This window comes from Methylobacterium phyllostachyos (assembly GCF_900103445.1).
GTDB classification, from domain to species: domain Bacteria; phylum Pseudomonadota; class Alphaproteobacteria; order Rhizobiales; family Beijerinckiaceae; genus Methylobacterium; species Methylobacterium phyllostachyos.
Genome location: NZ_FNHS01000017.1, coordinates 1 through 112,698, shown reverse-complemented (window position 1 = coordinate 112,698; position 112,698 = coordinate 1). Strand labels below are relative to the sequence as shown.

The 112,698-nt window shown below is 67.0% G+C and carries 105 protein-coding genes and 3 tRNA genes (1 of these 108 only partly in view); 55 read left to right on the top strand and 53 right to left on the bottom strand.

Annotated elements, in window-relative coordinates; all coding sequences use genetic code 11:
* Both serA and BLQ49_RS23995 read left to right on the top strand, forming a co-directional pair.
* Positions 1-1,008, top strand: the 3' portion of a protein-coding gene (gene serA, locus BLQ49_RS24000) for a phosphoglycerate dehydrogenase (protein ID WP_091720724.1). 243 nt of this gene lie to the left of the window's left edge; 1,008 of the gene's 1,251 nt are visible here — the last part of the coding sequence; its start codon lies off the left edge, out of view; it ends in the stop codon at positions 1,006-1,008.
* 149 nt (positions 1,009-1,157) lie between these two features.
* Positions 1,158-1,631 (top strand): hypothetical protein, encoded by a 474-nt coding sequence (locus BLQ49_RS23995; RefSeq protein WP_091720721.1) that lies wholly within the window; start codon positions 1,158-1,160, stop codon positions 1,629-1,631.
* A 29-nt stretch (positions 1,632-1,660) separates the two neighbouring features.
* Here the strand turns inward: BLQ49_RS23995 and BLQ49_RS29860 are convergent, their stop codons facing one another.
* Positions 1,661-1,813, bottom strand: coding sequence for a hypothetical protein (locus BLQ49_RS29860; protein ID WP_167627775.1), 153 nt, complete (start codon positions 1,811-1,813; stop codon positions 1,661-1,663).
* Between the two features lie 315 nt (positions 1,814-2,128).
* On the opposite strand from BLQ49_RS29860, the gene BLQ49_RS23990 reads away from it, so the two are divergent.
* A complete protein-coding gene (locus BLQ49_RS23990; protein ID WP_091720756.1) occupies positions 2,129-2,344 on the top strand; it encodes a hypothetical protein in 216 nt (71 codons plus the stop codon).
* A 480-nt stretch (positions 2,345-2,824) separates the two neighbouring features.
* Positions 2,825-3,277, top strand: coding sequence for a hypothetical protein (locus tag BLQ49_RS23985; RefSeq protein ID WP_244507743.1), 453 nt, complete (start codon positions 2,825-2,827; stop codon positions 3,275-3,277).
* Positions 3,278-3,418: 141 nt separating this feature from the next.
* Here BLQ49_RS23985 and BLQ49_RS23980 read toward each other — a convergent pair whose 3' ends face one another.
* The 4 genes from BLQ49_RS23980 to BLQ49_RS29855 all read right to left on the bottom strand — a co-directional run bounded on the left by BLQ49_RS23980 (position 3,419) and on the right by BLQ49_RS29855 (position 6,152).
* Positions 3,419-3,751, bottom strand: coding sequence for a hypothetical protein (locus BLQ49_RS23980; protein WP_091720718.1), 333 nt, complete (start codon positions 3,749-3,751; stop codon positions 3,419-3,421).
* 152 nt (positions 3,752-3,903) lie between these two features.
* On the bottom strand, positions 3,904-4,482 hold the full coding sequence (locus tag BLQ49_RS23975) for an NADPH-dependent FMN reductase (RefSeq protein WP_091720715.1): 579 nt from the start codon (positions 4,480-4,482) through the stop codon (positions 3,904-3,906).
* 72 nt (positions 4,483-4,554) lie between these two features.
* Positions 4,555-5,490, bottom strand: a complete 936-nt coding sequence (locus BLQ49_RS30450; RefSeq protein WP_244507742.1) for a hypothetical protein — start codon at positions 5,488-5,490, stop codon at positions 4,555-4,557.
* Positions 5,491-5,999: 509 nt separating this feature from the next.
* Complete coding sequence (locus tag BLQ49_RS29855; RefSeq protein ID WP_167627774.1) at positions 6,000-6,152, bottom strand: hypothetical protein; 153 nt, start codon at positions 6,150-6,152, stop codon at positions 6,000-6,002.
* A gap of 536 nt (positions 6,153-6,688) precedes the next feature.
* Here BLQ49_RS29855 and BLQ49_RS23960 point away from each other — a divergent pair.
* Both BLQ49_RS23960 and BLQ49_RS23955 read left to right on the top strand, forming a co-directional pair.
* The gene (locus BLQ49_RS23960) at positions 6,689-6,871 is read left to right on the top strand and encodes a hypothetical protein (RefSeq protein WP_091720706.1); all 183 of its coding nucleotides are present in this window, start codon (positions 6,689-6,691) and stop codon (positions 6,869-6,871) included.
* 68 nt (positions 6,872-6,939) lie between these two features.
* Positions 6,940-7,257: a hypothetical protein gene (locus BLQ49_RS23955; RefSeq protein ID WP_091720704.1), complete on the top strand. Its 318-nt coding sequence runs from the start codon at positions 6,940-6,942 to the stop codon at positions 7,255-7,257.
* An 837-nt stretch (positions 7,258-8,094) separates the two neighbouring features.
* Here the strand turns inward: BLQ49_RS23955 and BLQ49_RS23950 are convergent.
* Positions 8,095-8,170, bottom strand: a tRNA-Asn gene (locus tag BLQ49_RS23950).
* 255 nt (positions 8,171-8,425) lie between these two features.
* On the opposite strand from BLQ49_RS23950, the gene BLQ49_RS30445 reads away from it, so the two are divergent.
* Entirely contained in the window at positions 8,426-8,821 is a 396-nt protein-coding gene (locus BLQ49_RS30445; RefSeq protein ID WP_244507741.1) for a hypothetical protein, read from the top strand.
* A 142-nt stretch (positions 8,822-8,963) separates the two neighbouring features.
* A complete protein-coding gene (locus BLQ49_RS23940; RefSeq protein WP_091720701.1) occupies positions 8,964-10,643 on the top strand; it encodes a methyl-accepting chemotaxis protein in 1,680 nt (559 codons plus the stop codon).
* 163 nt (positions 10,644-10,806) lie between these two features.
* Here BLQ49_RS23940 and BLQ49_RS23935 read toward each other — a convergent pair.
* The 3 genes from BLQ49_RS23935 to rocF all read right to left on the bottom strand — a co-directional run bounded on the left by BLQ49_RS23935 (position 10,807) and on the right by rocF (position 12,829).
* Positions 10,807-10,880: transfer RNA gene (locus tag BLQ49_RS23935), tRNA-Cys, on the bottom strand.
* Between the two features lie 117 nt (positions 10,881-10,997).
* Positions 10,998-11,861, bottom strand: a complete 864-nt coding sequence (locus tag BLQ49_RS23930) for an urease accessory protein UreD (RefSeq protein WP_091720698.1) — start codon at positions 11,859-11,861, stop codon at positions 10,998-11,000.
* A complete protein-coding gene (gene rocF / locus BLQ49_RS23925) occupies positions 11,861-12,829 on the bottom strand; it encodes an arginase (protein WP_091720695.1) in 969 nt (322 codons plus the stop codon). The genes BLQ49_RS23930 and rocF overlap by 1 nt, the downstream gene beginning before the upstream one ends.
* Before the next feature lie 372 nt (positions 12,830-13,201).
* Between rocF and BLQ49_RS23920 the strand changes: the two genes are divergently transcribed.
* Positions 13,202-15,358 carry a methyl-accepting chemotaxis protein gene (locus BLQ49_RS23920; protein WP_091720692.1) on the top strand — a complete coding sequence of 719 codons (2,157 nt, stop codon included), beginning with the start codon at positions 13,202-13,204 and terminating at the stop codon, positions 15,356-15,358.
* 25 nt (positions 15,359-15,383) lie between these two features.
* Here BLQ49_RS23920 and BLQ49_RS23915 read toward each other — a convergent pair whose 3' ends face one another.
* Positions 15,384-16,793 carry an ATP-binding protein gene (locus tag BLQ49_RS23915; RefSeq protein ID WP_091720689.1) on the bottom strand — a complete coding sequence of 470 codons (1,410 nt, stop codon included), beginning with the start codon at positions 16,791-16,793 and terminating at the stop codon, positions 15,384-15,386.
* A complete protein-coding gene (locus BLQ49_RS23910; protein ID WP_208859109.1) occupies positions 16,790-17,545 on the bottom strand; it encodes a response regulator in 756 nt (251 codons plus the stop codon). Before BLQ49_RS23910 ends, BLQ49_RS23915 begins: the two co-directional genes overlap by 4 nt.
* A 249-nt stretch (positions 17,546-17,794) precedes the next feature.
* Between BLQ49_RS23910 and BLQ49_RS23905 the strand changes: the two genes are divergently transcribed.
* Positions 17,795-19,660, top strand: a complete 1,866-nt coding sequence (locus tag BLQ49_RS23905; RefSeq protein ID WP_091720686.1) for a glycoside hydrolase family 15 protein — start codon at positions 17,795-17,797, stop codon at positions 19,658-19,660.
* Positions 19,661-19,684: 24 nt separating this feature from the next.
* Here the strand turns inward: BLQ49_RS23905 and BLQ49_RS23900 are convergent, their stop codons facing one another.
* From BLQ49_RS23900 to BLQ49_RS23885, 4 genes are all read right to left on the bottom strand, one after another.
* Positions 19,685-21,181, bottom strand: a complete 1,497-nt coding sequence (locus BLQ49_RS23900) for a DUF2336 domain-containing protein (RefSeq protein WP_091720684.1) — start codon at positions 21,179-21,181, stop codon at positions 19,685-19,687.
* On the bottom strand, positions 21,178-22,257 hold the full coding sequence (locus BLQ49_RS23895; protein ID WP_091720681.1) for a lytic transglycosylase: 1,080 nt from the start codon (positions 22,255-22,257) through the stop codon (positions 21,178-21,180). Before BLQ49_RS23895 ends, BLQ49_RS23900 begins: the two co-directional genes overlap by 4 nt.
* A gap of 90 nt (positions 22,258-22,347) precedes the next feature.
* Positions 22,348-22,977: a flavin reductase family protein gene (locus BLQ49_RS23890; protein WP_091720679.1), complete on the bottom strand. Its 630-nt coding sequence runs from the start codon at positions 22,975-22,977 to the stop codon at positions 22,348-22,350.
* A gap of 146 nt (positions 22,978-23,123) precedes the next feature.
* Positions 23,124-23,687, bottom strand: coding sequence for a nitroreductase family protein (locus tag BLQ49_RS23885; protein ID WP_091720676.1), 564 nt, complete (start codon positions 23,685-23,687; stop codon positions 23,124-23,126).
* A gap of 170 nt (positions 23,688-23,857) precedes the next feature.
* Here BLQ49_RS23885 and BLQ49_RS23880 point away from each other — a divergent pair, with 170 nt between their 5' ends.
* Complete coding sequence (locus BLQ49_RS23880; RefSeq protein WP_091720673.1) at positions 23,858-24,781, top strand: hypothetical protein; 924 nt, start codon at positions 23,858-23,860, stop codon at positions 24,779-24,781.
* A gap of 25 nt (positions 24,782-24,806) precedes the next feature.
* On the opposite strand, the gene BLQ49_RS23875 is transcribed toward BLQ49_RS23880, so the two are convergent.
* Complete coding sequence (locus BLQ49_RS23875) at positions 24,807-25,670, bottom strand: DMT family transporter (RefSeq protein WP_244507740.1); 864 nt, start codon at positions 25,668-25,670, stop codon at positions 24,807-24,809.
* Positions 25,671-25,929: 259 nt separating this feature from the next.
* Here BLQ49_RS23875 and BLQ49_RS23870 point away from each other — a divergent pair, with 259 nt between their 5' ends.
* Positions 25,930-26,328 (top strand): PRC-barrel domain-containing protein, encoded by a 399-nt coding sequence (locus BLQ49_RS23870; protein WP_091720671.1) that lies wholly within the window; start codon positions 25,930-25,932, stop codon positions 26,326-26,328.
* Positions 26,329-26,478: 150 nt separating this feature from the next.
* Here the strand turns inward: BLQ49_RS23870 and BLQ49_RS23865 are convergent, their stop codons facing one another.
* Positions 26,479-26,721, bottom strand: a complete 243-nt coding sequence (locus BLQ49_RS23865) for a hypothetical protein (protein WP_091720668.1) — start codon at positions 26,719-26,721, stop codon at positions 26,479-26,481.
* 274 nt (positions 26,722-26,995) lie between these two features.
* On the opposite strand from BLQ49_RS23865, the gene BLQ49_RS23860 reads away from it, so the two are divergent.
* The 5 genes from BLQ49_RS23860 (at position 26,996) to BLQ49_RS23840 (ending at position 30,065) form a co-directional block, all read left to right on the top strand.
* Positions 26,996-27,490, top strand: a complete 495-nt coding sequence (locus tag BLQ49_RS23860) for an HD domain-containing protein (protein ID WP_091720665.1) — start codon at positions 26,996-26,998, stop codon at positions 27,488-27,490.
* Between the two features lie 212 nt (positions 27,491-27,702).
* Positions 27,703-27,930 carry a hypothetical protein gene (locus tag BLQ49_RS23855; protein WP_091720663.1) on the top strand — a complete coding sequence of 76 codons (228 nt, stop codon included), beginning with the start codon at positions 27,703-27,705 and terminating at the stop codon, positions 27,928-27,930.
* A 175-nt stretch (positions 27,931-28,105) separates the two neighbouring features.
* Entirely contained in the window at positions 28,106-28,510 is a 405-nt protein-coding gene (locus BLQ49_RS23850) for a DUF2231 domain-containing protein (RefSeq protein WP_208859112.1), read from the top strand.
* A complete protein-coding gene (locus tag BLQ49_RS23845; protein ID WP_091720658.1) occupies positions 28,507-29,847 on the top strand; it encodes a PQQ-dependent sugar dehydrogenase in 1,341 nt (446 codons plus the stop codon). The genes BLQ49_RS23850 and BLQ49_RS23845 overlap by 4 nt, the downstream gene beginning before the upstream one ends.
* Positions 29,848-29,867: 20 nt before the next feature.
* On the top strand, positions 29,868-30,065 hold the full coding sequence (locus BLQ49_RS23840; protein WP_091720655.1) for a ribosome modulation factor: 198 nt from the start codon (positions 29,868-29,870) through the stop codon (positions 30,063-30,065).
* A 14-nt stretch (positions 30,066-30,079) separates the two neighbouring features.
* Here BLQ49_RS23840 and BLQ49_RS23835 read toward each other — a convergent pair whose 3' ends face one another.
* Complete coding sequence (locus BLQ49_RS23835; protein ID WP_091720652.1) at positions 30,080-30,523, bottom strand: DMT family transporter; 444 nt, start codon at positions 30,521-30,523, stop codon at positions 30,080-30,082.
* 133 nt (positions 30,524-30,656) lie between these two features.
* Between BLQ49_RS23835 and BLQ49_RS23830 the strand changes: the two genes are divergently transcribed.
* The 3 genes from BLQ49_RS23830 (at position 30,657) to BLQ49_RS23820 (ending at position 33,478) form a co-directional block, all read left to right on the top strand.
* A complete protein-coding gene (locus tag BLQ49_RS23830) occupies positions 30,657-30,911 on the top strand; it encodes a hypothetical protein (protein WP_091720649.1) in 255 nt (84 codons plus the stop codon).
* Between the two features lie 383 nt (positions 30,912-31,294).
* Positions 31,295-31,480: a hypothetical protein gene (locus BLQ49_RS29195; protein ID WP_143012308.1), complete on the top strand. Its 186-nt coding sequence runs from the start codon at positions 31,295-31,297 to the stop codon at positions 31,478-31,480.
* An 861-nt stretch (positions 31,481-32,341) separates the two neighbouring features.
* On the top strand, positions 32,342-33,478 hold the full coding sequence (locus tag BLQ49_RS23820; RefSeq protein WP_091720647.1) for a hypothetical protein: 1,137 nt from the start codon (positions 32,342-32,344) through the stop codon (positions 33,476-33,478).
* 612 nt (positions 33,479-34,090) lie between these two features.
* Here BLQ49_RS23820 and BLQ49_RS23810 read toward each other — a convergent pair.
* Together BLQ49_RS23810 and BLQ49_RS23805 are read right to left on the bottom strand one after the other, a co-directional pair.
* Positions 34,091-34,166: transfer RNA gene (locus BLQ49_RS23810), tRNA-Lys, on the bottom strand.
* 101 nt (positions 34,167-34,267) lie between these two features.
* A complete protein-coding gene (locus BLQ49_RS23805) occupies positions 34,268-35,842 on the bottom strand; it encodes a 2-isopropylmalate synthase (protein WP_091720641.1) in 1,575 nt (524 codons plus the stop codon).
* Positions 35,843-36,256: 414 nt separating this feature from the next.
* Between BLQ49_RS23805 and leuB the strand changes: the two genes are divergently transcribed.
* From leuB to ubiB, 3 genes are all read left to right on the top strand, one after another.
* On the top strand, positions 36,257-37,366 hold the full coding sequence (leuB, locus tag BLQ49_RS23800; RefSeq protein ID WP_091720638.1) for a 3-isopropylmalate dehydrogenase: 1,110 nt from the start codon (positions 36,257-36,259) through the stop codon (positions 37,364-37,366).
* A gap of 228 nt (positions 37,367-37,594) precedes the next feature.
* Positions 37,595-38,380 (top strand): bifunctional demethylmenaquinone methyltransferase/2-methoxy-6-polyprenyl-1,4-benzoquinol methylase UbiE, encoded by a 786-nt coding sequence (gene ubiE, locus BLQ49_RS23795; RefSeq protein ID WP_091720636.1) that lies wholly within the window; start codon positions 37,595-37,597, stop codon positions 38,378-38,380.
* A 55-nt stretch (positions 38,381-38,435) separates the two neighbouring features.
* Positions 38,436-39,998 carry a 2-polyprenylphenol 6-hydroxylase gene (ubiB, locus tag BLQ49_RS23790; protein WP_091720633.1) on the top strand — a complete coding sequence of 521 codons (1,563 nt, stop codon included), beginning with the start codon at positions 38,436-38,438 and terminating at the stop codon, positions 39,996-39,998.
* A gap of 8 nt (positions 39,999-40,006) precedes the next feature.
* Here the strand turns inward: ubiB and BLQ49_RS23785 are convergent, their stop codons facing one another.
* Positions 40,007-42,967: a response regulator gene (locus tag BLQ49_RS23785; RefSeq protein WP_091720629.1), complete on the bottom strand. Its 2,961-nt coding sequence runs from the start codon at positions 42,965-42,967 to the stop codon at positions 40,007-40,009.
* Positions 42,964-44,178, bottom strand: a complete 1,215-nt coding sequence (gene zapE / locus BLQ49_RS23780; RefSeq protein ID WP_091720625.1) for a cell division protein ZapE — start codon at positions 44,176-44,178, stop codon at positions 42,964-42,966. The genes BLQ49_RS23785 and zapE overlap by 4 nt, the downstream gene beginning before the upstream one ends.
* A 301-nt stretch (positions 44,179-44,479) precedes the next feature.
* On the opposite strand from zapE, the gene BLQ49_RS23775 reads away from it, so the two are divergent.
* A complete protein-coding gene (locus BLQ49_RS23775; RefSeq protein WP_091720622.1) occupies positions 44,480-45,073 on the top strand; it encodes a GNAT family N-acetyltransferase in 594 nt (197 codons plus the stop codon).
* A gap of 8 nt (positions 45,074-45,081) precedes the next feature.
* Here BLQ49_RS23775 and BLQ49_RS23770 read toward each other — a convergent pair whose 3' ends face one another.
* Positions 45,082-45,843, bottom strand: coding sequence for a ComF family protein (locus BLQ49_RS23770; protein WP_091720619.1), 762 nt, complete (start codon positions 45,841-45,843; stop codon positions 45,082-45,084).
* Between the two features lie 24 nt (positions 45,844-45,867).
* Entirely contained in the window at positions 45,868-46,113 is a 246-nt protein-coding gene (locus BLQ49_RS23765; RefSeq protein ID WP_091720616.1) for a hypothetical protein, read from the bottom strand.
* Positions 46,114-46,282: 169 nt separating this feature from the next.
* On the opposite strand from BLQ49_RS23765, the gene BLQ49_RS23760 reads away from it, so the two are divergent.
* Positions 46,283-47,173 carry a methyltransferase domain-containing protein gene (locus BLQ49_RS23760; RefSeq protein ID WP_091720613.1) on the top strand — a complete coding sequence of 297 codons (891 nt, stop codon included), beginning with the start codon at positions 46,283-46,285 and terminating at the stop codon, positions 47,171-47,173.
* Complete coding sequence (locus tag BLQ49_RS23755) at positions 47,170-47,532, top strand: DUF427 domain-containing protein (protein ID WP_091720611.1); 363 nt, start codon at positions 47,170-47,172, stop codon at positions 47,530-47,532. Before BLQ49_RS23760 ends, BLQ49_RS23755 begins: the two co-directional genes overlap by 4 nt.
* A gap of 7 nt (positions 47,533-47,539) precedes the next feature.
* Here BLQ49_RS23755 and BLQ49_RS23750 read toward each other — a convergent pair whose 3' ends face one another.
* Positions 47,540-49,030, bottom strand: a complete 1,491-nt coding sequence (locus BLQ49_RS23750; protein WP_091720608.1) for a DUF6880 family protein — start codon at positions 49,028-49,030, stop codon at positions 47,540-47,542.
* A gap of 51 nt (positions 49,031-49,081) precedes the next feature.
* Positions 49,082-49,321: a hypothetical protein gene (locus BLQ49_RS23745; protein ID WP_091720605.1), complete on the bottom strand. Its 240-nt coding sequence runs from the start codon at positions 49,319-49,321 to the stop codon at positions 49,082-49,084.
* Positions 49,322-49,461: 140 nt separating this feature from the next.
* Between BLQ49_RS23745 and BLQ49_RS23740 the strand changes: the two genes are divergently transcribed.
* Complete coding sequence (locus BLQ49_RS23740) at positions 49,462-49,716, top strand: hypothetical protein (protein ID WP_091720602.1); 255 nt, start codon at positions 49,462-49,464, stop codon at positions 49,714-49,716.
* Positions 49,717-49,722: 6 nt separating this feature from the next.
* Here BLQ49_RS23740 and fabI read toward each other — a convergent pair whose 3' ends face one another.
* From fabI to fabA, 3 genes are all read right to left on the bottom strand, one after another.
* A complete protein-coding gene (gene fabI, locus BLQ49_RS23735) occupies positions 49,723-50,553 on the bottom strand; it encodes an enoyl-ACP reductase FabI (RefSeq protein ID WP_091720598.1) in 831 nt (276 codons plus the stop codon).
* A gap of 362 nt (positions 50,554-50,915) precedes the next feature.
* Entirely contained in the window at positions 50,916-52,142 is a 1,227-nt protein-coding gene (gene fabB / locus BLQ49_RS23730; RefSeq protein ID WP_091720595.1) for a beta-ketoacyl-ACP synthase I, read from the bottom strand.
* Between the two features lie 140 nt (positions 52,143-52,282).
* Positions 52,283-52,819 (bottom strand): bifunctional 3-hydroxydecanoyl-ACP dehydratase/trans-2-decenoyl-ACP isomerase, encoded by a 537-nt coding sequence (gene fabA / locus BLQ49_RS23725; RefSeq protein WP_091720592.1) that lies wholly within the window; start codon positions 52,817-52,819, stop codon positions 52,283-52,285.
* Between the two features lie 217 nt (positions 52,820-53,036).
* On the opposite strand from fabA, the gene irr reads away from it, so the two are divergent.
* The gene (gene irr, locus BLQ49_RS23720) at positions 53,037-53,552 is read left to right on the top strand and encodes a Fur family transcriptional regulator Irr (protein WP_091720590.1); all 516 of its coding nucleotides are present in this window, start codon (positions 53,037-53,039) and stop codon (positions 53,550-53,552) included.
* Between the two features lie 71 nt (positions 53,553-53,623).
* Here the strand turns inward: irr and BLQ49_RS23715 are convergent, their stop codons facing one another.
* On the bottom strand, positions 53,624-54,187 hold the full coding sequence (locus BLQ49_RS23715) for an SH3 domain-containing protein (protein WP_091720587.1): 564 nt from the start codon (positions 54,185-54,187) through the stop codon (positions 53,624-53,626).
* A gap of 247 nt (positions 54,188-54,434) precedes the next feature.
* Between BLQ49_RS23715 and BLQ49_RS23710 the strand changes: the two genes are divergently transcribed.
* Entirely contained in the window at positions 54,435-55,433 is a 999-nt protein-coding gene (locus tag BLQ49_RS23710; protein WP_091720584.1) for a 2-hydroxyacid dehydrogenase, read from the top strand.
* A 32-nt stretch (positions 55,434-55,465) separates the two neighbouring features.
* Here BLQ49_RS23710 and BLQ49_RS23705 read toward each other — a convergent pair whose 3' ends face one another.
* From BLQ49_RS23705 to BLQ49_RS23695, 3 genes are all read right to left on the bottom strand, one after another.
* The gene (locus tag BLQ49_RS23705; protein WP_091720744.1) at positions 55,466-56,086 is read right to left on the bottom strand and encodes a Crp/Fnr family transcriptional regulator; all 621 of its coding nucleotides are present in this window, start codon (positions 56,084-56,086) and stop codon (positions 55,466-55,468) included.
* Between the two features lie 288 nt (positions 56,087-56,374).
* Positions 56,375-57,001, bottom strand: a complete 627-nt coding sequence (locus tag BLQ49_RS23700; RefSeq protein WP_091720581.1) for a Crp/Fnr family transcriptional regulator — start codon at positions 56,999-57,001, stop codon at positions 56,375-56,377.
* A gap of 84 nt (positions 57,002-57,085) precedes the next feature.
* Positions 57,086-58,399 carry a flavin monoamine oxidase family protein gene (locus BLQ49_RS23695; protein WP_091720578.1) on the bottom strand — a complete coding sequence of 438 codons (1,314 nt, stop codon included), beginning with the start codon at positions 58,397-58,399 and terminating at the stop codon, positions 57,086-57,088.
* A gap of 137 nt (positions 58,400-58,536) precedes the next feature.
* Here BLQ49_RS23695 and BLQ49_RS23690 point away from each other — a divergent pair, with 137 nt between their 5' ends.
* Together BLQ49_RS23690 and BLQ49_RS23685 are read left to right on the top strand one after the other, a co-directional pair.
* A complete protein-coding gene (locus BLQ49_RS23690) occupies positions 58,537-59,241 on the top strand; it encodes a sulfate transporter family protein (RefSeq protein ID WP_091720575.1) in 705 nt (234 codons plus the stop codon).
* Positions 59,242-59,334: 93 nt separating this feature from the next.
* A complete protein-coding gene (locus BLQ49_RS23685) occupies positions 59,335-60,609 on the top strand; it encodes an efflux RND transporter periplasmic adaptor subunit (protein ID WP_091720573.1) in 1,275 nt (424 codons plus the stop codon).
* A 15-nt stretch (positions 60,610-60,624) separates the two neighbouring features.
* On the opposite strand, the gene BLQ49_RS30440 is transcribed toward BLQ49_RS23685, so the two are convergent.
* Positions 60,625-61,002, bottom strand: a complete 378-nt coding sequence (locus tag BLQ49_RS30440; RefSeq protein WP_244507739.1) for a cupredoxin domain-containing protein — start codon at positions 61,000-61,002, stop codon at positions 60,625-60,627.
* A gap of 212 nt (positions 61,003-61,214) precedes the next feature.
* Here BLQ49_RS30440 and BLQ49_RS23675 point away from each other — a divergent pair, with 212 nt between their 5' ends.
* Positions 61,215-64,097, top strand: a complete 2,883-nt coding sequence (locus BLQ49_RS23675; protein ID WP_091720570.1) for an EAL domain-containing protein — start codon at positions 61,215-61,217, stop codon at positions 64,095-64,097.
* Positions 64,098-64,228: 131 nt separating this feature from the next.
* Here the strand turns inward: BLQ49_RS23675 and BLQ49_RS23670 are convergent, their stop codons facing one another.
* The 7 genes from BLQ49_RS23670 to BLQ49_RS23640 form a co-directional block, all read right to left on the bottom strand.
* The gene (locus BLQ49_RS23670; RefSeq protein ID WP_091720568.1) at positions 64,229-65,611 is read right to left on the bottom strand and encodes a class II 3-deoxy-7-phosphoheptulonate synthase; all 1,383 of its coding nucleotides are present in this window, start codon (positions 65,609-65,611) and stop codon (positions 64,229-64,231) included.
* Between the two features lie 116 nt (positions 65,612-65,727).
* A complete protein-coding gene (locus tag BLQ49_RS23665) occupies positions 65,728-66,045 on the bottom strand; it encodes an RNA polymerase sigma factor region1.1 domain-containing protein (protein WP_091720564.1) in 318 nt (105 codons plus the stop codon).
* Positions 66,046-66,101: 56 nt separating this feature from the next.
* The gene (gor, locus tag BLQ49_RS23660) at positions 66,102-67,484 is read right to left on the bottom strand and encodes a glutathione-disulfide reductase (protein WP_091720562.1); all 1,383 of its coding nucleotides are present in this window, start codon (positions 67,482-67,484) and stop codon (positions 66,102-66,104) included.
* Positions 67,481-68,674 (bottom strand): O-antigen ligase family protein, encoded by a 1,194-nt coding sequence (locus tag BLQ49_RS23655; RefSeq protein ID WP_091720560.1) that lies wholly within the window; start codon positions 68,672-68,674, stop codon positions 67,481-67,483. Before BLQ49_RS23655 ends, gor begins: the two co-directional genes overlap by 4 nt.
* Positions 68,675-68,725: 51 nt before the next feature.
* The gene (locus BLQ49_RS23650) at positions 68,726-69,289 is read right to left on the bottom strand and encodes a DUF2059 domain-containing protein (RefSeq protein WP_091720557.1); all 564 of its coding nucleotides are present in this window, start codon (positions 69,287-69,289) and stop codon (positions 68,726-68,728) included.
* Between the two features lie 44 nt (positions 69,290-69,333).
* Positions 69,334-70,047, bottom strand: coding sequence for a ribose-5-phosphate isomerase RpiA (rpiA, locus tag BLQ49_RS23645; RefSeq protein ID WP_091720555.1), 714 nt, complete (start codon positions 70,045-70,047; stop codon positions 69,334-69,336).
* A gap of 130 nt (positions 70,048-70,177) precedes the next feature.
* A complete protein-coding gene (locus tag BLQ49_RS23640; protein ID WP_091720552.1) occupies positions 70,178-70,642 on the bottom strand; it encodes a hypothetical protein in 465 nt (154 codons plus the stop codon).
* 162 nt (positions 70,643-70,804) lie between these two features.
* Here BLQ49_RS23640 and gph point away from each other — a divergent pair, with 162 nt between their 5' ends.
* Complete coding sequence (gene gph, locus BLQ49_RS23635) at positions 70,805-71,503, top strand: phosphoglycolate phosphatase (protein WP_091720549.1); 699 nt, start codon at positions 70,805-70,807, stop codon at positions 71,501-71,503.
* 139 nt (positions 71,504-71,642) lie between these two features.
* Here gph and BLQ49_RS23630 read toward each other — a convergent pair whose 3' ends face one another.
* Positions 71,643-72,797, bottom strand: coding sequence for a pyridoxal phosphate-dependent aminotransferase (locus BLQ49_RS23630; protein WP_091720548.1), 1,155 nt, complete (start codon positions 72,795-72,797; stop codon positions 71,643-71,645).
* A 210-nt stretch (positions 72,798-73,007) separates the two neighbouring features.
* Between BLQ49_RS23630 and BLQ49_RS23625 the strand changes: the two genes are divergently transcribed.
* The 4 genes from BLQ49_RS23625 (at position 73,008) to aat (ending at position 76,605) form a co-directional block, all read left to right on the top strand.
* On the top strand, positions 73,008-73,793 hold the full coding sequence (locus BLQ49_RS23625) for a DsbA family protein (RefSeq protein WP_091720546.1): 786 nt from the start codon (positions 73,008-73,010) through the stop codon (positions 73,791-73,793).
* A 148-nt stretch (positions 73,794-73,941) separates the two neighbouring features.
* Positions 73,942-74,409, top strand: coding sequence for an acetyl-CoA carboxylase biotin carboxyl carrier protein (gene accB / locus BLQ49_RS23620; protein WP_091720545.1), 468 nt, complete (start codon positions 73,942-73,944; stop codon positions 74,407-74,409).
* A 95-nt stretch (positions 74,410-74,504) separates the two neighbouring features.
* Complete coding sequence (accC, locus tag BLQ49_RS23615; RefSeq protein WP_091720543.1) at positions 74,505-75,857, top strand: acetyl-CoA carboxylase biotin carboxylase subunit; 1,353 nt, start codon at positions 74,505-74,507, stop codon at positions 75,855-75,857.
* Between the two features lie 70 nt (positions 75,858-75,927).
* Entirely contained in the window at positions 75,928-76,605 is a 678-nt protein-coding gene (gene aat, locus BLQ49_RS23610; protein WP_091720541.1) for a leucyl/phenylalanyl-tRNA--protein transferase, read from the top strand.
* Between the two features lie 7 nt (positions 76,606-76,612).
* Here aat and BLQ49_RS23605 read toward each other — a convergent pair whose 3' ends face one another.
* Positions 76,613-77,272, bottom strand: a complete 660-nt coding sequence (locus tag BLQ49_RS23605; protein WP_091720738.1) for a DUF2155 domain-containing protein — start codon at positions 77,270-77,272, stop codon at positions 76,613-76,615.
* A gap of 123 nt (positions 77,273-77,395) precedes the next feature.
* Positions 77,396-77,812 (bottom strand): NADH:ubiquinone oxidoreductase subunit NDUFA12, encoded by a 417-nt coding sequence (locus BLQ49_RS23600; protein ID WP_208859108.1) that lies wholly within the window; start codon positions 77,810-77,812, stop codon positions 77,396-77,398.
* A gap of 511 nt (positions 77,813-78,323) precedes the next feature.
* On the opposite strand from BLQ49_RS23600, the gene BLQ49_RS23595 reads away from it, so the two are divergent.
* From BLQ49_RS23595 to BLQ49_RS23560, 8 genes are all read left to right on the top strand, one after another.
* Positions 78,324-82,055: a vitamin B12-dependent ribonucleotide reductase gene (locus BLQ49_RS23595; RefSeq protein ID WP_091720539.1), complete on the top strand. Its 3,732-nt coding sequence runs from the start codon at positions 78,324-78,326 to the stop codon at positions 82,053-82,055.
* A gap of 485 nt (positions 82,056-82,540) precedes the next feature.
* The gene (locus BLQ49_RS23590; protein ID WP_091720538.1) at positions 82,541-83,197 is read left to right on the top strand and encodes an RNA polymerase sigma factor; all 657 of its coding nucleotides are present in this window, start codon (positions 82,541-82,543) and stop codon (positions 83,195-83,197) included.
* Positions 83,194-83,793 (top strand): helix-turn-helix domain-containing protein, encoded by a 600-nt coding sequence (locus tag BLQ49_RS23585; RefSeq protein WP_091720536.1) that lies wholly within the window; start codon positions 83,194-83,196, stop codon positions 83,791-83,793. The genes BLQ49_RS23590 and BLQ49_RS23585 overlap by 4 nt, the downstream gene beginning before the upstream one ends.
* A gap of 2 nt (positions 83,794-83,795) precedes the next feature.
* On the top strand, positions 83,796-87,158 hold the full coding sequence (locus BLQ49_RS23580) for an ATP-dependent helicase (RefSeq protein WP_091720535.1): 3,363 nt from the start codon (positions 83,796-83,798) through the stop codon (positions 87,156-87,158).
* Positions 87,159-87,242: 84 nt separating this feature from the next.
* On the top strand, positions 87,243-87,977 hold the full coding sequence (locus BLQ49_RS23575) for a multiubiquitin domain-containing protein (protein ID WP_091720533.1): 735 nt from the start codon (positions 87,243-87,245) through the stop codon (positions 87,975-87,977).
* A complete protein-coding gene (locus BLQ49_RS23570) occupies positions 87,970-88,590 on the top strand; it encodes a putative metal-binding protein (protein WP_091720530.1) in 621 nt (206 codons plus the stop codon). Before BLQ49_RS23575 ends, BLQ49_RS23570 begins: the two co-directional genes overlap by 8 nt.
* Before the next feature lie 65 nt (positions 88,591-88,655).
* The gene (locus BLQ49_RS23565) at positions 88,656-89,075 is read left to right on the top strand and encodes a Mov34/MPN/PAD-1 family protein (RefSeq protein ID WP_244507738.1); all 420 of its coding nucleotides are present in this window, start codon (positions 88,656-88,658) and stop codon (positions 89,073-89,075) included.
* A gap of 2 nt (positions 89,076-89,077) precedes the next feature.
* A complete protein-coding gene (locus tag BLQ49_RS23560; RefSeq protein ID WP_091720525.1) occupies positions 89,078-90,622 on the top strand; it encodes an E2 ligase fold family C protein in 1,545 nt (514 codons plus the stop codon).
* Between the two features lie 136 nt (positions 90,623-90,758).
* Here the strand turns inward: BLQ49_RS23560 and BLQ49_RS23555 are convergent, their stop codons facing one another.
* The gene (locus BLQ49_RS23555) at positions 90,759-92,606 is read right to left on the bottom strand and encodes a DUF262 domain-containing protein (protein WP_091720523.1); all 1,848 of its coding nucleotides are present in this window, start codon (positions 92,604-92,606) and stop codon (positions 90,759-90,761) included.
* Positions 92,607-92,851: 245 nt separating this feature from the next.
* On the opposite strand from BLQ49_RS23555, the gene BLQ49_RS23550 reads away from it, so the two are divergent.
* Entirely contained in the window at positions 92,852-93,124 is a 273-nt protein-coding gene (locus tag BLQ49_RS23550; RefSeq protein WP_091720520.1) for a GIY-YIG nuclease family protein, read from the top strand.
* Between the two features lie 245 nt (positions 93,125-93,369).
* Here the strand turns inward: BLQ49_RS23550 and BLQ49_RS29190 are convergent, their stop codons facing one another.
* The 3 genes from BLQ49_RS29190 to BLQ49_RS23535 form a co-directional block, all read right to left on the bottom strand.
* Positions 93,370-93,951 (bottom strand): hypothetical protein, encoded by a 582-nt coding sequence (locus BLQ49_RS29190; RefSeq protein ID WP_143012307.1) that lies wholly within the window; start codon positions 93,949-93,951, stop codon positions 93,370-93,372.
* Complete coding sequence (locus tag BLQ49_RS23540; protein ID WP_143012306.1) at positions 93,951-94,736, bottom strand: hypothetical protein; 786 nt, start codon at positions 94,734-94,736, stop codon at positions 93,951-93,953. Before BLQ49_RS23540 ends, BLQ49_RS29190 begins: the two co-directional genes overlap by 1 nt.
* A 236-nt stretch (positions 94,737-94,972) precedes the next feature.
* Positions 94,973-96,922: a hypothetical protein gene (locus BLQ49_RS23535; RefSeq protein WP_143012305.1), complete on the bottom strand. Its 1,950-nt coding sequence runs from the start codon at positions 96,920-96,922 to the stop codon at positions 94,973-94,975.
* Positions 96,923-97,448: 526 nt separating this feature from the next.
* On the opposite strand from BLQ49_RS23535, the gene BLQ49_RS23530 reads away from it, so the two are divergent.
* A complete protein-coding gene (locus tag BLQ49_RS23530) occupies positions 97,449-98,435 on the top strand; it encodes an AraC family transcriptional regulator (protein WP_091720509.1) in 987 nt (328 codons plus the stop codon).
* Positions 98,436-98,636: 201 nt separating this feature from the next.
* Here the strand turns inward: BLQ49_RS23530 and BLQ49_RS23525 are convergent, their stop codons facing one another.
* Complete coding sequence (locus tag BLQ49_RS23525) at positions 98,637-98,903, bottom strand: helix-turn-helix transcriptional regulator (protein WP_244507737.1); 267 nt, start codon at positions 98,901-98,903, stop codon at positions 98,637-98,639.
* A gap of 111 nt (positions 98,904-99,014) precedes the next feature.
* On the opposite strand from BLQ49_RS23525, the gene BLQ49_RS23520 reads away from it, so the two are divergent.
* From BLQ49_RS23520 to BLQ49_RS29185, 7 genes are all read left to right on the top strand, one after another.
* Entirely contained in the window at positions 99,015-99,902 is an 888-nt protein-coding gene (locus BLQ49_RS23520; protein WP_091720506.1) for a 3'-5' exonuclease, read from the top strand.
* A gap of 3 nt (positions 99,903-99,905) precedes the next feature.
* Entirely contained in the window at positions 99,906-100,163 is a 258-nt protein-coding gene (locus BLQ49_RS23515; RefSeq protein WP_091720504.1) for a hypothetical protein, read from the top strand.
* A gap of 761 nt (positions 100,164-100,924) precedes the next feature.
* Positions 100,925-101,692, top strand: coding sequence for a PDDEXK family nuclease (locus BLQ49_RS23510; protein WP_244507736.1), 768 nt, complete (start codon positions 100,925-100,927; stop codon positions 101,690-101,692).
* The gene (locus BLQ49_RS23505) at positions 101,692-103,974 is read left to right on the top strand and encodes a Mu transposase C-terminal domain-containing protein (RefSeq protein ID WP_091720501.1); all 2,283 of its coding nucleotides are present in this window, start codon (positions 101,692-101,694) and stop codon (positions 103,972-103,974) included. Before BLQ49_RS23510 ends, BLQ49_RS23505 begins: the two co-directional genes overlap by 1 nt.
* Before the next feature lie 4 nt (positions 103,975-103,978).
* Positions 103,979-105,064 (top strand): ATP-binding protein, encoded by a 1,086-nt coding sequence (locus tag BLQ49_RS23500; protein WP_143012304.1) that lies wholly within the window; start codon positions 103,979-103,981, stop codon positions 105,062-105,064.
* A gap of 3 nt (positions 105,065-105,067) precedes the next feature.
* Entirely contained in the window at positions 105,068-106,900 is a 1,833-nt protein-coding gene (locus tag BLQ49_RS23495) for a TniQ family protein (RefSeq protein WP_091720495.1), read from the top strand.
* Between the two features lie 647 nt (positions 106,901-107,547).
* Positions 107,548-107,742, top strand: coding sequence for a hypothetical protein (locus BLQ49_RS29185; RefSeq protein WP_143012303.1), 195 nt, complete (start codon positions 107,548-107,550; stop codon positions 107,740-107,742).
* Positions 107,743-107,788: 46 nt separating this feature from the next.
* On the opposite strand, the gene BLQ49_RS23490 is transcribed toward BLQ49_RS29185, so the two are convergent.
* The 3 genes from BLQ49_RS23490 to BLQ49_RS29850 form a co-directional block, all read right to left on the bottom strand.
* A complete protein-coding gene (locus BLQ49_RS23490; protein WP_167627773.1) occupies positions 107,789-108,238 on the bottom strand; it encodes a Mov34/MPN/PAD-1 family protein in 450 nt (149 codons plus the stop codon).
* Positions 108,235-109,851, bottom strand: a complete 1,617-nt coding sequence (locus BLQ49_RS23485) for a ThiF family adenylyltransferase (RefSeq protein ID WP_167627772.1) — start codon at positions 109,849-109,851, stop codon at positions 108,235-108,237. The genes BLQ49_RS23490 and BLQ49_RS23485 overlap by 4 nt, the downstream gene beginning before the upstream one ends.
* A gap of 61 nt (positions 109,852-109,912) precedes the next feature.
* Complete coding sequence (locus BLQ49_RS29850) at positions 109,913-111,034, bottom strand: CBASS cGAMP synthase (RefSeq protein ID WP_167627771.1); 1,122 nt, start codon at positions 111,032-111,034, stop codon at positions 109,913-109,915.
* 119 nt (positions 111,035-111,153) lie between these two features.
* On the opposite strand from BLQ49_RS29850, the gene BLQ49_RS23480 reads away from it, so the two are divergent.
* Positions 111,154-112,161, top strand: coding sequence for a CBASS cGAMP-activated phospholipase (locus tag BLQ49_RS23480; protein WP_091720486.1), 1,008 nt, complete (start codon positions 111,154-111,156; stop codon positions 112,159-112,161).
* A gap of 251 nt (positions 112,162-112,412) precedes the next feature.
* Here BLQ49_RS23480 and BLQ49_RS23475 read toward each other — a convergent pair.
* Positions 112,413-112,698, bottom strand: a 286-nt coding sequence (locus tag BLQ49_RS23475; protein ID WP_143012302.1) for an integrase core domain-containing protein, incomplete at its 5' end; no start/stop codon positions are given.

The window sequence follows — 112,698 nt, the reverse complement described above, 5'->3', positions numbered from 1 at the left end:
GGCTGCTTCTCGGTCGGCACGAACCAAGTGGATCTCGAGGCGGCGCGCCACCGGGGTATCCCGGTCTTCAACGCACCCTTCTCGAACACCCGCTCGGTCGCCGAGCTGACGATCGGCGAGATCGTGATGCTGCTGCGGCGGATCGTGCCGCGCTCGGTTGGCGCCCATGCCGGCCGCTGGGACAAGTCTGCGTTGGGCTCCCTGGAGGTCCGCGGCAAGACCCTCGGGATCGTGGGGTACGGCAATATCGGAACCCAGCTCTCGACGCTCGCCGAGGCCATGGGCATGCGGGTGCTGTTCTACGACCACACCGACAAGCTGCGCCACGGCAACACCGAACCCACCGAGACGCTTCACGATCTTCTGGCACAGAGCGACGTGGTTTCGCTGCACGTGCCGGAGACAGAGACCACCGCCAACATGATCGGCGAGGCGGAGATCCGGGCGATGAAGCCAGGGGCTTTCCTGATCAACAACGCCCGGGGGACGGTCGTCGACCTCGATGCCCTCGCGCGGGCCCTGCGCGACGGCCACCTCAAGGGCGCGGCCATCGATGTCTTCCCAGTGGAGCCGGGCTCCAATGCCGAGCCGTTCGTGAGCCCGCTGCAGGGTATCGAGAACGTGATCCTGACCCCCCATATCGGCGGCTCGACCGAGGAGGCTCAGGAGCGCATCGGCTCCGAGGTTGCCCGTAAGCTCGTGGATTATTCGGACATCGGTTCGACGGTCGGCGCGGTGAACTTTCCGCAGGTGCAGCTCCCCGCCCGGCCGACCGGCACGCGCTTCATCCATGTCCAGCGTAACCTGCCCGGTATGCTCGGCCGGCTGAACGACGTGTTCTCTCGCGGCCACGTCAATATCGCGGCACAGTTCTACCAGACGGATGGCGAGGTCGGTTACGTGGTCCTCGAAACGGACGCGACGGATGCCGATGCCGAGGTGCTGCTCGGCGAGATCCGTGCTATTCCGGGGACGATCCGCGCGCGGCTGCTCTACGAGCGGCGCTGACGCGGTTTTCCACCGCCCTCGAGAATATCGGCCGTGTGCCGGTGAACACTCCACGCGCTGCGGCGTTCGTCTTGCGCGGTCATGTGGACCGCTGTTCAAGTGTCAAGCGGCCGATACGAGTCTAACGGTCGAACGGCGGAGGATCTGCGGTGACGAAGCGTGTTTGGTGCGTCTGGGCCGGCCTCGTTCTCGGCGTTGCCGGGCCGATCTCGGTCCCCGCCCCCACCTCTGCGGATTGCCTGCGTCGGGTCTACAACCGTTCGAACCTCGTCCTCGTGGCACGCCAGGACGGCGGGCCGCCCACCATGCTGCTCCCGGGCCAATCCGTCAGGGTGCGGTTGTCGCGGCCGGGCCAGATCGACCTCTCGGCCTATTGTGGCATCCCGCGGGCCGGGGGAGTTCCCGTGGAGCAGAGGACCTTCGACTACGAGGCCGTCCTCGACCGCTGCTTCGTGCGGTTCGGCGGCGACCTGTTCGTTCCCCAACTCGGGCGCGGCTTCATCGGTCTGCAGGAGACGGCGCCGTTCACCGTCAACAATCCCCAGCAGGGCGACATCATCCTCGGGCCGGTGGCTCAGCCCGCCTGCGGCGCACCCCAGACCATCCTGAACCGTCGCGGCTGAGCGGTCCCGAACCGTTCCTGGAGCGACCGTTACAGGTAGTGACGGAACACGACGCGCCCATCCTCGACCGCGCTGGGTGACGGGGGTGTCGCTGGCCCGATGAGCGGGCTGACGAGGCGCAGGCCGATCAAGCCGAGGGCTGCGAGCGCCGGGGCGATGAAGCGGAACGGGCGAGCGAGCATGAGCGCCTCCGTGGCGTGCTCGTGGACTCGGGATATCCCCTGCTTGCAGCCCAGGCGCGCTTGGGGAACATCGCACGCCGTCCCGAAACCGTTGGTGCAGAAACGCACATCGTTCACCCGGCTGACCGGTCGGACGCGGCGGCGAGTAAATTCCATCGTGTTCGCGTTACGGTCAATCGTTTGCGTCCGTGCGATCGCTGGCAAGTCTGGCAATCCCCTCCTATGGTGCTAGGCCTGGGAGGCGCCGGCAGCGCATGACATGCGTCGCGGCAATGCTTCCGCGAGGGAACCGACTGCGTGAACGAGGACGCGCGTATGCTGAGTCAGACGGGTAGCTCGATCCTCCGGGGCGATCTTGGAGTCGAGGAGACGATCGAATCCGATAATATCGTCCGCTGGGACGGCGAACGGCTCTACGTCGAGCAGGACGTGTATCACAACGGTCAGCTCGTTCATCGCAAATACCGCCGCACCGTAACAGAGCCCGTGGCCCGAACCCTATGGGCGATCATCAACCGCGCGAAGCAGTGAATCCCGGATAAGCCGGTCTAATCCGGACGCGACAGCCGCACCCCGGAAGCGTTTGGGGGCGGCGACCGGCTGGCTAAGCCCGGCATGTCGATCACCGAATCTACGCCAAGCCCGACGCAGCTTGTGCCGATCAACGCCAGCGCGGCGCCACTTCCTGTACTTATTTCAACGCTTCTTGATAGATTAAAAATTTGTATCATTTCAAACAACTGAAGTGCATTATATCGATAAGCTAATAAACCATTTTTCTTGCTGCGATGGCAGATCGAGTTGAGCGATCTATATTGCCTTCATGATCCGTGCTGAACCAGCAACCAGAGATGTGTGCTTTGGTCCGCCTCGTGATAAGGCTTACAGGAATCTCTCACTCAAGCTCATGAGGCTTGAAGTACGACTATGGCGGCCTGTATGCTTGCGAAATTGTTGCTCAATCGCTGGTCTATAATAGTCTTCAACGTGATTATAGGATTGCCCCTCACGTTGGCTTTGATCGAGATTGTCTCACTTCTCTGGTTTTCTGGATATCAGGACCATAGTTCAATCCACGAAGCTGGGCATCTCACGGAGGGGATGGGGGTTGTTCTGATCGGCTGGGGCGTGGTGCTGGAAGAGCGTCACGGCGTGGCCGATCTCCTTGGGGGAGCGCCGCGCGCCAACCCCGCCTACGAAGCAGCGATCGACAGTCTCTGCCACCAAGCTGGCCTGTCATTGCTGGTTCTCGGCCTCATTGCCGAGATCTTCGTCCAATGCGTGGAGATTCCCGACCACATCATCAACACGGATGGGATCGAGCGCGTGGTCCTAACGGGAGGCGATGCATTCCTCGCGCTGGGGCTCGTAACGCTGGTGTTACTCTCCGGAAGGCTCGCACGGTTTCGTCGATCCGGGCTGGAAGATAGCCCTGTGGCGATACCCGAGGTTCGGCTGCATTGAGCGGATTACCGTCGGGCCGACGGCGCAGGTCCTGCCCGGGACCAGCAGGCAGCGACGCAACGTCCGGCGGCCTCGGCGATCACCGGCCCTGAAAGCTGCGGATGGCCGGGTGATCGGGCGGTTCGAAGGCTGCGGCGGCGGTTACGCGGCGACCGCGGTGGGTGTTTCGACGAGGCTGAGTTGGGGTGGCGCCAAGGCGTCGAGACGCTCATGCGCCGTGTCGAACGCGGTGCGGATCGTGGCGGTCGCATCCTCGACGGCGACCAGAACCGCAAGCTTCTGGGCGCTGGCGCGATCGGCGATGCTGCGCGCCGCCGAGACCAGGCATTGCTCCAGACGCGTCAATTCAGCTTCCGCATCCTGTCCAGCTTCCTGGGTAGCGTATGCAAGGCGGTCGAGGACGGCTTGGAGGGCATGGCGCAAGACAAGCGTCCGCACACGCTCCTGAAGGAGCGCCCGTTCATCGATCTTCATCGGAATCAATCCGCGTTCGGGGACACGGTTAAGCTCTCATACTTCCTCGGGTCACGCAGCCACCTTTTTGCAACAGCGAAATCCAGTTTCACGTCCGAGCGAATCTGAGTTGGCAATGTGATCGAATCGACATCCGGTGCAGCGTGCGGCGCTCAGTATGGCGTTCCACGCTGGCGCCGTTCGCGGAGCGCGTCCGCGTACCACGCCAGTTCGTCGAGAAACCGCTTCGTGGAGGTCTCGAGCCACGGCTCGATCGCGGCACCCTCGGCGGTGATGACCTTTTGCAGGCGGGGGATGGGGAGGAGCGACGGTATGCTCGGCATACCCAGCTCGGCGAGCATGGCCCGCAGCGGCATCGCGGCACGCACACCGCCGAACTGGCCGGCCGAATAGCAGCAGATTGCCGATGGCCGCCAGTAATACTCTTCCAGGAAGTGATCGAGGGTGTTCGACAGGGCCGGAGGGACGCCGTGATTGTACTCGGCCGAGACCACCAGGAACGCGTCGGAGCGCCGGTAGAGTTCGGCAAGCCGCTGCAGGGGCTCTGGAGCCGTGCCGGCGGGATATTCCTTGAACATCCGATCGAGCAGCGGAAGGCGCAGCTCGGCCGGGTCGACCAGGGGGGCCGTATGACCGCGCGCCTCCAGCTGCGCCGTTAGGAAGCGCGCGGCCCGGATACCGATGCGGTCGCTCCGGACGCTGCCGAGGATCACGGGTACGGTGAGGGACATGACGGCCTCCGATCCCGCCGATCATGCCAGAGCACACCGCTCCGCTCCAGATGGCGCCTGCCAGCGGCTGGCTCAGGCCTTGGTGGAGGTCGTCAGCGCTGCGGCCGCGATGCCGAGAGGACCGCCCGTCGCGTAGGCTGCGACCGCCTTCGTCACCTGCTGGAAGAGGGATTGCAGGCCGTCCCCACGATCGCTCCCGGCGGCGCTTCCGACCGTCGTGGTGCTAGAGGCCGACGTCGCGTCCGTCGTGGTGGCGGATTGCCCGACCTGCGCGTTGCTGCTGGCATCCGATTCCGGCGGGCGGGCGTGGTGTCCATGATGGTGATGGACGGGCGCCGCGCCGGTCGTGGCCTGGCTGGCACTTCCAGGTGCGTCCATCCCGTTGGACGCATCGTCCGAGTCGGTGCCGGACGTGACTCCGGTCTGCAGACCCATCTGGCTGAAATCGGACTGCAACTGAAGGAGCGACGCCATCAGGTCGCTGGACATGGCCGGCGTCGAGGCTGTGCCGGTCGTTTGCGTGGAACTGCTCGTCCCTTGCGTGGCGCCTGTGTCCTGGCTCGATGTGGCGAAGGCGCTCGCATCGATCGACTGCGCGCTGGCGGCGCGTGCCTGGCGCAGGGCGCTGACGAGGTCCTGCCTAAGAGATGTCCCCGATACTGCGTTCACCGACATGACAAGACCTCGCGTCGTTCCTGCATCTGGGGCAGGCATGACGCGTTCCAGAAATTCGCCTTTGTTTTCAAGCCCTCGTCCGCCTGCGCAGTCGGCAGGATCGGCCACGCGGCAAGTTCTGCCGCCCCGGACGACCAAGATGCCGGATCGATGGTCCTCGCGTGGGCGAAGAAGGCCGGCAGGTCGGTCGCATTCAGCAGCACGCAGAGAAGGAACAGGAAGCCAAGTCCCTCTGTCACCACCTGAGCGCGTGCCGGCCTTCCGGATGACGATGCAGCCGAGGGTGAACACAAAGGCCATCACCGCGGGCAGGCCCAGGTTCGACGCCATCATCGATCAGACCTCCCCGGGCGCGGCGTCCATCCACGACCAGTCACCGGAGGCACCACCATCGCGGCCGTCCGACGGGACGCGTGGAGGACGGCGATGCATCCCGGTGGCGCGCGGTGCTTGAGGGCATCGGTGTCAGCGTTCCCACGCCGTGACCGGGATCTCCCGGTCGCTCAGGGCGATCAAAGCGAGTTCGCCGAGCCCGAGGGCTGCGAGCAGCATTCGGTCCTCGGGGGGGCTCGTCCTGCAACAGTGCGGCCGCACCGACAAAGCTGAGGGCACCCACGGCGTCGCTGGCGAGATGCGAGCGCATCGATAGGGTGGGCACGAGGCCGCCCTCGTAGCGCGTCAGAACCGTGTGGGCGAAATGCCAGATCGGGCCGGCCAGCCTGATTCGGCGGGTGGCGGGGCCACGCCTCCGCGAGAGCGCTGCGATCAGGGCGGGGAACACGGCGTCGGTGACGGCGTGAACGCGGCTTGGGATCATCCGGGTGGCCTTCGCGTCGTGGGTTTCAGGGGGCCTGCGGCGGGGTGCCGGTATTGGCGATGGGATGCAGGTTCTCCGGCGGTGTCTCCGGCTCCGTTGCCTCCACGGAGGCATCGCTGCCGCCGCTCACGGAATCGAGGCGCTGATAGCCCGGGGCGTTGCGCGTCGGTCTCGACAACTAATTCGGGTTCGTTGCGCGCTGGTGCTGCCATTCGGCAGCGCAACCGACATTCTGGGTCTCATCCTGGCCGATGCGGTCGGCACAGGCGTCGACATCGCGGAGACTCGGGCGTTCGGCGCGCGGACAATCGTCTGGGTTCTGGGGCAAGGCTGCTCGCGCGTTCCGTTCGCGAGGCTCGATTGGAGGATCGGCGTTAGAGGATCGGCTTGCCTCCGGTCGCCGCCATGCTGGCGCCGGAAACGTAGCTCGTTTCCGCGCTCGCCCGCAGGACGTGGTTGCTGGCGTCGGTTCGACTTGCACAACCCAGCACTCACGACATTGTTTGGCTTGCCGCGCCGTCGTTCCAGACACAGCGGGCGGAACATGGACGTCCGCGAAGGACCTTCACGGTTAGCCACGGGGGTCGCGCAGTATTGCCGAGCTCGTCACGCACAAGCTTTGGCGGATGATTGAAGCAATGTGCTGGGTAGGTTTCACCCGGAACGATGCCGCCAGCGCGTGGTTTGTCTATCATCGGCAAAGACGGGGATCCCATGACCACCAAGCCACCACCCGTTCCTCCGGCCAACCGCTCCGACAAGGGGCCTGGGAGCGCGACCGAGGCGCCGCTCTCGCAAGGCCGCGCCGGCTCGCAGACCAAGGATCCCGACAAGGTCGGACAGGCTGGGAACTCCAAGGTGAACACCACCAATCAGGGCTATCAGCAGGATCGCTGACGGCCGTCCTCGCGGTGGCCGCAGGCCTCGGCGCGCGGGTATCCACAGTTCCGCATCGGAGGGTGAACATGGCGAATGCAAGTCGGCACAAGGTCGGTCCGGGCGCTCAGGGCAAGGGCTCGGGAACCGGTGCCATGTCGGAGCTGCCGGAGGGCGTGCTGCCGGAGAACATGGTTCTGAGCAATCGCGACAAGTCACGCCACAGCGACGAGCGCGGGCTCGACAGCAAGAACGTCCAGACCGAGCAATACCAAGACCACGCCGGCAATCGGCAAGTCATGGCCGAGACTGCCCCTGGGGCCGGCGGCAACACCAGTGGTCTCGCGAACCCCATGACGGACGAGTCCCGCGACCAGAGCAGCCTCGAGAAGCCGCAGCGCGCGTAAGCGGGCCGCGATCGTCCGCGAGCGCCGGGGTCGGACTCCCCGGGCTCGCGGCCATGCTTCGGCACCCGCGTGGACCTGCCGCGAACAAGAGGTCGATCACGGTCGAGTCCGGCCTGCTCGTCCCCCCGGCTGTAGCGCCTCGTCCGTCTGCCGACGCATCGAACCCCCCCGGTTGCGTCCCCGGCGCCGTACGGGTCGCCCACGTGGAGGCTTCCACGGAAAGGGCACACGATCACGAGGGCGCGTGATCACAATGGCTTACGAGCCTTTGCGCACCTTCGGGTGAGACCCGGCGTTGCGCGTTGCCGCCCGCGCTCGGCGTGCGACCAGACGGCACTTGGCGTGACAAGGCAGACGCGGCGCAGATGCTCCTGCGGATCGGCCGCGAGGCCGATGCGGGGCCATATCCTGCGGTGGTGCCGCGGTGAGCGACCTTAGGAGCGGTCGTACGGGTCCTGGCGCAGCATCGGCGCTTCCTACCGGACATCAAGGCTCGCCGACCATGACCGACGATACAGCCTGAGACCCGGCAGACCCGAGCAATCGGTGGCCGGTCGCACCATGCCGTGATCACGGAATCGTCGACGCTCTGCCGCCCGGTGTGAAAGCCGGTGCGTACCGCACCGATGCGGAGGGTGCGATGGGAGCCGAGTTCAACGCATGGGCTAATCAGACCGCGGTCAGCCGCGCGTGCGATTCCCGCGCGCGGTCCCAATGGGAAAAGGCTCGTCGAGCCTATTTCCGAATGCTGGAACGCCAATAACCATCCGGCACCGCAACACCCGGCGTAGGAAGAGGCGCCGAATGCTCAGCGCGATCAAGATGTTGGAAAGTGGATGGCTCCCCGAGCAGGACTCGAACCTGCGACAAGGCGATTAACAGTCGCCTGCTCTACCAACTGAGCTATCGGGGATCACGAGCGGGTCTCTACACACCCAAGGCGGCCGACGCAAGGGCTTTTGCGGCGGTCCGTGCGTGAAGGGCCGGATCCACCGTCACAAAACGGCCGCGGCCTGTGCCTGGCGGATCGAGCGCGACTCTTCGGCAACACAGGGTACGGAGAACGGCCATCGGCTGGGCGACGTCCCAAGTGCAAGTTCATCCGTACGTCACGGCGCAGCCCTATGCGGCCCGTTGTGCCGGATCGACCGGATGAACCCCAGCCGATATGCCGACCCATCGTTGCCTTGACCCTCAGGATCCCTATGCCGAACGGGAAGTCTGCGTGGTGTTCTCGTGGCTGGCCGACAGTCCGCACCTGATCGCGGCCCTCGACGAGCAGGCGGCCGACATCCTTCCCGATCTGATCGAGGCGCAATGCGACGACCTGCGGCGGGAGATCGGCGCTGCGCGGTCGCGTCCCGGTCTGAACCAGAGATCCCTGCCCGGAGGACCCCGCGACCGTGAGCCCGAACGCGCTGCCGAGGCGGCCCTCACCCGCGTTCGGGTCAATCCGCTTCCCGTACCAGTTGCGATCGACGCCAACGCTGAAGATTGTAGTGTCGATCCGACGGTAGCCCGAATTGCAAATCAGGATCGGAAGACTAGAAGACTTTTAGGATAAGACTAGAAATTATTTGAGCCGTTATCAGTGATTGAACGAGCTCATATTTTCGCGAATTTGCCGGCTATATTTAACTGCGTCAAATTTTCAGCTGATGTATGACCGCGTTGTCCTAACTTCCAGCGAAAGCAGCGTCGCCTCGATGCGCATCTCACTTGGTCTCAAGCTCGCGGCGGTGGTCAGCCTCCTCGCCCTCGTCGCCATCGGTATCGCGGTCTTCGCCCTGCGCCAGTCCAACTGGGAGCAGGAGCGCGCGGCGGCCACGGACAAGATCTGGAATGCCGGATTGCAGGCCGGTGCACTCGGACAGGCGATCGAGCATGCTGTGGTCCAGGCAACGACGCTATTCACGTCGGAGGATGTGACGGTGGCCCGGTCGCGCCTGGCCGCGCTGCATGAGGCCCTGGCCACCGTCGAGCAGGTGCGCGTGCCGTTCCTCGTGGCGATGGAGGAACAGCTGCCCGAGGACCGGCGGCGGCGGTTCGATCTCTTCGTGAAAGAGTTCATCGCCTACCAGAACGATACGGCCGAACTCGGCCTCACGGTTTCCCCCAAGGCGGCCCTGATTCAGGCCACCGACGAGGCGACGGTAAAGAACCGGGAGCAGATGGTCGCGGAGATTGCGGCGTTGGGGCGTGAGGTGCTGGATCGCCTGAACACCCGCCGCGCCGAGGATGCCGCCGGCCGCAGGCTCGTCCGCATAACGCTCATCACGGTGCCGGCCGCGGCCATCGCCCTGGGCTTGCTCGCCGCGATTTGGATCATCGTTACCCAGGTCCGCCAGCCGCTGCACCGGCTGAAGGCCAGCATGACGACGCTCGCCGCCAACGATCTCGGGCGCCCGATCCCGTTCACGCATCGCCGCGACGAGATCGGCGAGATGGCCGGGGCTATCGCGGCCTTCCAGAAGGCGCTGATCGAGAAGCGCGACCTCGACGCGGAGGCGCAGGCCCGGGGCGACCGCGACCGCACCCGCGCCGAGAAGCTGGCGGCGGCGACGCAGGATTTCGAGGTCGAAACGCGCCGCGCCGTCGCCGACCTCGCGGGATCGGCCGACGCCATGCAGGCGGCGGCCGATACACTCTCGGGCAATGCCGGCGCCATGTCGGCCGAGGCGACCGTCGTGGCCGAGACCTCCAGTCAGACCGCTGGGATCGTCGACAGCATCGCCGGCGCCGCCGAGGAACTATCGGCCTCGGCCCGCGAGATCGAGGCGCGGGTCCGTCACACCAGCGAGATCGCGTCCACGGCCCTTACCGACACGCGGGGCCTGGAACAGACCGTCCGCTCGCTCTCGCAAGCCGCCGAGGAGATCGGCGCGGTCGTGACATTGATCCGCGACGTCGCCGAGCAGACGAACCTGCTGGCGCTCAATGCAACCATCGAGGCGGCCCGCGCCGGCGCGGCGGGGCGCGGCTTCGCCGTGGTGGCCGCGGAGGTCAAGGCCCTCGCTGGCCAGACCGCCCTCGCGACCGACCGCATCACCGGACAGGTGGGGTCGATCCAGAGCGCTGCCGACCGGACAGTCGATGCCATCACGGCGATCGGCGAGACGATTCGGCGCATGAGCCTGATCGCCTCCGAGGTTGCAGAGGCGACCGATCAGCAGGGGAGTGCCAGCCAGGAGATCGCCCGCGCCATTTCCAGCGCCGCCGCGGATGCCCGCAAGGTTTCCGAGAGCGTCGCAGGTGTACGGGCGGCGGCCGCTTCCAACGAGGTCCAGTCCGGTCAAGTCAGAAGCTCGGCTGCCCGGGTGAATACCGGAACGCACAGCCTGCAATTGGCGATCGAGACCTACATGCATCAAGTCCGCGGCGCCTAGTGCATTCCGTCGAAGCAGAGCTGGTTCAGCGGAACGCGCGTCTTGAAGTGAGCGCGGCAAGACAAGGACCGAGGGCCATCGCCGGTCACCAGACGATCGGGCGCGCCTCTCGGTCAGCAGCGCAGCCCGCTTCGGTGCGAGCCGTAACAGCGAAGGTAAAGGATGGAGGCCTCGCCCGGAATCGAACCGGGGTGCAAGGATTTGCAGTCCTCTGCGTAACCACTCCGCCACGAGGCCATCCTGACGGCACGAAGGCGCCGTACGGAGCTTGGCGGACAGCTCCGGGTGCGCGTCTCTAGCAGAGGTCGGCGGTCGCAGGCAACGGCTGTGACGCGGCCGATCCGCAGGTTCGTCTCAACACTGCCAGACCCGCGGCATCGGCAGGCCGCGATACCCGGTTAAGAACCGGGCAGCGAGCGCGCGCAGCGGACCGATCTCCGGTGCGAGGGCCCGCACCACGAGATGTCCGTTCCAGGCGCTCGCCGCCGCCTCGACCCCCGGCCGGCCGGCCGCCGCCAGCAGGGCGCGTGCCTCCTCCAGGCGAGACTCGGCCCCGTCCGAGACATCGAGGAGCGTCGCGAAGGCGCGGGCGCCGCCGCCGATCGCCGGGCGGGTCAGGAGGTCGCTGATCGGCCCTTCGAGGGCGACACTGTCGGCGTAGACGAGTCGCCCGGCCCGGCGTACGCGCCACGCATCCCTGAAGAGACCAGCCGAGATCCGCTCGCCGCGGGCGGCCCGGCCGAAGGCGACAATCTCCACGGCGAGCAATGAGGCGCCGGTGGCGAGATCCGCGTCGAAGGCGCGCCGTACCCGGGCTTGGTCGAAAAGGATCGTCTCCTGGGGCAGCCACGCGAGGTGTGCGCCTGCAGCGAGGGTCAGGCGGTTCTCGATTCGGCTCTCCGGCCCGTCCGAGCGGTAGATCTTCTCGGCCGCCGTCGTTGTGAACGCGAGGTCGGCGGCCGGCTCGAGTTCCAGCGCGATGGAGAAGGTGTCGCCGCAGGCCACGCCACCGGCGGTGTTCACCAGCACAGCCTCCAGGGCGCCCTCCCCCCGTGGGAACCGCAGGCGCGAGGGCCCAGCCTCCGAGAGGTCGAGGATCCGCGTCCCACCCCCGGTGCAGGCCGGCCCGGCGCGCAGGCGGACCCGGCCGACCGAACGTTGCCGCGCCGGCGCCGCGTGGAGGGCTCGGTCCGGCTCAACCGGGATGCTGCCGTGCATCACGTGCGCTCGGCCGCATCGCTCGGCACGGCCGCGATCGGCGCGGTCGGGCGATCGAGGATGCGGCGGCCGAACAGGCTCGCCGCCAGCTCGACCAGCACTCGGGCGCTGCGCCCGCGCTCGTCGAGGAAGGGGTTCAGCTCCACGATGTCGAGTGAGCGCACCAGACCGGAATCATGCAGCATCTCCATGATCAGATGGGCTTCCCGGAAGGTGGCGCCGCCCGGCACCGTCGTGCCGACCCCGGGGGCGATCGACGGGTCGAGGAAGTCGATGTCGAAGCTCACATGGAGATGCGCGCCTCGGGCCGCGACGCGCTCGAGGATCTGCCGCAATGGCGCGATGACGCCGAATTCGTCGATGGTGCGCATGTCGGTGACGCCGACGCGCCGAGCGGCGACGAGCGCGCGCTCCCCCGCATCGATGGAGCGCAGGCCGAACAGGTGGACGTCCGTGGGGGCCAGCGCGGGCGGAGCGGGTTCGGCGAACAGCTGCGGGAATCCCGCCTCGCCGCACAAAGCCGCCAGGGGCATGCCGTGGACGTTGCCGGAGGGCGAGGTCTCCGGCGTGTTGAAGTCGGCGTGGGCATCGAGCCAGAGCACGAAGAGCGGACGGCCTTGGCGGGCACAATGGCGCATGACGCCGTCGATCGATCCGAGCGAGAGGCTGTGATCCCCGCCCGCGGTCAGCGGCAACGCCCCTCCGTCGAGCACGCCCTCAACCACCCGAGACAGGGCCCGCGTCCAGGCCGCTACGGCGTCGAGGCCCCGCGCGCCGGCCGGGCCGTCCGGGACGACATCCCCGTGATCGACGACCGCATGTCCGAGGTCAGCGAGGGCGCGGCCGAGGCCGGCGGTGCGCAGGGCGGCGGGCCCCATCACGGCGCCGGGTTCGCTGGTCCCGACTTCGATCGGCGCACCGATCAGGGCGAGGCGGTATCCATCGCCAAGATTGGTCTCGCTGGTCATCCCGTCTCCGTCGATCGTCCGAACCTCGGCGCGTCCCCACCGCTCTAGCAGGGGCTGGGCCGCTGTTCGATGACGCGCCGCGAAATCGGGCATCCCCTCCCTGCGCCGGATGGGGTTTCTTGGCGGCGCAACCCACGCTGCTGCCGGCCGAGCTTCTATAAAGCAGAACAAGACGGATTTGCATCGAACCGCTTGCTGTTCACGTTTTTCGATCCCAAGACGATATCTATGGATATAAGCAAATCGTGTACACAGATACGTATATTAGTACGATACGATGAATGCTGAATGACCGCCGATTTGGTCATAAAAATTTCAGATCTTTCGTGCGAAAACTCGGAAAATCATGCCCGTGAAGGATCTGAGGCACCCGTGGTAATATTGTCTCGCTTGAGCGTGCGGCTTCCCGCGATGACGATCGGCTTGGCCCTGCTGAGCGCGATCGTGATGGGCGGCTTCAGCTGGTACACGGCAAGGTCTGGCTTGATCAGCGCCGCTCAGGACCGCCTGCAACTTGCGGCGGCGGCCCATCGGGACGGGATTGAGCTGGTCGCAGATCGGCTGGAGGCCGATTTTCAGGCGATCGCCGCCCATCCCCAGATCGTCTCCAATTTTCCCGATCTGACCGAGACCCTCGATCTCGCCAAGCCCGAGTCCGTGGCGCTCGTCGAGGCGTTCCGTGCGCCCCAGACGGTCGAGGCGCGGGTCGCCCTCGATGGCGGCGGCATGAACACGATGTACGCACGCCGGCACGTGAAGGTGCAGGATGTGGCGCGCAAGCTCGTCGCCAAGCCGGGCTATGCGGATCTGATCTTCGTCGATGAAGCCGGCCGGCTCGTCTACACGGCGACGAAGGGCGCCGATTTCGCCAAGACCGTGTCGGATCCCGATCTCGCGCGAACCGGGCTTGCCCGCCTCATCGAGCGGTTGAAGGCCGCCGAGCCTGACACCGTTCTTTTCGAGGATTTCGACACCTATCCGGTCGATGGCGTGCCGGCCGCCTTCATCGGGCGTGCCATGACCAAGCGCGCCAACGTCGCCATGGGGACCGCGCAGGCGGCGGAGCGGATCGGGGCCATCGTCATGCGGGTCACCCCGACCCTGTTCGATCAGACCCTGGCCAAGCGGAATGGACTCGGCGAGACGGGCCAGATCTTCGCGGCCGGTGCCGACAGCCTGTTGCGCAGCAACCCGCCGCTGAACCCCGAGGTCAAGGCTGGCAGCAGCCTCGGACCGCTGGGGATCGCCGCCGAACGGATCAAGGCGGGCGGCAATCTCGCCTTCGCGGCCCCCGATGGGCCCCACCTCGCCGCGGCCTCGGCGCTCACCGTACTGGGGGCGCCCTGGAGTGTGGTGGCGGAGCAGTCGGAGGCGGAAGCGATCGCGGCTGTGCGGACGCTGTCGAACACCCTGATCCTGACCAGCCTCTGCGTCCTGGCGGCGACGGCCGCGCTGGGCCTGCTTCTGGCGCGCTCGATCGTGGTACCGCTCGGGGCGCTCACCCGGGCGCTGAACGCGCTCGCCGACCGTCAGGCCCTCGCCGATGTGCCCGGCAGCAAGCGCCGGGACGAGATTGGCGATATCGCCCGCGCCGTGGTGACGATCCGCGACATGTCCCTCGAGGAGGCCGCGCAGCAGCTGCAGACCACGGAGGCGACGCGCCTGCGCGAAGAGCAGAGCCGGCGCGCCCTGCTGCAGGACCTCGCCGACGGTTTCGAGCGGTCGGTGGGCGGTATCGCCGAGGGGCTGACGGGGGCCGTGTCGGCGCTTCAGGATGCGTCCGGAACGATGCGAGCCGCCGTCGCCGGCACGTCCGAACGCTCGATCAGCGTCGCGGGTGCGGCCCGGCAGACCTCCGAAAACGTCAACGCCGTCGCGGCCGCCGCCGAGCAACTCGGCGCGACCGTGCTGGAGATCGGCCGACAGGTCGAGCAGGCGACCGGCCTGTCGGCCACAGCGGTCGGGGAGGCCCGGCGAGCCGAGCAGACCATGACCGATCTGACCGCGGCGGCCACGCGGATCGGCGACGTGGTCGGGTTGGTCTCGACCATCGCCGGACAGACGAACCTGCTGGCGCTCAACGCAACCATCGAGGCGGCGCGAGCCGGTGAGGCCGGCCGGGGTTTCGCGGTGGTCGCCGCAGAGGTCAAGGAACTCGCCGCCCAGACCAGCCGTGCCACCGAGGAGATCGGTCGGCAGGTTGCTTCGATCCAGATGGTCACCGGCGATGCCGTGGGCGCGATCCAGGTGGTCACATCGCAGATCGAGGCCATGAACGAGGTCTCGACCGGTATCGCCGCCGCCATCGATCAGCAGGGCGCGACCACCCAGAACATCGTCCGCAGCATGGGACAGGCCTCAACCGGCACCGGCATGATGACGGCGGATATCACCGAGGTTGCCCGCGTGGCGGACGATGCCGGCCAGGCCGCCGCCTCGGTGTCGGAGGCGTCGGATGCCCTGGCCGCCCGCGCGGTGCAACTCCGGGCCGAGGTCGCGCAGTTCCTGCAGAATATCCGGGCGGCTTGAACCGGACCAGTCGCGGGGCGGCCCTTCAGGCCGCCTCAGCGGGAGCCGGCGCAGCTTTCTTGGACCCGCGCCCCGCGAAAACCTGGGCCGCGAGGGGCAACTCGATCACAGCGTTAAGGCCGCCCGTGCGGCCGTGCTCGAGCATCAGACGGCCGTTATGCGCCTCGACGATCGCCTGTACGATCGAGAGGCCGAGGCCGAAGCCCCGGGCTTCGTTCAGGTTCCGGGCCCGGTCGCCGCGGACGAAGGGCTGCAGCATCGCCTCGCGCTCGACCTCCGGGATGCCAGGGCCGAAATCGAGCACGCAGACCTGGACCCCGCGCTCCGAGGATTCCATGTGGACCTCCGCCCGACCGCCGTATTTCACGGCGTTGTCCACGAGGTTCGTGATGGCCCGCTGCAATTCCTCCGGGCGGCCCTGCACGAGGACATGGCGGCTGCGGCCAACGCTGACCGGCGCGCCGATATCCGAGAAGTCGTCGCAGACCGTCTGCACCACCGAGGCGAGGTCGACGAGGGTGAAGCTGCTCGCGTCCCGGGCCTGACCGTCGCGCACGAAGGACAGGGCCGCCTCGACGAGGCCGTTCATCTGATCGAGGTCGCGCAAGGTCGCAGCGCGGGCGTTGTCGTCTTCGATGAACTCGGCGCGGAGGCGCAGTCGGGTGATGGGCGTGCGCAGATCGTGGCTGATCGCCGCGAGCATCTGCGTGCGGTCGTCGATCAGCCGGCGCACCCGCGACCGCATCCGGTCGAGCGCCCGGGACACGGCCAGGACCTCGCGGGGACCGGCCTCGGGAAGCGCCACATGATCGTCGCGGGTGCCGAACGCCTCCGCCGCGCCGGCGAGCCGCTTGAGTGGCGCCGTCAGCGCGCGGGTCGCCCAGACGCTGAGCAGCGCCAATGTCAATGCCAGGAATACGACCGTGAAGATCAGGGCGCCCTGCTTGGGCGGGCGCAGGGGGTCGTTCGGCAGCGTCGCCTGGAGCATCGCGCCGGACGATGTGACGATGCCGACATGCAGCCGGCCGTCCGAACGGTCCTGTTCGGTGTCGCCGGCGGACAGATCGGTGATCGTCACCGGATGGCCGGCGCCGTTCCGAAGGCGACGGATGACCGGCAGGTCCGGCATGGGCTCGGCGCCGGGCGGCGCCGTCCCGTCCCAGGCCTCGACGCGGATCAGGGGCAGGCTGCGTCCGCTGGCGAGCAGCGACGCCCGCGCCGGGGGATCGATGGCATCGAGGAGCCGCGTCAGATTGCCAAGCCGGCTCGCCGCCACGCCGGGCAGCGCGTCCGGGTTCTGGGATTCGTGCAGGAGCAGAAAGGCGGCAGTCGCCACCACGTGCGCCACCGCGATCCCGGCCACGACCAGGAGCGCGATCTGGCCCGCGATGGTCGCAGGCCGCATCCGGGCGCGGAGCCGGCGCAGCAGTCTCATGAGCGCGTCACTTCCGGGGTGAACAGGTATCCGCCCGAGCGGATCGTGCGGATGTATTCCGGATTGCGGGTGTCGCGCTCGATCTTCTGGCGAATGCGCGAGATCAGCACATCGATGCTGCGCTCAAACGGTCCGGCGGCGCGACCCTGGGTGAGGTCGAGGAGCTGGTCGCGCGACAGCACCCGCCCGGGGCGGAGGCAGAGGGCGTGCAGGAGGTCGAACTCCGCCCCGGTGATGGCAATGCGCGCGCCTTCGGGTGAGAGGACCTGCCGCAGGGAGACGTCGAGCGTCCAGCCGGCGAAATGAAGGCGCCGACGCTCATCCGTATCCGGCGCCTCGGCGGCGACCCGGCGCAGGATCGCCCGGATGCGCGCCAAAAGTTCACGCGGATTGAACGGCTTGGCCAGGTAATCGTCGGCACCGAGTTCCAGGCCGAGGATCCGATCGACATCCTCGGACTTCGCCGTGAGGATGAGGATCGGGATCTGTGATGTGCCGCGCAGGCGCCGGCACAGGCTCAGGCCGTCCTCGCCGGGGAGCATCAGATCGAGCACGATGAGGTCGATGCGCGATTCGGCGAGCGCGCGGTCCATGTCGTGGCCGTCGCCCGCCAGGGTCACGCGGCAATCGTTGCCGCGCAGATAGCGTGCGATCAGGGTCGAGATCTCCCGATCATCCTCGACGACGAGGATGTGCGGTGTCGTCTGCGTACTCATCGCGACGGAGTCTGTGTGGGAGTCAGCCTGCATCATGAGCCTATCATGCCCCGAACCCGCGATTATTCGAAGATGGTCGGCGGAACCAATTTGTAAGCCGGTGTTTCCAGCAGGCGGCGGTCCGGAAGCCCGGATCGAGCTGCTCCGGCCTGCGATGCCTCATGTCGGCGGTGCCGGACCCTGCGGCGAATCGTCGAGCCGGACTCCCCGCATGCAACGGCTTGGCTAACTCACGGCTCAGCGTTTGCCCGACTTGACGGGTAAGGCCGTCATCCGGACATCCCCGTGTCGAAGCCCATCAGCGACTACGCCCTCATCGGCGACACCCATTCCTGCGCGCTGATCGACCGCGACGGCTCGATCGACTGGCTGTGCTGGCCGCGCCACGATTCGCCGGCCCTGTTCGTGAAGCTCCTCGACGACGAGAAGGGCGGCGCGTGCAGCGTGACGTTCGGGGATCTCACCGGGACGGTGCGGCGCTACCTGCCCGACACCAACATCCTCGAGACGACCTTCACCACGCGAACCGGACAGGCGCGCCTGGTGGACGTGATGCCGATCAATCCGCCGAGTCCCGAGCCCGAGGAGGGCCCGGATGGCGAGGGTGAAAGCCGGTTGATCCGCATGCTGACCTGCGAGGACGGAAGCGTGACGGGCGTGTTCCGGGTGCGGCCGACCTTTGATTACGCGCGCCGCCCCTGCAGGCCCAGCACCGAAGGTCCCTCCGTGCTGTTCGAGGCGACCGATTGGCGGCTGCGGGTCAATGCCCATCCGCAGCCGGTCCTGGCGGGGGACGTCGCCGAGATCAGGTTCAGCCTGTCGGAGGGCGAGACCGCCTACCTCGTCCTGACCCACGGGGAGGATCAGCAGGACGCCGCCATCGACGATTTCGCCGGCGCCCAGCGACGGCTCCAGACGACAGAGGATTATTGGCGGCGCTGGTGTGCGCGCAGCACCTATCGCGGTGCCTATCGCGACGCGGTCATGCGCTCGGCCCTATGCCTGAAGCTGCTGACCTATTCCCCGTCCGGCGGCATCGTGGCCGCGGCGACCGCGGGCCTGCCGGAGGCGGTCCCGGGCAACCGGAACTACGATTACCGCTTCGCCTGGATGCGCGACGCGTCCTTCACAGTGACCGCCTTCGTGATGCTCGGCTACGTGCGCGAGGCCGCCGAGTTCCTGCGCTTCCTGCGCGAGCGGGACGGTACCTATGGCCGCGAGACGCGGCTGATGTACGGGATCGCCGACCACATGCCGCCTGAGGAGGAACTCGACCACCTCGCCGGCTGGAACGGCGTCGGCCCCGTGGTGATCGGCAACCTCGCCGAGGCGCAGGACCAGCACGATATCTACGGCGAATTACTGCGCGCCCTGTGCATCTTCCTGGAAGCCGTCGACTACGACCCGCCCGAGAAGGTCAACGACCGCCTTCCGGAGGTGCTGAACAATCTCACCGCCCGCGCGATCCGACACCGGCACGACGCGGATAACGGAATCTGGGAACTTCGAACGGGGCCGCGCCAGCAGGTGCACACCAAGGCGATGATCTGGGTGGCGCTGACCGATGCGGCCCGGATCGCCCGCAACATCGAGGGCATCCCGGACGAGACGATTGCGGAATGGGAGCGGATCGCCGCGGAGGTCCGGGCCGAGTATCTCGACAGGGGATGGAGCGAGGAGAAGCAGGCCTATACCGGAGCCTACGGTTCGCACCATCTCGACGCCGCCGTATTGCGTGTGGCGCTGTTCGGGGCGCTGGATCCGAGGGACCCGCGTACGCGCTCGACCCTCGCTGCCGTGGAGCGGGAGCTCGGCGAGGGCGACCTGATCTATCGCTACCGCATGGATGACGGCCTTCAGGGCGACGAGGGCACGTTCACGGCCTGTGCCTTCTGGCGGGTCGGCTGCCTCGCCCTCGATGGGCGGACCGCGGAAGCGAAGGCTGCCTTCGAGCGGCTGCTCGCCCGCGGCAACGATCTCGGCCTGTTCGCCGAGGAGATCGACCCCGCCACCGGCGAGCAACGCGGGAACACGCCGCAGGGCTTTTCCCACATGGCGCTGATCAACGCCGCCCTGCGCCTGGAAGACACGATCGCGCGCTTCGGGCTCACCGAGGCGGCGGATGCGGTGGCGCGCAAGGCCGCCGAGTAGGCGGCCCCCGACGACGGGTCTCGCTCAGGCGGCGATCTTCGCCTTGTCGGATCCGCTGACGGCATCCGGCTTCGCGGCGAGGCCGTGACTGACGCGGAAATGGTCGAGCAGGCTGTCGCCGAGACCGTCCAGCACGGCCTCGGTCGCGGCCTTGGCCTGCATATCCACCGCCGGCTCTTCGGTCCTGTACCAAGCCAGGATCTGTTCCGGCAGCGCATCGAGGATGGCGCCGACCGGGTTATGCGGTTCGGCGGTCGCATCAAGCGCGACGGCGACCTCGGGAGCGTCGGCCGATGGCGCGAAGACCGTTCGGCGCTGGCTCTCCAGGGCGGCGCGCCAAGCCGCATCCGCCGCCTGCGCGTTGCGGCGTGCGGTCTCGCGGGCCATTGCCTCCGCCGCGATGGCGCGGGCGACCTCGCGGGCCTCGTCGCGGGCGGCTTCGGCTTCGTAGCGGTTCAGGAGCACGAGGACCGGCTGCATCCCGGCGCCCGGCTGGCTGTTGCAGGCGTCGATGGCGCGCTCGATGATGCCCCGGGACAAGCCTGCAGAGGGGACGGGGGTGGACCGGCGGGCCATGTCCTCCAGGGCCGCCAGGGCGGCCTGGAGGGCCGGAAGCAAGGCATCCGGAAGGCCCGCCCGCTGATGCAGGTCGACAAAGCTCCGTGGGTCGCGCAAGGCACGGGCCACTCCGGCATGATCCTGGCCGGACAGGTCGGACAGGGCAGCGACGGCGAAGTCGGTCCGCCCCGACAGGACGGCGCGCAGGATCAGGCCGGCGGTGAGCTGCTGGGTCGTGCGCAGATGCGCAACGAGGCGCGCGATTCCCGCCGCCCCGAACCCTTCGCAGGCTTCGAGCGCCACCCGCTCCCCGGCCTCCCGGCGCAGCCGGTCGCACCGCTCGGTGCCGAGCCAGCCGCGGTTGGTGACGAATCCCGACAGGGCCTGTGCCACCGCGAGGCCGATTGCGTGGCGGACTTCGGGGGGCAGGTCGGCCCGGGCGAGCAGGGCTTCCCGCAGCGGGGCTTCGGCGCCGCAGCGTTCGAGCATGCGCAGCATCCGGCCGGCCGTGATCTTCGCGGTCGGGTTGCGGGCAAGCACCACCAGCGTGTCGGCCTCGGCGATCTCGGCCAGCGCCCCCGAGACCGCATGCGACAGGTGGTGGCGGGCGGCGATCACCGCACGCGTCGTCTCGTCACCGAGGGCTGCCGCATCCACGAGGTCGGCGTCGGTCAGCACTGGCGAACGCGCCAGGACCAGCCGCGCCACCTCGGGGACGTCGCAGGCGAGCGCCACCACCAGAGGACGCGGAGTCCGTGCGGAGGCCGCACAGGTCTCGGCCAGCGCCCGGCGGACCAAGGGCGAGGGATCGTCCAGCAGAGTGAGGAGCGCGGTCTTGGCTTCCCAGGCCTGATCCGCCGACAAATTGCCGTACAGATACGCCCGCGTCAGCACCGCGGTGGCCTCGGCGCGGCGGCTCGCGGAGGCGTTCTGCGTCCAGGCCAAGAAATCGCGGATGATCATGGACCGCTCCGGGGTGCGAACAGGCTGTTCCTGACGCCGGCCGCGGAGGGCGCCGCGGCGAACTCCGCCGGGCGTCGCGGCGGCAGGGGTGGGTTGACGACGGCGTTGCCGGGCGGCGTCGTGGCGAGCGCGCCCGTCACGGCCGGGTCGGGCATCGCCGCAGCGGACGGCGGGGGCTCGGATGTCGTGCGCGGGAAGTAGGTCGGCGCATCATGCGCGGCCGGCTGCGTGGCGTTGCGCATCTGCCAGAGCTTGGCTGCCGCGTCCGAGACCGCCCCGCGCTGATCCGTCTGAAACAGGCTGCGCAGGTCGCTGGTGCCGCCGAAAGCCGCTGCCGCGCTCGCATAGGCCGTGACCGCCTGCGGCGGTGCCGTCGAATCTTGGCGCAGGCTGGTCAGGTCCGTGGCGGCAGCGCCCTGCGCGGCTGCCGACAGGCTGGCATAGAGTTCCGCTGCGCTGCGCGGGCGGCCGGCTCGGTCGTAGAACAGCGCGCGGTTGGCGGCGGCCGCCTCCGGCAGGTCGAGGGCAGCGGCCCGCGCCGGGAAGGCGCGGGCGGTCCCGATCAGCGCGGCCGCGCCTTTGGCCCCGAGCACGTGGGCGGCGTAGAGGTCGCCCGCGGTCGGCTCGCGGCCCAGCGATCCGGTCAGCGCCTCGGCGTTCTGCTGGGTCAGGGCGCCGGCCAGGACCGCCGAGACCTTCGGATCCCGGCGCAGATCGAGGATCGCCTGCCGCTGCCCCGCATCGGGGACGACGTAGCTGCCGTCCGGCTGTCGGGTGATGGCATCGGCCTGGGCCTGGAGGCCGAGCTTGGGCCCAGCGTTCTTCATCACGCTGAGCCAGGTCTGCTCGATGAATTGGAACAGCCCCGTCGCGGACGAGGTCCCGGCCTTGGCCGCGGGGTCGAGGGCTGATTCCCGCCGCGCCGTCGCGAGCAGGTAATCGAACCCGACCCCGCTCGCCATCGCCCCGTCGCGGATCGCCTGCACCACCGGTCCGGAGGCAGCCGTCCCCGGCGTCACCCGCACCTGGGGCGGCGGGCTCTCCGGTGGGCCGGACGGGGTGGTGAACAGGAACATCCGGGCATGCACGGAAACCGAAGACAGCCGGAATCTGCGCCCGCTATGGTAAACAACTCCTCAAGGAGGCCCGGGGCCGTGCGTCCGTTTTCAGGACCCCGAGAACTCGCCTGCCCCTTTCGGCCGGCGCATCTGGAAGCGCGTCTCCGGCGTGGCTTGGAAGTAGTCGAAATAACCGCCGCGCATGATCGGGTGCATCGCCCCGGTATCGACCATCCCATCTTTCACGTAGGCCTCATCGACGTAGATCGAAACGACCTGCCCGATGACCAGGAAGTTCTCGGCCTCGCCGCCTTCGAGCGGGACCAGCGGCACGGTCTGCAGCCACCGGCATTCCAGGGCGGCCGGCGAGGCTGCGACCCGGGGCGGACGCACCTTCCGGGAGGGGGCGGTCGCGAGGTTGGCGAAGGCGAACTCGCTCTCCCCACGCGGCAGCGGCGCCGAAGAATCGTTCATGCCGTCGCGCAAATCCCAGGTGGCGAGGCTGCACACGAACGCTGCCCCCTCCTCCGCGAAGGTCATCGCATCCTTGCGGCCGGAGGATGAGAAGGCGACCATGTTGTCCGCCACCGCGTTGAAGAACGAGTAGGGCGCCAGATTCAGCTTGCCGTCGCGGCTCATGGCGCTGATCCAGCCGATCGGCCGGGGCGCCACGATCGCCTTGAGCGGGTTGTGCGGGAGGGCGCGCGCCTCCCGCGGAACGTCGAGATCGTAGTGCACCAGCCGCCCTCCCAGGCGCCGCCGCTCCGGCCTCAGGGCTGCCCGGCGGCGACGCAGACGGGTCCTTAACGCAGGACCTCGACCGATCGACACCGCATCGGGCGACAACCCAGCAGCGATGACGCGAATCGCACCTTCAACGACGCTTATAGATAGGTGACGATCTCATCGAGCGCCGGGCGCGGCCGGTCGGAGGGTACCTCACGGGCCCGGCCGATATGGACGAAGCCCGCGAGCTTCTCCGATGGGGCAAGGCCCAGCGCGTCGAGGACGCGGCGATCGTAGGCGAACCACTCCGTCAACCAGGAGGTCGCGAACCCGGCCGCGTTCGCGGCGATCACGAGGTTCATGGTGGCGGCCCCCACGGAGAGCACCTGCTCCCATTCGGGGATCTTCACGTGAGGACCCGCCCGCGACACCACCGCCACCACGGTGGGAGCATGCGTCAGCCGGCCACGCTCCTGCGCGAGGCGCTCGGGCGTCGCCTCGGGGTTGTCGGCCGCGAAGGCCGCCACGATCGTTTCGCCGACCCGTTCCCGCGCCGCGCCGGTGATCACGAGGAAGCGCCAGGGCGCGAGTTTGCCATGATCGGGTACGCGGGAGGCCGCGGCCAGGATCGTGTCGAGCTGCGCCCGGTCCGGACCGGGCTCGTCCAGGAGCGGCGGCGGCACCGAGCGGCGGGTCTTCAGGAGATCGAGGGTGGCGGTCATGCGCTCTGTCCCGGTATCGCGTCGCAGGCCGGATGTGGCATGCGCGGGCCGTCGGTGGAAGGGCAGCCGTTGAACGCCTGGCCTTGTCGCCGCCATGGTCCGGATGCAGTGGCAGGGCGATCCGCCGATGGGCCGGCTCCGGTGCCGGGCGGCTGAGAAAGGTCTGAGCGATGCGCAGGGGGCTTGCCGCGACGGCGTTGGCGATTCTCGTCTCGGGAGCGATGCTCCCGGCCGCGCGCGCGCAGCAGGACGCGATCCAGAACCCGCTGGGCGGTCCCCTGCCCTCGCCGTCGATCACGACGCCGAACCTGCCGCCCGCCCTCCCCTCCGTGGAGCCGGACGCCCCGCTGGCTCTCTCCGCGCTCCTGTCGGGCCCCGGGGTGCCGTTACGTCAGGGCCTCGCATGGCGGATCTACGAGGATCGCGGCGACGGCACACGACCCTCGATCGTGGCGCGCTCCGCTGAGGCCGAGCCGCGCTTCACGCTGGCCCCCGGCACCTACGTGGCGACCGTGACCTACGGCTTCGCCAGCGCGTCGAAGCGGATCGTCATGGCGGGGCAGCCCACCACCGAGACGTTGCGGGTCGCGGCCGGCGCCCTGAAGCTGGCGGGTGCCGTCGGCGACCAGAAGATCCCCCCCGCCGAGGTGTCGTTCTCGGTCTTCGTACCGGTCGGGACCAATTCGGAGGGCCGGCTCGTGCGTGCCGGCATCAAAACCGGCGAATTGCTGCGGCTGCCTGAAGGCACCTACCATGTGGTCTCGACCTACGGGGAATCGAACGCGATCCAGCGCGCGGATCTGCGCGTCGAGAACGGTAAGGTGACGGAGGCGACCCTCAATCACCGCGCGGCCACCGTGACCCTCAAGCTCGTGGCCGCGCCGGGAGCGGAGGCGTTTGCCGGTACTGCGTTTTCGGTGCTCACACCCGGCGGCGACACGATCCGCGAGGCGATCGGCGCCTTCCCGCAGGTCACCCTCGCCGAGGGCGACTACGTGCTGATCGCCCGCCACGACGGGCAGGTCTATACACGCGAGTTCAAGGTCGAGAGCGGGCTCGATCGGGATATCGAAGTCGTGGCCAAGTCGGGCTGAACGCGGCTCCAGGCCAGGCCACGCCTCAAGCGAAGCGCCGGGCGAGCGCTACGCAGAGTGCCACGGCTGCTGCGGCACCGATCATGGCAGGCTCAATTCGCTCGCCCAGCACGAGGGCGGCCACGCCGAGCCCGAGGAATGGTTGCAGCAACTGGAGCTGCCCGATCGCCGCGATCCCGCCCCGGGCGAGCGCCCGGTACCAGAACACGAACCCGATCAGCATGCTGAACAGCGCCACGTAGGCGAGGCCCGCCCAGGCGGGCATCGGGATCGCCGCGGGATCGGCCGGGCTCAGGACCAGCGCCAGGGGCAGGCTCACCGGCAGCGACAGGACCGTCGCCCAGGCGATCACCTGCCAGCCGCCGAGCCGCCGCGCCAGGACGCCGCCCTCGGCATAGCCGAGGCCGCAAACGAGGATCGCAGCGAGCATGAGGGCGTCACCGGGGCCCGGCGGCGCGTCGAGGCCCTGGGCCGCGAAGCCGACTGTGACCAACGCGCCGCAGAGCGACAGCAGCCAGAAGGCGGGTGATGGCCGCTCGCCTGAGCGAAGGGCACCGAAAAACGCCGTCGCAAGGGGAAGCAGGCCGACGAAGACCGTCCCGTGCGCGGCGCTGACGGAGCGCAACGCCAAAGCGGTGAGCAGTGGGAAGCCCACCACCACACCGGCCGCCACGATGGTGAGCGCCGGCAGGTCGCCGCGGCCCGGACGCCGCTCCCGGAACGACGCGAGTGCGGCCGCGCCCGCGAATCCCGCCAGGGCCGCACGCGCTGCGCTGAGGAACAGCGCGTCCATGCCGGTCAACGCGAGGCGCGTAGCCACCAGCGATGCGCTGAAGATGAGGACGCCGATCAGCCCGTCGATCCAGGGGCCGGCGCCGTTGGCCTGCACGTCCGTTATCCGAGCCGCCTGTTCCGCCACGTCTGCCTCCCGCCCAGGCCATCGGCGTGCCATCGTGACAGCGCGGGTGCCAGGGACGCCGACATGTCGGACGGCCGATCTGTCCTCTGGTCCGATCAGTACAGTCGCCAGCGCGGCGCCGGTGTCCGACGGTTCCATGTTCCGCCGTTTAACATTTCCGTGCCCCGTCGGAACGAAGCTGCACGCAACAGGCTTACCAGCCACCCGTTTCGGGCTGCTGGAGATTCTGATGCGTCGCCTCGTCCTTGCTACCCTCGCCGCCGTCGCCCTGGCCGGGCCGGCCCTCGCTGCCAATGAGGCGCCGCCGACCGTCGCGCCGAAGTTCGAGTCGGTCCCGCAGGACGCGGTCCTGAGCTACAACCTGATCGGGCTCAACATCACCGACGCGCAGAACAACACCGTCGGTGAGATCAAGGATCTCGTGATCGATCACGACAAGCTCACCGGCTACATCGTCTCGGTCGGCGGCTTCCTCGGCATGGGCGAGCACTACGTCGCGGTCACCCCGGGATCCATCGCGCTCGGCTACGACGCCAACGCCAAGAAGTGGAAGGCGATCATCGGCGCCACCAAGGACCAGCTGAAGGCAGCTCCCGAGTTCAAGTACGACGGCAAGTTCAAGCGCTAAGTATCTCCCGGCTGTCCCCGCTCGTAACGCGGGAGGGGACGGCCACCTGGCGCCGGGGTCGCGCTTCTGCACGCCACGCGGACGATACGGCCACCGTCGCGGCGACGATGCGATCCGTCCAGGCTGAGACGGACGGTGACGCGGCCGACCTCAGACGTGGCCCTCAAGCGCCTCGCGCGCCATACGGGCAACGACCGCGTCGCGCTTTGCCTGTCTCAAAATGATACGCGCCGCCGCCCGCGCGTTGGCCGCACGGAGTTCAGCCTGCGGGCCACCGCTCCGCAGGGCTCGCCACGCCAGGGCGCGGAACCACTTGGCGTTAGCGAGGGCGGCCGCACGGCGGCTGATCGGACCACCGACATCGAGCGGCTTCTCAAGTGTAACGGACGCCATTGGCTCAATCCTGGACTGCGATCCACCGCTTGTCCGCTCAAGAGACAAGAAATGGCTATGCCTGGCCACTTGGGCAATAGTGATGCCGCTATTAACGTTCTGACGGATCGCGAAAATCCCGCATCCCCAAAATGCGGTAGGTCGGGCTGTCGGTGCCGCCCGGTACCGTCGTGGAACCGGATACCCGCGCGGGAACGACGGTGGCTTGGCGGCGATTGCCGGTAGCGGAACATCAGGCAGCAGCAGGGGCCAGACGTTTGCGGCGGGGCGCCTCGTGACGACGATCTTCGATGCCCATACCTTCGCCCTTACCGCGCATGCGGGTCAGCTCGACAAGAGTGGCGAACCTTGCATGCGGCACCTGGAACGCGTCGCCAATGCCGCCCTCGCTCGCGCCGGCCATGCCCGCCTCGTCGATGGGCTCGATATCGATCCGATGCAGATCATGCAGGCAGCCTTGCTTCACGATGTGCTGGAGGACACCCCGCGCACTGCGGCAGACCTGCGCGCAGCGGGGTTCGCGCCTGACATCGTCCGGACCGTGACGATCCTCACGAAGCCCCAATCCCGGACTGCTTACTCCGAACGAATCACCACGCTGATCGAGACCGGTGATCTTGCCGCGTTCCTCGTGAAGATGTCCGACACTGAGGACAATCTTTCACCCGCCCGGATCCCGCCCTCCGCGCCCTTCCTGCGCGAGCGCTACACCCTCGCGTTCGCGCGCCTTCGGGCGGCCGCGGCGGCCTCCGGTTACACGGGCCGCTGAGACGGCCGGAACCGCGGGTTCGCCGTCCGGTTGGCCAAGGATCCGAGACGGCTCCTATCCGACGCGGGACGCAACGGCCGGCCGGTCCTTCGGATCAGGTTCGTCCCATTCTGGTCGTCGGGTGGGACAACGCAATCTGCGGCCCGTGCATTCCGGACGGACCGCCGGCGATCCCGGGGCGTGTGCGCCGAGCGACAGGACAGGGCATCCTCATGAGCACGTCGAAGAAGAACCCGGCTGCCGATCGGCATCACGGTGGGCCGGGGAGCAGTCACCAGGACGCATCGAAGCCGCAGGCGGCGCATCACGACGGTCCCGAGCCCGGCGCGCCGACGAACGATGCGAAGTCGCACGTGTCCGGCGGCGGCGGGGAACGGGACAGTCATCACACGCACAGCGGCAAGGGCCGCGCGCCGGACCGGACCGACCGGTCGCATTGAGGGAGCAGCGTCGCCCCATAGGCCTACCGTGCGCGACGGCGGGCGAGGCGGGAACATCTCTCGGCGCGTAGGGTAGATCGAATGGCGCACGAGATGATCGCGTGACGAGGATACTCGCTTGAGACAGGCCAACCCGCAATCGACCGCCCAGGTCGCCGGACATCCGATTCACGCGATGCTGGTCCCGATCCCGGTTGTCTGCTTCGTCGGGACGCTGGTGACCGACATCGCCTACTGGATCACCGCCAACATGCAGTGGGCGAATTTTTCCGCGTGGCTGCTGAGCGTCGGACTCATCGTGTCGGCGCTGGCCGTTCTGGCGGGCCTGATCGATTTCTTCGGAGACCGCCGGATCCGGGAGATCCGGACGGCCTGGATCCACGCGGCCGGCAATGCCGTGGCTCTGGCGCTCAGCATCGTCAACGTGTTCGTTCACAGCCGCGATGCCTACACGTCGGTGGTGCCGACCGGGCTCGTTCTGTCGGCCATGGTGGTGCTGATCCTGGGTGTGACCGGGTGGCTCGGGGCGAGTTTGGTGCATCGCCACGGAGTGGGCGTCGAAGTGGGAGAGCGGACATGATCCCGGGCCGGGCGGTTCTCGCCACCACCCTCCTCCTGCCCCTCTGCGCCTGTGGGCCGGATCCGATCGATCCCCGGACGCAGATCGGGCCGAACCCGCCGCTGCCGGAGCCGTATCAATATCTGCTCCCGCCGATGCACGTCTCCAGCGCCGTCGGCTGGAAGGAGGGCGAGACCCCGCAGGTCTCCGCGGGGCTTCAGGTGAAAGCGCTGGCCACGGGGCTGAAGAATCCCCGCTCGATCCTGGTCCTGCCGAACGGCGACATCCTCGTCGCGGAGAGTGGCGGCCCGACGCCGCCAATCAATCGGCCGAAAGAGATCATCATGGGTTGGCTGGAGCGAAAGTCTCATTCCTCCGAGACGCCCGGCCAACGCATCACCCTGTTGCGGGATGCCGATGGCGATGGCGTGCCGGAACAGCGCTCCGTGCTCCTCGACAAGCAGAACTCGCCCTTCGGCATGGCCCTGGTCGGGGACGACCTCTACGTCGCCGAGACCGATGCGGTGATGCGCTACCCCTACAAGGCCGGCGAGACCAAGATCACGGAGCCCGGCGTCAAGCTGACCGAGTTGCCGGCGGGGCACATCAACCATCACTGGACGAAGAGCCTGACCGCCAGCCCGGATGGGACCAAGCTCTATGCGGGCGTCGGATCGAACAGCAACATCACCGAGAACGGGATCGACGAGGAGAAGGATCGCGCGGCGATCTGGGAGATCGATCGGGCGACCGGCGCGCACCGCCTCTACGCCACCGGTCTGCGCAACCCGAACGGCCTGACCTTCGAGCCGCAGACCAAGACGCTCTGGTGCGTGGTCAACGAGCGCGACGAGCTCGGCCCGGATCTCGTACCCGACTACATGACCTCGGTGAAGGATGGTGGCTTCTACGGCTGGCCCTACAGCTACTGGGGCCAGCACGTCGATCCGCGGGTGATGCCGCAGCGGCCCGAGATGGTCGCTTCGGCGATCATGCCCGATTACGCCCTCAGCTCTCACGTGGCCCCGCTGGGGATGACCTTCTACACCGGGACCGCCCTCCCCCAGGCCTATCAGGGGGGTGCGTTCGTGGGTGAGCATGGAAGCTGGGACCGCAACCCGCTGAACGGCTACAAGGTCGTCTACGTCCCGTTCGAGAACGGAAAGCCGTCCGGCAAGGCCCAGGACGTGGTGACCGGTTTCGTGACCGACGCGCATGAAGCCCACGGACGGCCGGTCGGCCTCGCCGTCGACAGTCACGGCGGCCTTCTCATCGCCGACGATGCTGGGGGCACCGTCTGGCGCGTCACCGGCGCGAGTTCTCAATCGCAGGCCGGGTCGAACCCGATCCTCCGCTGACGCTACCTGAGAGGCGCGCCATGACGATCTCGACCCGCTCCCCGGCCTCGATCAGCGACGAGGGGCGCCACGCGCGCGACCGCGGCGATCCGGTCACCGCCAATCCTTACCCGCCCGATACGGATGCGCATCGCATCTGGGCGCGCGGTTACCGGATGCCCGACGCGGAAGCGCAAGTGACCACCCGCGAAGTGGGTGCTCCCGGCGACGTTGGCTGACCGGGACGCCCGCCTCAGAACAGGGATAGCAGCGCGACGCCGCCAACCATCAGGAGGCCGCCGAGGATCCGCCAGGGTCCGGCGGCGTGGCGCGTGAAGCCGAGCCAGCCGTAATGATCGAGGAGCAGGGACGTGACGATCGCGGCCGTCACCGTGATGCCGGTGAACACGGCGGCGCCCAGACGTTCGGCCAGCAGGATCATCGCCAGGACGTAGGCACCGCCCATCGCACCGCCGAGCCACGCCCACCAGGGCACGCTCGCGAGCCGGTTGCCACCGGGCCAGCCGAGCCCGAGGAACGGTGCGGCCAGCAGGTAGACTGCCGCGTTGGTGGCCGCCACGATCAGGGCCGCGAGGATCGGCTGGCCGAGCGCCTTGTTCAGGCTCGCGTTGGCACCTGTCTGCACGGTGTTGAGGATGCCGGCCGCAGCTGCCAGCAGGGCGATCAGGATCGTCATGCCTGCCTTGTCGCGACCGAGGGATCTTCCGATCCTGGGGTCCCCTGCCCAGGAACAGCCGCGCCGACGCAGGGTTCCCCAGGAGTCCGGCGGCGAACCGAAACCGGCTGTCGGCCTACGAGGGAGATACGCCATGAAACTCATGACCCTTGCTCTCGCCGGCCTGATCATGGCCGCTGCACCCGCCCTCGCCGCCGAAAGCGGCGGCGGCACGAGCCGATCCGGCACGGCCAACAGTACGGGTCCGAACGATGCCGGTTCGGGATCGACGCCCGGCGCGAAGGGCAGCGGACCATCGACCGGGTCGATGAGCCGCTCGGGGACCACCAACAGCACGGGCGCCAACGATGCGGGATCCGGCTCGAAGCCGGGGCCCAACGGCCGCTGACGCGGCGTTTCTATACCGACAATCCAGGTGTGGTGCCCTGCCCGGGAGCTTCCGGGCAGGGCCGGACGAGGGCGGACCAGCGCCGTGCTCACCTGCCGTCAGCACCGTAGCCCGTGGGTCTGCCGTGGGAGCCGTACCCTCCGAGAAGCCGACACAGCGGAAGCTGCCGTGGAAGCCGTATGCTGCGGCGCCGGTCGGGGCCAGACGAGCGCCGCCAGCACGGCCTTTGATGCGCGTGCGAGGCGCTTCATGCCAGCATCTTCGGGCCGTGGGTTTGTCCCGGACATGCGTGGCAGGCGCGGCCGATCCCGCGTCCCGATCACATCCCGCGCCGCAGCTCGTCATTCTGCGCGGAACGGGACCGGTCGGAGGACCGTTCCCGCGTGACGAACGCGCAACACGGAGGGATCATGTCGCACTGGAAACGTGTCGCGGGCCTCGGGCTCCTGATCCTTGGGCTGGCCGCCTGTGACGATAAGCAGGCGCAGAACAACACACCTACGAAGCCGGATGCGCAGAAGCTGGAGCCGCAGACGGATCAATCCGCCCCGAGCAGCCAGAAGCATTAGCGAAATACCGGCGGACCGGGGCGATCCGACTCGGTATCCGGCGCTTGGGCACAGGGCCTGGAACGCATCGGACAGCCCGTCCGGTGCGTCGTGACCGGGTCGGCGATCACTCAGAAATCTCCGGCCGCACCGGCCACGCGATCTCCCGACGCATCGCCAACTCGCACGGTTTGATTGACGACGCAGTCCCGGATGGCGTCCAGACCGTCCTAACTGTCAGTCCCTGGGCGCCGTTGCGCGGCGATGCCGCGGATGCGCCGAATCCGGGTCAGCATCGACCGCGATCAGACGAAATGCATCGGCAGGGCCCGGTCGAGCATCTCGGCATAGGTGCCGGCCAGAACAGCAACGGCGGCGGCGGCGGTAGCGGCGGCGACGGTGAGCCGGGTGGCGAGGGTCATGGCGTGTCTCCATCGGGTCCGCGGTAATGTTCGCGGCATGTCTCGGATGTAAGCTCAAGCTTCCAGAATTGGCGTGTCCTGGCACACGATCCTTGCGGAGCGGATTTACCGTCGGCGGTGGGGCCTGAAGCTGTCTCGATTGCGCACCATGGCTGGCTGTGAGCAGCGTCCGCTCCAGATGCGCCCGGCCTACCCTCCGGCGTCGCAGATCGCCTTCGCGCGATGTTCTTCAAGTTTAAGGCGATCCATGGTGGCATCCTGACCCCGGACCGATACGCGCCGGTCTTCACAGGCGGCGACGTGCCCGTCACCCGTTCTATCGGGCCGCTGGAGCGGCTCGGCCCGCAGCGGGTGCCCGGCAGCCCACCGTGTGTCGACACATCAAGCTCGGCGGCTGGGTTGACGTTGATATGGCGATTGGCGCGATGCCGACTGGTATTCGTTAGGTGAGGAACTGGACATGAGGACGATTCCCGCCCTGACGTGCTGTCTCGGCGCCGCGTTTGCGACCCTCGGGCTGTGGCACGCCATGCCCGGCACCGCTGCCCGGGCTGGCGAGCTCGCCTTGGCGCCATTGATCTCGGCGGACGACATCGCAGCGCAGGGCGGCGACGGTATCGCGCGGATCGAGTTTCAGCCGGGCACGCCCCCGGCGCCCCTCGTCGCGCCATCCTTTACCGGGATGGCCCAGGCGCAGGGTCTGACGATCACCCCTCCCGCCGGCCAGAGTTACGGTTTCATCCTCAATCAGACCCTCTCGGGCACGTCCTCGAAGGCGGTCTCCGGATCCTACCTCGGCGTCACCGACACGGGCCGGTTCTCTTCGGCCGCCACAACCATCGCGTGGAACCAGGCCCACACGATCTCCGGCGTGTCCGGCCACCGCACCTCCTATGCGCTGACGACGACGTTCAGCGGGGCCGACGACGGCACGACGCCCAACCCGTACTATGTGGCGTTCATCCCCACGATGAACGTCACGGCCGGGGACAACGGCACGCACGCGCGCGGCAGCCTTACCTACGCCAGTGGGCGCGGCGCCTACTTCGCGACCAATCCGATCCTGAAGGCGAGCCACGCGCCGAACCTCCAGGAACTCTCCAACACCGAGATGAACATCGGATGCGATGCGACGTGCTCGGTGGCTTACAAAAGCATCCTGTCGCTGGTCTCACTGAGCGGAGACAAAACACCCGGTACAATCAAAGACGACATGCTGACCTTCAGCGCCAACGCAGGCGCGGTCGGCTTCAAGTATGTGATCAACGTCTCGGGTGCGCATGGCCAGGTTCCGTTCAACGCCGGCTCGACGATCCTCAAGGCGGCAGGCGGCACGCTTCTCAACGGTATCGATTTATCCGGCCTGACGATTACGGGAAACACCTTCGCGTCCCCGGGCTTCACCGTGACCGGCACCGGCACCGTCCTGGCGAACTACCTCTATACGAGCGCGAACAGCATTCAGATCGGCGCATCGAAGACACCCGCCTCCTCGACGGCTGCCTGTGCGGCCGGCCAGATCTCCTGGGATGCCGGCCACATCTACGTCTGCGTCGCCACCAACACCTGGAAGCGCTCGGCCCTCGCGACCTGGTAGGTCGCGCCCTCAGAGCACCGGCTGCTCGCTAACGCAGCCCATTTGGCCGAAGAGCTACCTGGCCTATCGATCGAGCGCAGGTTCGGGAACACCTCACCGATCTAGTGCCTCGTGGCGGCGACGTGGGCGGCGATCTGTACGCACGCCCTGGCCTTCCTGTAATCCGTCAACGCGAGGCGCACCGGCACGGCCGGGGGCGTTCGACCGTTCGCGCGTCCGCCGGATGGCACGCCGTGCATGGCCTCCTGAAGCGTGCTGATGCTGGGCTTAGGCTTGACCGAGGCCGTAGCGCGTCGCCTTAAGCCGTCGGGCGACCGCTTCCTGATGCGCCAAACGTTCGGCTCAGTCTGAGAATCCGCCTGGATCCATCGAGGCTCGGCCGCCTGGACGGATGTCAAAAAACCATCCGGCATCATGGTCCCCACGGCCGAGGCTCGTGACGCCGTCGATCCCGTCTACCGCGCTGGGTTGGGCTTTGGCCTCTCCCACACCGGGGGCTTTGCGGCCTCAGGCATTCAGGCGGGATGAACGCCAAAATGACCCCGCTGCTCTGCGCCGCGGAGTATGCCCAACCGGAACCGATTTATGTGAAACGCCACGAGGGCTAAGTCTTGGTGGGCGCACTAGGGTTCGAACCTAGGACCCGCTGATTAAGAGTCAGCTGCTCTACCAACTGAGCTATGCGCCCGATCGCGTCTGCGACCCACCCCGGCGGCCACCAAGTCCGTCTGGGGTGGCGGGCTGATACCAACGGGGCCGGGGGCTGTCCACCCCCAGCCGCAATTTTTCTCATTCCGCCGCCGCATGCTGCGCATGCACGCGCACCGCGTGGGCCGACAGCTTGTTCAGTGCGGAGAGATACGCCTTTGCCGAGGCGACCAACGTGTCCGGGTCGGCGCCGCGGGCGGTGACGCTGCGCTCGCCGTCCCGCAGCCGCACCGAGACCTCGGCCTGCGCATCCGTCCCGCCCGTCACCGCGTGGACCTGATAGAGTTCCAGCTGCGCCTGATGCGGCACCAGCGCCGAGATCGCGTTGAACACCGCGTCCACCGGCCCGTTGCCGTCAGCTTCCTCGATCCGCGTGCCGGTCTCGTCGGCGATGCGCAGCGTCGCGCGCTGCGGGCCCCGGGTGCCGGCAATCACCGACAGGGAGACCAGCCGGATCCGATCGTGGGCCGTGGCGAGGTTCTCGTCCACCAGCGCCGCGATATCCTCGTCGTAGACGTGCTTCTTGCGGTCGGCGAGCGCCTTGAACCGCTCGAACGCGTCCTGGAACTGGTTGTCCGACAGGTGCAGGCCGAGATCTTCCAGCTTGGAGCGGAAGGCCGCCCGGCCGGAATGCTTCCCCATCACCAGAGAGGTCTTGGTCAGCCCGACCGAGGCCGGCGTCATGATCTCGTAGGTCTCGGCGTTCTTGAGCATGCCGTCCTGATGGATGCCGCTCTCATGCGCGAAGGCGTTGCGGCCGACGATCGCTTTGTTGAACTGCACCGGGAAGTTCGTAGCATGGCTCACGAGCTTCGAGGCACGGGTCAGCATGGTCGATTCGACGCCGGTCTCGTAGGGCAGCACGTCGGCGCGGGTGCGCAGCGCCATCACGATCTCTTCGAGCGCCGCGTTGCCGGCCCGCTCGCCGATGCCGTTGATGGTGCATTCCACCTGCCGGGCGCCCCCTTCGATGCCGGCCAGCGAGTTGGCGATCGCCAGCCCCAGGTCGTCATGGCAGTGAACCGAGAACACCGCCTTGTCGGCGTTCGGCACCCGCTCGCGGACGCTCGCGAACATGTCGCGGTATTCGGAGGGCGTGGCGTAGCCCACCGTATCGGGCAGGTTGATCGTCGTGGCGCCGGCCTTGATGGCGGCCTCGACGCAGCGGCACAGGTAGTCGATCGGCGTGCGGGTGGCGTCCATGGCCGACCATTCCACGTCCTCCACGAGGTCGCGGGCCTGGGCCACGGTCTTCAGGATGATCTCGACAACCTCGTCCTGGCTCTTGCGCATCTGGTGGGCGAGGTGGATCGGCGAGGTCGACACGAAGGTGTGGATCCGCGCGCGCTTGGCGTGCCGCACGGCCTCGCCCGCCCGGGCAATGTCGGCCGGGATCGCGCGGGCGAGGCCCGCGATGGTGGCGCGCTTGGTGCGCTTGGCGATCTCCGACACGGCCTCGAAATCGCCGATGGAGGCGATCGGGAAGCCGGCCTCGATGATATCGACGCCCATCGTATCGAGGAGTTCGGCCACCGCCAGTTTCTCGTCGAACGTCATGGTGGCGCCGGGGCATTGCTCGCCGTCGCGCAACGTGGTGTCGAAGATCAGGATGCGGTCGCGGGCGGTGGTGCTGGTCGAATCGGTCGTCGAAGTCATGGTCTTACCCTGTCGCGGGCCGCCCGGCGTATGGCGCGGCGCGGCGTGATGCCCAGGCGGGCGGGTTCGCGAAGTTGGAACAATCCCCTGAAGGCCCAGGCGCGCGCCCGGACGGCCCTCAGGGGCGGGTAAGCAGAAGCGGAAGGCGAAGCCCGGCGCGGCGCGCACGCGACCGCGGCGCCGTCGCGGCGGCCTTGGCGGTCTCGGTCGCTGAGCCGGCTCTGGCCAAGGCTCGTCTCTCCCGGTCGGGCGCGGACGGCATGGGGCAGCATCCGCGCGGTGGGTCGGAGACGTAGCGCCCGGCCGTCCGAAACACAAGAGCGGCCACGCGCTCGGCTGACGGAGCGCCTTGCCAATGGCCGTCCCGCCTCGATAAAGCCGCCGGCACGTCGAGACCCAACCCGCGAGACCACCATGGCCAGCTACAAGCTCCTGCTCCTCCCCGGCGACGGGATCGGCCCGGAGGTGGCGGGCGGCCTGCAGGTCGTGCTGGATGCCCTCAAGGAGACCGGCCTCGCGACCTTCGAGACCGAGACCGACCTCGTCGGAGGCTGCGCGCTGGATGCGCACGGCGTCCCGCTCTCGGATGAGACCCTGTCCCGCGCGAAGGCCGCCGATGCGATCCTGCTCGGGGCCGTCGGCGGTCCGAAATGGGCCGGCGTCGCTTACGAGAACCGCCCCGAGGCGGGCCTGCTGCGCCTGCGCAAGGATCTCGACCTGTTCGCCAACCTCCGCCCGGCGATCTGCTACCCGGCGCTGGCCGAGGCCTCGGCCCTGAAGCGCGAGCTGGTCGAGGGGCTCGACATCATGATCGTGCGCGAGCTCACTGGCGGTGTCTATTTCGGCGAGCCGAAGGAGATCACGACGCTGCCGGACGGCTCCAAGCGGGCTGTGGATACGCAGGTCTACACGACGGGGGAGATCGAGCGGATCGCCCGGGTCGCCTTCGACCTCGCGGGCAAGCGCTCGGGCCGGGTCGCCTCCGCCGAGAAGCACAACGTGATGAAGTCCGGCGTGCTCTGGAAGGAGGTCGTCACCAAGCTTCACGCCGAGCATTACGCCGACATCCAGCTCGAGCACATCCTGGCCGACAACTGCGCCATGCAGCTCGTGCGCCGGCCGAAGCAGTTCGACGTGCTGGTGACCGACAACCTGTTCGGCGACGTGCTGTCCGACCTCGCCGCGATGCTCACCGGGTCGCTCGGCATGCTGCCCTCGGCCTCGCTGGGCGCCGTGGATGACAGCGGCCTGCGCCGGGCGCTCTACGAGCCGTGCCACGGCTCGGCGCCGGACATCGCCGGTCAGGACAAGGCCAACCCGATCGCCATGATCGGCTCGCTGACCATGTGCCTGCGCTACTCCTTCGGCCTGGGCGACGCGGCCGACGCGCTGGACGGGGCGATCACGGACGCGCTCGCGAGCGGCGCGCGCACGGCCGACATCGCCGGCGCGAGCGCGAACCCGATGGGCACCCGGGCGATGGCGTCGGCTGTCGCGGATGCGCTCAGGGCCCGAATCGGCTGAAACCGCTCCCGTCTTTGCGAGCACAGCGAAGGAACCCAGGGTCGCGCTACGCTCATCAAGGGCGCGCTACCCTGGGTTGCTTCGCGGCGCTCGTGATCACGGCGTGGACCAATCACCCGGTGTCACCAACGCGATGCGAAGGGCAGCCCGTCCCCAGCCGCGTGTTTGGACGCATGGCGGACGCGCGCGCGCTTCGCTAAGACGCGCCCATCGAGAAGTGGGAGTGTCATGACGGTCGAAGACGGGGCGTCCGAGCGCGCGAGCGCGGATTTCGGCTTCGAGCGCGTCGCGCTCGACGAGAAGCAGGGGCGCGTCGACAGCGTCTTCCACTCGGTGGCCCACCGCTACGACATCATGAACGACCTGATGTCGGCTGGCCTCCACCGGGCCTGGAAGGCGCAGCTCGTCTCGATGTTGCGGCCGCCCCAAACCCGGGCCTTCGCGCATCTCGACGTGGCCGGCGGCACGGGCGACGTGGCGTTCCGAGTCCTGGCTGCGGGCGGTCCCCGCACCCGGGTGACGGTGCTGGACATCAACGAATCGATGCTGCGGGTCGGCGCCGAGCGCGCGCGGGATCGCAAGATCGATGAGGCCGGCGAGCGGATCGCCTTCGTCACCGGGAATGCCGAGACCCTGCCGCTGCCGGACGCATCGTTCGATGCCTACACGATCGCGTTCGGCATCCGGAACGTGCCGCGAATCGAGACGGCACTGGCGGAGGCGCGGCGGGTGCTGAAGCCCGGCGGGCGCTTCCTCTGCCTCGAATTCTCGGCCGTCGATATCCCGCTGCTCGACCGGATCTACGATGCCTATTCGTTCAACGTGATCCCGCGGATCGGCGCCCGCGTGGCGGGAGATGCCGAGTCGTATCGCTACCTCGTCGAATCCATCCGGAAGTTTCCGACGCGCGGCGCCTTCGCCGGCATGATCGAGCGCGCCGGCTTCCGGCATGTCACCGACCGGCCGCTCTCCGGCGGGATCGTGGCGATCCATTCGGGCTGGAAGGTCTCCTGATCTTGATCCCTACGCGCGCCCCCTTCCCCCTTTGCGGGGGAGGGAAAGGTCGGCCATGATTAGCGCCGCTATCAACCTCTTCCGCGGCGTCAAGGTCGGCTTCGTGCTGGCCCGGGAGGGGGCGCTCGCCTTCGCCGATCCCTCGGAGCTTCCGGCGCATCTGCGGTTCGCCCTGCGGATCGGCCGCACCCTGGAGAAGCCCGGCCGCAGCGATGGCGCGGTCGGGCTGTCGGCGGCGATGACCCGGCTCGGACCGTCCTACGTGAAGTTCGGCCAGTTCCTCGCAACTCGGCCCGACATCGTCGGCATGCGGGCGGCCTTCGACCTCGAGAAGCTGCAGGATCGGGTACCCCCCTTCCCGCAGGAGACGGCCCTGCGCGTGGTCGAGGCGGCGCTCGGCAAGCCGGTGAACCAGCTGTTCCTGTCGTTCAGCGAGCCGATCGCGGCGGCCTCGATCGCGCAGGTCCACAAGGCGGTGGTGCAGGACGCCGACGGCACGCAACGTACGCTCGCCGTCAAGGTGATGCGGCCCGGGGTGCGCGAGCGCTTCATGCGCGACCTGGAGGTGATGCGGTTCATGGCCCGGGTGGTCCATGCCCTGTCTCCGCACGCCGAGCGACTGCGGCCCCGGGAGGTCGTGGAGATCCTGGCCCGCTCCGTCCTCATGGAGATGGATTTCCGCTTGGAGGCGGCCGCGGCCTCGGAGATCGCGGAGAACACCAAGAACGACCTCGATTTCCGCGTGCCCAAGCCCGAATGGGAGCTGACCGCCCGCGAGGTGCTCTCGGCGGAATGGATTGAGGGGACGCGCCTGCACAGCGCCGCGGAACTGGCCGCGAAGGGCCACGATCCGCAGGCGATCGGCCGGACCGTGATCCAGAGCTTCCTCCGGCAGGCCATCCGGGACGGCTTCTTCCACGCCGACATGCACCAGGGCAATTTGCTGGTCGACGCCGAGGGCCGGCTGGTGGCGGTGGATTTCGGCATCATGGGCCGGCTCGGGCCGAACGAGCGCCGGTTCCTCGCCGAGATCCTGCTCGGTTTCATCCTGCGCGATTATCGTCGGGTGGCGAAGGTGCATTTCGAGGCGGGCTACGTACCGGCCCACCATTCCGTCGAGGATTTCGCGCAGGCGATTCGGGCGATCGGCGAGCCGATCCACCAGCGCCGGGCCGATGAGATATCGATGGCGAAGGTGCTGACGCTGCTCTTCGACATCACCGCCCTGTTCGACATGAGCACCCGCACCGAGCTGGTGATGCTCCAGAAGACCATGGTGGTTGTGGAAGGCGTTGCTCGGTCCCTCGATCCGCGGCTCGATATGTGGACCACGGCCGAGCCGGTCGTGCGGGCCTGGATCGCCCGGAACATGGGACCTCTCGGCCGGGCGCAGAGCGGCCTTGAGACGCTGCGGGTCGTCTCCGACGTCGTTGGCGACATCCCAGACCTCGCCACGCGATTGAGGCGCGTGCTGGTTCGCCTCGATGAGGCTGGCACAGGCGATGCCCGCCGGTTGGAGGGGCTCGCCCGGGACGAGCGCCTCCGCGCGATCTGGTCGACCCTCGCGCTCTGGGGCATCGCCATCGGAGCGCTGGTGCTGGCCTTCCGGGCCCTCTGAGCCTCCGGTTACGCTGCGTCGGCCCGAGACGGCAGCAAGGCCCGTAGCTCGCGAACGAGTTCACCGAGCCCGGTCGTACCCTTCGGTAGGACCCGGTCGACCTGCCCGGCGAGACGTCGGCGGTCATCCGCCGTGATGTCCTTGGCGGTGAGCACCACCACAGGCACGTCGCGCCAGTCCGGCCGCTCCCTGAGCCTGCGCAGGAACGTGAAGCCGTCCATTTCCGGCATCATCAGATCGAGGAGGATCAGGCTGGGCCGCTCGCTCGCGACGCGATCCAGCGCGTGCAGGCCGTTCTCGGCCTCACGGACGGGGAAGCCTTCGCGCTCGAGATAGGCGCAGATGTGCGAGCGGACATCGGCCTCGTCCTCGACCACGAGGATCGGTCCCTCGCCGCCCGCGGGGCGGAACCGATCGACGATCTGGCGAAGGTTCATCCAGTCGATCGGCTTCTGCACGTAATCCGTGGCGCCCAACGAGAACGCGAAGGTCTGCTCGTCCAGGACCGTGACCATCACGATCGGCGTCGCCCCGATCTCGGGATCGGCCCGGAGCGCCCGCAGCACGGCCCAGCCGTCCATCTGCGGCATGGTCACATCAAGGAGCACCGCGCGCGGGCGCAGGCTCCGGGCGAGATCGAGGCCCCGCCGCCCGTCCTCGGCGACGGCTACGGAAAATCCTTCGCGCTCCAGGAAGCGGGCGAGCAGGTCGCGGGTCGCGGCATCGTCGTCGATCACCAGCACCGTGTTGCGATCCCCGACCGGCGCGCCGGGCCCGTCCGGATCCGGCGTGTCGGTGCCGGAAAACTGCCGCGGCAACGTCAGCGTGAACGTGGTCCCCTCCCCCTGGCGGCTCTCCACGGTGATCGCGCCGCCGAGCATCTCGGCGAAGGCCTGGGAGATCGCTAGGCCGAGCCCGGTGCCGCCGAAGCGCCGGGTCGTCGAGGCATCGGCCTGGGTGAAGCGCTCGAACAGCTTGCCCACCTGCTCCGCAGTCATGCCGATGCCGGTATCATCAACGGAGAAGCGCAGCGCGTCCCCGGCCCGGGCGACGGAGAGTGTGATCCGGCCGTTCTCTGTGAACTTCGCGGCGTTGCTCAAAAGGTTGATGAGGCACTGGCGCAGCTTCGTCACGTCGGTATGGGCTGTGCCCAGGCCGTCCTCGAGCGCGAGTGCCAGCGTGTTGCCCTTCTTCGCGATCAGGCCTTCGACAGTGGTGGCCACGTCATGCACCACCGCCGCCACGTCGAAATCCTCCGCGTAGATCTCGATCCGGTCGGCCTCGATCTTCGAGATGTCGAGGACGTCATTGATCAGGCCGAGCAGATGCCGCGCGTTGGACTCGATCTTCTTCATGTCTCCGATGAGCCCGGCTTCGCCCAGATCTTCCAGCTCCTCCTGGACCATCTCGGAATAGCCGATCACCGCGGAGAGCGGGGTACGCAGCTCGTGGCTCATGTTCGCCAGGAACTGGCTCTTGGCCGTGTTGGCCGCCTCGGCGGCCGCGCGCGCAGCCTCGATCGCCGCCTCGGCCTGCTTGCGCTCGGTGATGTCGGTATGGGTGCCGACCCATTCGCGCAGGGCACCGTCCGGCTCGACGATCGGGACGGCGCGCACGCTCATGTGACGATAGGATCCGGAGGCATCGCGGATCCGATGCTCCGTCGCGTAGAGCTGACGCGTCGCCACCGCCTGTGCCCACGCGGCCCGGGTGTGGTCGCGATCCTCGGGATGAACGGAGTCCAGGAAGCCGAGGCCGGCATAGGCGGCCTCGTCCTGCCCGGTGAACCGGCTCCAGGCCACCTGACGGCGCTGGAGGCTGCCCTCGGGATTGGCCGTCCAGACGATCGCCGCGCTGGCCTCGATCAGCGAACGGAAGCGCTCCTCGCTGCGGCGCAACCGGGCCTCGGCCAAGTGGCGGATGGTCTCATCGACTACGACAAGGCCTACGCCCTCGACATCCTGACCCTCCTGCCCCGCCGCCACCTCGGCACCCCGCAGCGGGTAGAAACTCATCGAGAAGTGGCGCAGGCCGCCCGGCGCCGAGGGCGCGGGAACCGCGACCGGCACGTTCGGCGAGACCAGCCCCTCGCGGAGCGCAGCGGCGAGCTTGGGCGCCAGCTCCTCCCGCAGGGTCGGCAGCATCGCCCAGATCGGCGCACCGAGATCGGCGCCGAAGCCGCGCTCGCTCATGGTGGCGAGCGCCCGGTTCATGTGGCGGATCTGCAGGTCACGGTCGAGGAAGCCTAGGCCGACAGGGGCATTGGCCAGCACGCCGTCGAGGAGCCGCGACATCCGCAGGGATTCCTGGCGTCGCACCAGGGCGAGCCGCGCCAGCAGCACGATGGCGCCCAGGGCGGACGCCGCCGAAATCAGGAACAGGATCAGGCCGCGTCGATGCACGCGGATCTGCAGGGCCGCGAGATCCCCCGCGGCGACGGCTTGGCGCGCGGCGGCTTCGGTCCGGATCGCGTCCATCAGACGCTTGCCCTCGCCGGTCCGGACGAGATCGGTCGCTGCGTCGAACCCTCGGTCGCGCCGTGCCGCGATCACCCGGGCGGCGAAGTCCCGTTTCTGCGCGATCAGCCCCGCGAGCGACGGGCCACCGGCGCGGACGGGCTCCTGGGCGGCCGCGCCGAGGCTGGCCAGTTCCGCCTCGATCTTGGGGAGGGCGGCCATGTAGGGCGTCAGGTACTCCTCGCTGCCGACCAGCACGAAGCCCCGCTCGGAGGTCTCCAGATCCTTGACCTCGGAGATCAAGCGCTCGACGTCGGCGATGACGGCGTTGGTGCGCGCCGTCGCTAACCGGTCCGCCTCGCCGGCGAGGTAGTTGGCCGTCCCCGCCGCTAGGCCGACCACGAGGAGGATGAACGCGGCGGGCGAGCTGAACAGCGGCCCCAAGGGGCCGGCACTGCGCCAGTTCCGTCGACGCAGGCGGAAGATCGATCCAACGCCGGAACGGGTGCTCATGTCTCGACCAGCCCCGTGCTCGCACCCGACGCTTCGGAATCCGGTTTGCCGTGGGGCAGCGCGAGATAGTCCCGCGAGCGCATCTCGATCAGGCGCGAGACGGTGCGGTCGAATTCGAAGGCCTCGCGACCGCTCTCGGCTTTGTAGAGGTCCTGCGCCTCGGCCGCGGCCGAGGCCACCAGCTTGACGTGCCGGTCGTAGAGCGTGTCGATCAGCGTGATGAAGCGCTTGGCCTCGTTGCGCTCGGCCTCGCCCATGACCGGGATGCCGTCGAGGATCACCGTGTGATAGGCGCGGGCCAGCGCCATGTAGTCGGAGGCGCCGAGAGGCTGCCGGCAGAGATCGTCAAAGCCGAACCGCGCGACCCCGCCTGCCGCCTCGGGGATCGCTACGTCCCGCCCGTGGACCGCCACGGTCGCTGGGCGGCCCTTCGCCGTCCCGGTCAGCCCCTTGAAGGCGGCGTCGAGCGCGGCGCGGGCGCTCGTATCGGCCGGCACATGGTAGACGGCGGCCCCGCCGAGCTTCTCAAGACGGAAATCGGTGCGGGAATCGAGGCGCAGCACCTCCACCCGCTCCTTCAGCGTCGCGACGAAGGGCAGGAACAGCGCCCGGTTGAGTCCGCCCTCGTAAAGACGGTCCGGTTCGACGTTCGAGGTCGCCACCACGGTGACGCCCCGCCGGAACAGGTGATTGAACAGCCGGCCGAGGATCATCGCGTCGGCGATGTCGGTGACCGTGAATTCGTCGAAGCACAGGAGGGTCGCCTCGTCGGCGAGCTGATCGGCCACGGGCCCGATCGGGTCGTCGCCCTTGACGGTGCCGGCCTTCAGCGCTTGCCGATAGGCGTGGATCCGCTCGTGGGCATCGGCCAGGAAGCCGTGGAAGTGGACCCGTCGCTTCGGCTCCGGCGCCGCCTCGTGGAACAGATCCATCAGCATCGTCTTGCCACGCCCGACCGAGCCCCAGATGTAGAGGCCCCGGGTCTGCTCCGGTTCGTCCCGGCGCTTGAAGAGCCAGCCCAGCGCACTGGTCTTGCTCGCGCGCTTGCGGCGCTGGAGATCCTGCAGCAGCCGATCGAGGGCGCGGACGAGACGACCCTGGGCGGGATCCCGCTCGATCACCCCCGACGCGACGAGAGCCTCGTAACGCTCGTGAACGGGACCGGGCGAGACGGCACTGGCCCGCGCCTCCAGCGAGGGCGTGTGATGCATGCCGAGTCTGTCGTTCACGCCGCCGGATCCTCGCAGCTCGCCCTGGCACCAACCGGCGCCGAAGCCCCCGCCTCACGAGGCCGGGTTTCCTCCTGTGCCGGGGAAGACCAATTTGAATCAAGCCCAGGCACGCACCGCCTTCGTCGCGGCGCGCCGGCCTGCGCATGGCAGCCACGCGAATGGCCGAGCCGGCACTCTGCTGCATTGCACAATGCCGCCGGAGGTGCCAGACCGCGCCGGTGTCTAGGGAGGGACGTCCGGATTAACCCGCGCTTCAGCGCGCAACGACCGGAGACCCGACATGGCCGTTCGAGCGAGCAACGTGCCGCTCCACACCATCCGGCGACTGTGGCCCGCCGACCGCAATGCGGTACTTGCCTATTTCCTCCGCCTGGATCCGGAGACCCGGGCGAGCCGGTTCATGGGCAATGTCAGCGAGGCCGGCGTGCGAGCCTATGCCGCGCAGGCGATCCGCGCCGAGGGCGTCATGTATGGCGCATTCGTGGACAACGTCCTGCGCGGGCTCGGCGAGTTGCGGCCGATGGGTCCGGCGCCGTCCCGGTTCGTCCTGGGTCCGCGTGCGGAAGCGGCCTTCGCGGTGGAGCAAGCTTTCCGCCGCCGTGGCCTCGGCGCCGATCTGTTCGCGCGGATCGCCCGCGCCGCACGCCACCGTGGCGTCACCGATCTGCATGTCCGCTGCCTGTCGAGGAACGGTCCGATGCTGCGCCTCGCGGCCAAGCATGGGGCGGCGCTCCAATACGCGGGGAGCGAGATCGACGGGGCGCTGCATCTCGAACGGCCCACGCCGTTCTCGCTCTGGTACGAGGGCATCGCCGAGGCGTTCGATTTCAGCCTGGCGGCGAGCTTCCCTAACCGGGAAGGCGCGCCCGGCTGACATCGCGTTCACCCCATCGCATCAGCCACCAGCGCGAAGGTCAGCAGATCGACGGATCCAGCCCCGCCGCGCCGCAGCGCCCGGGCGGCGGCGTTGCCGGTGGCCCCCGTGGTGGTGACGTCATCGACGAGGAGAACCCGCCGCCCCCGGAGGCGATGCACCTCGGCGGCCGGTACCCGGAACGCGCCGCTCAGATTTTCGGCGCGGGCTGCACGGCTGAGCCCGACCTGCGGACGCGTCGCCCGGACGCGGATCAAACCCGCCGGCGCGAAGTCCAGGTCCGCCCCGGCGGCGATCGCCCGCCCCAGCAGCGCCGCCTGATTGAAGCGACGGCGCCAGAGGCGTGTCCGGTGCAACGGGACTGGGACGACACATTCGGCCTCGGCGATCAGCGCGCGACCGCTCGCCGCCATCATTCGTGCCATCACACCCGCGAGATCGAGGCGGTCTTCGTATTTCAATCGGTGCACGAGGCGGCGGGCCACACCGTCGTAGAGGGCAACAGCGCGGGCCCGCTCGAAGGCCGGCGGATCGGCGATGGCACGGGGCGAGAGCAGCGGCCCGACGCCGAGATCGAGCGCGAAGGGCGTTCCATAGCGCTGGCAGACCGGCTCCTCGATCAGCCGCAGGCCCGACCAGCAGGTTGGGCACAGGGCACCGGGATCGGCGGTGGCGGCACCGCAGCCCGAGCAGGTCGGCGGGTAGATCAACGAAAGAGCCCCGCGCGGCAGGCCGCGCAGGGCGGAGACGACGGCCTGGAATGCCGTCACGTCGGAGTCAGCCGAGGGGGCGGCTCAGCGGGCCGAAACCGGTTGTGCGCCCGTGTTCATCGGCTGCTGGTCCACCTGGCGGTCGCGGGCATTCGCCCGATGGCGACCGATCGCGCAGCCGGCCGCGGCGCCGAGCAGGCCGTGATGGCCCGCGTAGTGACCTGCGATGCCGCCGACGATGGCGCCTTTGATGCAGCCCTTGGCCTCGGCGCCGCTGGCGGCCGTGAGAGCGGCGAGGGCCATGGCGGCCCCGACAAGCATGCGCGTCATGATGCAAAACTCCCGAACGATGGTGGCCCGACGGCCATGTGGTGCAGGAACAGCCACGTTGCCGACTCGTTCCACGAGGATACACCGGCTCACGACTCCGTGCGCCGGTTCGGTCGTGTCGCCGTGATGCCGCTGGCGGGTGAGCATCGGGAATGCCATCTGAACTGCGATGGATACTCCCGCCGCCCTGTTCGACACCGCCCTCGCCCGGCATCGCCTCGCCCGCGCCGGGCGGCTCGGCTATGCGGGCTTCCTGCTCGATCGACTCGCCGAGGATCTCGACGATCGCCTGGGCGCCGTACTCCGCGAGTTCACGAGCGTGCTCGATCTCGCCTCGCCGGCGCCGGCTGCTCTGCCGATCCTGACGGCCCGGTATCCTCTGGCGCGGTGTATCAGGCTGGCAGCGTGTCCGGAGCCAGGACATGGCCGGATCGTCGGCGATCCGGAAAGCCTGCCCCTGGCGGCCGGAAGCCTCGATCTTGCCGTCTCGCTGCTGGCGCTCCATGCCGTCAACGATCTGCCGGGCACGCTGATCCAGTTGCGCCGTGCCCTGCGCCCGGACGGGCTGTTCGTCGGTTGCCTCCTCGGCGGTGCCACCCTCACCGAACTGCGCCAGAGCTTCGGTCAGGCCGAGAGCGAGATTGAAGGGGGGATCAGCCCGCGGGTCGCGCCGTTCGCGGCCGTCCGTGAGGCCGGCGCCCTGCTGCAACGGGCCGGTTTCGCGCTGCCTGTGGCCGATACCGACACGCTCACGGTGCGCTACGCTGACCCGTTCGGCCTGATGCGTGACCTGCGGGCCATGGGCATGACCAACGTGCTCACCGATCGTCGGCGGACGCCGCTCCGCCGGGCGACCCTGCTGCGCGCCGCGGAAATCTACGCGGAGCGCTTCTCCGATCCGGACGGGCGCGTGCGAGCGACCTTCGAGGTGCTCTGGCTCTCCGGCTGGGTGCCGCACGAGAGCCAGCAGAAGGCCTTGCGTCCCGGCAGCGCCACAACGCGCCTCGCCGACGCTCTCGGGACGATCGAGTTGAAACCGAAGGACGGGGAATCACCATGAAACTGCCCGGACCCGACCACCCCATCATCATCACGAGGGAGCCGCGCCGCGTGCGCGTGACCCTTGCTGGAATCGTGATCGCGGATACGCGCCGCGCCCTCCGGCTTGAGGAGGCCCGATATCCCCCGGTCTTCTACGTGCCGCGGAGCGATATTCGTTCTGAGACCTTCGCGGCCTCGGCGCACACGAGTCACTGCCCCTACAAGGGGGATGCACGCTACTTCGACCTGAGGGTTGAGGGAACACATCGGCCCGATGCGGTGTGGAGCTACGAGTCGCCCTATCCTGCGGTGGACCAGATCCGCGATCATGTGGCCTTCTATCCGGATCGCGTCGACTCCATCGCGGTGACCGACTGACGCCGCTTCAGGCGCGGACCAACGACCAGAAGGCGTGTTTGCGGCCATGCTCGCGCCGGAGCTGGGCGCGATAGGCATCCGCGTCCGGCTCGATCGCGCCCGCTTCGAGCCGCGGGGCTAGGCCATCGAGCTCTGTGAGGTAGCGCGCGGCATGTGGGTAGGCCGCGCTACGGCCGTGGGCGAAGACGCCATCGATCAGCCGACGGTACAGGACCGTTGCGGCCAGGGGATGGTCCTGCGCCAGGGCGTCGGCGGCGGGGGCGAGGATCGTGTAGTGCAGGCCTCCGTCCCAGGCGTCGGGCCGCCGCGTCACCAAACGGGCCGCGCGGTGAAGGTCCGGCCACGCGATCAGAAAAGCCAGAGCCCGGTGGGGTTCCGGAAAGGCTTCCGCATGGTCGAGGGCACGCTGCAGCGCCTCCTCGTCCTCGAAATCGGGGAGCTTGGCGAGGAAGCTGCGCAGCATGGGGCCGTCGAGCTCACGCTCGAAGCATCCCCAGCGAAGAGCCTGCGCCTCGCGGCTGTTTCCGAGGGCGTCGAGGATCTCGATCTCCGCGAGTAGGCGCTCGCGCTCCGGCCCCCGCGGATCGAAGCCGGCGATCAGGTCCTCACGGGTGGCGAGCCGCCGCCTGGGATCCTGCGGCCGCCGGATCCAATCCAGGGCCTTGCGCGCACGGCCTGCGGCGAGGAGCCGCCGGGCGATCGCAGTCCGGTTCTCGCCCCCGGGGACGATCGCGCTCTCGAGGGCAATGAACGCGTCCGGATCGCCCCGGCGGTCGGCGATGGCCTGACGCAGACGCAGGACTTGGGTGCGCATCGCCGAGCGATAGGCAGCATGTCCGCTTCGTGACCGGCCAGCCTCGGGTCTGGCAAGCGCTTCGGCCAAGCCCGCGTCGATCTCGGCAAGGGCATCAGCCGGAATCGATGGAATCATCTCCGACAACAGGATCCCGAGGGGTCCGAACGGATCGTCGGTGAACGGGGACACAAGGCTCGTCGCGATCCGCCCGGCCACCTCGGGCGGTAACCCGCCAACGATCGCCACGAAGGCCGCGGACGCCCGCTCGAAGACCCCCTGGACCGCGCCGTTCCCGTCATCCACGCGGTTGAGCACCGCGTCGGCATGGGCGAGGAAGCGCCGGAGCCGGTCGAGGGCTGCGGCAGGATCGAGGGGACGCAGCTCGTCGACGATCACCGTGATGGTGGCGTTGAGATCGGCCGCGAAGGCCCGACGCTTCTGCCAATCGATATAGCCCTGGGCGCCTTCGAGCGCAGTCAGCCGCCGGTCGACGATGGCCGCGACGGCGTCGGGCCCCTGTAGCGAGGCGAGTGCCGCGGTGACCAGCTTCTTGAAGCCAGGATTGCGCGCCGTCTCACCGAGGATCAGCCCGATCAGCCTGTCGGCGCCGAGGGCCGCCAGCGTCTCGGGCGACGGCGTCGTGCGCCGCGCGCCCTTCGGCAGGCCCGGCGCCTTCGGCTTCACCGCCCGAGCGCGCGCCACGACGGCTCCTGTCGATGCGCCGGCTTCCGCACGATCGTTGCGTCCCTGCGGCTACTCGACGACCTTGGCGTGCGGCCGGTCGTTGCCCTGGGCGGTCTCATCGTGCCAGCCGCCAGCTTGATCCTGGTAGCGGATGCCCTCGGTCGAGCCTGGAACCTGCTGCTCGGCGGCCGCCGCCTGGGCCGCCTGAAGCGCCTCCTCGCGGCTCGGGAAGGTCTCGGAGAACACATCGCCCACCTTGTAGGCGAAGCCGCCATCATGCTCGACGATGCGATAGGTAACCTCGGACATCACGCCTCCTGTACGCGCCCTTTGTCGTTGAGCGCGAACCCGCCGGACGCGCCACGGTTCCAGACGGTCTGCGGCGTCGGCCTCCGATCCGCCGGAAAGTGGATCTAGCCTGGGTGCCTCCCAGTACGGCAACGACGACGATGCAGCTCCGAACGATCCTCGCCCTCGCCCTTCTCCTCGTCGCGCTGCCGGCGAACGCTGAAGACGGGTTTCTCGACAAGCTTTTCGGCGGTTCGGGGCGCGGAGCGCCGCCCAATCCCTTCGCGTCGAACTATCCCTCCGCCGCACCCACGGCCGACGAGGTCCGGGCCGAGCGCCAGAGGCGGGCCGGTCGCGGCGAGCGCGGCGTCAGCCAAACGGGTCCCCTGCCCCCGGGCCGCATCCCCGAGGAGTGAGGCTGCTCAAGGGGCTCCGACGACGCCCGCCTCGTCCTGCGCCTGGAGCACGTCCGGGCGGGGCATCGAGATGATGTTGTACCCGGCATCCACGAAGTGGACCTCGCCGGTCACGCCGCCCGACAGCGGCGACAGCAGGTAGAGGGCCGAGCCGCCGACATCCTCCAGGCTGACGGTCCGCCGCAGGGGAGCATGGGCGCGCTGGTGGTTGAACATCAGCCGTGCGTCGGCGATCCCGGCACCCGCCAGCGTCCGCATCGGCCCGGCCGACAGGGCGTTCACCCGGATCCCGTTCGGGCCGAGATCGCTGGCGAGGTAACGGACCGAGGCTTCGAGCGCCGCCTTGGCGATGCCCATCACGTTGTAGTTCGGCATGACCCGCGTCGAGCCGCCATACGTGAGCGTCAGCAGCGAGCCGCCGGCCTTCATCCGCTTGGCGGCGCGCTGGGCAATTTCGGTGAAGGAGAAGCACGAGATCGTCATCGTACGCACGAAATTCTCGCGCGTGGTCACATCGACGTAGCGGCCTTTGAGCTGCGCTTTGTCGGAGAACCCGATGGCATGCACGACGAAATCGAGCCCGCCGTCGAAGCGTGCATCGAGCGCTTCGAATACGGCATCGACCGAGCTCGTATCCTCGACGTCGCAGGGCAGGACGACGTCCGAATCGAGCTGCGCGGCGAGTGGCGTGACACGCCGGCCGAGAGCTTCGCCTTGATAAGTGAAGGCGAGTTGCGCGCCCTGTCCGTGGAGTGCCTTGGCGATGCCCCATGCGATCGAGTGATCGTTGGCGACGCCCATGATCAGGCCGCGCCTGCCCGCCATCAAACCCGTCATGCCGACACATGTCCCGAACGAGTGCACCGCGCCCGGATCCCGGGGCAGACCGCGATGCGCTCGACCGAACCGCGGCAGGGTGCCTTAGCGCGCCTCGCCGCGCGATCCAAACGCGTCGGCGTACCAGGACGGACAAAAAAGCCCCGCCGAATGGGCGGGGCGTTCACGAACTGCCAGTCGCGATCAGAAATGGCCGTCCGTACGGGACTCCGCCTCCCTGATCAGGGCCTGCTTGGCATAGATCGCCGCACACCCGGCGAGCATCAGCCCACCCAACGTTCCGAAGATGAACGTCCCCATGGCCGCCCCCGAAATCTCAACGGTCGGTAAACGCCGCCCTCACGGCGGCGGTTCCGGGTGCTTCAGGCGTCGATGTGCTTCAGCACCAGCGTCGCGTTGGTCCCGCCGAATCCGAAGGAATTCGTCAGGACATGGCCGAGCTTGGCGTTATCCCGGCGCGCCCGCAGGATCGGCATGTCGGCGAAGGCCGGGTCCAGCGTATCGATATGGGCGCTCTCGCAGATGAAACCGTTGTTCATCATCAGGAGGCTGTAGATCGCCTCCTGAACGCCGGTGGCGCCGAGCGAATGGCCGGTCAGTGACTTCGTGGCAGCGATCGGAGGGCACACCTCGCCGCGGCCGAAGACCTCGCGGATCGCCTCGATCTCCTTCTCGTCCCCGACCGGGGTCGAGGTGGCGTGCGGATTGATGTAGTCGATCCGGGCGCCCTTCAGGCTCTCGATCGCCTGGCGCATGCAGCGCACCGCGCCCTCGCCGGACGGCGCCACCATGTCGTGCCCGTCCGACGTCGCGCCGTAGCCCGCGATCTCCCCGTAGATCCGCGCGCCACGCGCCTTGGCGTGCTCCAACTCCTCCAGGACCAGCACGCCGGCGCCGCCCGCGATGACGAACCCGTCGCGGTTGGCGTCGTAGGCCCGGGAGGCCCGGGCCGGTGTGTCGTTGTACTTCGACGACATGGCGCCCATGGCGTCGAACAGCACCGACAGCGTCCAGTCTAGATCCTCGCAGCCGCCCGCGAAGATGATGTCTTGGCGGCCGCCTTGAATGATCTCCGCGGCGTTGCCGATGCAGTGGTTCGACGTCGCGCAGGCCGATGAGATCGAGTAGTTCACGCCGCGGATCTTGAACCACGTGGCGAGCGTCGCTGAGGCGGTCGACGACATCGCCTTCGGCACCGCGAATGGGCCGATCCGCTTCGGCCCCTTGTCGCGGGCGATGGCGGCGGCCTCGACGATCACCCGGGTCGAGGGGCCACCCGAGCCCATGATGATGCCGGTGCGCTCGTTCGAGACATCGCCCGCGTCCAGCCCGGCATCGGCGATCGCCTGATCCATGGCGACGTGATTCCAGGCGGTGCCGCCGCCGTGGAAGCGCATGGCGCGCCTATCCACCGCGCCCTCCGGGTCGAGGGTCGGCGCGCCGGAGACTTGGCTGCGGAAGCCGTGCTCGGCGTAGCTGGCGTCGCGCGCGATGCCCGAGCGGGCTTCGCGCAGGGAGGCCAGCACCTCTTGCGTGTTGTTGCCGATGGACGAGACGATGCCCATCCCGGTGATGACGACACGGCGCATGATGGTGACGATACCTCCGTCGCGGCGTCGCTCGCCCGCGCCGCGTCCCGGTCAGCTAAGATGACGCGGACACAATCTCAACCGCCGAAGACGCCCAACGTTGCGACCAAGCCGCCGAGGGCGCCCCCGAACCGGTCCATTCAGCTCTGGAACAGGCCGACGCGCATGTCCTGCACTTGGTAGACGCGCTCGCCGTCGGCCTCGAGCCAGCCGTCGCCGATGCCGAGGACGAGCTTGCCCTGGCGGACCCGCTTCACATCGACGTTGTAGACGACTCGCTTCATCGACGGCAGCACCTGGCCGGCGAGCTTCACCTCGCCCACGCCCAGCGCGCGTCCGCGGCCCGGCGAGCCGAGCCAACCGAGATGGAAGCCGAGCATCTGCCACAGGGCGTCGAGCCCCAGGCAGCCTGGCATCACGGGGTCGCCCTGGAAGTGGCAGGGGAAGAACCAGAGGTCGGGCCGGATATCCAGTTCGGCCGTCACATGGCCCTTGCCGTGGGCGCCGCCGTCCGTGGCGATCGAGGTGATCCGATCGAACATCAGCATCGGCGGCAACGGCAGTTGCGCGTTCCCGGCCCCGAAGAGTTCGCCCCGCCCGCAGGCCAGAAGGTCCTCGTAGGAGTAGTGCGATCGGCGGTTTCCCTGCGGCGCAGAGGTTTCGGCGTCTGGCGGCATTGCGTTGGCTGTGTCCTCGGATCTGCGAGCGCGTCGCGTTCGCCGACGTAGGCCGTAGCCCCGTCCTGTGGCGCGCGGGTTAGCACGGGGCGATGCGCCTTCAAAGCCACGGGCCTTCGTCAAGCGGCACAGCGCGGCTTGGGTTGCGACCATAGACCCAGTTCCATATACTGACGGGAATCCTCTCAGGCCCCTCTGTCGAGCGTTCAGTCTAGCGATGTCCGAACCGGTGCCCTTCCAGGCCGTCTTCAATGGGCGGGTCCCCGCTCCCCAGTTGGACGCCAACGGGACGCCGCGCCGCGGTTGCCCCCTCTCCGACCTGCGCGATCGTCTGCGCCGGGCGGGCCTGCGGCCGACGCGGCAGCGCCTGTCCCTGGGCTGGCTGCTGTTCGGCCGGGGCGACCGCCACCTGACGGCCGAGATGCTCTACGACGAGGCGATGCGGGCCAAGGTGCCGGTTTCGCTGGCCACGGTCTACAACACGCTGCACCAGTTCACCGAGGCCGGGCTTCTGCGTCAGCTCGCACTCGACGGGTCGAAGGCCTACTTCGACACGAACCCGAGTGAGCATCACCATTTCTACCTGGAGGACGAGAGCCAAGTGATCGACATGCCCGATTGCGGGATCACAGTCGATTCGCTGCCTGAGGCGCCTGAGGGCATGGAGATCGCCGGTGTCGAGGTGATCGTCCGCCTGCGCCGCGCTCGGCCGAACGCGCGCCGCCAGAGCTGAGCCGGCGGCTCGACGACTAGGATTATCGAGGGGCCCGGTATCATCCGGGCCCTTTTGTGTTTCGGGGTGCGCTACTCGACGAGCTCGTTCGGGTAGACGCCCCAGAGGCGGTTCTGGCGGATATAGCCATCCACGTCCCGCTTGTTGGGCAGTGCCACGATCAAGCGGCACCACGTGCCGGTGCAGCTCTTCACGCTGCCGATCACGCCCGTCTGAAGCTTGGCCTCGTCCTCGGCGCCGTCGTCGGCCTTGGCGCGCAGCGAAACAGCCGCTTTCTCGATGCCCTTGTTGGGGCCGGCATTGACGATCGCGGTGCGCCGCCCCGAGAGCAGTGAGTGCAGGACCCAGCCTTCGGTCCCCTCGGAATCGCGGATCCGGCGCCAGGTCTCGAACTCGCCGACGATCTCCACCGGCAATCCGGCCCGCTGGAACACCCAAAGCGTGCGGTGATCCTTGGACGGCCCCTCGCGCAGGTTGACGCGGTCGGTCTTCAGACTGGCATAGCGCGGAAGCGGCAGTTTGGTGACCGGGCCGATCCCGGTCTCGATCGGCGCCGCGGGGGCGGCTCCCGCGCCGGTCGTGAGGCCACCTGCCAGCAGCGCCGCGACGGCGAAGCTGAGGCGTAACACACGCATGATCGTCTCCCTGTCCGGACGTCGATGGTGACGAATGGGTCTGTCGAAAGCGAGGCCCCTTCGGCGTGCGGGCCGTGCCGGCATCCGATTGTGTTCCGGCCCACCTCTGGTAGAGAGTCGACTGGACCGGGACAGGCGCCGGAACCGGCGCCGGGCGACCGGTCCTGTCTGGCCGAATTCGGTTAACGGACGCTTGCGTGGGGCGGCCCCGCCGCGATCACGCCGCAGAGCTGACGGGGAGAGAAACGTGTCGAAGCGCAAGCCGCTGGTGGTCGTGACGCGACGGCTGCCGGATGCCGTCGAGACGCGGATGCGTGAGTTGTTCGACGTTCGTCTGAGTTCGGACGATGCGCCCATGGCGGCCGAGACGATGGCCGCAGCCCTGCGCGACGCCGATGTCCTGGTCCCCACCGTCACCGATGAGATCGATGCCGGGCTGATCGCCCAGGCCGGTCCGAACCTGCGGCTCATCGCGAATTTCGGCAACGGCGTCGATCACATCGACGTCGCGGCGGCGCTGGAGCGCGGCATCACGGTCACCAACACGCCGGGCGTGCTGACCGAGGACACCGCCGACATGACGATGGCGCTGATTCTCGCCGTGGCCCGCCGGGTCGCCGAGGGCGCTCGGATCATTCCGGACGACGAGTGGACCACGGGTTGGTCGCCGACCTGGATGCTCGGGCGGCGGATCACCGGCAAGCGGCTCGGCATCGTCGGCATGGGCCGCATCGGCCAGGCGCTCGCCAAGCGCGCCCGGGCCTTCGGCCTGCAGATCCACTACCACAACCGCCGTCGGGTGCCGGCTGCCATCGAGGGGGCGCTCGACGCGACCTACTGGGAATCCCTCGACCAGATGCTCGCGCGCGTCGATATCGTGTCGGTGAACTGCCCGCACACGCCCGCGACCTACCACCTGCTGTCCGCGCGGCGGCTCAAGCTGCTGAAGCCCGAGGCGGTGGTGGTGAACACCGCCCGCGGCGAGGTGATCGACGAGAACGCCCTGGCGCGCCTGATCGAGGGTGGCGAGATCTCGGCCGCCGGCCTCGACGTGTTCGAGCAGGAGCCGGCCGTCAGCCCCCGCCTCGTGAAGCTGGCCCGGCAGGGGAAGGTCGTGCTGCTGCCCCATATGGGCTCGGCGACCTACGAGAGCCGCATCGACATGGGCGAGAAGGTCATCATCAACATCAAGACCTTCATGGACGGTCACCGGCCGCCGGACCGGATCCTGCCCAGCATGCTGTGATCCGCCGCGGCCGGTGAGACGGCGACGCCGCCTCACAGCGTGAGGGCGGTCGTCGGTCGCTTTGAGGCCTCGACGCTCTGGAACAGCCGCTCCGTCGTCAGCTTCAGGAAGTAGAAGCCGAAATCCGGGTTCTGGTAGTAGAGTTCCTTGAGGTTGGAATAGGTCACGCACAGCGCCTTGCCGGGCTCTGTGCAGATCAGCGACGCCGTGCGCGCATTACCGGGCGAGAGCAGGCCCAGTTCGCCGACGATCCCGCCCGACCGCACCTCGATATCTAGCTCCGGGACCCGGAAGACTCCGCTTTCGACGTAGTACATCTCCTGGGCTGGGTCACCGGCGCGGAACACCGTTTCACCTGCCCCGAACGCGCGTTCCGACCCGAAGGGGCGCAACCACTTGAACGACAGGTCGCCCTCCGCAGCCGCCTTCGTTTCGCGCAATAGACGGAACATCTGCCACAGCCGGTAGAGGGCGAGCGGCAGCTCGAACAGCTCGGTGATGATCACCGGCCAGCTATTAATCAATATTCCGTAGGCTATAAGGACGGAGCTCGCGCATATACCGATAACGCGCAGGGGTATCATGGTGGTCATCGCAGTAGAAATAACGACCAGTCCAGTTCCTAGAAATCCGATTGCTTCAACCCAATCCATCTCGACCCCCGTCACGCTGTTAAAGCGCAGCAGGTAGCTTGGGCAAACCGAATTCAGCAAGCACCGCGATGCGTCGCCGTGATGCGTATTGCACATTAATGAAGCAGAAAATACGTTAGTATCCGTAGTATCGCCGTGGTATTATTTGGATGAAGCAATTATATATTTTTTAATGCCGAACATAAATTTCACATCTCGGAAAAACAGGATTTCTAATCGGATCCGTCTTGCACGAGATCTCATCGATGTTCAGGCGGATGGTCAGGGCGCCTTGGGACGCCGAGATCGTCAAAGTGCATCGCCCGCGACGGCCTGTGGATTGCTCAAACCGTGCCTGCCCTGGAACAGGCGCTCGCTGGTCAACCGGAGGAGGTAGAAACCGAATTCCGGGTTCTGGTAGTAGAGTTGCTTCACGTCCGAGTAGGACACGCACAGGGCGTGCCCGGCCTCGACGCAGACCAGCGAGGCCGTGCGGGCGTTGCCGGGCGACAAGAGACCGAGTTCGCCGACAATGCCACCCTTGCGAACCTCGATCCCCACCTCGGGAATCCGAAAAACACCGCTCTCGATGTAATACATCTCGTCGGCGGTATCGCCCTTGCGGAACACCACCTCGCCAATGCCGAACGGGCGCCGCGAGCCGAATGGCCGCAGCCATTCGAGGGAGAGGTCGCCGTCGGCGGCCGTCTCGACGTCGCGGACGAGGCGCAACATCTGCCAGAGCCGATAGGCGTTGAACGGCATCTGGATCAGCTCGGTCAGCACCACCGGCATGCTGCCGATCAGGCTCCCGTAAACGATCACCGCGCAGCTCGCGCATAGGGAGATGATCCGCAACGGGATCATCGTGCTCATGGCGGTGGCCGAGATCGTCAGAGCCGTGCCGAGATAGCCGATCGCCTCAATCCAATTCATGGTGTCCCCCTCACTGACATGCGGGGGATGCCCATCCCGCCGGGCCCCTGCAAGACGCCCGGGCGGATGCCCGGTCCGCGTCGCTCAGGCTGTGCCCGGGCTGATACGCTCCGCAACGGCTTCACCGGCGCGCGTGCCCTCGGCGTAGGCGCCGCCCACGGTGCCCCATTGCTCCCGGGAGAGCGCCTCCCCGGCGAACCACACGGTGTCGCCCACGGGCTCGCGCAGCTGCAGCCGCGCCGGCGCGTGCCCTGGCGGGACGACGGCCCAGGAGCCGCGGGACCACGGATCGTGGCGCCACGCGCTCACGGTCGGGATCGTCAGGTCGCGCAGCCGCGCATAGCCGAACACGTCGGCCAGGACCGCCCGGACGTACCGGCGCACCCCGTCCGTCCCGGTCCCGGCGGCGTCGATCGCCGCTGCCTCGTGACAGTCGAGCTCATAGTAATGGAACGGCGTTCCGTCGATGCGGGTGAGCAGGCCCGGTGGTGCACGACGCCCGCCGTGAATCGCCGCCAGGCGGTCCCGGCCGCGGAACGGGCTCGACGGCCAGTGCAGCACCGCATGCTCGTAGATGCCGGTTGTGAAGCCGTCGATGGCGGCCCGGACGGCGTTCGGCAGCGGCGGCGAGAAGGTCGGTCCGTCGCGCAGCACCATCATCGGCACGGTCACGATCAGGGCGCGGGCCCGATACACCGTACCGCTGGCGGTCGTGGCGTGAACACGGCCGCCCGACCAGTCGACCCGCGTCACCGCCGTCCCCAGCGCCACCGGTAAGCCATCGGCGAGGCGCGCCAGATAGCTGCCGTAGCCGTCGGCGAGGAAGAAGTTGTCGCTGTACTCCATGCTTGGGAAGTCGTGGATTGAGATCTCGCCGAGCGGCCGGCCGGAGACGAGGCCATGGACCTGCGCCACCCGGGCGCCCCAGGGTCCGAGCCCCGGGGGCAATGCGGTCGCGGCCGCCCTGTCGGCGCCCGGTCGCGCGGCGCCGCGGGTCATCGCTTGGTCGGCCCGGGCGAAGGCCCGGGCGTTGGCGCGGACCTCGTCGCCGCGGCCGGGCCGCCGTCCGACCCATACATGACTGTCCTGCGGGGCCTTGCGCAGGCGCTCGCCGCGCGCACGGCCCAAAGCCACCAGTGGATTGATCGGCCCGGCATGGAGCCAGTGGGCGCCGAGATCGAGGGCATGGCCGCGCAGGGCCACCGTCAGGGCGCGGCCGCCGACCCGGTCGCGGGCCTCCAGCACCGCGACGGACACGCCCCTCGCGGCGAGCGTCCGCGCCGCGCCGATGCCGGCGGCCCCGGCCCCGATCACCAGCACCTCCGGATCCTCAGGCAGCGGCGCGAGTCGGGGCCTGTAGGCGGGCTGTCGCGGGGGCTCGGCGCCCCGCGGGCTCAAGCCCCCTGGTCTTGCGTCCTGCACGTGCGTTCCCCGTTCCTTCACCGGTGCTGCGGCACCGGCAGCCTTGCGCCGCCAGCCACACCGCTCCACAACGCGGCCGCGCCGCGACGGGCGGCGACCGGAACCCTCACCCGATGCTCGTCGAGTCCGCCGCGGCGGCTTTGCGCCAGACCTTCTCGCCGCCCCTGCGGGCGATCCTGTGGAAATCGCTCGGCCTGACGCTCGGGCTCCTGGTCCTCGTCTGGCTCGGCCTCACCCGGCTGGTCCAGGCGTTTCAGGCGAGCCACCACATCTCGTCCCAATACCCGATCCTCGACAGCCTCGCCTACTACCTGGCGGGCTTCGGGCTGTTCGTGGCCCTGGCCTATCTGATGCCGGCGATCTCGATCCTGGTGGCGAGCTTCTTCCTCGACGACGCGGCAGCGATCGTCGAGCGCACGGATTTCCCCGGGGACCCGCCAGGCCAAGCCATGCCTTTCGGTACCGCGATGCTCTACGCGGTTCGCTTTGCCGGGGTGACACTGCTGGTCAACCTCGCGGCTCTGGTGATCTTCTTCGTGCCGGTGATCGGGATTGCGGCCTTCTTCGCCGCCAATGCCTACCTGCTCGCCCGCGAATATTTCGAGATGGCGGCGGCCCGGTTCAGGCCCTTGCCCGAGGCCGCCGCGATGCGCCGGACCTTCCCGATTCGGACGCTCGGTGCCGGCTGCCTGCTCTCCGCGATGATGGTGGTGCCGATCCTCAACCTGCTGACGCCGCTCTTCGGGATCGCCCTGATGGTCCATCTGCACAAGCGCCTCAGCCGACGCGAGCGTCTGACCGGACCACGCGGTGCGTAGCCGGCGATGCGGCAATGCCCGCTCTGGCCGTCGCGGGCATTGGCCGCTACCGTGAGGTGTGCGTCTCCGGGCGCCGTGGCGGAGAGCCGATCGATGAGGGCGGACGACGCAGAGCGGGATGTCCCCCCGCCCCCCGGCAAGGCGCCGTTCCTCCTCGTCGGCCTCGTCGGTATCGGGCTCCTGGCCTGGGGCGCCTACGGACACTGGCAGCGCGACGTCGCGGCGAGCGCGACGCTGGAGCGGATCAAATCCCTCGTCCCACAGGTGCGCACGGTCACGGCCGAGAAGGCTGAGGGCTCGCTCGATCTCGTCCTGCCGGGGGAGATGCAGGCCTTCACCAGTGCGGCGATCGCGGCCCGGGCGACCGGCTACATCGCCGAGCGCCCTGTCGATATCGGCTCCCGCGTCCGGGCCGGCGACCTGCTCCTGCGGATCGCGGCCCCGGATCTCGACCAGCAGCTCGCCCAGGCCGAGGCGCAGGTCGGCCAGCTCAAGGCGCAGCTCCTCCAGGCACAGGCGCAGGTCGAGCAGGCGCGCGCCAACGTGAACCTCGCCAACCTCACCAACAACCGGACCACCACGCTCGCCGTGCAGGGCTGGGCCTCCCGACAGAACGCGGACACCTCGCAGGCCGGTGTCCTGTCCCAGGCCGCGACCCTGGCCGCCGCGGAGGCCGGCGTGAAGGTGGCGACCGCCAACATCATGTCCCAGCAGGCCGTGGTCGATCGGCTCAAGGCGCTGACGGCGTTCGAACGCGTCGTGGCGCCCTTCGACGGCGTCGTCACGGTCCGCAACGTCGATGTCGGTGACCTCGTCCGGGCCGACAACGGCGGCACGCCGCTCCTGAGCATCGACCAGGACAGCATCCTGCGCATCACCGTGAACGTGCCGCAGAACGACTCGGTCGGCATCCGGCCCGGCGTCAAGGCGGTGATCACGGTGCCTCAGATCCCGGACCGCGCGTTCGACGGCTTCGTGGAGCGCAGTTCGGTCGCCTTGAATGCCGCCTCGCGGACCCTGACCGCGCAGGTCGATGTACCCAATCCCGATCGGCTGCTGCGAGCCGGGTTCTACGCCTACGTGACGTTGAAGATCCCGCGCACGGAGCCGGCGGTCGCGGTGCCCGCGGAGGCGACGGTGTTCAACAGCAAGGGGCTGCAGGTCGCGCAGGTGGGCGACGACGACCGCGTGACGTGGCGGACCGTCACGGTGCGCCGCGACCTGGGCCGCACGCTCGAACTGGAATCCGGCCTGTCGGCCGACAGCCGCATCGTCTACAGCCCGCCGCCCGACCTTCGCGACGGCCAACCGATCGAGCGCGTGAAAACGCCCCCGGTGCCGGAGCCGATGCGCTCGGCCCAGCGCTGAGCGACCCGACTGGCCTCAGTTCACCCGGACGACGAGCTTCATCTTCGGATGAATGCCGCAGAGCACCTGGAACGTGCCCCGTTCAGTGAAGGTGATCGGCGTGCGGCTTCCGGGCTCCTGGTCGCCGGAATCGAAATTGAAGGTTTCGGATTCCACGAAAACGTGGTGCAGCAGGTCGCTGTCGTCATTGACGAAGGTAACCACCTCCCCGCGGGCGACCACGAGGTTGTCGGGGTGGAACATCCGACCCTTCTGCGAGACCAGGATGCCGGAGGCCTGGAGCTGCCCGATGACCAGCAGGCCGGAGGTTGCGCCCAGGGCCAGGGCCAGCACCGTGGCCAACGGGATGCGCCATCCGACGCTCGCGGCGGTCCAGGATCGGAAGGCGACCATGTGATACCTCGGGTTTCGAGGACCATTCTCGCACCCACTTCATTGAAGAATCATTGTGCGATACCCGATTACGCACTCGGATCCGCCGAACGATCGGGATACGACCTGTCTTCGCCCTGCTTGTTAAATCGAATTGCTGGGATTGCGAGCTAAGCGCCTCTTAATATGTCGCAACTACAGATAGCTGAACGTGTGGCGCGGCGGCCGGTGCGATGCAAGACCCCGAGACGGCGACGGAGGACAGGAACGCGGTGGTGCTCCCGGGTGCCGAGCGCGGGTTCCTGTCGTTCTTCACCACGATCCGGGGGCGGATCTTCGTCGCCTTCCTGAGCATGAGCCTGCTGTCGGGGGCGCTTGGGCTCTACGCGGTCGTCGCGATCTCGCATATCGGCACGCTGGTCAATCGGACGTACGACGAGTCGTTGATGTCCATCAACTACGCTCGGGCGACTGCGGCCGACTTCGCCAAGATGCGGACGGCCTTCGCCCGGCGGATGCACCTGCGCAACGAAGCCGAGACCGCCAAGCTCAACGCCGAGATCGCCGACCTATCGACGACGCTGGCCGAAGACCTGACCATCGCGGTCGAGCGGTCGCAATCCGACCGGGCGGTGCGGACGGCCGGCGCAGTCCAGGCGGCGGTCTCCGCTTGGGAGGAGATGCGGCGTGGCCTCGATCCCGCCACGGCCCGGCCGGACCGCTGGGACGCCCTGGATCAGCAGGCCAGCGTGGTCGACAATCAGATCGACCTGCTGGTGAATTATACGGCCGGCGACGGCTTCACCTTCCGCCAGGCGGCCCGGATGCTCGTGGCCCGGGAGATGCACGTCAACGCCGTCGCGGCGTTGCTTGCGATCGTCGCTTGCGCCCTGGTCGCGTGGTTGCTCAACCGCCGCATCACGGGGCCGCTGGCCGCGGCCTCGCAGGCCGCCGAGCGGATCGCCAGTGGCCGTCTGGAGGACCGCATCCCCGCCGGGGGGCGCGACGAACTCGGCAGCCTTCTGCGCTCCATGGCGGTCATGCGCGACAACATCCAGGCGATGATGGCCCGCGAGGTAAGCCAGCGCCGCCGCGCCGAAGCGTTGGTCACGGACGCGCTCCAGACATCCCGGGAGGGCGTGGTCGTCGTCGATGCGGCGGGGCGGATCGCATTGGCCAACGCCCAAGCCCAGCGCTTCTTCGCGGGCCTCGGCGCCGCGATCGAGGCGGGGGTCTCCCTCTGGGGCAACGTGGACAGGGCCGAGATCGGCGAGGCGAATATCCTCGGGGATTGCTTCCGGGCGCTGGCCCGCGACGGCGATATCCGGCTGGCGGATGGGCGCTGGCTGCGGGTGAGCCGCAGCGCCACCCAACAGGGTGGTTTCATCGCGGTCTGCAGTGACATCAGCCTGCTGAAGGAGCAGGAGGATCGGCTGACGGAGACCAATCTCCGCCTCGATGCCGCTCTGGACAACATGTCCCAGGGCTTGTGCCTCTACGATGACCAGGACCGCCTGATGGTCGTCAACCGTCGCTACGGCGAGATCTACGGTTTGTCGGCCAACGCGGTGGTTCCGGGGATGACCGCCGTGCAGGTGATGACGGCGAGCCTCGTGGCGGGGAACCATCCGGGCTGTGACATCGAGACGTTGCTGCGCGAGCAGCGCGAGGCGTTCCACGGTGGGGCGTGGCACACGCATTTCCAGGAATTGTGCAACGGCCGCATCGTGGCGATCGAGCGGCGCAAGACCGCCGATGGCGGGTTCGTCGCCACCTACGAGGACGTTACCGAGCGGCGCCGCGCCGAGGCCCGCATCGCCTTCCTGGCGCACCACGATATGCTCACGGGGCTGCCGAACCGCATCGCCCTCGGTCAGCAGATCGAAATGGCGATGGCCCAGGCGGGGCGCGATCACGGTTTCGCGGTCTTCGCCGTCGATCTCGACGATTTCCGGCCGGTGAACGAGACTCTGGGGCATGGCGTCGGCGACGAGTTGCTCGCCGCGGTGGCGAACCGGCTCACGGCCTGTGTGCGCGAGATTGACTGCGTCGCTCGGCTCGGCGCCGATGAGTTCATCGTCATTCAGCGCGGCATCGACCGGCCCGAGGATGCGGCCGTGCTCGCCCGGCGAATCATCGAGGTGGTGAGTACACCCTACAGCCTGAGCAACCACGAGATCAGCGTCGGGCTGACCATCGGCATCACGCTCGCACCGAGCGATGGGACGAGTTGCGACAAGCTCCTGAAGAACGCCGAGGTTGCCCTCGACCGCGGCAAGTCCGAGGCCCGGGGCTCGTTCCGGTTCTTCGAACCCGAGATGGATGCCCGCCTGCAGGCCCGCCGGCTCCTGGAGCGCGACCTGCGCGACGCCCTCGCACGCGAATCGTTCGAGGTCTACTACCAGCCGATCTACAGTCTCGACGCCGACCGGATCTGCGGCTTCGAGGCGTTGCTGCGCTGGAACCACCCCGTTCGCGGCTTCATCTCGCCGGCCGAGTTCATCCCGATCGCCGAGGAACTCGGCCTGATCGTGCCGCTGGGCGAATGGGTCCTGCGCCGGGCCTGCGAGGAAGCAGCCCGCTGGCCGGACGGGCTCAAGGTCGCCGTCAACGTCTCGGCGGTCCAGTTCACCTCGGCGAGCCTGATCAACATCGTGCGGGAGGCGCTGCGGAGGACCGGCCTGCCGGGCCGGCGGCTGGAGCTGGAGATCACCGAATCCGTCCTCGTGGCCAATCCCGGCGCCACCACCGCAATCCTGCACAGCCTGAAGGCGCTGGGCGTGCGCGTCGCGATGGACGATTTCGGCACCGGCTATTCGTCGCTCAGCTACCTGCGCAGCTTCCCCTTCGACAAGATCAAGATCGACCAGTCCTTCGTGCGCGACCTCTGCATCAAGGACGGGACCGACTTCATCGTGCGGGCGGTCATCGGCCTGGGCGCCAGCCTCGGCATGACCACAACCGCCGAGGGCGTGGAGACCGAGGCACAGCTCGCGCAGCTCCGCGCCGAGGGGTGTGACGAGGTCCAGGGGTTCCTCTTCAGCAGGCCCGTACCCGTCTCGGAGGTCGCCGCCGTGATCCACCGCTGGAATGGAGCCAGCCGGGCGATCGCGTAAGGGGCGGGCCTCGGGCGCGTTGGGCAACTCGCCCTCGCCAGCTGGGACACTCACGGATCGACGGGCACCCTACGGTGGACGTCTGCCCTCCCTCCCCCGCAGGGGAGGGAGTCGAAGCGAAGCCCTGTGCCTTACTCCGCCGCGTCGAGGCGCGGGCGCTCGATGTGGCTGCGCTCGGCCTTCACGAGCTCGGCCGTGCGGAACGCCACCTCCAGCGCCTGCTCCGCGTTGAGCCGCGGGTCGCAGTAGGTGTGGTAGCGATCCTGCAGGTCGTCGGCCGTCAGCGCCCGGGCGCCGCCCGTGCATTCGGTGACATCCTTGCCGGTCATCTCGAGATGGATGCCTCCCGCGAAGGTGCCCTCCCCCCGGTGGACGCCGAAGAAGCCCTCGATCTCCTGCATCACGCGCTCGAACGGACGCGTCTTGTAGCGACCAGCCGGGATCGTGTTGCCGTGCATCGGATCGCAGATCCACACGACCTTGCGCCCTTCCCGCTCGACCGCTCGGATCAGGGCCGGCAGATGCTCGCCAACCTTGTCGGCGCCGAACCGGCAGATCAAGCTGAGGCGCCCCGGCTCGTTCTCCGGGTTGAGCAGGTCGATCAGCCGGATCAGGTCATCGGCCTTTAGAGACGGACCGCACTTCAGGCCGATCGGGTTCTTGATGCCGCGGGCGTATTCCACGTGGGCGTGGTCCGGCTGGCGGGTGCGGTCGCCGATCCACAGCATGTGGCCGGAGGTCGCGTACCAGTCGCCCGTGGTCGAATCGACGCGGGTCAGCGCCTCCTCGTAGCCGAGCAGCAGGGCCTCGTGGCTGGTGAAGAAGTCGGTGGTCCGCACCTCCGGATGGGTCTCCGGGTTGATGCCGATCGCGCGCATGAAATCGAGCGCGTCGGTCATGCGGCTCGCCACATCCTGATAGCGGGAGGATTGCGGCGAATCCTTCACGAAACCGAGCATCCAACGATGCGCGTTCTCGAGATTCGCGTAGCCGCCGGTGGCGAAGGCACGCAGCAGATTCAGCGTCGCGGCCGATTGCCGGTAGGCCTCCAGCTGGCGCCGCGGATCGGGCACCCGCGCCTCCTCCGAGAAGCCGATGCCATTGACGATGTCGCCCCGGTAGCTCGGCAGGCTGACGCCATCGAGCGTCTCGGTGGGCGAGGAGCGCGGCTTGGCGAACTGCCCGGCGATGCGCCCGACCTTCACCACGGGCGAGCCGCCCGCGAAGGTCAGCACCATCGCCATCTGCAGGAACACCCGGAAGAAATCGCGGATGTTGTCGGCGGAATGCTCGTCGAAGCTCTCGGCGCAGTCGCCGCCCTGAAGAAGGAACGCCTCGCCCGCCGCGACGCGCGCGAGCGCTGCCTTCAGCTTGCGGGCCTCACCGGCAAAAACCAGCGGCGGAAAGCTCGCGATCTGCGATTCGACGGCACCCAGGGCGGCCACGTCCGGATAGGCGGGCACCTGCTCGATCGGCAGATGTCTCCAGCTCTTCGGTGTCCAACGCTCGCCCATGGCCTCTCTCCGCGCACCTCTTCGTGCGACCGCGCTTCACGCGCGAAGCGGGGCTTATAGAGAGGTTCCGGTGCGGTTGCGAGTGCCGGAATGCGAGGGGCAGGCGCGACCGGGATTCAAGCCTCGCCGTCCTCAACCTCGATCCCGTGCTCGGCGAGGATCCAGAAGATCGCCTCCAGATCCTCCGCAGAGACGTCCCGGGGCGGCAGTGCCTCTTCCAGGTCATCGTAGGTCAGACAGCGGCTGCGCTGCGCCTCGGCCTTGGCGAGCAGCTGATCGATGGCGCGGCGGATATCGGGGGGGAGCGCATCCTGGCTCGGCGGGCGGTGGAAGACGGGGCGAAGGGCATCCGCCAGCAGGCCGTCGATGATGGCCTGCCGGCGCGCATGCGCGTCGTCGCCGCCCCGTCCCTTGCCTGCGCCCTGCTTTCCCATGCCCCTGATATGGCTCGGTCGGGCACCGCGTCGAGGCCCCCGGGGATTCGGAGCGGCTAGCCGACGCCGACCGGGTGCTTCGTGACTTCGGGCACCCGCATCGTCACCAATTCCTCGGCGGCCGTCGGGTGGACCGCGATGGTCCGGTCGAAATCGGCCTTGGTGGCGCCCATGGTCACCGCGATGCCAACCGCCTGGATGACTTCGCCGGCATCGTGCCCGAAGATGTGGACGCCGACCACGCGGTCGGTGGCGCAATCGACGATCACCTTCATGAGGATCCGCTCCTCGCGGCCCGAGAGCGTCGCCTTCATCGGACGGAAGCGCGCCTTGTAGACGTCGATCTTGCCGTAAACCTCCCGCGCCACCGCCTCGCTGTGGCCGACGACACCGATCTCGGGCGTCGAGAACACCGCCGTGGGGATCAGGCGGTGATCGACGCAGATCGGCTTACCCCCGAAAACCGTGTCGGCGAAGGCGTGGCCCTCGCGGATCGCCACCGGCGTCAGGTTGGCGCGGTTGGTGACGTCGCCGACCGCGTAGATCGACGGCACCTTCGTCTGCGAGTAGGCGTCCACCGGGATCGCCCCGGCCGGGTCGAGCTCGATGCCGACGCGGTCGAGGCCCAGCCCCTCCACGTTGGGCCGCCGGCCCGTCGCGACGAGCACCTGATCGGCCGGGACCTCGCTGCCATCGTCGAGGCGGGCGCAGAGGGCGCCGTCCCGCCGTTCGATGCCCGTCAATGTGCTGCCGAGGCGCAGGTCCATCCGGTGACCGTAGGCCTCCGCGAGGGCGTCGCGGACCTCCTCGTCGAAGCCGCGCAGCAACTTGTCGCCGCGGTGCAGCAGGGTCGTGGCGCTGCCCAGCGCCGCGAACACACCCGCGAATTCCACCGCGATGTAGCCGCCGCCGATCACCAGGATGCGCTCCGGCAGGCGCTCCAGCTCGAACACCTCGTTCGAGGTGATCGCCAGCGCGATGCCGGGCACCGCCGGCTCCTTCACCGGATGGGCGCCGACTGCGATCAAGATCCGCTCCGCCCGGACGGTCCGGCCGGTTTTCAGAAGTCGCACCGTGTGCGGATCCTCGATCACGGCCCGCTCCGGCGCGATCTCGACCCCCGCTCGGATCAGGTTGGCGTCATAGATGCCCTCGAGCCGGGTGACCTCGGCATCGCGCCGCCGTTTGAGGACGGACCAGTCGAAGCGCGGCTTCTCCACGGTCCAGCCGAAACCGGCGGCATCCTCGAACTCGTCGGCGAAGCGCCCGGCATAGACCATCAGCTTCTTCGGGACACAGCCGCGGATCACGCAGGTGCCACCGACCCGGTATTCCTCAGCCAGCATCACCCGGGCGCCGTAGCCTGCCGCGATCCGCGCCGCGCGCACGCCGCCCGAGCCGCCGCCGATGACGAAGAGGTCGACGTCGAAATCGCTCATGCGGGGCCGTCCATCTCAGAAGTCGCTTCGGCACGTGGCCGGGACGCCTCGCGCATCCACGAGATGGCAGCGCCGAGGCCCGCCGTCCACCACGCCGCCCAGCCGTTGTGCTCGACGAAGGCGATCGCCGCCGCACAGGCGATGAGGCCGAGCGCCGTCGCTTGGTCCGGCTGCGCCAGTCGGGCGATGCGGGCGAGCATCAGCATCAGTGTCAGGGCCGCCAGGATCGCCCCGGGCAGGCCGAGCTCGGCCCAGACCTGGAGGAAGCTGTTATGCGGGTGGCCGACCCCGAGGAGCACGCGCATCTCCGCGGGCACCGTCCGGGCCACCGGCGTCTCGGCGAAGCGCGCGCTCGTACCGAAGCCCGCGCCGCGCCAGGGATCGGTCGCGACCGCGGCCCCGAAGCTGCGTGCGATGGCGACGCGTGCGCGGGACGAGGATTGCTCGAGCCGTGCGTGGGCCGCTTCCGGCATGACGCGGGCGAGGAGGTCACCCTCCACCGGCGCGAGGGCCAGGGCGAGGCCGAGGCCGAGGCCAGCGAGCCCGATCGCGATGCGCCACGGCAGCAGACGGGCGGCCGCGAACATCGCACCTCCGGCCAGCAGCCCGAGCTGAGCGGCGCCGCTGATCGAGCGCATCACGCCGAGCGCCCCGAGGGCCAGCACCGCCCCGGCGGAGCCCCGGCTGCGCCCGCGCCACAGGACCAGGGCCAGCGGGCCGGCCACGAGATCGAGGGTGAGCGCCGGACGATTGTGTACGAAGGCGGCGGCGCGGTGCCCCAGCGCCCGTCCCAAGGCTAGATCGGTCGCGAGGTCAACGGCGATCAGGACGCCGGCGAGCACAACCGCAATGGCCCCCAGCCGCACCGCAAAACGTGGGATGCGACCCGGCGCGAGGCTCGCTAGGAGGTAGGCGGCTGCCAGGGTCGGCAGGAACTCGCCCGCCACTCGCAGAGACGAGGCCGGGAACGGGCTCCAGGCGAGCGAGATGAGGCTCCAAGCCAGGAAGGCGAGTCCCGCCCCGGCGAGCGGACTCGCTAGCGGCCTCAGCAACCGGTGCGCCGTCCCGCCGCGATCCTCGATCAGGCGCCCGGCCAGGAAGGCCGTCGCCGCCAGCCCGACCACGACTGGGCTCGACCGGTTGGCCAGCACCATCGCGAGCGGCATGATGGCGAGGAGGGCGCCGCCCATAGCATAGAGGCGGCCGGCTGCGTTCACGAAGCGGCGCTCACCGGATTGCCGTCACTGCATCTGGTGCCCGCGCTTGCCCATCTCGGCGCGCACGCGGACCATGACGTATTCCGATACGTCCTGGGTCCAGTCCTGCATCTCCTGCACCATCTCGTCGAGGAGCTGCGGTTGCGCCTCCACGTAGTGCTTGCCGGCCGGCGAGCGGAAGAAGGTCGCGATCTCCTTCAACTCGGCCTCGGAGAATTTCGCCGCGTAGGTGCGCGCCGCGATGTCGATCATGCGCTGCTTCTGCAGCTCCATCTCGGGCTGTAGCGAGGCCAGAACTTCGTCGAGATCCTTGGCGAGCTCCGGCCGGGTGACCGCCTGCTTGCGGATCTGGTCGGCGAAGGCGGGCAGCACCGAATCGAAGGAACGGGCGATGCCGGAGCTGAGCATCACCTCTCGGGCGAGCGCGAGGTGGCCCGGCGTGAAGGTCGAGGCTGCCGGTGCGTTGGCGGCCGGGGTGTTGGCCGCCGGCGTGGCGGTGGGCGCCGGCTTGCGGGCCTGCGCGAAGGCCACGTTCGGGAGCGCGAGGCAGAGCGCGAAACCGAGCGCGGCAATGGTGCGTCGGGACATGCTGGACTGATCCTGCGAGGAGGGCTTGCGTGAAAGGCGGCGCCTCAGGTGAGGCTTCCGAGAACGGTTATGTCGGCCTGCCCGTCCCGGTCGAAGGCCAGGATTGCGGCGTCGGCGATGCCGAGGAACAGGCCGTGCTCGACCACCCCCGGCACGGCCCAGAGTGCGGCGCCCAGCGTTTCCGGATCGGTAATCGCACCGAGATGGGCGTCGAGGATGTGGTGGCCGCCGTCGGTGACCAGAGGCGCGCCATCGGAGGTCCGGCGCAGCCGGACGGTCCCCGCGCAGCCAGCGCACGCCACGGCGGCCTCGACGGCTCGGTGGGTGGCGGTGAGACCGAAGGGATTGACCTCGATCGGCAGGGGGAAGGCGCCGAGCCGGTCCACGCGCTTGGCCATGTCGGCGATCACCACCATACGGTGACTCGCGCAGGCGACGATCTTCTCCCGCAGGAGCGCGGCGCCCCCGCCCTTGATCAGGCGCAGGGCGGGATCGACCTCGTCGGCACCGTCGATGGTCAGGTCGAGTTCGGGTTGCTCGTCGAGAGTCGCGAGACGGATGCCGAGGCTTTCGGCCTGCGCGCGCGTCGCCTCCGAGGTCGGCACGCCGATTATGTCGAGGCCGGTGCGGACCCGCGCGCCGAGCAATGTCACGAAGGCGGCAGCCGTGGAACCGGTGCCGAGGCCGAGCCGCATGCCGGGCTCGACGAGGTCGAGGGCGCGCGCCGCCGCGGCCCGGCGCAGGTCCGGCCCGCTCACCGGGCGAATGCCCGGTCGGCGCAGTGAATCGAGGGGGCGCGTGTCATGGGGAGCCGGTCTTTCCGCGATGATCGCGCGGCCCCTAGCACGGGACCGAGCCGACCGGAACGCCTGCGCCGGAAACGCTCCGTCAAAAGCGACCGCCCTGCGCAGGCGTGGCGCTGGCTCCGGCACGGCCGGGGGCGGGCCCTGTCAGCGGTGCGTCGGAGGCGCCCTCGGCGCCGGGCTTACCCTGCTGGGTACAGACGACCTGCTCCTTTTTCACCAGTACGAAGCAGATGCTCATTTCGCCGGTCCGATAGTTTACCCGGAAGACGCCGGCCTCGCGGGTATGGCGGCTCGCCACCAAACCGTATTGCGACGGCGTCTGGGGCCCGGCCCCCTCCCCGGCGCCGAAGCAGACCGTCTGGCCGATCCCGCCGGCGGATTCCTGAAGTCCGTACTGGCAGGACGTGACCTCGCCGGTCACGGTATCGACCCGGTACATGCGGTTCAGGTCGGTCTGCGGCGCGGGCACGAACTCGTAGGAGGTCGCGGCGGCCGGCAGGATGTGAAGAGCCGCGCAGGCGGCGAGAACAGGCAGGGACGGTTTCATCGCGGGTTCCAGGGCCGGTGGCCTGCAGCCTTTCGCCGGCCTTTCGGGCGAGTCTGGGGCACTGCGACGGAACGTCCGCGCAATGCGCGGCGTCCCGGGCCGGCTTGCCCGCCGCAAAGCCCGCCATTAGCGAAGCCCTGGCCAGCAGGAGACCTTCAAACGATGTCCGCCGCCTCGACGACCCGCCCGCCCATCGCCGTGTTCGATCTGGACGGCACTCTGGCGGAGACCGCGGGGGACCTGATCGGCACGCTCAACGTGCTGATGACCCGGGAGGGCTTGCCCGAGCTGCCGCTGTCGCAGGCCCGCGGTCTGATCGGTGCCGGCGCCAAGGCGCTGATCCGGCGCGGCTTCGAGGCGGAGGGACGCGCACTCTCGCCGGAGGATCACGAGCGTCTGTTCGACGCTTTCATCGCCCATTACGGCGAGCACCTCGCCGACACGTCGCATCTCTATCCCGGCGTGGTCGAGGCGCTCGACGCGCTGGAGGCGGAGGGGTTCAGGCTCGCGGTCTGTACCAACAAATATGAGGGTCAGTCGGTCGAGCTGCTGCGACTCCTCGGAATCGGCCACCGCTTCGCGGCGATCTGCGGCCGCGATACCTTCCCGTGCTTCAAGCCCGACCCGCGCCACCTCACCGGCACGATCGAGCGTGCCGGCGGCGATCCGGCCCGCGCCGTGATGGTGGGTGATTCCCGCACCGACATCGACACCGCCAAGGCGGCCGGCATCCCGGTGGTCGCCGTGACCTTCGGCTATACCGACCTGCCGGTGACCGAGTTGGGTCCGGACCGGGTGATCGAGCATTTCTCGGCGCTTCCGGCGGCGGTTCTGGAACTGGTGTCTGTGGAAGCCGCCTGAGGATATCCTGGCCCGCTCCCCTGGAAGGCGTGCCCTTCCCGTCATCACGAGCGGTGCGACGTGACCCAGGGCAACGCGACATCGTTCTACGGAGCGCTGCCCTGGATGGCTTCGCTTCGCGCGCAACGACGGTGTGCGGTCAGCTGAGCCAGCGCCGCAGCCGGGCCACGGCCTCGCGGCACTCGGCCTCCGAGCCCGCGAACGAGAACCGGACGTGGTGGTTGCCGAGGTCCGGGTCGAAGTCGAGCCCGGGCGTCGCCGCCACATGCGCCTCGTCGAGCATCCGCCGGCAGAAATCCGCGGCGTCGTTGGTGAGGTTCGCCACGTCCGCGTAGAGGTAGAAGGCGCCGTCGGCCGGATGCACGCGTCCGAGTCCGAGACCGGGCAGCGCGTCGAGCAGGATGGCGCGATTGCGCGCGTAGCCGTCGCGCACGGCATCGAGTTCCACCGTGGCGTCGAAGGCCGCGAGCGCCCCGACCTGCGAGAGGTACGGCGCCGAGATGTAGAGGTTCTGCGCCAGACGCTCGATCGGGCGGACCAGCGCCTCCGGCACCACCATCCAACCGACGCGCCAGCCGGTCATGCAATGGTATTTCGAGAAGGAGTTGATCACCACCGCGTCGGGATCGAAGCGTAGCGCCGTGACGGTCGGCTCACCGTAGCTGAGGCCGTGATAGATCTCGTCCGAGATCAGCGGCAGGCCAAGGCTGCGCGTGGCGGCACAGAGGTCTTGCAGGGCCGCCTCCGTGATCACGGTGCCGGACGGGTTGGCGGGGCTCATCACCAGTGCCCCGGAAACCGGCGATTGGGCGTGCGTCTCGCGCAGCAGCGCGGCGGTCGGGGCGAAGCGGTCCTCCGCGCGCAGGACCATCGGGGCCGGCACGAGATCGAGGGCGGCCAGGATGCTGCGATAGGCCGGGTAGCCGGGCTGAGGCACGGCGACCCGCGCGCCGGCATCGAACAGGCTCATGAAGGCCAGGACGAAGCCCGCCGAGGAGCCGGTGGTGATCACCACGCGCTCGGGCGACACCGAAACGCCGTGCCGCTCCGCGTAGTCCCGGGCGATGCGCTCGCGCAGGGCCGGCAGGCCCAGCGCTTCGGTGTAGGGCACGCGCCCGGTCGCCAGCGCGGCTTGCGCGGCCGCGATCACCGCCCGGGGCGCCGGCGCCGAAGGTTGGCCGACCTCCATCCGCACCACGTCGGCGCCGGCCCGCGCCTTCGCGGCGGCGGCGGCCATCACGTCCATGGCGAGGAACGGCTGGACGGCGGCGGCGCGTCGGGAGATCGGGGTCATGGGATCCTTCGGAGTGCCGGGTGTGGCCGCCCGGCCGGGGCCATCCAGCCAGGCCGGGAGGGTAGATCGCACCGCGTAGCGCCTCAACCGTGGCCCGACAGTCCGAATCGCCGCGCGCGCATCCGATTGACCCGGTGCCGTGAAAACGCCAAACCCAGCGCCTACCGCTCGCGCCCAGTGCGGGCCGGCTTGCCCCGCAAGCGAGGATTCATGCCGTTCATCCGCCCCCTGCCCGCGCTGGCTCTGGCGCTCGGCCTCGTCGCCGTTCCTGCCCTCGCGCAGAAAGCCGAAGCGCCCGCCGCCTCTCCCTTCACGGACGCGCAGCGCACCGGGATCGAGGCGATCGTCAAGGATTACCTGATCAAGCACCCCGAGGTGCTGCAGGAGGCGCTGGCCGAGGCCGAGAAGCAGCAGGCCGAGACGCAGCGCCTCGCCCAGGCCGCTGCCCTCAAGGAATCCCGCGACGCGCTCCTGAACGGCCCGCACGATGTCGTGGCCGGCAACCCGTCGGGCGATGTCACCATGGTCGAGTTCTTCGATTACAACTGCGGCTACTGCCGCAAGGCGCTCGGCGACGTGCAGGCGCTGATCAAGGCCGATCCCAAGTTGCGCGTGGTGATCAAGGATTTCCCGGTGCTCGGCCCGGAATCGCTGGAGGCCAGTCAGGTCGCCGTGGCGGTGCGCCAGCAACTCAAGGGCGACAAGCTGTTCGAGTTCCACCAGAAGCTTCTAGAGACCAAGGGCCGGGTGAACGGCGCCCGGGCGATCCAGGTCGCCAAGGATATGGGCGTCGACACCGCCAAGCTGCAGAAGGACATGGCCTCCCCCGAGGTGAAGGCTGCGCTCAGCGAGAACCGCGGCCTCGGCGACCGGCTCGGCCTCTCGGGCACGCCGGCTTTCATCATCGGCGACGAGGTGATCCCCGGCGCCGTCGGCGTCGACCCCATGCGCAAGACCATCGCCGACGTTCGTCAGTGCGGTCACGCGTCCTGCTGAGGGAACGGGCTCTCCGGCGGCCTGTTGCAATGGCGGGTGCGGCCTTGTCGCGCTGCACCGCCTTCGTCTAAGAGCCGCCAGCCGCAGGGCCGCGGTCCACCGCCGACTCGATGGACGGACCGACGCGCCGCGATACGAAGTAGGCCGGATGTCAAAGAACGACGCCATCGATCCCGAGCTCGTGCGCGAGCTCGCCAACCTCGTCACCGAAACCGGCCTCTCTGAGATCGAGGTCGAGAAGGGAGATCTGCGCATCCGCGTCGTGCGGCGGCTCGAACCCGTGGGCGTCCAAGTTGCGGCCGCACCGGTCGCCGCCCTGGCGCCGACGCCGGTCCCAGCAGCCCCGTCCGCGCTTGCGCCGGCCGAGCCGGCTCGGAATCAGGCCGGCACGGTGCCTTCGCCGATGGTCGGGACCGCCTATCTGCGCCCCTCGCCCGACGCCAAGGCATTTGTAGATGTCGGTTCGAGGGTCGAGGTCGGCGACAAGCTGTTGCTCATCGAGGCGATGAAGACCTTCAACGAGATCGTAGCGCCCCGCGCCGGCACGGTGAGCGCCATCTTCGTCGAGGACGGGCAGCCGGTCGAGTTCGGCGAGGCCCTGCTCGTCATCAGCTAGGAATTGAACGCCGCCTGCGCCGGAACGACGCCGCTTAACCAGAGGATAGAGCCTCCTGCGCGGTCCGGGACCGTCAGTGCGGCCTAACGGGTCCGATGTTCGACAAGATCCTGATCGCAAACCGCGGCGAGATCGCCCTGCGCATCCTGCGGGCGGCGAAGGAGCTCGGGATCGCCACCGTGGCGGTCCACTCCACCGCGGATGCGGACGCGATGCATGTGCGCCTCGCCGACGAGAGCGTCTGCATCGGCCCGCCGGCGGCTCGCGACAGCTACCTCAACATCCCGTCGATCATCGCGGCCTGCGAGATCACCGGGGCGGATGCGGTCCATCCCGGCTACGGCTTCCTGTCGGAGAATGCCCGTTTCGCCGAGGTGTTAGCCCATCATCAGATCGGCTTCATCGGTCCCAAGGCGCAGCACATCCGCACCATGGGCGACAAGATCGAGGCGAAGCGCACGGCGCTGAAGCTCGGCATCCCCTGCGTGCCGGGCTCGGAGGGCGGCGTCGAGGATGCCGACACCGCCAAGCGGGTCGCCGCCGAGATCGGCTATCCGGTGCTGGTGAAGGCCGCGGCGGGCGGCGGCGGGCGCGGCATGAAGGTGGCGCGCAGCGAGGCCGAGCTGGAGCAGGCGATCGGCATGGCCAAGTCCGAGGCCAAGGCCGCCTTCGGCGACGACGCCGTCTACCTGGAAAAATACCTCGAGAAGCCCCGCCACATCGAGGTGCAGGTCCTGGGTGACGGGCGCGGCGGCGCCGTCCACCTCGCAGAACGCGATTGCTCGCTCCAGCGCCGCCACCAGAAGGTCTGGGAGGAAGGCGGTTCGCCGGCGCTCAACGAGTCGATGCGCGCCGAGATCGGCGGCATCTGCGCCAACGCCATGAAGGAGCTAGGCTATCTCGGCGCCGGCACCGTCGAGTTCCTGTACGAGGACGGTCGCTTCTACTTCATCGAGATGAACACCCGGATCCAGGTCGAGCATCCGGTCACCGAGATGATCACCGGGATCGATCTGGTGATTGAGCAGATCCAGGTCGCCTCGGGCGGCCCGCTGTCGGTCAGCCAGTCGGACATCAAGGTCGAGGGCCATGCCATCGAGTGCCGGATCAACGCCGAGCACCCGGAGACCTTCCGGCCCTCGCCGGGCGAGATCACCCATTATCACACGCCCGGCGGCCTCGGCGTCCGGGTCGATTCCGCAGCCTTCCAGGGCTACCGGATCCCGCCGAACTACGACTCGCTGATCGGCAAGCTGATCGTGCACGGCCGGACCCGGAACGAGTGCCTGATGCGCCTGCGCCGGGCGCTCGACGAGTTCGTCATCGACGGCATCGACACGACGCTGCCGCTGTTCCGGACGCTTGTCCGCAACCCGGACGTGCAGAACGGCCTTTACGACATCCACTGGCTGGAACATTTCCTCGAAGACGGTGGCATGAAGGCCTGAACCCGGGCTGCGGCGACACCGGCACGCCGCGCCTCTGGTCTTCGCGCGGCCGGCGCGCGACATTCAGGCCATGCACGACAGCCACCGCGTGGACATCACCCCCGAGATCCTGCTGAAGGCCTACGCGGCGGGCATCTTTCCGATGGCCGAGGACGCGCATGACCCGACCCTCTACTGGGTCGAGCCGAAGGCGCGCGGCGTGCTGCCCCTCGACGCGTTCCGCGTTCCCAAGCGCCTCGCCCGGACGGTCCGGTCCGACCAGTTCGCGGTACGGTGCGACACCGATTTCGACGGCGTGATCGAGGGGTGTGCCGCCCCCCGCCGCGACAGCGAGCGGACCTGGATCAACGGCCGCATCCGCGATCTCTACGGCGCCCTGTTCGACCTCGGCCATGTCCACACGGTCGAGGTCTACGCGGAGGATCGCCTGGTTGGCGGCCTGTACGGCGTCTCGCTTGGGGCGGCCTTCTTCGGCGAGAGCATGTTCCACGAGGTGCGCGACGCCTCGAAGGTCGCCCTGGTCCACCTGATGGGCCGCCTGCGCGCGGGGCACTATCGCCTCGCCGACACGCAGTTCGTGACCGATCACCTCACGCAGTTCGGCGCGGAGGAACTGCCGCGGCACGTCTACAAGCGCCGCCTCGCCGAGGCCCTCGATCAGGGGGCCGACTGGAACGTCTGGCCCGGCGACGGCTCCGTGACGGGCGCGCGGGTGCTGGAGGCTTTGGGCGCCTCCGGCGAGGCTTAGCGCCAGATCAGCGGAACAGCGCGTCGAACAGGTTCTGCGGCTGCTGCGGCTGAGGCGGCGGCGCTGGCGCCGGCCCCTCGTTCGACGGGAAGAACTTGCGCGAGGGCTTCTGGCGCGGCTGGACCGGCACGCCGCGCGGCGCCTCGACATCGACCTGACCGGCGGCGTTGATCTGCTGGGCGGTCTTTGTGCTGTCCTTGTTGGCTCGCTTCGTCTTCTCAGGCTTGGCCGCGACGGCGGGAACGTCCTCCTGCTCCTTCGCCTCGGCGATCACATCAGCTCCGCCTTTGCAGTCGACCAGCCACACGTCGTAGATCGGGTGCTCGATCGCGTGCAGCCCGGGGCTCGACGCGAACATCCAGCCGGTGAAGATCCGCCGATACTTGTTGTCGAGGGTGACCTCGTCGACCTCAAGGAAGGCCGTGGTCTTGGGGCTCTCGGTCGGCGGCCGGGTGTAGCAGACCCGCGGGGTGAGCTGCAGGGCGCCGAACTGCACGGTCTCGTCCACCGCGACCTCGAACGACACGATCCGGCCGGTGATCTTGTCGAGGCCGGAGAACACCGCGGTCGGGTTCTTGATCTTGTCGGCCGCAGCCGGGCCGGCCCAGAGGCCGATCACGAGGCTCGGGGCGAGCGCCAAGCGTGCGAGGGCGATGATGCGGCTCAAGGCGCGGATCCCTGCGAGGGAGGCCGGCCGCGCCAAGGGATGCGCGGCGGACATGTCGTTGGCCCGCCATCAACACCGGAACGGTGGCGGCAAAAGGGCGCCTGGGCCGGGCCGGTGTTGGCGTTACTCGCCCGGCGTCCAGGAGACGTAATCGCCAGTCGCAGCCGGCCGCTGGCCCCAGGAGAGCTGCGAGCCCTGCGGCCGATAGGCGTTGGGCGTGCCGGTCTGATTTTCGATATGCGGCTTCTGCCACGCCCGGGGCTGATAGTTCTCCTCGCTCGGGGCGACATCGACATTGTGGCACAGCCAGCCGCGCCAGCCCGGCGGAACCTTCGAGGCATCGGCGTAGCCGTTATACACCACCCAGCGGCGCTCCGAACCGACAGAGCGGTCGATCAACGCCCCTTCCGCCCTGTAGTACTTGTTCCCGTACTCGTCCTCGCCGACGAAGATGCCGCTTCGCGCGGTCTGAAGCGCGAGGGAGACGGTCTGACCGTTCCACCACGTGAAGACGCGCAGCAGAGTGTCCTTCAGCGCCATCGCCGATCCCAGAATCGTTCCGCGCCGCAGAGGCGCCTTTGGGCCTCCTTATGGTGACCGAGGGCGCGCGAGTCCAGCCGCCGGGCCGCTGTGTCGCTGAGCGGCAACAGACGCTGCGCGGTTCGTCGCACCACAACTTGTCGGGGCAGATACGCCCAACCGAGGGCTGTGAATCGAAAATAATCCCGATCCGATTCTAGGAAGCAGAAACGACACTTATCCCGGCCCGGTGCGATATCCACAGGAATATGCGAGCCGGCACAAGATCTAGCGTGGAACCGAGTCGGTGCACACCACTTGTTGACGTGAGAGCGAAGACAGCGGTATCGTCCCGGCATCGGTCGCGCCCCGAGTGGCGCATTGAGCAGGGGCGACCGGTTCATGAATTCATAAGCGGACCTGAAGCGCGCTCAACGATTGGGCGCGGTCGGATCCGTATCCCACGATCGGGCAAAGACTCCGCGCCGTGCGGAGCCGGGACACGTGTGTCCTGTCGGGAGAGGTCTGTTTCATGCGCTTTGAGCGTCGCTACACCACGACCGGACAATCCCCCTACGCCGGGATCCCCTTCCGCAAGGCGCTGAGCGAGATCCGCAACCCCGACGGGTCGGTGGTGTTCCGCCTCGACGGCATCGACGTGCCGGAGAGCTGGAGCCAGGTGGCGAGCGACGTGCTCGCCCAGAAGTACTTCCGCAAGGCTGGCGTCCCGGCCCGTTTGCGCAAGATCGAGGAGAACGCGGTTCCGTCCTTCCTCTGGCGCTCGGTGCCGGATGAGGCGGCGCTGGCCGAACTTCCCGAGGACGAGCGCTTCGTCTCCGAATCCTCCGCCACGCAGGTGTTCGACCGGCTCGCGGGCTGCTGGACCTACTGGGGCTGGAAGGGCGGCTACTTCTCTTCGGAGGAGGATGCCTCGGCCTTCATGGACGAGCTGCGCTTCATGCTGGCCCGCCAGATGGTGGCGCCGAACTCGCCGCAATGGTTCAACACCGGCCTGCACTGGGCCTACGGCATCGATGGCCCGAGCCAGGGCCACTATTACTGCGATCCGCAGACTGGCGCGCTGACCAAGTCGGCCTCGGCCTACGAGCACCCGCAGCCGCATGCCTGCTTCATCCAGTCGGTCCAGGACGACCTCGTCAACGAGGGCGGCATCATGGACCTGTGGGTGCGTGAGGCGCGCCTGTTCAAGTACGGCTCCGGCACCGGCTCCAACTTCTCGATGCTGCGCGGCGAGAACGAGAAGCTCGGCGGCGGCGGCAAGTCGTCGGGCCTGATGAGCTTCCTCAAGATCGGCGACCGGGCGGCCGGCGCGATCAAGTCGGGCGGCACGACGCGCCGCGCCGCCAAGATGGTGATCGTCGACATCGACCACCCGGATATCGAGTCCTTCATCGACTGGAAGGTGAAGGAGGAGCAGAAGGTCGCCGCCCTGGTGACCGGCTCGAAGGTCGTCTCCAAGCACCTGAACCTGGTGATGAAGGCCTGCACCCAGTGCGAGGCTGAAGGCGACGCCTGCTTCGATCCGGAGCGCAACCCAGCCCTCAAGCGCGAGATCAAGGCCGCCCGCCGCGCCTCGGTGCCGGATGCCTACATCAAGCGCGTCGTGCAGTTCGCCCGGCAGGGTTTCACCAAGATCGACTTCCCGGTCTACGACACCGACTGGGATTCGGAGGCCTACCTCACGGTCGCCGGCCAGAACTCCAACAATTCTGTCTCGCTGACCGACGACTTCCTGCGCGCCGTCGAGGCGGATGCAGACTGGTCCCTCCAGGCCCGCACCACCGGCAAGGTCACCAAGACGCTGAAGGCCCGCGACCTGTGGGAGCGGATCGGCGAGGCCGCCTGGGCCTCGGCGGATCCGGGCCTGCACTTTAACACCACGATGAACGACTGGCATACCTGCCCGGCGGGCGGGCGGATCCGGGCCTCGAACCCGTGCTCCGAGTACATGTTCCTCGACGACACCGCCTGCAATCTCGCCTCGGCGAATCTGCTGACGATGTACGATCGCGAGACCAAGCGCTTCGACGTGGAGGCGTTTGAGCACCTCAACCGCCTCTGGACGGTGGTGCTCGAGATCTCGGTGATGATGGCGCAGTTCCCGTCCAAGGAGATCGCGGAGCTCTCCTACCGCTACCGGACGCTCGGCCTCGGCTACGCCAATATCGGCGGCCTGCTGATGACCATGGGCCTTCCTTACGATTCCGACGCGGGTCGGGCGTTGGCCGGCGCGCTGACCGCGATCATGACCGGCGTCGCCTACGCCACCTCTGCCGAGATGGCCGCGGAACTCGGCACCTTCCCGGCCTACGAGGAGAATGCCGACGCGATGCTGCGGGTCATCCGCAACCATCGCCGGGCCGCCCACGGCGAGGCTGAAGGCTACGAGTTCCTGAACGTCGCGCCGGTCGCCCTCGACCTGGCCAATATCCCGCAGGCGGATCTCGGCGACCACGCCCGCGCCGCCTGGGACCGGGCGCTGAAGCTCGGTGAGGAGCACGGCTACCGCAACGCGCAGGCCACCGTCATCGCGCCGACTGGCACGATCGGCCTCGTGATGGATTGCGACACCACCGGCATCGAGCCCGACTTCGCCCTGGTGAAGTTCAAGAAGCTCGCGGGCGGCGGCTACTTCAAGATCATCAACCAGGCCGCTCCGGATGCCCTCCGCGCGCTCGGCTACCGCGAATCCGAGATCGCCGAGATCGAGGCCTACGCGGTCGGCCACGGCTCGATGGGTCAGGCGCCGGGCATCAACCCGACGACGCTGCGCGCCAAGGGTTTCTCGGATGAGAAGATCGCCGCGGTCGAGAAGGGCCTGAAGTCGGCCTTCGACATCAAGTTCGTGTTCAACCGCTGGACGCTCGGCGACGACTTCCTCACCCAGACCCTCAAGGTCCCGGCCGAGAAGTTGTCGGACCCGACCTTTGAGCTGCTGCCGTTCCTCGGCTTCTCCAAGAAGGAGATTGAGGCCGCCAACACCCATATCTGCGGGGCGATGACCCTGGAGGGCGCGCCCTTCCTCAAGGTCGAGCACTACCCGGTCTTCGACTGTGCCAACCCCTGCGGCCGGATCGGCAAGCGCTACCTCTCGGTCGAGAGCCACATCCGCATGATGGCGGCGGCGCAGCCCTTCATCTCGGGTGCGATCTCCAAGACCATCAACATGCCGAACGACGCCACGGTCGAGGATTGCAAGGCGGCCTACCTGCTGTCCTGGCGCCTCGCCCTCAAGGCGAACGCCCTTTACCGCGACGGCTCGAAGCTGTCGCAGCCGCTCAACTCGGCCCTCATCGCAGATGAGGACGACGAGGCCGACGAGGGGATCGAGGCCTTGATCCAGGCCCCGGCCGCCGCCAAGGCCGCCGCGGTGGCGGAGAAGATCGTCGAGCGGGTGATCGAGCGCGTCGAGCGGATCCGCTCCCGCGAGAAGCTGCCGGCCCGCCGGAAGGGCTATACCCAGAAGGCGGTGGTGGGCGGCCACAAGGTCTACCTGCGCACTGGCGAATACGACGACGGCCGCCTCGGCGAGATCTTCATCGACATGCACAAGGAGGGCGCGACCTTCCGGAGCCTGATGAACAACTTCGCCATCGCGATCTCCCTCGGCCTCCAATACGGCGTGCCGCTGGAGGAATACGTAGAGGCCTTCACCTTCACGCGGTTCGAGCCGGCGGGGTTCGTGCAGGGCAACGACGCGATCAAGAACGCGACCTCGCTCCTCGACTATGTGTTCCGCGAGCTGGCAGTCTCGTATCTCGGCCGCGCCGACCTCGCCCATGTCAGCCCCGCCGAGATCGGCGGGACGGTGATCGGCGGCGGCGAGAGCGGCGACACGACCCGTGAGGGTGCGAAGCCCGCTCCGGCCTCCTCGGTCGTGTCGCGCGGCCTGCTGCGCGGCTCGGCCGACCGGCTCACCCTGATCCAGGGCGGCCCGGCCGGTGCGGATCTGGGTGTCGGGGCGGCAAGCGCCGGACAGACGGCGCCGGTCGGCGGGACGGTTCACGCGATCCGCGGCAGCACGGCGCTGAAGGCGGAGCCGGTGGCGGCCGGTCAGGCCGAGACGATCGCCGACGCCCTCCCCTTCGCCAAGGCGGAGCGGAGTGTCGCGGACCGGCGCGCAGAGGCGAAGATGAAGGGCTATGTCGGCGAGGCCTGCCCGGAATGCGCGAACTTCACGCTGGTCCGGAACGGCACCTGCCTGAAATGCGACACCTGCGGCAGCACCACCGGCTGCTCGTAAGCTCCCAGCCGCTTCTGTTGTCATGACGAACACGACAGATTGGCAATTATTCCGTCATTCTTGCTACGAACACGGGACAATTTGACGATCTGTCTACGCGGAATGGACTGAAGCAAGGCGCAGGCAGGGTCCGGACCAGCTCCGTCTGGACCCTGCGGAAGGCGTGATTGATCTAACGTTGAGGCAGGCGGCCTTCACGGGTCGCCTGCCGAAACGATTCGACCAGTGAAGAGGACGCAGCGGCCCGACGTGACCGCGAAAAGCACAACCAAGTTGCAACGACCGCAAGATACAACCGCGGTTCGGATGGACGGGGATACAAATCCCGTTGGACCACCCTGTACTGGCCGGCGTTTCGGGCCGCTCGCTTCGGTTGATTTGACCGAAGCTCTGCCGCTGCGGTGCTAAAATTATTCTGCCCGCACTACCGGATCACAGCCGGCCCTCGCGCTATGGGGGCAGGCTCTCGCAGGACGAGGGCTCGCATGAACGCCAGCATTGGTGCCTCGCAGGAGCGACTGCGTGAGAAGTGGAAAGCCATCGTCGATGAGAATGGCTTGCCGGGAGAGGACCCTCGGCAGATCGTGGCCGCGTGCCGCCAGCTCTCTTCCAATGGTGATGCGCGCCTGTGCGGTGTCCTGGTCCAGCATCTCGCCGCACGCGCTGACCGGATCGTGCACGCGATGTACGGATATCGCCAGCGGAACGACAGCGATGACCCTGTGGCCCAGGTCGTCGAGGATATGATCGATGACATTCTCGATCTGCAATCCGCGGACGGTGCCGGGTTCGAAAAGTCCTTCAAGGGCAAACTGCGGTACCGTCTTATCGACAAGATTCGCAGGCGTAACGTTCGGCAGAATATCGAACAGCCTGTTCCATGCGATGCCGCCAATCAGCCGATCGAACCGCCGGATGGATCATCCCTGGGCCCGGAGGATCATGCCGTGATCGCAACCGTGCTCGGACAGCTTCCTGAGAAACACCGATTGGCCTACCAGCTCCATGAGGCTGGTTTCACCTACAGTTCGAAGACAGGAGCCAGCATCGCGTCGATGTTGAAGATCACGCCGAAGACGGCAGAGGATTGGGTCGATCGTGCCACCCAGCGTATCATGCAAGAGCTCGGACGGCAGTCATGAGCGATCCGACCGAGCGACTGGAGGACGTGCTGATCCGCTTCCATGAAGCGGTCGATGCGGTCACGCCCGGGGTAATCGACGCCTGGATCTCGGATTACCCTCAGTATGCCGATGCTATTCGCGCTGAAGCCCTTGAGATTCTCAAGCTTCCCTATCATGGCGGAGCAACAGCAGCGGAGTATCAACCGCGAGACTATACCGCCAAGGTGCAGGCTGCGGTACGCCATGCGACCGAGCGGGTGGAAAAGACTGAAGTTCCGGATCTACGGGCAGCGCTCGAACGACAAGAGCTCGACGTGCGGACCTTCGCAGCGAGGCTTGGCATCGCGCGGTCGATCGTGTCGGATATCGGCACAGGCCAAATCGTCCCGTCGACGATCCCAGGGTGGTTCAAGCGCGCGGGTGCCGAATGTCTCGGATGCGCGATTGAATGGTTCGAGGCCATTCTGGAGAACTCGCGACCACGCGCCCTGACGGCGGCATTCAAAGCGTCCGAACCGCCGACGACGGGTCGGGCCCGGACATGGGACGAAGCGATTCGCGCGTCCGGCATGTCCGAGGATCGCAAGGCATTCTGGCTAACTGGTAGGGGGTAGGCGTGGACGCTTGGCGCGGCATCCGGGTCATTGCGCGACGCGTACACGCTGAAGCTGCCGCACGGGCCGTCGATGGGACAGGAGCAGCTCTCGTCGCAGCGGCTCTGCAGATCGCGGACCTTGAAGTCGATACGCTCGAACCCGGAACGGTGTACGGCCCCGAAGTCATTGGGGTGCTGGAGCGAGGTGACGGGTTCATTCGTCTTGCAGGGCACCTGGAGGCGGGCGAGCGGACGATCGTCACAGCGCACGAGATCGGGCACTTCTATCTACACGACGAGCGCCAATCGCTCGTGCGCTCGACCGAGCCAGGTTTCGGGGGACAGGTTTTCGAGATAGGTGCAGAGCGGGTCGTTGCCTATTCACCGCGCGAGCGGCGGGAGACGCAAGCCGACGTCTTCGCGCAGGAATTCTTACTTCCGGCCGACCTACTGCGGCAACGCTTGGTCCATGACCGGCAGAAGCCGTCTGAGATCGCGGCGGTGGTAGGGCTTCCGCTCTCGTTCGTCACGATGCAGGCGATCCGGGCTCTCCTGCTGCCTCCGCTTCCCGAACCGAGCGCGGTAAAGGAGCCGCCTCCAGTCATTCCGCTCGATCCCGAGCAACGGGCTGCCGCGGAGTGGGACGAGCGCCCGCTTATTCTCGATGCCGGGCCCGGCACGGGCAAAACCCGTACGCTCGTGGGGCGAATCGAGTACCTCCTGGGGACCGGCGTTCAGCCTTGGGAGATCCTCGCACTCACGTTCTCGAACCAGTCCGCCGCGGAGATGCGAGAGCGCATCGCACTGCTGGACGAAGGCGCAGCCGCGCAGATGTGGATCGGCACCTTCCATGCGTTCGGCCTGGAGCTTCTGCGTTTGTACGCGGCGCAGGCGGGGCTGAAGGGCAACTTCGATGTGTTCGACGAGGCGCGTTGTCTCGGCCTGCTCGAAGATGTCCTGCCCCATCTGAAACTTCGCCACTTTCAGAATCTCTGGGATCCGACGCTGGAGCTCCGCCCGATCCTGCGAGCGATCTCGCGGGCAAAGGACGAGATGGTCGGCCCGGCCGAATACCTGGCGGCTGCGCAGGAGGCGCTCGCTGCTGGCGGCCCTCCAGAGGTGGTGGAAGCCGCCGAGAAGGCTGTCGAGGTCGGCGGCGTCTACACGGTGTATCAAGACGCGCTGGATGCCATGGGCGCTGTCGATTTTGGCGATCTCGTCGGCAAGGCAGCGCGGTTGCTAACCGACCAAGCGGGTGTGCGGGCCACGGTCAGAGATCGCCATCGCTGGATCCTCATCGACGAGTATCAGGATGTGAACGCGGCGAGCACCGCCTTGCTCGACCAAATCGCGGATGACGGACGGCGCGTTTGGGCGGTGGCGGATCCCCGGCAATCGATCTACCGATTCCGTGGCGCAGCTCCGGCCAATGCGTCCGGCTTTGCGGCTCGGTATCGGGATGGGCAAAGCCGGTCGCTGACGACGAATTACCGGTCCGGTGAGGCGGTCGTAAAACTGTTCGAGCAGTATGGCGGCAAGATCGCCGCGGCTCCGAAGCCGGCGGTGGTATGGCATCCCCATCGTGGCACGGTGGGATACGTGGACCACCTACAAGCGGATGACCTCCGATCGGAGGCTGGCGCTATACGCGATCAGATCGCGCGTTTCGCATCCGAGGGAATCCCGCCTGATCGCCAAGCCATCCTCGCACGAACGCACCTGTGCCTGGCCCGTTTCGGTCGGTTGCTTCAGGAGCTCGACGTTCCGATCCTGTACCTCGGCGATCTGTTCGAGCGACCCGAGATCCGGGATCTGCTCTCGATCGTTTCACTCGGGGCCGATAGAGACGCGGCGGGGCTGATCCGCGTCGCACAATTTCCGGAATACGGCGCGACACGTCGTGACGCGCTCCTGGCGATCCGCGAGGCCGAAGCAACGGGCGAGGACATCCTCGCCGTCTGCGCACGCCCGGGATCAATCGATGGACTGACGGAGGTTGGACGGGAGGGCCTGCTTCGTCTGGCCGGTCATCTCACCGGAGTGACACGGGGTACGACGCCTTGGCGGATGCTCGCGGATTATCTGTTTGAGGCCAGCGGGTACCTCCGGCGCTTCGTCGATGATCCGGGCGTACGCTCCCAGCAATGCCTGATCGCCATCTACCAGCTTTTGAAATTCGCTCGTGAGCAAGCTGTGGCAAGCGGCGGCCGAGGAAGCCGGCACGCGTTTCTCGAGCGCATCCGTCGGCTCGAGCGCCTCGACGACGATCGCGCGTTCCGGGTCGTGCCGCCGGAGGCCGATGGCATTCCCGCCGTGCGGATGATGACCGTGCACGCTGCCAAAGGCCTGGAGTTCCCGGCCGTGCACTTACCCCAGGTGGCGAGCCGGTACGTGCCAGGCAAACGCCAGAGCGTGCGCTGTCCGGCCCCGCGGGGGATCGAGCGGCTCGCCATACCGCCGAGCGATCACGACGCCGAGGAGCAATGCCTCTTCTTCGTCGCCCTCTCACGATCGCGAGACGTTCTCTCGATCAGCAGCGCGAAACGCTACACCGCGAAGGCGACCTGCAACCCGTCGAAGTTCCTCAAAGACCTCGGGATACGCCTACCGAAAGCGCGCGTCGCTCCGACCCTAGCCTTAAGCGCCCGGCCGCCGGAAATCGTGACCGTCGTACCCCCAAACGTCCACGATGCCCGCGATCTGCTGATTTGGACGAAATGCCCGGCCCGCTACCGCTACGAAGTCGTCGACGACCTCGGTGACCGAAGTGCGGCCAGCGCCTACCTCGCGTTTCACCGTTGCGTGCGCGCGACCATGGCGTGGATCTCTGACCAGCGCACTGCAGGTCTCCCGGTTACCACGATCGCAGCGCGCGACCATCTGGCCACACTCTGGGTCGAACGGGGGCCGATCGATCACGGCTTCGAGCCTGTCTACCGAAGTGCGGCCGACACCATGGTCGAAAACGCCGTCACGTTGTTGGACGAGGACGGCGCGATCGTCGATCGCCACCTGCATGTCACCATCGCCGAGGGGCATATCGGCGTCCGCGCCGACCGTATCGTGGAAAAGCTCGACGGGACGATCGTCGCTCAGATCTACCGGACCGGTCGCAAATCAAAGAGCGAGGATGAAAAGGCCATCTGGGAACTGCTCGGCGAGGCAATGCGCCAAACGTACCCCGGGCGGACGGTCGTCCTGCAGGCGGTCTATCCCGCCACCCCTGAGGCGGTGAACATCGATCCCGATCAGGGCGGCGCGGGTCTGACCGAGTACGCCGATGCCATCGCCGGGATCGAGGCCGGCCACTTCCCGACGAAACCGTCGAGCGATTGTCCGACCTGCCGGTTCTATTTCATCTGCACCGCCGAAGATTCTTTTTAGTCGCCCTACCGATTCGCCGACCTCGGCTGCGCTGGAGAGGTCAGAAGGGCAGCCACGCGGCTGTCCACCCAGGGCGAGCGCACGATGCACGAGCATCATGAACACGGTGGGGACCGAATCACGGTCCAGATCTACGACGACACCCTGAAGGCCACGGACGTCCACCTGACCGATCCGGTGCCGACCGGACGGCAGATCATCAAAGCGGCGGGCAAACATCCGATCGACGATCATGCCGTCCTCGCGTGGATGCCGGACAACGTGCTGCGGCCGCTGCATCTCGATGAGACCTTCGATCTGGGCCACCACGGGGTCGAGCGGTTCCTCGTGGCCCCGAGCGATACCCTCTACCGCTTCTTCATCGACGGGCAGGACCAGGAGTGGCCGGTCCGTGGCATCACCGGCGTCGTCCTCAAGACGCTGGCCGGGGTCGACCCCGCGGCCTTCGACGTATTCCTCGTCTTGCCGGGGGAAGACGACATCCGCGTCGAGGATCACCAACTGTTCGACCTCGCTCGCAAGGGGGTCGAACACTTCCAGACCGTGGAACGGAAGGCCCCCACCGAGCACGGCATCACGCTCAAGATCGTCGTCAACGGCACCGAGACAGAGCTCAAGGTGCATGCGGACACGCCGCTGACGCAGGTCCGCACCGAAGCACTGCAGAAGTCGGGGAACGTCGGCCGCCCGGAAGACGAGTGGCAGCTCAAGGACGAGCACGGCAACGCATACGACCTGACGAAGACCGTCGCCGGCGTCGGACTGCACGACGGGGATCTCGTGTGGCTCAGCCTGAACGCGGGGGTGGCCGGTGTCTGAGTTGCAGACGGTCGATCCCGAGGTGTCCCGCGCGAAGTTCGCGCGGGAGGTCGCCGATTATCGAGCCCTGGAGGAAACCTACCGCAAGCGCGGCCAGATTTTGCTCGAAGCGACCTTCCCGCAGGTGTGCGTGATGTTCGCTGCCCCTAAGCTGCGCCCGTCACCGATCCTCGCGTGCGTCGTCGTCGATTTCACCGATTACGACGTGCAGCCTCTCTCGGTCCGCTTCGTCGACCCTTTCACCCGAGAGCCCGTCAAGGCGAAGGATCTGCCACTCCCGATGCTGCGGCGGCCACCGGTACCGCCCGGCATGCCGATGGAGGTGTACCTGCAGATGATGCAGCAGGGCATGCTTCAAATGAACAATCTCCTTCAGACCCATGGGCCTGAGGAACCGCCGTTCCTGTGTCTGCCACGCGTCCGGGAATACCACGACAACCCCGCACACACCGGTGATTCATGGTTTCTGCACCGTCGTTCTGGCGAAGGCTCCTTGGCCTTCATCCTCGACACGATCTGGAGCCACGGGATCAACCCGATCGAGAACTATCAGATGGCGGCTCAAGCGCCGACGATCGCAATCGCTTTCGACATCGAGCGCGTGCCGCTTTGAGCGGCCTCGCAGCAGTTCGATCCGTGACGATCCCCCGGGCGTGCACCGACCAAGCACAGCAGCACATGCGATCCGTCGGCCGCGACGGGCATGAGGGGTTGGCGCTCTGGGTCGGACGTCAGGACGGCGAGCGGTTCCAAGTCGGGCAGACCTGGATCCCGGCGCAGAGACACATCCGCACCGATGACGGCGTCTGCGTGTGCATCGGGGCGGATGAACTCCACCGCATCAACGTCCGGCTTCACCGCGAGAAGCTGACGCTTCTCGGACAAATCCACAGCCACCCGGGCCGGGCATACCACTCCGGCACGGACGACGCCTACGCGATCGCGACCGCGGTCGGCAGCCTGTCGCTCGTCGTGCCCGACTACGCGGTTCGTCCGTTCAAGCTCGCCGACGTCGCCGCCTACCGCCTCGACGCCCGAGCGCGATGGGCACGCGTGCCCGGCAGTGCACTGACGCAACTCATCACGGTTACGGATTGAGCATGGCCCTCGCGAATTTCTTCGACCGCGTCGCCACCGCCGCGTCTCAGGTGCTCGCAGGATTCGGCATGGCCGCTTTCTCTGAGCGGTTGCAAGCGCAGGCCATCGGCATCGCCTTTGATGGGGAGGCGGCCGGCACAGCGGAAGGCGCGGCGCTGCTGGACCTGACGGTCCGCCTACTCGCCCGCCTCTACCCGAGGCTGGTGATCCATGGCTTAGACGATCAGGCCGCCACGCACGCGGCTGAGCTGACGAGCTTAGCCCGATCGATCAATCCGGCCATCCACTTGGAGGACGACCCCAATCGCGTGACGATCGCGATCTGCGTCGGCCGGGCGATCCCCGACATCGCAGGCACGAAACTCTTCGCCGGATCGGACGGCTGGACAGCGCGCTTTTCCTCCTCGAATCCGATTGGGTGTGGGGCGAGCGCCAACCCGTTCGGCGCAGGCGCGGCAGCCTGCATCGCCGTCGCCAACGTGTTCCGCGCCGTGTTCGCGGACCAGATCCCGGGCGGCAGCCTCGATGCAGAGATCACGCTCGATCTACGGAGCTATCGCTCGAACCCCACTGCTGCCACCGAGGGTGAGATCGGCCCGGTCGACCTCGGGGAAACCCACTTGGTCGGACTCGGGGCCATCGGAAACGGTGGCGTTTGGGCGCTCTCTCGGCTGACCTCGCTGACAGGGACCTTGCATCTGATCGATCACGAGTCCGTCGACCTGTCGAACCTGCAGCGCTACGCACTGATGGGACAGGCCGACGTCGATACCGAGAAGGTGGCCGTCGCCGCGTCCCTGCTCGGCGGGACTGGTCTGAACGTCGTACCCCACCGCACCACGTGGGGAGCCTACCTGGCCAGTCGCGATGACTGGCACCTCGAACGTGTCGCCGTCGCACTGGATACGGCGCGCGATCGCATCGCGGTTCAGGGTGCCCTCCCCCGGTGGATCGTCAACGCCTGGACCCAGGAGGGCGACCTGGGCGTCTCCCGACACGGCTTTGCGGATGGTCGTGCGTGTTTGGCGTGCCTTTACCTGCCGGCTGGCGAGGTCAAGGACGAGGACGATCGCATCGCTGAGGAGTTGGGATTGCCCGAGGCGCAGCCGGAGGTCCGGCGGATGCTGCAAACCTCCGAGCCCGTCAGTATCGCGTTCGTCGAGCGTATCGCGACCGCACTCGGCATACCATTCGACGCTTTGCGCCCCTTTGCCGAGCAGCCGCTACGGAGCTTCTATCAGAGCACCGTCTGTGGTGGCGTCGTGTTTCGGTTGACCGATGGTGGGCGACCGATCGGCACCACGGTACCGATGGCGTTCCAATCCGCGCTCGCCGGCATCTTGCTGGCCGCCGACCTCGTCAAACACGCTAAGGGTGAACTCGGGATGGTCACGACCACGACACGTTTCAATCTCTTGCGTCCGCTCGGGACCCACTTCAATGATCCCCATGCGCGGGATGCGACCGGTCGCTGTATTTGCGGAGATCGTGATTACACCAGGATCTACAACGCAAAGTACGCGGACCGTGCTCCGGCGACGATGTAGGTCGACGTCACGGCGGTTGACATGCCTTATAGGGGCGCTGGTCCGCTATACCCCGGCCAGCGCCTCCCTGAAGAGATGGCAGCATGACTTTTGCCGCCATCGGCAGTTTCAAAAATTCCCATCAGGGAAGGCTGCACTACGCGTTTTGGATGGGCGGAGGCGGAGCCTGCCATAGCTGAGCAGCGATCTTAAACAGGGATGCGCCACGGGCCGTGATCGTCTCCTCGTTCCACTCGGCGTGATCGTGCAACTCCCGGTTCAGCACGAGCGCTGACTGCGCCCGGATCTCAGGCATTTTCACCGAAAACGCACCGTTCGAAGCGGTCGCGTTCAAACTGCGGGTGAGGAGCGTGAGGTTACCCAGGGTGTCGACCTTGCTCACTCGGACAGCTTGCCGAGCCAGGTACTCGCTGCTCGGCGCAGTCTCGTCCTCGTGACTGAAGCCCGGGATCGGCCAATGCGTCCGCCACTTTTGCGGCATGATGTGCTCGAGCGTGAGATCGGACTTGATCGCAACGATCTCGTCGTTGTTAGCGCGCTTGCGAGCCTCGATGCGCTCGAACAGGTACCGCAGTCGCCCCTGGCGGGCGGGCTTGTACTGGGTGCGCGAGCGCCAAGCGTCACCGAACTCGGCGTCGTTGGGCCAACGCACCGTGTCCAGCTTGCCGGCGGCCAGCCCGTCTTGCAACGTCGCCAGCAGCGCTGGACGCTCGGCCGCTTTCAAGCCCGCGATGAGATCTGTGAAGGTCTTGTTGTACCCTGCAGTCGGCAGCCCGCAGATATCCCGGCGCACAATGAACGCCTCGATGATCGCTAGCGCCGCGCCCAACTCGTCCGGATTCTCGATTGTTGTGCCGAGGTACAGTACCAGCGGCGTCGCCGTAGACACGTCGAACGCACGTGAGAACCGACCGAAGCGACCGAGCACGTCGGCCTCGTCGCAACCCGCCAAGCGACGGAACACGGCGGCGCTCGCCGCGATCGCTCGGAGTTCTGCTTCAACGTCACCCCCGAACGGTGCCGCGTCGATGATCCAACGCCGGTAGCCTTCGAAGAGCGTCTCTACCGAGACGAGCTCGGCCTTCATCATCGCGAGATGGTCGGATAGCAGCCAGTCGAGACGCGGACGGTTCAAGCGACCCCGCGTATCGCCCTCACGCCAGAACCATGCGTCGAGGGGTAGCCAGTACCGCCGGTACAAGCCGTCGACGATCAGAGTGCCATCCTCAAAACCGAGACCGGTCGCCCTCTGAAAGATGAAGTTGCGCATCAGATCGCCGGCGGAGAGATCGACGCCGCGGCTGTTCAGGGTCTCGAAGATCGTCTGCGGATCATCCCCGCCTTCGAGTTCGATCGCGACGACCGCGAGACCGGTCTTCAAGGCCTCGAACAGCTTCTCAAGCTTGAACGCATCGTAGACCCCGCCGGGAGAGATGTAGGCCTCGATCTTCGCGACGAAGTAGGCATGGGCGGCGGTCGCCGGGCGCACCACCCCCTCCTCGGTCTCGGTCACGTCGGCCTCCGGCAACACCGCGTCCGGATCGACGGCGGTGGCGAAAGCCCGTCGATCCGAAAGCGTCGGCCAAAGCTTGAAGCGCTCGACTTGCGGGTTCTCCATGACGCCGTCGTTCAAAAGGTACTTGCCAGCTTCCGTCGCGTACTCCGGCGAATGGATGCGCGCCACATCACGGAGCGCGATCATCAGCAGCTGGAACGTGGACAGGCGCTGCTGCCCGTCAATGACTTCGTAGGACGGGACCTGCCGCCCGTATGTCTTCACCTGCGCAATCACCATCGCACCCATGAAGTGGGGCGCGCCTGTGACACCCCCCTTCTCCAAACGCGTCGTCTCGCGGGCGATATCGTGCCACAGCAGTTCCAGCTGCGGCGAAACCTTCCAGGCATACTGACGCTGATAGAGCGGAATGAGATAGCGCCGCTTGCCGTCGAACAACTCGATGATCGTCCGCGTGAACGGCTTCATGAAAATCCCCGTGCAGCCGCGCGCGTGGTTCGTCCGATCGACGAGGGCTCGGTCTACGTCGGCCGATGATAGCCAGACGCAAGCCTGCCGGCCACGTGGTCAGCAAGCTCGCTTGACGATCCGGCCCGGGTGTTGCCCGCTCGCAATTGCGTGATCACGGCCGTCGCCTGAAACTTCAGGTCGTCGTCAGGCGCACCCGTCACCCGCATGAGGTGGCACTTCGCTGCCACACAGGGATCCGGTGAGTGACAGTTGTCTGGGACGGCATCACAGCACGGCAGGGTCTCCACGAGGACCATGCTGCTCGCCGGCACGCCCTTGCCGATGCCGCAAAGAGCTATCAGGAAGCCGAGCGCCTGGTTCACAAGCAGCTGCGGCCGTACCACGTTGCCCTGAAGGTCACCGGACCAGACGGTACGCCGCACAGCGCGACCGAGTGGTTTCGGATCGATGCCGATGCCGTCGCGGATGCTATGACCGCAGCGCTCGGCCAGAAGGTACGGACGATCGCCGCCTGAGCGAGCGTGGCGAGGGAGGCTCAGGGCAGGAGGTAGCCAATCTCCGCTCCTGGCCTCCCCGCAACATAGACACCGGTCACGCACTTCACCTGGGCGGATGAGGCATCCTCCCGAGCCAGGCACCGGCCTTGGCATACTTGTGGAGCTGGTTGTCAGCCGCTCCACCCGCCTCAGCAATCTACTCCTCGGTTCGCTGCCACAGGGCGTCGAACCGAGGCGGCTGGGCGAGAACGGAGCCACCAATCTTAGCGTACCTTCACTTGCCGCTGGCAGAGGCGGACCCATCGTCCGCTTAACCGCGACCGAAAACTGATCGCTTGCGATGCGGCGTCGAATGCGACCTCGGTCGCGTCGGTCTGGTTGGCCGTCGTGTCCTCAGGGAGTGGCGCAACCGAGCACACCTTGGACCGAACCGTTTTCACGATGGTGCCACCCTGGATCACATCGACCCGCACGGGACAGATCGCAGGCTCGGCCACCGCATTGCGATCGTTGGCTCCCATCGTGCAGATGCCGCCGGCAAAGGCGACGCTTACGAGGTAAGTCGTGCCTGCGTCCTCGAAGCGTGCGGCATGGACTTGATAGAACGGCTTGCCAGCCAATTCACGCTGCCAGAGCGGCAGCGCAACTGCGTCGAGCGGACCGGGATGGCGTGGATCGGAGTACGACAGCCGCTGCCACGATGACCCTGCCTGAACCGGGCCGACGATACCGGCAACACCGAAGGCTGTTAAGCCCGCAAGACCGAACAGGACCCTCGCTCGGGCCGTGCCAATCTTTCGTATGAACGACCTATGGAAGTCGCCATCCAATACGTCAGGGTGCATCACCAGTCTCCCTTGGCCTTGAGCGGCGCGATGTAGAGTTCGTCGATGACCCGCTGCGAGAACCACGCGGGCGTCAGGATCTGCTGGTATGCGAGGCAAAGGCTCGGCAGCCACGCCGCGAACGTCAGCGCCACATCGCCGTCGTCGGTCGGTTGCGACGCCTCGTCCTGCGGGCGCGACAGCTTGGAAGCGAGGCGATTACGAAGCGGCGCGTCGCTTCCGATCAGCGCCTGGATGGCCTCGGCCCGCGACACTGCAATAGCCGCGAGCGCCTCGGTATCTACCGAAACGATGGCTTCGGCGTGAGGTGTGAAAGGAAGGCCATAGCCACTCCCATTGAGGATATGTCGACCAACGTTCAGGGGGATCTGGAAAGCCGCGCGGGTGGTGATCGAGTTCATATCGGCTTTGAGCGCGGTCATGCCCGGTTCGGGATCGCCATCCTTGGCCCAGCGATCGAACCGTGGCGTCGGCGTCGCGAACAGCGACCGGCTCGCGCTTTCATAGACGGCGAGATGGACGGCACGCGCCGCTGCAACATACCGGATGAGATTGTCGGTCCCGCCGAGCAGCGTCGCGGCGAGCGAGAGGTTGCGTTCCGCGTCCCAGCGGCCGCCGCGTTCGTGCGCGTATACCTGCGCGCCGATGAACTGCCCGACTTGATCGCGCATGGAGCCGAAGAACTCCGTCTCGAGGCCCATCATCGCTCGGACACGCCGCGCCTCAATCGGCCGCTCCCGAGTCTCAAGCCAAGCCGCGAGATTTCCGAAGGCAGCGGTGTCCATGGACGCGTTGATCGCCGCCGGAGCGCACCCTTCGGTGACAGCGCGCCGGACGACCTCTGGAATGGCGACGCCTCCTTGAGGCTTTGCCATTGAGCCTGGCGTCTCCGCGTGCGTCGGGGCGACCGCCGTAGTGAAAGCAATTATCGCAGCAACGGCGTTCGCACCGAACTTCGACGTCGGTCGGGATAACTGCCGGACTGATCGGCTCGCTGCCAGGACGGAATGTGAACGTCCGATCATCGCAAAGCGTCCTGTCTCAGGAAGGCGGCCTTGGCATCGCCGCAGGCGGCGACCTCGAGGAGGCCGGTAGTGCCGTCCAGGATCAGCGCACTGGCGGTGTACGGGGCATCGGCGGCGATCCCGATGAGGGTGCCGGCGGCCATGTTCGCCAGCGACGCTAGCGCGGCCTGCGATCCCTGTGTCACGCACGCGATCGTAGCCAGCGGCCCATCCAGGCCGGGCAGATCCTCCAGCGCCGTAACCCGCCAGACCGGGACGCCGTCGGCCCGGGACTCAGGTTCCAGCGTGCCGTCCAGCGCCGGTTCCGTGCTGCCCAGAGGAGTAATCTGCATCGTCGTGCGGGTCTGAAACCCCCAGGACGTCGAACGCCGGAAGCGGATCTGATAGCCATTGGCGGCCGCAGCGGCGACCACCGCGCGAGGCTTGAGCGAGACCGCGCGGCCGTCAGGCGAGCTCGTGGCGAGCCGCCCTAGCCCGAGCACGTCGGCGATATGGGCCTCAGCGAGCGCGGCCTCGACGCGCCGGGCCAGAAAACGCCCTTCCTGCGCACGGCAGGCGGCGGCGACAGCCGTGCGCAGATCCGTCCCACCCGCTGGCAGCGATCGCCCGGGCATACTGAGGTAGGGCGCGCAACGCCCCCGCGCCGAGGTTAGTGCGACGTCGGTCAGACCGGCGCGAGCGTAGGCATCCGCGACCTCTGACAGCGCACTTTCCCAGGCCGCCTCCCGCCACGGCCGGACGACGGTGGCCGCGCGCGCCCTCAACCCGGACTCAACCTCTCCACGGTCACGATCATTCGGATCTGTCGCACCCTGGATCTCCTCCGCCGAGGGCTCAAACCAGCCGTTCTGTTCCAGGCCCGCGAGCGTCCGGGGAGACCGCTCAAACCGCGCAGTGATCATCGCAGCCCGCGCCGCAATCGCTTTCGCAGTCAAAGCCTCCACTTCGCGTCGGCAGGTCGTTTGAAGCGGATCGACCAGGTCTGCGTCGAACTTGACCCCTGTACGGAACCAGCGTCCCAGGATCGCAGAACACCGTGCGTTGACTGAGAGGATCGGACCCCGCTCGACATCGACCGCCGCGACGGCTGACCGAATCGCCGTCGTGATCGTCGGCTGCTGGCGCAGCAACCATGCCTTGGCTTCCCGGCGGCAGACCCCGCCGATAGTGCGCGCGAAACGGCGCGGCGCGTCCGCTGCGATGCCACCGTTCAAGGGATCGGACGCGGCCAGATCCCGCAAGGCGTCGTCTCCCGGATACCAAGGCCCAAGCAGATCGCGGCATTGCGCGGCATCGGTCTGAAGGCTGCCCTCACCGAAAGCTTTCCTAGCGAAGATCGTGTGCAGCTCGTCGGTAACTGCTGGCTCGGCCTTCCTGAGGCGCTGATCCAGCGCTCGGGTATAGGTGGCTGCGACGTCCTCCCGTCCGACGTAGCCCGACGTTCCGACGAGGCGGCCGGGATACTCGGTCGATAGGCTGGGCATGGTGGCGAGCCGGACGTCCATGCCGTCCGCCCGCTCCCGGACCAGCCGCGCATAGAGGGCCGGGGCAGCATGGTCGCGGCAGTAGGCGTCGAGATTGACTTGAAGCTGTGTCAGCCCCTCCCCGCGTTCGCGGGCCATGATCCAGGAGCACTGCGCTGTCGCCGGCCCCGCCACTTCCAAGGAGGGTACGACGGCTAGACGGGCGTCGAGCTGACGCTTGAGGTCCTCCTGTACAGAAAGACCGTGCTGGCGCAGTTGCTGGACGGCGGGCGCGATGTCGATGTCGTACACCATCGGGTGCTGGGAACGGACGGCGACACCGATCTGGTACCAGCGATACCGCAGCGCAGTGTCGAGGGTGACCGGAGCCGCCAAGGCCTCGGTCGTATAGGCCTTCACCCAGTCGGGCACGTCGGCCGACGCGCCGTGCCCGACTGAGACGAGCGCGAGGGCTATGGCCATAGATTGGGGGAGACGCCGCAGCATCTGATCAACCCTCAGTTTGACACGACAGGATCGGAATGTTCGTCGCATCACGGCATGGAGCGCGCCGCGTCTCGAACAGCCCAAATCTAAAGCTTGACCGTTGACGCGGGCCTAAAACATCGCGTCCGTTTCACCTGATCTCCGGATGTTGCGCCCCGGATTGCGGACGTTCCATCCCGGTGGGGTCGCAGATTCGGGGAAATGGTCCGATGCTTCCCCGCGAGCCCCCGAACAACGCGGGCTCGATCGGCGCGTGAACCGGGTGCCTCAGAAGGCGTTTTGCGGTGTGATCGAGGTTCGAGGAAGCCGCGAGGTGAGGGACGGACCGTCCCCTGAAGAACCTTCTAGCGGATTTTGCGTCCTTTCTGGAGGACGAAATGTCTTAAAAGCGCTGGTCTTACCGACGGTACGCATACCAACATTCCCAGAGGACGCTAGTTACAGAGGTCTCAAGCCAGAGCGTGGCGGGCCACCTCTAGCCCCTTAAGCTTCGCGCTCGCCTATGATCGTCGACTATCAGTTCCAGCATATCTCCGATGACGAGAAACGGCGTCGCGCCTGGATCGAGAGTCTTTCGTCGTTCTTCATCACGACGATCGAGGCCGATGCGATCGTGCCGCCGACAGCGTTCCATCGCTATCACCACATGAACCAGCTCGTCTTCGGCGAGATCGATGCGTCGGCTCAGACGATCGAGCGTACGCCAGCGATGGTCGCGGCACAGAACCTGGATCACGTGGTTCTGAGGCTCTACACGTCTGGGCGAACCAATATCTCGGTGTCGGGCAGCCCCTCGGAAATCACCCAGCCTTCGTTCGTGACGTTCGACCTGTCCCAGCCCATCCTCTCGGAAACGAAAGGCATGACCGGGCTCAACCTCGCGATCCCCCGTCGCTTGCTGGAAGGACGGGTCGGCGACGTCTCGGCGTGGCACGGACAGATCGTCCCCTCGGTATCGAGCCCCATCACCAAGCTGTTGGCCGATCACTTCGCCAACCTCGTGCAATCCGTACGCGTCGCCACTCCCGCCCAGGCGAGCCACGTCGTGTCGGCGACGATCGCCCTGTGCAACGCGATGTTCCTCTCGGAGACCGACAGCGCCTACAATCAAGCGGCCGTCACGGGCATCGCCATCCGCCAGTTCATCGAGGAAAATCTCGCGACGATCGACGCCGAACTGTTGATGGCGCGCTTTGCCCTCTCGCGGACGCCGCTCTACAAACTGTTTGACGCCGATGGCGGGGTTTACACCTACATCCGCGAACGCAGGCTGGCGCGAGCCATGCAAATCCTGACGCGATCCTCGTCCGAACGCCGCCCGCCGATCCGCCGTCTCGCCTTCGACTGCGGCTTTGAAAACGAACAAGTCTTCAGCCGCGCATTTCGCCGAAAGTACGGGCTCAATCCGAGTGAGGTCGATGCCGAGCGACGCCCTGACGTCGCGACCGAGCACACGTCGCTACTCCTCTCTTGGATGAAAGACCTCTAGCGTCAGGTGCGCCGTCGGCCCCCGAGGGCCGCTACCAACATCCCCGATTACGCGCCGGTCGCGAACGACAAGACCGTCGCCTGCGTCCGGCGTGACGTGTTGAGGACGTCGCGCAGGTCCCAGTCCTGCGTTCGCGACTTATGTAAGTAAAATCCATTATCAATAGCGCTGCTGTGACAGGGACGCCGCGATACGTTCCGCTCATCCATCCGACCGCTCAACGGACCGTTGCGCCTCTAAGGCCGCTCCGCTCGCAATGACCCCGGCGGAACCATCTTTGCGACGGACCTCAGTGACCCCGGCGGAATGCAAGGCTTCGACCAATCGCTCAAGGTTGGCACTATGTGGAACGCGCGCGCCATTCTCATACAGGGCGATAATCTGACGGCTCACTTTGGAATGACGCGCGAGATCTTCCTGGGACCATCCCAGCAGCGCTCGTCCAGCCCGGATCAACTCCCTTTCCACGTGTTTACCATCCGATCACAAATTTGTGATGATCCAAAACGATACAATTTGTTTCGTTTTGGGGCCGACGAGCTATGTTGAGGCTGCACCTACCGCAGGAGTGCAAACCACATGCTTGATATCGACCCCGAACTCGTCGCTACCGCGCTTGAGCGCAGTTCCGACTATCGCGTGCTACGCCGCCATCACCCAAGACGCCTGTTCGAGCATCCTGGCGATGCCGAAATCCGACACGGACTCCTCATCGATCTCGAGACAACCGGTCTCGATCCAAACTACCATGAAGTGATCGAGATCGGGCTCGTTCCGTTCACATACACTGTGGACGGACGCTTGGTCGCGGCTGAGGAGCCCTACGGCTCGTTCCAGCAACCATGGGGCCCGATCCTGCCCGAGATCACCCGGCTCACTGGCATCGATAGCGCCATGGTCGAGGGCCATATGATCGAGCGATCGCGCGTCGAGGCGATGGTCGAGCGGGCCGACCTTATCGTTGCGCACAACGCGTCGTTCGACCGGCCGTTTGCCGAGGACGTCTGCCCAGCGCTCAAGAACAAGCCATGGGGTTGTAGCCTCCAGCAAGTTCCTTGGGCGGCTGAGGGTATGGGAAGCAAGCTCTCGTACATCGCCAGCGATCTCGGGTTGATCTTCTCAGCGCATCGCGCAGTCGACGATTGTCAGGCGACGTTGGAATGCCTGTCCCGTCCCCTGCCACGGTCGGGCCGGACCGGCTTCTCGCATTTGCTGGAACAAGCGTTCCTCCCTGTCTACCGTGTCAAAGCGGTTCGAGCCCCCTACGAAGCCAAGGACCTTCTGAAGGCCCGGCGCTATCGCTGGGACGACGGCAGCGTCAGCCAGACACGCTGCTGGTTCAAGGACCTCCCCGAAGACGAGGTCGGACTGGAGCTCGAATGGCTACGGCGTGAAGCCTACAGATATGACGCCAACGTGCCGATCATCGCGATCGACCCGTGTGATCGCTTCTCGGCGCGGGTTTGAGCAATGAAGGGTCCATACGATTCAACGGTCGCCTCCGCTTTGTCGGACTTTACACCCGCCCAGCTGAACGCGGTCGCCGCCATCGCCGAAGACGCCACGGCTTCTGCGATCGATGAGTTGCGCCAGGATCTCTTGAGTTGGCATTGCCATCTCGCGATGTACGTCCTCGCCCAGATTTGCGTCGCCCTGTTGGCAATTCTGCTTGTACAGACTGTACTCGAGCCCGGACGCCCCAAGTTATCGGCGCAATTCGAGAACTGACGACGGCCTCGTTCGTGGTCGAGCCGCACGGAGCGGAAGAGCCCTCGCGGCGGCCGCAGCGCAAAACCCAAGGTTAAGGCGCTGAGGTGGACTCGTTGCCGCAGGCAGCGCCTTCCGAGACGTTACAGCCCGACGATACGACATCTTCACGACGACCGGACCATGATCGAAAGCATCAGGGGCTCGACCGTCATCGCAAATGACGCAACAATCAAGCTTCGTCGAACGAAGTCATACTTTTACGGCCTAAACCCAGTTGTATCGACCGCTGATTCTGCCCCTAAAGCTAGTCCGCACGTCATCTCAACTGTCGAGCCGCTTGACTCGACGATCGCCCTGCGCAGATCATGTCGCATTCGCCGAGGAGCCGGCGAACAGCCCTCATCGTGGAGACGTTGTGATGTCCTGACCGCGCTAGAGGTCGGTCCAAACGAAGAGAGCGCCCGGTCCGAAGGCCGAGCGCTCTCAAACCGGAAATGCGCCACCCCTCAAAGGCTTGCAGGCACGAGGGCAACGCATCCAAAGGAAGCCCAACACAACGGCGCATGCGCCGGGGTGACCGGGACCTCTTTGTGTAGGTTGGCACGGCCGGAGTCCGGCCGCAAGCCCCCTGCCGTTTGGTCCCCGCGCTTCCTCACGACCTTCGACCGGATCCCGCTGCCTCCACGGCGCGGAACCCGGTCGCCTTGAGACCGCAGCTGCTGCGGTCTGGCCGATTGAGGACACCCATGCCCAGACGAGCAAACCCCAAGTCCCTCCCTGTGGACGGCGGCATCGCGACCGCCGACACGACGCCCCCGGCTTCCGCTGGGCGCGACGTTACGATCCCAACCGTCGAGGAAGCGTCGGCGACGGAATGGCGATCGGTCCTGCCGAGCACGGCAGATCGCCCGCTGGGCCGTTTCAGGTCCAGCGTTTCGAACCAGGGCGTCGCGATCATTCCGGATCGGCGCAAGGGAGGCCATCCCCAACAAGTCTTCACTGAGAGCACCGGGGAAGACAACAGCCTCATGGTCCTGTCCACGCGGCACGATATCGTCGAGATCCGCGAGCAGCAGGAGGCGACCTATCGTGATGAGGAGGGACGCCTGCGACGGCACTATTTCGACTTCGTCGTCACGACCGCTGAGGGGCTCAGGATCGCCCTGGCGTACAAGCCGAGTGATCGAGTCAAAGCGCTCGACTTCGAGGCATACCTTGCCGAATTGGCGACCCGCATCTCGCCAGCCTTCGCTGACGAGATCAAGCTCATCACCGAACACGATTTCCCACCCATCCAAGTCGCCAACGCGAACCTGATCAACGACTGCCGACGCGATCAACCGAACGACGCCGATGAGGCGGTTCTGGAGATGCTCGGCGATCTGACGGGTGCCGTGCGCATCGCCGATCTTCGCGACGCCACGGGCTACGGGGGCGAGGCCTTCCGCGCCATCGTCAGGCTTATCGGGCAGCGCCGGATCGTCATGGAGGGACAGGGACGGATCGGCGGCGAAACCTGGGTTCGCATCGCCGGGGAGGTCGCGTGATGAGCCGCCAGTCCCCTACTCCCCGATACGACATCTCCGCGTTCGACCGGATCATCCTCCCCGGTGGACGGACCGTCACGATCGTCAAGCGCACCGACACGGGGTATCAGTGCCGGCCATTCGGCAGCGATCTCAGCGAGCACATCACGTACGAGGCTTTCGAGGCCGCGCGACAGCATCCCCATTACCGACACGATCCGAACTACTACACTGTATCGACATCTCAGGTTCGCGCCTACGTCGGGATCGAGAGTAGCGATCAGATTCCCGCCGAGGAGATGCCGAGCGTCATCTGGCGGGAGCACTGCGTACGCGCCGCACTGGACCTCGCAGCCCAGGATCGGGAAAAACCTCCGTACAAGGCATCCCAACGGGTCAACATGACAGCGCGAGGCCTCGCCGCCGCGATGCGTCGCGCGGGCCCGGACTTGATGCAACTCGACGTCGCGCGTCGTCCGATCAAACACGTTAAGCCCAACGGTCGAAAGGCCGCCGCAACGAAGCCCCCTGCTCCCACGAAATCGGGCCGTCCGCGTAAGGTCCGCGCGGGTCAGACGATCACGCTTCGGTCCCTCCCGTCGCCGCGCACCCTGCATCGCTGGATCAAGGCTTACGAAGCGGCGAACGGTCAGCGCTGGGGACTACGACAGTGCCACTGCCGCTGCGGCAACTATGAGGATCGCTTCGAACCCGAAGAATATGCCGTCCTCCTAGACGCTGTCCGCGCGTACCTCGATCTCAAGCGGCCGACCTATCGGGCGTGCTACGAGGCGTACGGCGATGCTCTGACAGTGATGAACACCCAGCGCGTCGAGCGTGGCCAGCAGCCGCTTCGCCGCATCGGCTTCTCGACGTATCGCGCTCACGTGCAGCGCATTCCGCTGTTCCAGCGTGATGCCGCTCGGCACGGTGTGACCTACGCCATGCGCAGGCGCGGTGGAGTCAAGCGGAGCTTCGAGGTCACGCGGATCGGCGAGCTCGTCCAAGTCGACGGCTGCAAGGTCTCACTCATGACGCTCTGCATTGAGACTGGAGCGTGGGACATGCTGACGCCCGAACAGCGCAAACTCGTTCCGCGGGATCGCTGGACTTTACTGCGTGCGATCGATGTCGCGTCGCGCTGTACGCTTGCGGCGGTATTCACGCCTTCAGAGACGACAGAGGCGGCCGTCGCGCTCCTGCGTATGATGCTCGTCGACAAGACACCGATCGCCGTAGCGTCGGGAGCGAAGACGCCCTGGCACTATGCCTGCTGTCCCTATGCGCTTGTAAGCGACGCGGGGAGCGCATTTCGCTCGGATCGTTTTCGCCAAGTCCTTGCCGATCTCGGCATCAAGTTTGAAGCGCCGCGTGTCGGGCAGCCGAACAAGCGCACGCATGTCGAACGGTCCTTTGGGACCGACCGCACGCGATTTCTCTCGATGTTTTCGGGACAAACTTTCGCGAACGTCGGGGACAAAGGCGATTACGATCCCAAGGCCAACGCAAGCCTGTTCATCGACGAACTCGCTAGGGCGCACGTACTCTACGAAGTCGACGTCTATCACAACACGCCGCATCAAGGCTTGCGCGGTGAGACGCCGCGTGCCGCCTGGCAGCGCCTGATGGAGGAAGGGGGATGCTCGCGGGGCACGCCCGGCGCACATCAGCAGCGGGGCATTTTCGGGATCCTCCTCTCTCGCACGCTGGGCAAGCGCGGGGTTCGCGTCCTCGGACTGCACTACCAGTCCGCCGACCTCGCCAAACTTCTCGCCGACAAGGGGGAGGTTGACGTGCACGTGCGCGTCGACCCGGACGATCTCGGATGGGTATCGGTGCAGGTCGACGGCGTTTGGAAGACTATTCGCTGCGCCACATCCGGCCTCGACGGTGCAACTATTACTCAGTGGTTGGCAGTCGTCGGAGCCGAACGCCGGGGGGCGGAGGTGCACCGGGCTGCGAGCCGGCCCGTCGTCGCCGAAGCGCTTCGAAGGATCCGCACGATCGCCGCACGGGCCGGACGCCGCCTGTCGATCCTCCCTCACGTCTACGACCCCGCTTTGATCGCCCGGAAGGAAGCCGAGCTTCTGCACGGCTTCACCGTGCCTGAAGACGCCACACGGCCGGAGGCGTCACCCGGCAACGACCCACTCATCGGCGGCATCCCGATCACCGGTCCCGAAGTCGAACCCCACGCATCACCCCCGACAGAACGCGTAAGGCCGCGCGCCACCCGATCGCCCGAACCGCCGCCACCGTCGCCGGAAGACGACAGCGACGACGATTCCTGGATCAAGGAGTAGTCCGGTGAGCCATCGCCCCTTCGAGATTCTCCGATCCAGCCGGTCGGAAGAGCAGCGCCGCCGCGGCGCGATTATGCAGAAGGTGCGGGACGAATACTTTCGCCCGCCCAAGCACGAGGAAACCCTGGAATACGTCGACGACATCATCGACCGTATCGTCGAGCAACGTGGCTCGAAGCCGAGCGATACCGAAAATGCCCACGAACTGACGGGCCTCGCAGTGATCGGTGAGCCCCGGGCCGGCAAGAGTACGATGCTGAAGCGCATCTTCCGCGAGCATCCCGCCTTCCCGGGCTACGGCATCATGGGTTCGGGCTGCCCCCTCGTCACCGTCGTTCCGGAGGGCCCGTGCACCCTCAACCGCTTCACGATCGACGCCTTGCGGCAGCTCGGCATGCCCGCTACCGCGATCCCCCGCGACGAAGACCGAATCCATCACCTGGTGCGTGATCACGCCCGACTGATGGGCGTCAAGATCATACACATCGACGAAGCTCACCACGTTACACAGCCTGCCAACGTCGACCAAATCAAGAAAATCCTGAACACATTTAAGTGCCTGATGATCAACAGCGAATGGCCGATCGCGTTGATCTTCTCCGGTGTTCCGGAGATCTCGCACGCCCTCAAGCTGACAAAGCAACTGAGCGGACGTTTCAGCTTCGTGCACCTAGAAAGAATCACCATCTCAGGTGATGCGCGGAAAGTGCAAGGTGTCATCCGGCGGCTGGCCGACTGCGCCGGCCTCGCGATCTCAAATCCCTATCGCAATGCCCTCGCGCCGCGCCTCATCCACGCCGGTGACTACCAGATGGGTGCTGCGATCGAGTACGCACAGGACGCGGTCGAAAACGCCCTGAAGCGCATCGCACGTGCACCTGCGAACGATGAATTGGCCGTGCTACTCCCCGAGGATTTCGCGCGGGCTTATGCACGGCGTACAGCGGCGATCGCCGAGGAAAACCCGTTCATCGCGGACGGATGGGAAGACATTCGACCACTCGCGCCACTCGATGAACCCGCGGCCGCCGATCCGTACGCCCTGCCGACGATCCGCCCCAAAACCAAATCCAGACGGAAGGGGGGCTGAGCCATGCCGCACCTTCTGCCCTTCTTGGCACTTGGAGACGGAGAGAGTCCGACGAGCTTCGCGTCCCGGCTTTCCGTTCTCCACGACGTCAATCCCGTCCGCACGTTTCTCAGCTACCTCGGTTTGAGTTTTCCGGCGCTCGCCGCTGGCGATCCTCACACGATCGACGCTCTGGCCAAACTGGCCGATGTGTCAGCCGAGGCACTCCGCGAACAGGCCATCCGGCGCACAAACGAGACCTTCGTCTACCGCAACCAGACCATGGTGCGCGCGACGATGCGGCGAAGCCGTTACTACGCCTGCCCCCACTGCTTAGCCGCGGATATCGCCGCCTCGTCGGTCAAACCGGAGATCGCCGCGTACGGACGCGCCCTGTGGCAGTTTTCGCCGATCCGAACATGTCCGGTCCACGGGGTCTATCTCGTTCAGGTCGGTCAAGCGACGCGACCCGGTGAGCTCCACGATTTTGCCCGAGGCGTCGGACAGGCGCTCACGCGACTGAATCCCCTCGTCGCCGGGGCAGTGCCTGCGATCCCTTCATCAACGGAAACCTATCTCCTCGGCCGTTTGAACTGTGAAACGTCGCGGTCCACCTGGCTCGACGGAATGCCATGGCACGCCGCTGCCAAGACCTGTGAGATGCTGGGGGCCGTCTCGATCTTTGGACCAACGCCGAGATTGCGCTCGCTAACGGATCCTAATTGGCACCGCGCGGGAAGCTGGGGCTTCGAGATCGCGCAGTCCGGAGACCAAGGGATCCGGGCCTTTCTAACCGACATACAAAGGTCCCACGCGCGGGATCCGTCGGCACAGGACGAAGCACAGGCCGTCTTCAGTCGCCTGTACCAATGGCTCGATGCCCAACCGACCGATTCCGCCTTCCAGCCACTCATCGACGTGGTCGCCGACCACATCACTGACACGATGCCGGTCGGCCCAGGTGATGTTATTCTGGGACGCTCCGTCCAGCGACGAAAGCTTCACTCGATCCGCTCCGCGTCCGTCGCACTCGGACGCAACCCAAAACGTCTGCGCAAAATCCTCGCGCAACATCGCATTATCGATGCGGCCCAATCGCATCGTGCGGATAACCTCGTCCTGTTCGACGCCGTACACGTCGACGCCATCTTGAAAGACGATCGTGCGGCGTTCTCGCTCAAGGCCGCCGAGACGTATCTCAATGCTGGACGCGTCCACACCAAGATCATAGCCGATCACGGGTTCATTAGGCCTCTATCCAATGGCGTCGTCGGTAAGGCCGTCCAGGCCCGATACGCGCGTAGCGAGCTCGATCGTTTTCTCGACGAACTCGATGGAGATGCCGTGACCGTGATGGAACGCGGGAAGCCGATATTCGACATTCCCCAGGCCGCCAAACGCGCCAGGTGCGGAGCCCACGAAATCATTCACTTGATCCGTGATCGCAGACTCAACTTCGTCGGGCGCGACCCCACCATACGGGGATATCTCGGCATCCTCGTCGATCTCGATGAGATCGAGACCCATGTGCATGGCAAGCCGCTTGATGGCCTGACCGCTCGAGCCATCGAGAAACGACTGCGCACGACGACGGCTATTGTCGTGAAGCTCCTCGACAAGGGATACATACCTTCAAGGTCTGTAACGAACCCGATCAATCGATGTCCCGTCAGAGTGGTGTCTCTCACCGATATGGCAGCATTCGAAACAAAATATGTTTTGCTGTCCGAGTTGGCTCGTGTGTTTGAGACCAATGCGTTGCAAATGGGAATCCGTCTCGATCGCGCAGGCGCGAAGCCTGCCATCTCGAAAGATGAAGCGGGGATCGATATATATCTGAGAGATGGACCGCAGTGAAATTATATTTTGATATCTAGATGGAAAAAGGCCCCGCTATGGGGCCTTTTTGCTGTCGATTTATTGATAGCGGACGAGGTAAATCGGCGCATTTGTAGGCGAACTATGCGATCAATGATGCCAAACTATGGTGGCGCAGGACAACCAGAATAGCCAAACCGCAAAAACAAAACCCAGCGAAAACAACGGCTTAGAGGAAATCTTTCGTAAAACTATGCTGTTCGTCATGGTTGTTGTAGCGTGAGGCAAAAGATGATCACTTTTGCTTCGAGGCAGGTCGTTACTGAGAGGCATAATTTGGAGAATCAGCACTGAGGTGTGGCGAGAGCCATAAGATGCTCGCAGTGGGGCTAAATCTTCACGCAGTTGGGCTGACGTTAAGCCCATAAAATCGTTGTTTCGCCCATAACCCAGCGCGATGTAGCCCATGAGCTCGTCGCGCTGGTTTTGCGAAAATCTTCAGCACCATCAACGCGATGCTCTCTCCGGGGGTGTCGCGTTGATGGTGTTTCGCCCATAAGCGCGTCGCGTTCGCGTTCTCCCCCTGCGGAAGGGGGGCAAGCTTTCTCTCGGAAGCGACGCGCTTGTGCTTCGGGCGTAGGCCCCTACCCTTCTGGTCCGCAAAGTTTGCAGCACCGGAGCGGGCCATGCCGCCACCCGATACATTCAACGCATCTGAACGCAGCCGCGAGAAAGAGCGCGCCCGGCGAGACGATCTTGCGCAGATCGCGCAGGGTGCGGATACCCCCGTCCAAGTGCGCGACCGCAACGGCCTGTTCTCGGGACTAGATCCCGCACGGGGCCGCCTGCTCGGCCGCCGTCGCATCCGGCTCGAAGACTGATCGGATAATCAGCCCCTGGCTTTCTGAAGGCGCAGTTTCAGCCGGCCTATAAAACGGCGAGCCCGGCAAGTTTGCCGCCTCGGCCACGACCACACCAGATCGATCGGCGACCTGCGATGAGGAAGATAAGCGGGTTGGACACGCGTCGCATGATGGCGTGCCATGTCCGTACATCCTGATCTGAGGGCACCGGGTCATCGACGGAATGGGTATGCCATTCGCCGACGTAGGTGTCCGTTCCGCCGCTCTCTCTCCAGGCTTCGAGTGCTGCAGCCTGATGGCCCGGATCGCAGCGATCAAATAGGGTCGGTCTTCGGAGATCTCGGGGCAGCGGTGTCGTGCAACTGCCGATTTCGACATGCGGACCTCGATAACTGCCGATGAAGATGCCGCCGGCCTCCAATCCGATCTCGTCGTCCCCGACGTACGTGGCGATGGCCCTCTCGATCTTGTGCCCAGGCAGAATCAGTCCGTCGTCGCGGGTCCGGAAAATCACGCTCTGCCACCGCAGGCAGGACAGTGGGCGAGCTTCGTCGGGCTAGCGTCCGGAATCTGAAAGGCGCGGCGGTGGTCGAGTGTGAGCGAACGGAAGCGATGGCCTGGATTGCCGTTGGCCCAATCGAGCACCAGATCGCACGCCAAGGCCGCCGCTGCGACGGAGCGAGAGACCGGAAACGGCACGTAGGCCGCGTCGCTGCAGGCGACGTTGGTCACTACCTCCAGAACGGTCTCGGGTCGTATCGCACGGAACCGAGGCGGTCCTGTTAGATCCGGCTTAAGGCATTTGAAGCAGGCGCGGTCCGCCTCGCCCGTCAGGATGCACTGCGCGACAGCGCCGTTGCCGAGAAGCCAGACGAAGAGGTGCGGGGGCAGTCGCGGTCGGGCCTGCACGGCGATCTCGTTCAGGGCGATCGACAAAGCTTCCTCACCGGTCGCGTCGATGACGAGATCGTATTGATGCCAGGGGAGCTTCTGCGCGCGAACGTCCCCGGCATATCCTTCGATCGCTAGAAGCGGCATCTGCTCGTTCAAATAGGACGCGCAAGCCTCAGCCTTGTTGCGCCCGAGATAAGGCACGCCGAGGAGATGCCGGCCGATATTGCCGGTGGTGAGAACATCCGGATCGACGAGTGACAGGTACCCGTGCTTGGCTCCGGCACCGCATTGCGCGAGTTGATGCGCGAGGAAGCTTCCGATCGTACCGCATCCGATCAACAGGACGCGCTTGTCGACGAGGCTCTTCATAGTGCCGAGATTTCGACCGAACATATAGTCGGCGTCGGCGCGCACGCCGATGGACCGATCGATCACTGTCGAGGCGGGCTGACGCGCCATCATTTCGGGCAAGCGATGTCGACGGCTCTTCAAAAATTCCGGCTTGCGCAGGTGGTTCGGTACGTCGACTTGGTAGCAGTACAGCCCATTCGGGGCTCGGACTAAGACGGTCGCGGACATCCCGGATTGTGTCTGAAGCACCGTTTCTAGTCGGCCCATAAGATCTGGCGCAGCCTTCACCAGCCAGCAATTGATGTCCGCGACGGTCGTTGGGGGCCAAGCCTCGGTGGAGGCGAAGGTCAGAGGCTGGTCGATGGAAACCACGTCTACCGGCGTGCCGTCCTCGTCGTCGCGACGCCTCCCCCGTGGCTCGGCCGCGAACCACGACTGCCCGGTCGTCACGACGAGTGCGTTCACTTCACCGCGGTCGAGCTTTGCGGGTCGGACGCGTGCTGGTCCTGAGTAGCCTTCCGGAAGGTCGACATAGACGAATTTGCTGCTCCAGTAGGACTGGAACTCGTCGGCGAAGTCGCCGTCTGAGCGGCCACGAATCGCGTCTCTAAGAACCTTTTCGGCCTGCGCAAGGCATTGCAGCACGGTGCCGTCCGGGTTGTAGCGGTCGAGGACCACACTACCCCTGCCATAGTAGCAAACCGACCGATCGACGCCGAGGAGATGGGGCAGCGTTCGATCGGGCATGGCAAAGCCGGCCTGGATGCAGATGCGCGGGTATCTGACGAAGTCGAGATCGCTGATCTCAAGGGTGACGGGGATCCGGAGACCGTCGCGATCGAGCGTGCCGGCGTAGTGCGGCACGCCGGATACCGGAGCCACTCTTTCGAATCCGCGCTGCCGCAGAGCGTCGTGGACCGCTAGCCGCGCCGCGCTCTGCCTATCAGCCACTCTGCGAGCGTCCGACCACGGGAGCGGGGACGGTCTTCTTGGGCTGCGACGTGATGGTCGCTTCGGCCCGGACGGGGATGCTGACGAGATCAGGCCGATCCGGCACCCGCTTTCCGAATGCGACGTGCATGAGATCAATCGCGCGGCGCTTCTCATCGCAGGACTCGACGGCCTCCTTCAGCCGGTCGCGCAGCCTACCGGCCTCGGCAGCAACCCGAGACCGCTGCGCGGGCGACATGCGATTGAGGTCTTCATCCTTGCTCGCCGGATTTGGCATACCCTTGGTGAGCATCCCCGGCAGTCTCTCAACGACGCGCAGCAGCCGCTCGTCCTCCCGCTCGGGCAAGAACGGGCCTCGGATCGTCTCGTAGGCGGTCCAGACGCAAGCCATCAGAATGATCGACGACAGCTTGTCGTCGTCGAGGTGATGGTGATCTCGCCACGCCTTCAGGTATCGGCAATCGCGACGGAGGCGCTCGCCGTAGATATCGACCGCATCGACAAACCACTTGTGGATCTTTCGCGGATCGGATTCGACCCAATCGTCATCGCGGTGGGCGAGCAGGACCGCGTTCGAAGGCAAATCCTCCCAGCGTTTCGGCGCGTGGTCGTATGCCTTCTCCATCTTCTGCGCCCGGGCTTCGAGCAGCACGAACTCGTGGTCGGGGATGGCATAGAGAGGAATATCGATATGTGCGTCCGGGGCGATCTCGAGGCGGACGCAGGTCGGCTTCTTGATGAGCGTCCAACCCTCGGCCTTCGCGAGTTCATCCAGGACTGCATCGACGAATTCGAAGAATTGTTCGGCCGCCCTAGACGGCTGCTCGCCCTTGACGAATGACAGGGGCAGATAGCAGCCGTCGTCAAGATCCTTCTGCTGGCTCGGTGGCCATGCGGGATCGTTGAGCGTGCGGTAGCTGCTGCTGCCCTGCGTGAAGAAGCGCGGACGCACCTCCTGACCGAAAAGATCCCGTGATGCCTTGCCGAAGGCTTCCCGCAGATGGGCGCGGACCTTCTGCTTCGCCGCCTTGAGGTCACTATCCTCAGCGTCGAGGTTCACCAGGAACGTCTCAGGGTCGGTCGTGGTGTGGAGCAGCTTCGAGACGTTCGCCACACTGGGCTCCTAGGCGAGTGCCGGACGATGCAACAGTTCCGGAGCGGATCGATTAGATAGGGTCACAATGGTCCAGTTCTGGGAACGGATCAAGAACCACCAGGCTCACTATCGACGCCATGACGTTCCAAATCCTCTCTCTCAGCGGCGGTGGCTACCGCGGCCTCTTCACCGCTGAAGTGCTGGCCCAGCTCGAGAAACAAGCTGGGAAACCGATCGGCGAATGCTTCGACCTCATCGCTGGCACGTCGATCGGTGGCATCATCGCGCTCGGTCTCGGCTTGGGTCACACCGCCGAGGAGATTCGGGACGCCTTCATCGTGGACGGATTGAAAATCTTTCCACCGCGTCCAGAGCCCCCCAAGAAGGGGATTCGAGCAAAGATTGCATTGTACCGCGCCGTGATCGGCGGACCGAGATACGACGGCTCCATGTTGCGAGAGACGGTGGAGAAAATCGTCGGCGCAGAGACGCTCCTTGGAGAAGCGCGAACGCGTTTGCTGATCCCGGCGATCAATATGACCGAGGGGCGCGTGCAGATGTTCAAGACACCCCACGCGCCCACCCTTCGGATCGATCAGCATCGCAAGGCGGCGGACATTGCCATGGCCACTTCGGCGGCTCCGATCTATTTCCCTCTCGCAAAAGTCGGTGAGAGCCTGTTCGCCGATGGGGGTCTTGTCGCAAACTCGCCAGATGCCTGTGCTGTACACGAGGCGATCCACTTCGCTGGGCAGCAAAAGGATGACATTCGAATCCTCAGTATCGGCACGACCTCAGCTGGTTTTGGCCTGCCTGCCTCCTTGGGTACGCAACTTGGTCCAAAAGAGTGGCTGGTGAACGCACGCATAGTAAACACGGTCTTTGGCGTCCAGCAGCAACTCGTAAATTTCATGATGGAACACGAGTTTAAGGATCGGTACGTACGCCTCGATAGTGATACATCTGCGGAGCACGCGGTCGATGTGGGGTTGGATATCGCGACCGAAGAGCGACGCCGCACACTCCTGGCTTTGGCTCAGGGTTGCTACCAGCGGGCGTGCAACAATCGCTTCGTCATCGACGCTTTGCGCCATCAACCTGTCGAGCCTGACTTCATGAAGGCCAGAGCCGCGCAAACGCTTTAATTCTCGGCAGTCTTTAAGCTCGAACGGGCCACACTGGTCGTTGACCACCGCATTATCTTCTTCTGGGTGGTGCACACAGCGGCTACCCAGCCGGCGTTGATGTGCATTCTTGTGTTTTCGGCCAGATGTTCAGGCGGCGGGTCTGATTGCTCTCGCTCTCATTTGCAGCAGCCGGTCAGCGCCAGTCAGTGCAGGATCGCCAAACGCTACATGAGATTGGCCTGCCCCCATTCGGTGGCCCGGGTTCGAAGTTAGTGCATCGTCGGTCGGCTGACGATGGCAGGGCGAGCGGACGGCACTGATCCGCTCGGTTCGGTTGGCCAGAGGACGACCTCCGGCGCGGGTGGCTGGTAGCCGAGCGACGAGTGCGGCCGGATGCTGTTGTAGTGCCTCCGCCATTGCTCGATCACGACGCCGGCCTCCTTGAGAGTATAGAATACCTCACCGTTGAGGAGTTCATCCCGCAGCTTTGCGTTGAAGCTCTCGCAATAGCCGTTCTCCCACGGACTGCCAGGCTCGATATAGGCCGTGGTCGAG

What these genes read in the sequence shown, in the direction of transcription:
- ubiE (WP_091720636.1), top strand. Translation starts at nt 37,595, where the DNA reads ATGACGGTCGAAGACGGGGCGTCCGAGCGCGCGAGCGCGGATTTCGGC.
- BLQ49_RS23900 (WP_091720684.1), bottom strand. Translation starts at nt 21,181, where the DNA reads ATGATCATCCGCGATTTCTTGGCCTGGACGCAGAACGCCTCCGCGAGC.
- BLQ49_RS23840 (WP_091720655.1), top strand. Translation starts at nt 29,868, where the DNA reads ATGACGATCTCGACCCGCTCCCCGGCCTCGATCAGCGACGAGGGGCGC.
- BLQ49_RS23855 (WP_091720663.1), top strand. Translation starts at nt 27,703, where the DNA reads ATGAGCACGTCGAAGAAGAACCCGGCTGCCGATCGGCATCACGGTGGG.
- BLQ49_RS23960 (WP_091720706.1), top strand. Translation starts at nt 6,689, where the DNA reads ATGACCACCAAGCCACCACCCGTTCCTCCGGCCAACCGCTCCGACAAG.
- BLQ49_RS23590 (WP_091720538.1), top strand. Translation starts at nt 82,541, where the DNA reads ATGAACGCCAGCATTGGTGCCTCGCAGGAGCGACTGCGTGAGAAGTGG.
- BLQ49_RS29860 (WP_167627775.1), bottom strand. Translation starts at nt 1,813, where the DNA reads ATGCTCGCTCGCCCGTTCCGCTTCATCGCCCCGGCGCTCGCAGCCCTC.
- BLQ49_RS23940 (WP_091720701.1), top strand. Translation starts at nt 8,964, where the DNA reads ATGCGCATCTCACTTGGTCTCAAGCTCGCGGCGGTGGTCAGCCTCCTC.
- BLQ49_RS23895 (WP_091720681.1), bottom strand. Translation starts at nt 22,257, where the DNA reads ATGTTCCTGTTCACCACCCCGTCCGGCCCACCGGAGAGCCCGCCGCCC.
- BLQ49_RS23975 (WP_091720715.1), bottom strand. Translation starts at nt 4,482, where the DNA reads ATGTCCCTCACCGTACCCGTGATCCTCGGCAGCGTCCGGAGCGACCGC.
- BLQ49_RS23700 (WP_091720581.1), bottom strand. Translation starts at nt 57,001, where the DNA reads ATGAATTGGATTGAGGCGATCGGCTATCTCGGCACGGCTCTGACGATC.
- BLQ49_RS23520 (WP_091720506.1), top strand. Translation starts at nt 99,015, where the DNA reads ATGCTTGATATCGACCCCGAACTCGTCGCTACCGCGCTTGAGCGCAGT.
- BLQ49_RS23505 (WP_091720501.1), top strand. Translation starts at nt 101,692, where the DNA reads ATGAGCCGCCAGTCCCCTACTCCCCGATACGACATCTCCGCGTTCGAC.
- BLQ49_RS23745 (WP_091720605.1), bottom strand. Translation starts at nt 49,321, where the DNA reads ATGTCCGAGGTTACCTATCGCATCGTCGAGCATGATGGCGGCTTCGCC.
- BLQ49_RS23665 (WP_091720564.1), bottom strand. Translation starts at nt 66,045, where the DNA reads ATGGGAAAGCAGGGCGCAGGCAAGGGACGGGGCGGCGACGACGCGCAT.
- BLQ49_RS23675 (WP_091720570.1), top strand. Translation starts at nt 61,215, where the DNA reads ATGCAAGACCCCGAGACGGCGACGGAGGACAGGAACGCGGTGGTGCTC.
- BLQ49_RS23670 (WP_091720568.1), bottom strand. Translation starts at nt 65,611, where the DNA reads ATGGGCGAGCGTTGGACACCGAAGAGCTGGAGACATCTGCCGATCGAG.
- BLQ49_RS23530 (WP_091720509.1), top strand. Translation starts at nt 97,449, where the DNA reads ATGATCGTCGACTATCAGTTCCAGCATATCTCCGATGACGAGAAACGG.
- BLQ49_RS23565 (WP_244507738.1), top strand. Translation starts at nt 88,656, where the DNA reads ATGCGATCCGTCGGCCGCGACGGGCATGAGGGGTTGGCGCTCTGGGTC.
- BLQ49_RS23595 (WP_091720539.1), top strand. Translation starts at nt 78,324, where the DNA reads ATGCGCTTTGAGCGTCGCTACACCACGACCGGACAATCCCCCTACGCC.
- fabB (WP_091720595.1), bottom strand. Translation starts at nt 52,142, where the DNA reads ATGCGCCGTGTCGTCATCACCGGGATGGGCATCGTCTCGTCCATCGGC.
- BLQ49_RS30440 (WP_244507739.1), bottom strand. Translation starts at nt 61,002, where the DNA reads ATGGTCGCCTTCCGATCCTGGACCGCCGCGAGCGTCGGATGGCGCATC.
- BLQ49_RS23915 (WP_091720689.1), bottom strand. Translation starts at nt 16,793, where the DNA reads ATGAGACTGCTGCGCCGGCTCCGCGCCCGGATGCGGCCTGCGACCATC.
- BLQ49_RS23880 (WP_091720673.1), top strand. Translation starts at nt 23,858, where the DNA reads ATGCGCAGGGGGCTTGCCGCGACGGCGTTGGCGATTCTCGTCTCGGGA.
- BLQ49_RS23540 (WP_143012306.1), bottom strand. Translation starts at nt 94,736, where the DNA reads ATGGACACCGCTGCCTTCGGAAATCTCGCGGCTTGGCTTGAGACTCGG.
- aat (WP_091720541.1), top strand. Translation starts at nt 75,928, where the DNA reads ATGCACGACAGCCACCGCGTGGACATCACCCCCGAGATCCTGCTGAAG.
- BLQ49_RS23650 (WP_091720557.1), bottom strand. Translation starts at nt 69,289, where the DNA reads ATGTCCCGACGCACCATTGCCGCGCTCGGTTTCGCGCTCTGCCTCGCG.
- BLQ49_RS23640 (WP_091720552.1), bottom strand. Translation starts at nt 70,642, where the DNA reads ATGAAACCGTCCCTGCCTGTTCTCGCCGCCTGCGCGGCTCTTCACATC.
- accC (WP_091720543.1), top strand. Translation starts at nt 74,505, where the DNA reads ATGTTCGACAAGATCCTGATCGCAAACCGCGGCGAGATCGCCCTGCGC.
- BLQ49_RS23865 (WP_091720668.1), bottom strand. Translation starts at nt 26,721, where the DNA reads ATGGCGTCCGTTACACTTGAGAAGCCGCTCGATGTCGGTGGTCCGATC.
- ubiB (WP_091720633.1), top strand. Translation starts at nt 38,436, where the DNA reads ATGATTAGCGCCGCTATCAACCTCTTCCGCGGCGTCAAGGTCGGCTTC.
- BLQ49_RS23655 (WP_091720560.1), bottom strand. Translation starts at nt 68,674, where the DNA reads ATGGGCGGCGCCCTCCTCGCCATCATGCCGCTCGCGATGGTGCTGGCC.
- leuB (WP_091720638.1), top strand. Translation starts at nt 36,257, where the DNA reads ATGGCCAGCTACAAGCTCCTGCTCCTCCCCGGCGACGGGATCGGCCCG.
- BLQ49_RS23585 (WP_091720536.1), top strand. Translation starts at nt 83,194, where the DNA reads ATGAGCGATCCGACCGAGCGACTGGAGGACGTGCTGATCCGCTTCCAT.
- gph (WP_091720549.1), top strand. Translation starts at nt 70,805, where the DNA reads ATGTCCGCCGCCTCGACGACCCGCCCGCCCATCGCCGTGTTCGATCTG.
- fabA (WP_091720592.1), bottom strand. Translation starts at nt 52,819, where the DNA reads ATGCCGCCAGACGCCGAAACCTCTGCGCCGCAGGGAAACCGCCGATCG.
- BLQ49_RS23575 (WP_091720533.1), top strand. Translation starts at nt 87,243, where the DNA reads ATGCACGAGCATCATGAACACGGTGGGGACCGAATCACGGTCCAGATC.
- irr (WP_091720590.1), top strand. Translation starts at nt 53,037, where the DNA reads ATGTCCGAACCGGTGCCCTTCCAGGCCGTCTTCAATGGGCGGGTCCCC.
- BLQ49_RS23535 (WP_143012305.1), bottom strand. Translation starts at nt 96,922, where the DNA reads ATGGCCATAGCCCTCGCGCTCGTCTCAGTCGGGCACGGCGCGTCGGCC.
- BLQ49_RS23685 (WP_091720573.1), top strand. Translation starts at nt 59,335, where the DNA reads ATGAGGGCGGACGACGCAGAGCGGGATGTCCCCCCGCCCCCCGGCAAG.
- BLQ49_RS23775 (WP_091720622.1), top strand. Translation starts at nt 44,480, where the DNA reads ATGGCCGTTCGAGCGAGCAACGTGCCGCTCCACACCATCCGGCGACTG.
- BLQ49_RS23495 (WP_091720495.1), top strand. Translation starts at nt 105,068, where the DNA reads ATGCCGCACCTTCTGCCCTTCTTGGCACTTGGAGACGGAGAGAGTCCG.
- BLQ49_RS23885 (WP_091720676.1), bottom strand. Translation starts at nt 23,687, where the DNA reads ATGACCGCCACCCTCGATCTCCTGAAGACCCGCCGCTCGGTGCCGCCG.
- BLQ49_RS23820 (WP_091720647.1), top strand. Translation starts at nt 32,342, where the DNA reads ATGAGGACGATTCCCGCCCTGACGTGCTGTCTCGGCGCCGCGTTTGCG.
- BLQ49_RS23765 (WP_091720616.1), bottom strand. Translation starts at nt 46,113, where the DNA reads ATGACGCGCATGCTTGTCGGGGCCGCCATGGCCCTCGCCGCTCTCACG.
- BLQ49_RS23955 (WP_091720704.1), top strand. Translation starts at nt 6,940, where the DNA reads ATGGCGAATGCAAGTCGGCACAAGGTCGGTCCGGGCGCTCAGGGCAAG.
- BLQ49_RS29185 (WP_143012303.1), top strand. Translation starts at nt 107,548, where the DNA reads ATGCCGCCACCCGATACATTCAACGCATCTGAACGCAGCCGCGAGAAA.
- BLQ49_RS30450 (WP_244507742.1), bottom strand. Translation starts at nt 5,490, where the DNA reads ATGATGGCGTCGAACCTGGGCCTGCCCGCGGTGATGGCCTTTGTGTTC.
- BLQ49_RS23755 (WP_091720611.1), top strand. Translation starts at nt 47,170, where the DNA reads ATGAAACTGCCCGGACCCGACCACCCCATCATCATCACGAGGGAGCCG.
- BLQ49_RS23515 (WP_091720504.1), top strand. Translation starts at nt 99,906, where the DNA reads ATGAAGGGTCCATACGATTCAACGGTCGCCTCCGCTTTGTCGGACTTT.
- BLQ49_RS23630 (WP_091720548.1), bottom strand. Translation starts at nt 72,797, where the DNA reads ATGACCCCGATCTCCCGACGCGCCGCCGCCGTCCAGCCGTTCCTCGCC.
- accB (WP_091720545.1), top strand. Translation starts at nt 73,942, where the DNA reads ATGTCAAAGAACGACGCCATCGATCCCGAGCTCGTGCGCGAGCTCGCC.
- BLQ49_RS23560 (WP_091720525.1), top strand. Translation starts at nt 89,078, where the DNA reads ATGGCCCTCGCGAATTTCTTCGACCGCGTCGCCACCGCCGCGTCTCAG.
- BLQ49_RS23830 (WP_091720649.1), top strand. Translation starts at nt 30,657, where the DNA reads ATGAAACTCATGACCCTTGCTCTCGCCGGCCTGATCATGGCCGCTGCA.
- BLQ49_RS23990 (WP_091720756.1), top strand. Translation starts at nt 2,129, where the DNA reads ATGCTGAGTCAGACGGGTAGCTCGATCCTCCGGGGCGATCTTGGAGTC.
- BLQ49_RS23930 (WP_091720698.1), bottom strand. Translation starts at nt 11,861, where the DNA reads ATGCACGGCAGCATCCCGGTTGAGCCGGACCGAGCCCTCCACGCGGCG.
- BLQ49_RS23910 (WP_208859109.1), bottom strand. Translation starts at nt 17,545, where the DNA reads ATGATGCAGGCTGACTCCCACACAGACTCCGTCGCGATGAGTACGCAG.
- rocF (WP_091720695.1), bottom strand. Translation starts at nt 12,829, where the DNA reads ATGACCAGCGAGACCAATCTTGGCGATGGATACCGCCTCGCCCTGATC.
- BLQ49_RS23690 (WP_091720575.1), top strand. Translation starts at nt 58,537, where the DNA reads ATGCTCGTCGAGTCCGCCGCGGCGGCTTTGCGCCAGACCTTCTCGCCG.
- BLQ49_RS23480 (WP_091720486.1), top strand. Translation starts at nt 111,154, where the DNA reads ATGACGTTCCAAATCCTCTCTCTCAGCGGCGGTGGCTACCGCGGCCTC.
- BLQ49_RS23805 (WP_091720641.1), bottom strand. Translation starts at nt 35,842, where the DNA reads ATGACTTCGACGACCGATTCGACCAGCACCACCGCCCGCGACCGCATC.
- BLQ49_RS23705 (WP_091720744.1), bottom strand. Translation starts at nt 56,086, where the DNA reads ATGGATTGGGTTGAAGCAATCGGATTTCTAGGAACTGGACTGGTCGTT.
- BLQ49_RS23625 (WP_091720546.1), top strand. Translation starts at nt 73,008, where the DNA reads ATGCCGTTCATCCGCCCCCTGCCCGCGCTGGCTCTGGCGCTCGGCCTC.
- gor (WP_091720562.1), bottom strand. Translation starts at nt 67,484, where the DNA reads ATGAGCGATTTCGACGTCGACCTCTTCGTCATCGGCGGCGGCTCGGGC.
- BLQ49_RS23845 (WP_091720658.1), top strand. Translation starts at nt 28,507, where the DNA reads ATGATCCCGGGCCGGGCGGTTCTCGCCACCACCCTCCTCCTGCCCCTC.
- BLQ49_RS23555 (WP_091720523.1), bottom strand. Translation starts at nt 92,606, where the DNA reads ATGAAGCCGTTCACGCGGACGATCATCGAGTTGTTCGACGGCAAGCGG.
- BLQ49_RS23980 (WP_091720718.1), bottom strand. Translation starts at nt 3,751, where the DNA reads ATGAAGATCGATGAACGGGCGCTCCTTCAGGAGCGTGTGCGGACGCTT.
- BLQ49_RS23870 (WP_091720671.1), top strand. Translation starts at nt 25,930, where the DNA reads ATGCGTCGCCTCGTCCTTGCTACCCTCGCCGCCGTCGCCCTGGCCGGG.
- BLQ49_RS30445 (WP_244507741.1), top strand. Translation starts at nt 8,426, where the DNA reads ATGCCGACCCATCGTTGCCTTGACCCTCAGGATCCCTATGCCGAACGG.
- BLQ49_RS23760 (WP_091720613.1), top strand. Translation starts at nt 46,283, where the DNA reads ATGGATACTCCCGCCGCCCTGTTCGACACCGCCCTCGCCCGGCATCGC.
- BLQ49_RS23715 (WP_091720587.1), bottom strand. Translation starts at nt 54,187, where the DNA reads ATGCGTGTGTTACGCCTCAGCTTCGCCGTCGCGGCGCTGCTGGCAGGT.
- BLQ49_RS23835 (WP_091720652.1), bottom strand. Translation starts at nt 30,523, where the DNA reads ATGACGATCCTGATCGCCCTGCTGGCAGCTGCGGCCGGCATCCTCAAC.
- BLQ49_RS23785 (WP_091720629.1), bottom strand. Translation starts at nt 42,967, where the DNA reads ATGAGCACCCGTTCCGGCGTTGGATCGATCTTCCGCCTGCGTCGACGG.
- BLQ49_RS29190 (WP_143012307.1), bottom strand. Translation starts at nt 93,951, where the DNA reads ATGCACCCTGACGTATTGGATGGCGACTTCCATAGGTCGTTCATACGA.
- BLQ49_RS23600 (WP_208859108.1), bottom strand. Translation starts at nt 77,812, where the DNA reads ATGGCGCTGAAGGACACTCTGCTGCGCGTCTTCACGTGGTGGAACGGT.
- fabI (WP_091720598.1), bottom strand. Translation starts at nt 50,553, where the DNA reads ATGACGGGTTTGATGGCGGGCAGGCGCGGCCTGATCATGGGCGTCGCC.
- BLQ49_RS23850 (WP_208859112.1), top strand. Translation starts at nt 28,106, where the DNA reads ATGCTGGTCCCGATCCCGGTTGTCTGCTTCGTCGGGACGCTGGTGACC.
- zapE (WP_091720625.1), bottom strand. Translation starts at nt 44,178, where the DNA reads ATGCATCACACGCCCTCGCTGGAGGCGCGGGCCAGTGCCGTCTCGCCC.
- BLQ49_RS23740 (WP_091720602.1), top strand. Translation starts at nt 49,462, where the DNA reads ATGCAGCTCCGAACGATCCTCGCCCTCGCCCTTCTCCTCGTCGCGCTG.